Here is a 113,794-nt window from a genome sequence, read left to right on the forward strand (position 1 = left end):
CTGGTCGGCGACGGGACGTACCTGATGATGCCGACGGAGATCGTGACCGCCGTGCAGGAGGGCATCGCGATCAAGATCCTGCTGGTGCAGAACCACGGGTACGCCTCGATCGGAGGTCTGTCGGAGTCCGTGGGCGGCGAGCGGTTCGGCACCGCCTACCGCTACACCTCGGGCGACGGCACCTTCACCGGTGCCCCGCTGCCCGTGGACCTCGCCGCCAACGCGGCCAGCCTCGGTATGCGCGTACTGCGCGCGAAGACCGTACGGGACCTGCGCGCGGCGCTCGCCGAGGCGCGGGCCGCCGACACTGCCACATGTGTCTACGTGGAGACCGAAACGTCCGACACTGTGTCGGGCGCGCCTCCCGCGCAGGCCTGGTGGGATGTTCCTGTGGCCGAGACCGCGACCCGATCGTCCGCGGTCAAGGCACGTGAGCTGTACGAACGGCACGTCTCGACCCGACGCCGCCATCTGTAAAAGGAGTTTCTGGGCATGACGAAGATCGTCAACCACTGGATCGGCGGCAAGACCGTCGAAGGCGCGTCGGGTACGTACGGGCCGGTCACGGACCCGGCGACCGGCGCGGTCACCACCAAGGTCGCGTTCGCGTCGGTCGACGAGGTGGACGCGGCCGTCGCGGCGGCCAAGGACGCCTTCGCGACCTGGGGCCAGTCCTCGCTGGCCCAGCGCACGTCCATCCTCTTCAAGTTCCGGGCGCTGCTGGACGCCAACCGGGACGCCATCGCGGAGCTGATCACCGCCGAGCACGGCAAGGTGCACTCCGACGCCCTCGGCGAGGTCGCCCGCGGTCTGGAGATCGTCGACCTGGCCTGCGGCATCAACGTGCAGCTCAAGGGCGAGCTGTCCACGCAGGTCGCGAGCCGTGTCGACGTGGCCGCGATCCGCCAGCCGCTGGGTGTCGTCGCCGGCATCACGCCGTTCAACTTCCCGGCGATGGTCCCGATGTGGATGTTCCCGATCGCCATCGCGACCGGCAACACCTTCGTCCTGAAGCCGTCCGAGAAGGACCCGTCGGCCTCCCTCAAGATCGCCGAGCTGCTGTCCGAGGCCGGTCTGCCCGACGGTGTCTTCAACGTCGTCCACGGCGACAAGGTGGCCGTCGACCGCCTGCTGGAGCACCCGGACGTCAAGGCCGTCTCCTTCGTCGGCTCGACCCCGATCGCCCGCTACATCCACACCACGGCCTCCGCCAACGGCAAGCGCGTGCAGGCCCTGGGCGGCGCCAAGAACCACATGCTGGTCCTGCCGGACGCCGACCTGGACGCGGCCGCCGACGCCGCCGTGTCCGCCGCCTACGGCTCGGCGGGCGAGCGCTGCATGGCCATCTCCGCCGTCGTCGCGGTCGGCTCCATCGGCGACGAGCTGGTGGAGAAGATCCGCGAGCGCGCCGAGAAGATCAAGATCGGCCCCGGCAACGACCCGGCGTCCGAGATGGGCCCGCTCATCACGAAGGTCCACCGCGACAAGGTGGCGTTCTACGTCGAGGGCGCGGCGGCCGAGGGCGCCGAGGTCGTGCTCGACGGCACCGGCTACACGGTCGAGGGCTACGAGGACGGCCACTGGATCGGCATCTCCCTGCTCGACAAGGTGCCCACGTCCGCCAAGGCCTACCAGGACGAGATCTTCGGCCCGGTGCTGTGCGTGCTGCGCGTGGACACGTACGAGGAGGGCGTGGCCCTCATCAACGCCTCGCCGTTCGGCAACGGCACCGCGATCTTCACCCGCGACGGCGGCGCCGCCCGCCGCTTCCAGCTGGAGATCGAGGCCGGCATGGTCGGCGTGAACGTCCCGATCCCGGTCCCCGTCGGCTACCACTCCTTCGGTGGCTGGAAGGACTCGCTCTTCGGCGACCACCACATCTACGGCAACGACGGCACGCACTTCTACACCCGCGGCAAGGTCGTCACCACCCGCTGGCCCGACCCGTCCGAGGCCCCCGCCGGCGTCGACCTCGGCTTCCCGCGCAACCACTGAGGGCTGAACCAGCCCCTTGTCAGGCCGTCCGGATACCGGACGGCCTGACATTTTTTTGACGCCTCGGCTGCGATTCTCGTTTTGGAGGACCAAACGGATGGCGAAGGGGTAAACGGTAGATGACCTTGGAAAGCAAGGTCAGTTTCCGCTGAGTCTTAATGGATGCCCTTGTTTGGCGTTGCTGCCTGCGAAAGTGATGCAGCGTAAGTCTTGTCGAAGGTGCGGATTTCGAAGGTAAACAGCCATTGACGCAGCGGTTTTCGTCGGGGTTCTCTATGCAACGCCGGGAGCGGACGAAATGAACGCAGGACGAGCCGCCGGAGGCGATAGCGCTCCCGACCCCACCCTCACTCGCACGAGTCGATCGGAACCGCCTGCATGACCGACACGCTCCGCCCTGTCGAGACAGCCGTCACAGACGCTTCCGGGGCCCCTGACAGCCCCCAGAAGCTCAAGCGTTCCATCGGCGTCGTCGGCGGCACCCTGCTGACGCTCTCGTGCGTCACGCCCGCCTCCACGCTCTTCGTGGTCGTCCCCGACCTCTTCGGCTCCCTCGGCACCGCCACCGCCCTGACGATCGCCATCGGCTCCCTCCTCTGTATCGCCGTGGCGTTCTGCTACTCCGAGCTGGGCACCCTCATCCCCAGCGCGGGCGGCGAGTACGCGATGGTGTCGACGATGGCCGGGCGGCTCGCGGGCTGGCTCGTCTTCGTCCTGTCCCTGCTGGTCGTGATGATCGTCCCGCCGGTGATCGCGATGGGCACCGCGGACTACCTCGCGCCGATCGTGCACCTCGATCCGTCGATGACCGGCGCCGGCGTGATGCTGCTCGCCACTCTCGCGGGCCTGCTCGACCTGCGCGCCAACGCCTGGATCACCGGCATCTTCCTGGTCCTCGAGGTCATCGCCGCCGGTGTCGTCGCCCTCCTGGGCTTCACCCACAGCCACCGCGGGGCCGGCAGCCTGGTCACCATGCAGGTGGCCGGCGAGCACGGCCACACGGACACCGTGACGGCCATGCTGGTGGTCTCCGGGCTCGCCATCGCCCTCTTCGTCACCCAGGGCTTCTCGACCGCCGTCTACCTCTCCGAGGAGCTGGAGCACCCGCGCCGCAACGTCGCCCGCACCGTGCTCGCCACCCTCGCGATCTCCACCGTGATCATCCTGGTCCCGGTCGCCGCGATCACCATGGGCGCCTCCGACCTCAAGGAACTGACCGGCGGCGACATCAGCTCCATGGTCACCGCCTGGTCCAACTCCGCGGTCGGCACCTTCGTCAGCCTCTGCGTGGCCCTCGCGATCATCAACGCGGGCATCGTCATGGTCATCCAGAACTCCCGCGTCCTGTTCGCCTCCGCCCGCGACAAGGCCTGGCCCGAGCCGGTCAACAACGTCTTCTCCAAGCTCGGCCGCTTCGGTTCCCCCTGGGTGGCCACGCTCGCGGTCGGCGTCCCCGGCGCGCTGCTCTGCTTCGTCAACCTGGACACCCTGTACGGCGTCACGGGCGTCTCGGTGACCGGCATGTACCTGCTGGTCGCGGTCGCCGCCCTGCTCGCCCGCCGCGGCTCCCACAAGCACACGCCGGCCTGGCGGATGCCGCTGTGGCCCGCGATGCCGGTCCTGCTCATCGCGGTCCTCGGCTACATCCTGAGCCAGCAGGAGGCGAGCTACCTGCTGTGGACCGGCGGCATCACCGCGGTCGCCACCCTCTACTGGGTCTTCTACCTCCGGCCGCGCCGGGAGACCCGCTGGCTGGTGTCGATCCCGGAGGACGCGCAGGCGTAACAAACCCGGCTCACACCTTCCCGCGTCCTCGCCGCCCGCACCGTGCCGGGCGGCGAGGACGTCGTCGTACCACGCCTGAAGTACGCCGCGGCGGCCCCGTACTCCCCAAGGAGGGCCCCGGGTTCAGCCCGGCGGCCGCATCCGTTGTCGGAGGCGGACCGTACCGTTGAGCCATGGATCTTCGAAGGCCCGCCCTGCGCGGACTGCTGAAGGGAGCCGCGATGGGGGTCCCCCCTGCTCGAACGAAGTTGAGAGCTTGGGGGATGATGGGCGCCGCGGCCGCCGTCGTGGTGCTCGCCGGCGCCGGTACGTGGACGGCCGTCGCCTCCGACGACGCGCCGCCGGTGCACCGGAGCGACCGGGTCATGACCATGGCCGACGGGACGCGCATCGACACCTCGTACTTCACGGACGCCGCCGCCGGCCGCCGCCCCGCCGTCCTGCTCGGCCACGGCTTCGGCGGCAGCAAGGACGACGTACGGCAGCAGGCCGAGGACCTCGCCCGCGACGGGTACGCCGTACTGACCTGGTCCGCGCGCGGCTTCGGCCACTCCACCGGGAAGATCGGGCTGAACGACCCGAAGCACGAGGTCACCGACGTCTCCCGGCTCATCGACTGGCTGGCGAAGCAGCCCCAGGTCCGCCTCGACGAGCCGGGCGACCCGCGGGTGGGCGTGGCGGGCGGCTCCTACGGCGGCGCGGTCTCCCTGCTCGCCGCCGGACACGACCACCGCGTCGACGCCATCGCCCCGGCCATCACCTACTGGAACCTGGCCGACGCCCTGTTCCCGAACGGCGTGTTCAAGAAGCTGTGGGCCGGCATCTTCTTCAACACCGGGGGCGGCTGCGCCAGGTTCGAGCCGGAGCTGTGCCGGATGTACGACCGGGTCGCCGAGTCCGGCACCCCGGACGCGGCCGCCCGCGAACTGCTGGAGCAGCGCTCGCCGTCCGCGGTCGCCGACCGCATCAAGGTGCCCACCCTGCTGGTGCAGGGCCAGACCGACTCCCTGTTCACCCTCGCCCAGTCCGACGCCGCCGCACAGGCCATCAGGGCGAACGGCGCGCCGGTCGACGTCGACTGGATCGCCGGCGGACACGACGGCGGCGACCTGGAGAGCGGCCGGGTGCAGGGGCGGGTCCGGGCCTGGTTCGACCGCTACCTCAAGGGCGACAGGTCCGCCGACACCGGCCCGGCCTTCCGGATCACCCGCACGGGAGGCGTCGACTCCACCGACGGCGCCGCCCGGCTGCGCGGCGCGAGCGCCAAGACCTATCCCGGCCTGCACGACCACCGACGGACCATCGCCCTGACCGGCCGGGAGCAGCGCTTCGCGAACCCGGCCGGCGCCAGCCCGCCCGGCGTCTCCGCCCTGCCCGGCCTCGGCGGCACCGGCGGCCTCGCCCAGCTCTCCGCGCTCGGCGTCGGCGTCTCCCTCGACTTCCCCGGCCAGTACGCGAAGTTCGACTCGGCACCCGTGACCACCGACCTCAGGATCACCGGCGCGCCGACCGTGACGGCCCACGTCACCTCCACCCGCGAGGACGCCGTCCTGTTCGGCAAGGTCTACGACGTCGGCCCCGACGGCTCCCGGCAGGTGCTGCCCGCCCAGCTCGTCGCCCCCCTCCGGGTCACCGGCGCCCGCACCGGCAAGGACGTCACGATCACCCTCCCGGCGATCGACCACGAGGTCCAGAAGGGCCACCGGCTGCGCCTGGTCCTCGCCTCCACCGACCTCGGCTACGCCTCACCGGCCGCCCCGGCCACGTACACCGTCTCCCTCCAGGGAGGCCTGAGCGTGCCGACGGCCCCCGCCGTCACCACCGCGGCGGCCCCCCTGCCCGCATGGGTGTGGTGGCTGCCCCTGGCCGGAGCCGCGGGCGCGCTCGCCCTGCTGTTCACCGGCCGTCGCCGTACGACCGCCCCCGCGCCCGACCCGGCACTCGCCGAAGTCCCGCTGCGGATAACCGGCCTGAGCAAGCGCTACGCCAGGTCCACCGACCGGTACGCCGTGCGCGAGCTGTCCTTCCGTGTGGACAAGGGCCAGGTCCTCGGCCTGCTCGGGCCCAACGGCGCAGGCAAGACGACGACCCTGCGGATGCTCATGGGCCTGATCAAGCCGGACGACGGCGAGATCCGCGTCTTCGGCCACGCCATCCGGCCCGGCGCGCCGGTGCTGTCACGGGTCGGCGCCTTCGTGGAGGGCGCGGGCTTCCTGCCGCACCTGTCCGGCCGGGAGAACCTGGAGCTGTACTGGCGGGCCACCGGCCGCCCGCCCGAGGACGCGCACCTGGACGAGGCCCTGGAGATCGCCGGCCTCGGCGACGCCCTGGCCCGCGCGGTGCGCACCTACTCCCAGGGCATGCGCCAGCGCCTCGCCATCGCCCAGGCCATGCTCGGCCTGCCCGACCTGCTCATCCTGGACGAGCCCACCAACGGACTCGACCCGCCGCAGATCCGCGAGATGCGCGAGGTGATGATCCGCTACGCGGCCGCCGGCCGCACGGTGATCGTCTCCAGCCATCTCCTCGCCGAGGTCGAGCAGTCCTGCACCCACCTGGTGGTGATGGACCGCGGCCGGCTCGTCCAGGCGGGCCCGGTGGGCGAGATCGTGGGCTCCGGTGACACCCTGCTGGTCGGCACGGGCACACCCGTCGAGGAGCCGGTCGTGGAGAAGGTGGCCGCGCTGCCCGGCGTCGCCTCCGCCGTGCGCACCGAGGACGGGCTGCTGGTCCGCCTCGAACCCGGCGGCACGGCCGAGCGGCTGGTCGTGGAGCTGGTGCGCCTGGAGGTGCCCGTCGCCTCGGTCGGCCCCCACCGGCGCCTGGAAGACGCCTTCCTCACCCTGATCGGAGGTTCCGCATGAGCACGGTCGCCGAGCGCACCGAGACGGCCTCCGGCTACCGCGCGGGCCGCACCCTGCCCCTGCGCGTCGAGCTGCTCCGCCAGCTCAAGCGGCGCCGCACGCTGGTCATGGGCGCGATCCTGGCCGTCCTGCCGTTCGTGCTGCTCATCGCCTTCGCGATCGGCGGCGACCCGGCAGGGCGCAACGGCCAGGTCACCCTGATGGACACGGCCACCGCGTCCGGCGCCAACTTCGCCGCGGTCAACCTGTTCGTCTCGGCGGGCTTCCTGCTGGTGATCCCGGTCGCCCTGTTCTGCGGTGACACGGTCGCCTCGGAGGCCGGCTGGTCCTCGCTGCGCTATCTGCTGGCCGCACCCGTGCCCCGGGCCCGGCTGCTGTGGTCCAAGCTCGTCGTGGGGCTCGGGCTGAGCCTCGCCGCGATGGTGCTGCTGCCGGTCGTGGCCCTCGCGGCCGGCACGGCCGCCTACGGGTGGGGCCCGCTGCAGATCCCCACCGGCGGCGCGCTGGACTCCGGCACGGCGGCGCAGCGGCTGGCGGTGGTCGTGGCGTACATCTTCGTGTCCCAACTGGTCACCGCGGGACTGGCGTTCTGGCTGTCGACCAGGACGGACGCCCCGCTCGGCGCGGTCGGCGGCGCGGTCGGCCTGACCATCGTCGGCAACGTCCTGGACGCGGTCACCGCCCTCGGCCACTGGCGCGACTTCCTGCCCGCGCACTGGCAGTTCGCCTGGGCCGACGCCGTACAGCCGCACCCCGAGTGGTCCGGCATGATCCAGGGCACCGCGATTTCCATAACGTACGCCCTGGTGCTGTTCGCCCTGGCCTTCCGGGGTTTCGCCCGCAAGGACGTGGTGTCCTAGGTCACCGGCGGATCACCCGCCGGTCTCGGCGGGCCCCCGTCGTGGCCGGTTCGAGACGCATCCGCAACACCCTGGGGCGCACGTTCCGGCACCCCGCGCCGTCACAGTCGGCAGAGGTCGCACAAGCCGACGTCAACCGACGCAGGGGGAACGCGAGATGGAGCGGAACCGGACACAGCGATCACGGCGGATACGCGGCACGCTGCTCGCCCTCACGGCGGCGGGCAGCCTGCTGCTGACGGCCTGCTCGGCGGGCGGCTCCGAGAGCCACACCAGCAACGCCGACCAACACGGCCTGCCCGCCCCCGCCCCCGGCCGGGACGACCGGGGCGACAGCCAGGGCTTCGAGACGGCACCCTCCGACGACCACCTCTCCACCTTCGCCCTCGACGTCGACACCGCCTCCTACACCTACGCCCGCCGCACCCTCGCCGACGGCCGCACCCCCGACCCGTCGACGGTCCGCCCCGAGGAGTTCGTCAACAGCTTCCGCCAGGACTACCGCCGCCCCGACGGCAACGGCTTCTCCGTCACCGTCGATGGCGCCCGCACCGCCAGGCCGGACTGGTCCCTGGTCCGTGTCGGCCTCGCCACCCGGGCCGCCGAACCGGCGGGCAAGCGCCCGCCGGCCGCGCTCACCTTCGTCGTCGACGTCTCCGGCTCCATGGACGAACCCGGGCGCCTCGACCTCGCCCGGCAGTCCCTGGACACCATGACCGACCGGCTGCGCGACGACGACTCGGTGGCCGTCGTCACCTTCAGCGAACACGCCGAGACCGTCCTGCCGATGACCCGGCTCGGCGGCCACCGCGGCGCGGTCCACGACGCCATCGACGGCCTCCGCGCCCAGTCCTCCACCAACCTGGGCGCGGGCGTCGAGACCGGCTACGCCACCGCCGTCGCGGGCCTGCGCAAAGGCGCCACCAACCGGGTCGTCCTCGTCTCCGACGCCCTAGCCAACGAGGGCGAGACCAGCCCCGACGCGATCCTGCGCCGCATCGACTCCGCCCGCCGCGAGCACGGCATCACCCTCTTCGGCGTCGGCGTCGGCAGCAACTACGGCGACGCCCTCATGGAACGCCTCGCCGACAAGGGCGACGGCCACACCGCCTATGTCTCCGACACCGACCAGGCCCGCAAGGTCTTCTGCGAGCAACTCCCGCAGAACATAGAGCTGACCGCCCGGGACGCCAAGGCCCAGGTCGCCTTCGACCCGCACACCGTCGCCGAGTTCCGCCTCGTCGGCTACGACGACCGCAAGGTCGCCGACGACGACTTCCGCGACGACCGCGTGGACGGCGGCGAGGTCGGCCCCGGTCACACCGTGACCGCCCTGTACGCGGTGCGCACCAGCCCGGGTGCCGACGGCCACCTCGCCACCGCCACCGTCCGCTGGCTCGACCCCACCACCCGGGCCCCGCACGAGGAGACCGGCGCCCTGGAGACCGGCGCCCTCAAGGACTCCGTCTGGGAGGCGAGTCCCCGCTTCCAGGTCACTGCGGTCGCCGCCTACTTCGCCGACGCCCTGCGCGCCGGCGGCACCGACCACGGCCCCGCCCTGCCCGGCGCCCCCGGCCTCACCCGCCTCGCCGCCCGGGCGGCCACGCTGGCCGACGTCACCGAGGACCAGGACGTCCAGGACCTCGCCGACGCGATCCGGGAGGCACACGACACGGACACCGGGGACTGAGACCCCGCATGTCCCGTTGACCGCTCCTTACGGCTCCCTGGACCAGGACGGCTATCTCACCATCACGGGCCGCAAGAAGGACATCCTCGTCACCTCCGGCGGCAAGAACGTCTCCCCTGCTGTGCTGGAGGACCGGCTGCGCAGCCGCTCGCCTGTCGGCCAGTGCGTGGTCGTCGGGGACAACCGGCCCTTCGTGGCAGCCCTGATCACCCTCGACCCCGAGGGGGTCGCCCACTGGCTGACGGTGCGCAGGCTGCCCCCGGACACCCCGCTGACCGGGCTGGTCCGTGACGAGCGGCTGCGGGCCGAGGTGCAGAAGGCGGTCGACTACGCCAACGAGGCCGTCTCGCGCGCCGAGTCGATCCGAGCCTTCGCGCTCATGGAGGGGGAGTTCACCGAGGACAACGGGCTGCTCACCCCGTCCCTGAAGGTGAAGCGGCACGCTGTGACGGCGGCCTACGCCGAGCGGATCGAGGAGTTGTACCGGAGGTGGCGCACGCGAACGGCGGGCCACCGGAGGAGCCGGTGACCCGCCGTTCGGGAAGCTTGCTCAGCTGTTGGAGTTGCCGTTCGCCGACAGCGCCGAGATGTCGTCCAGGATGTGCGAGGCCGGCTCGTCGCCCTTGGCCTGGGTCGAGTTCTCCGCGCACTGCTGGTTCTGCGGCGCGGACAGGACCGGGATGTCCTGGACGCCGACGTTCGCGATGAGCGCGGCCACCGACTGGACGTTGACCTTCGCCGGCAGGCCGACACAGGGCTTGTTCACCGAGCCCTGGACCAGCGACAGCTGCGGGCTCATGTCGCCGAGCGTGGCGGAGTTGCCGAACGAGGACTGGGCCTGGTTGCCGCTCTGGGCCGTGGTGCCGTGGTCGTTGCCGGTGGCAAGGGCCTGCGGGGCGGCCGCGCCCGCGAGGCCGGCGACGGAGGCGGCGACGGCCGCGGTTGCCCACAGCTTCTTCATGTTCGTTCCCTTTCGAAAGGCGGACTCCGGGGAGGAGCTGCGTGATCGTCAACGGCCCGGGACACGCCGGAGTTGCGGGCTTTGCCTCGATTGGAGCAGCGCAGTCCGATGAGGTGACAGACGCCCTGCCTTTGGTGCGTCCGGGTGGGCCGGAACAGGCCGACGGGCCGCCGAGAAGTCGGCGGCCCGTCGGGGAGGGCCCGTGCAGGGCCGGGGCGATCTCCGGATCAGTTGTTGCTGGTGCCGTTGGCGGACAGCGCGGAGATGTCGTCCAGGATGTGCGAGAGCGGCTCGTCACCCTTGGCCTGGGTGGAGTTCTCGACACACTGCTGGTTCTGCGGCGCGGACAGGACCGGGATGTCCTGGACGCCGACGTTGGCCAGCGCCAGGATGGACTGGGCGTTGACCTTGGCCGGCAGTCCGATGCAGGGCTTGTTGAACGAGCCCTGGATGAGCGCCAGCTGGGGGCTCAGGTCCCCGCTCGTGCTGGAGTTGCCGAACGACTGAACGGCGTCGTTGCCGCTCAGGGCGGTGGTGCCCGTGTCGTTGCCGGTGGCGAGGGCCGGCGACGCGGCGGTGGCGGAGAAGCCGACGACGGAGGCGGCGACCGCGGCGGAGGCCAGAACCTTCTTGATCACTTGCAATTCCCTTCTGGAGAAACCCCGTCCATCGGAGCGTCCTGGTCAACTGCCCATCAGGCGATGGGTTGCTGTCCTTCACTCTGATGGCCTACACGGGGGCGGTGGCGCACGCGCAAGGGGCGAACTGTGGGGGAATTCCACCGAATCCACGCAGCTGAACGATCCGATCGGGTGATGCCCCGCAACCAATCGGTTCGGGCTGGGTTGATGCGGGGCAGGAACGTGCGTCTTGGTGAGCAGTGAGGAAAGGAAAGCGAAATGCTGAAGAAGGCAATGGCCGCGGCGGCGGTCGCCGCGTCCGTGGTCGGCATGTCGGCGGCGGTGGCCCCCCAGGCGCTTGCCATCGGCAACGACACGGGCACCACGGCCCTGAGTGGCAGCGACGCCCAGGAGGCGTTCGGCAACTCCACCACGGGTGGCAGCATGAGCCCGCAGGTCACGCTGGTCCAGAGCTCGCTCAACAAGCTGTGCGTCGGCCTGCCGGCCAAGGCCAACGCCCAGTCCATCCTCGCTGCTGTCAACGTCGGCGCGCAGGACATCCCGGTGCTGTCCGCGCCGCAGAACCAGCAGTGCGCGGAGAACTCGTCGCAGGCCAAGGACGACGAGCCGCTGTCGCACGTCGTGGACGACGTCTCCGTCCTGGCGGGCAACGGCATCAACAACGGCTGATCCGGTCCGGAAGGCCGCTCGGTGGCGCGCGGGATTCCCCGCCGCTCCCCGGGCGGTTTTCGCCGTCTTCCGCGGCCTTTTTCGAAGAAGCGTTTCTCCACGTATGCGCCAACTTGTCAATTCTCTGGAGGCGTTCGAGTGAATTCCAGAGCGACTCGCGTTCCGCAGTTTCTTCTGCCGTCTATCCCTCGTTTTACAACCTGCCGGTCATGGTGCGAGCCGTTCCAGCTGTGCTCGCTCGGTCTTCGGCCGTCATAGGGCATGACCGCAGAGAAGGGAAAGTTCATGAAGAAGAGCGCTGCCGTCGTTGCCGGCGCCATCCTGGCCCTGGGCGGGGCGGTTCCCGCGTTCGCCGACGCCGGTGCCACCGGTACGGCGTCCAACAGCCCCGGTGTCCTCTCCGGGAACGTGATCGAGGTCCCGGTCCACGTGCCGGTCAACGCCTGCGGGGACACGGTCGACCTCATCGGCCTGCTGAACCCGGCGTTCGGCAACGCCTGCGTCAACGGCTGACGCACGTAACTCAACACATCAGCCCACCGGCTGTGTCCTGGCCGGCCTCGGACCGTCGATCCTTCGATCTCTTCGTCCCGAGGCCGGCCTTCCCACTTCTTCGAGCAGGAAGACAACGAGATTGCGACAGACCCTCAGCAAGGGCGTGGTCGTGGCCGCAGCCGCGACCGGCATGCTGTCCTTGTGCGGCAGCTATGCGCTCGCCGACTCGGGCGCGCAGGGTGCCGCCCAGGGCTCGCCCGGCGTGCTGTCCGGCAACACTGTCCAGGCCCCGGTGGACGTCCCGATCAATGTCTGCGGCAACTCCGTGGACGCGGCCGCCGCGCTGAACCCGGCGTTCGGCAACTCCTGCGCCAACACGCACGGTTCGACGAGCGACGACAGCACCGGAGCCCAGTCCTCGCGTAACGGCGGTGAGCACTCGACTCCGTCCACGCAGGACGGCGGCAGCCACACGACCCCGTCCACGCAGGGTGGTGACAGCCGCACCACCCCGCCTCGCCATGCCGACGAGGACCACAGGACTCCGCCTCGCCACACCGGCGAGGACCACAGGACTCCGTCTCCGCACGGCAGCGGGGGCCACAAGTCTCCGCCTCCGTACAGCGGCGGTGAGCACTCGACCCCGCCTCCCTACGGCGGTGGCGTTCACCCCACTCCGACTCCGACTCCGCCTCCGTACGGTGGCGGTGAGCACTCGACCCCGCCTCCGTACGGTGGCGGTGACCACACGCCTCCGCCCTACGGTGGCGGTGACCACACGCCTCCGCCCTACGGCGGCGGTGACCACACGCCCCCGCCCTACGGTGACGGCGACCACCACCCGGGGCAGCCGCCCAGCCTGGCGCACACGGGTGGTGACGCACGGGCCATGCTGGCGACCTCGGCCGCCAGTGCCGCGCTGATCGCGGCAGGGACGGTTCTGTACCGACGCAGCCGGAGGACCTCCGGTCGGTAGCGCGCGGGGTGCCGGACCCCAGTGCCCGGCACCCCGCCTCCCTGCCACACGCAGGCGCTCTCCGCAGTGGCGCCGTACCGCATCCTTCAGTGCCGCACGGTCTCCGGCACCTCGCCACGCCGTGCGGCCGGGATCCGCCAGCCCGCCGGCCCCGCGCGCAACCGGCGCCGTACCCCGCGCACCAGCGTGCCCGCCGTGAAGGTCGCGCCGTGCACGAAGCGCATCGCCGGGCCGAAGCCCGGCCGCCGCGGCGTGCGAGGCGATCGACAGACCGTACGGGCCCGCTCCCGCCACCAGCAGGTCGTACATCAGCAACCCTCGCTTTCATGTCGTCGGGGAAGTCGTCGCAGAAGCCGTCGGTGAGGTCGTCGGTGCGGCCGCGATCTCACCCGGGGAGGCGCCGGGTGCCGGCGGGGATGGATCCGGCCTACGTAACGCGACCCGCGGCGCTCGTTCCGGTCGTGCACTCCGCCTCGCTGACGCACGCCACCCGGTGGGCCCAGCGCGCTCCCCACCGCTCCCAGCGCGGAGCGAGGGCTGCGGCGGCCCCGCCGACGGCCTCGAACGACCACGCGTGCGGCTGGAACACGGTCGGAATGCGCCCGCGCACGACGAGCCGGGCGGCTGGCCCCGCCTTGGCGCTGTGTGCATGCACCAGTTCGGGCCGCACCTCGTCGATCAGTCGTGCGAGCCGTCGTATCTCACCGGCCGGCCCTGGACCCGGTGACCGCCCGGCCCGCCACTCGCGCGCATCGGCGCCCAGGTCCCGCAGGCCCGCGGCGAGTTCGCCGCCGGGGCACCCGGCCGTGACCCGCAGACCGGTCGTGAGCTGGGCCCGCACGAGGTCCAGTACGACTCGGGCGACCCCGCCGTCGACGGGTTGCGCGAGATGCAGGACCCGCGGCCGGAAGTCGGGTGCTGGCGCCGCTCGGGGCGTGCGGGTGGGTACGCGCGTCATGCCCGCGCGTTCACGGCGACGGAAGAAGCGCCGGCTCACGACGCGTCCGGCTGGGAAACGAGCCGGAAGCCCGGCTGGTCACCACCGCGTCGCGGACGCTGAGGGTGCCGGTCACGAAGAAACCCGGACATATGTGCTGGAATCGTGAAGGTTTCTTTCCTGAGGGATCACTCCATTGGCGGCACAACCCCGAGGGGTGTCGTGCGTTGACACAGCGCTGGGCATTCCGCCCGGACGTTCGTGTCGATTTCAAGGAGCACCTCTCCATGTCGCGTATCGCGAAGGGTCTGGTCCTGACCTCCGCCGCCATCGCGGCCGTCGCCGGCGGTGCCGGTGTGGCTGCCGCCGACTCCGGCGCGCTCGGCACCGCCGCCAACTCGCCGGGTGTGGCGTCGGGCAACGTCGTCGAGGTTCCGGTTCACGTGCCGGTCAACGTCTGCGGCGACAGCGTCGACGTCATCGGTCTGCTGAACCCGGCGTTCGGCGGGCACTGCACCAACGGCTGACGTCGGGACGCACCCCTTCGGCCGGCCGTCCGCCCGCGCTTCGTCCGCGGGTGGGCGGCCGGTTCAGGTCTCCCCCGGATGGTTCACTCCGGGTGGGTGAGCGGTTGCGGAACGTCATGGCTGGTTCAACGGTGGGCTCAGACCCCTGCCCCACCGAAAGGAACCCCCATGCGTGTGCTGCCCGTGCGGCGTCTCGCGTCCACGACCCTCTGCGCCGCCCTCCTGGTCGGTATCACCGGCCCCGCCGCCGTCGCCGCCGACTCGGCCCGGGAGCGCACCCACGCCGGCTCCCACCCGGCGGTCCCCGGCACCGATGCGCTGCTCGCTCAGGTCAGGTCCCTGCGCAATGCCGACCCCGTGCTCAACCCGGTCGTCGACCTGCTCGACCAGTCCCTGCAGAAGGGCCGGCTGACCCCCGACGAGGCCCGCAGGCTCGGCGACGCGGCCAAGGCGGCCATCGCCAAGGCCGCCGCGGCAGCGCCGACGACACCGGCTTCGCCCACCACCCCGGCCGCGCCCACCGCCCCGGCTTCGCCCGCCACTCCGGCGACTCCCACGGCCCCGGCGACGCCCACCGATCCGGCCATGTCGAACACGGCCGCCTCCCCGAGCATGTCGGCCTCCCCGAGCATGTCGGCCTCCCAGAGCATGTCGGCCTCCCCGAGCCGGCCCGCCGCGCCGTCCCTGCCGGCCGACCCGAGTGTGGGCGCGCCGACCGTGCCCGCCGCCGCGGCCGCGCCCCTGCTCACCACGTTCGCCAAGAGTGACGTCAAGGCCGGCCAGGCCCGCGACCTCACCGGCGACCTGCAGAACGCGATCGACGCGCTGCTCCAGGCCGTCACCTCCAACGTCGACGCGCTGCTGGTCACCGTCACCGGAGCCGTGAGCGCCCTGGTCGATCTGATCACCTCGACCATCGGCGGCCTGCCCCTGCCCCAGCCCGTACCGCTGCCCAGCCTTCCGGCGGAGCCGGCGCCGCCCACCGGGTGATCCGCGCTGCTCGCGCCGCTTCGGCCGTCGTGTCCGCCGTATCCGTCGGGCACGACGGCCGAGCGCTGTTCACCGGCCGGAAGGGGATCTCATATGTCTTCTCGGTGCGGAGTTTCCGGCCCGGAGGGCTCTCGTTAGGCACGGCGTCAGAACTCCCTGGGGCGACCTGAGTTGCCGAAGAAAGGAACAGGATGAAGTCCCTGAAGGCTGCCGCTGTCGTTGCAGGTTCCGTGGCCCTGGCCGGCGTCGCCGCGCCCGCGTTCGCCGCCCACAGCACCGCCGACCTCACGCCCACCAGCCTCAACGGTGCCGTGAACACGCTCTCCAAGGGCGGTTTCACCCTGCACGACGTCATGCCGCTGCAGCACCAGTCGGACGCGCTCAGCACCGAGAACAAGGACTCCGTGCTCAGCACCGTCAAGGGCGTCACCGGTGCTCTGAACCAGCACAACCCGCTGCTCGGCGGCCTGCCCCTGCAGAGCTGAGGTTCGAGACCCCTTCCCTCGATCGTGTGGAGCGGCCCCGGGCACTGGTCCGTAAGAGTGAGAAGCCGCCGGGCCGCGCCACACCCCGTCGATAAGGTCGCGCGGTGACCTCAACCTCAAGCGAAGCCCGCCCCCTCCGCGCCGCCGCCCTCGGCACGCTCGTCGTCCTTCCCTGGAGCGGCGAGGCACCCGACGGCAGCGACACGCCCTACCTGCTGGCCTACTCCCTCGGGGACGCCGAGGGCGGCCCGGAGGCCACCGCCGCCGCGGTCGAGCGGCTGCTGGAGGGCAACGGCCTGCCGGTCGGCGGCGACCTGGTCGACGGCACCGCCAAGCCGAGCCTGCCCGTCACCCTGCTCGTCGAGGCCGGTCAGGCCGTCCTCAACATGCCGCAGCTGGTCGCCCAGGCCGACGCGCCGCCGGAGTGGCTCGCCGCCGTCGCCAAACGCGGTTACGCCTACCTCGTCTTCACCACCCGCGCCTGGCCCGAGGGCGAGCCCGGCAAGCCCGTCGAGCCCGCCGCGCTGGCCGCCTTCGCCGGTGCGGACGAGACTCTGAAGGCCGCCGCGCACGTCGTCCTGCCGGCCCGCAGCCTGCGCCGCTGATGCCACGGACCCTGGCCGGCGGCAGGGGATTCGGGCTGCTGCTGGTGATCACCGGGGCGGCCGGCCTGCTCGCCTCCTGGGTCATCACCCTCGACAAGTTCAAACTGCTGGAGAACCCGAACTTCGTCCCCGGATGCAGTCTGAACCCGGTGGTGTCCTGCGGCAGCGTGATGAAGAGCGACCAGGCCGCGGCCTTCGGGTTCCCCAACCCGATGCTGGGCCTGGTGGCCTACGGGATCGTCGTCTGCGTCGGCATGAGCCTGCTGGCCGACGTCCGGTTCCCCGGCTGGTACTGGCTGTCGTTCGAGGCCGGGTGCCTGTTCGGCGTGGGATTCTGCACCTGGCTGCAGTTCCAGTCGCTGTACCGGATCAACGCGCTGTGCCTGTGGTGCTGTCTGGTGTGGGTCGCCACGATCGTCATGTTCTGGTACGCCACCTCGCTCGTCGTAGGAAACGGGTTCCTGCCCGCCCCCGGACGGGTCAGGACCTTCTTCGCGGAGTTCACCTGGCTGCCTCCGCTCCTGCACGTCGGTGTCGTCGGAATGCTCGTCCTGACCCGATGGTGGGACTTCTGGACCAGCTGATGAAAGATCGGCTGATGGATGACGAGCTGTTGAGTGAACAGCCGACAAGTGACGAGCTGATGAGTGACGAGCCGACAATTGCTGCACTCGGGCGAAATGCGAGCTGATGTCGTTTTCCGGCTCGTTACGCGGTACGGACGTCGAACCCTACGCAACCTGAAAGGGCCCGTACCTGCCATGAAGTCGACCACCCGAGGAACCCTTGCCGCAGTCGTCACGGGCGTCGCGGCTGTCGTGGGGGCCGCCGGCCCCGCCGCGGCGGTCGGTGCGGTCCCCGTCCCCGTACCGCTGGAAGGTGTCTCCGACTCCCTGAACATGGAGGTGCCCAAGGCCGGTGCCGAGGTGCCGCTGCTGACGCCGGGCGCCCCCGCAGGGCCGCGGTACGCCACCGGGCGGCTCCTGCCCGAGCGGGTGCTGCCCCAGCTGCCGGTGACCGGTGCCCTGCCCGGCGCGGACCTCAGGGCACCCCTGCCGCATGTCCTCGGCGACGGCTTCGACCACGTCGGCGTGGGCGCCCCCGCCTCCGACCTGCACACGCTCGGCCCCGGCCTGGCACTGGACGCCCCCGTGACCCAGCCCGACCCGGACAACTTCGGCCTCCCGGACCTCAAGCTTCCCCAGGCCGGTGTCGTCGCCCCGGCCCTGCGGACCGTCCCCGGCGCCTCCCTGGGCACGGGCCCGGGCCGGTAGCCGGCGGTACGGAGGCCGTCGTACCCACCGGATGGCTCTGTGTTGGTGACCCCGTCCGCGTTCCGACGGTTACCCGTACGGACATCTGATCCCGGACGAGGAGAGAGCGATGGTCGTGGGTGCCGATGGCGTAGCGGTGGGTGCCGATGGCGTAGCGGTGGGTGCCGATGGCGTAGCGGTGGGGGCGGAGCAGCAGGTCAGAGTGGGTGCGTGGAGAGTGACGCGGAGGGAGATGACGCGGGGACTGCTGGCCTCGGCCGCCGCCCTGGCGCTTGCACCGGTCGTCGCCGCCTCCCGCCCGGCCCCCTCGGCGGACGGCCCCGAGGGCAGCTCCTTCGACGAGACCTACCGTGGCCGCCGCATCCTGGGCGTCCTGGTGCCGATCGCCGGACGCGCCGTGCCCCAGTGCGAATGGCAGGTCACCGTCGACGGCCGCCCGCTGCACCTGATGCGCCGGGCCGACGGCACCTGGCTGAGCATGGTGGACCACTACAGCTCGTACCGCACCCCGCTCGAGGCGACCCGCGCCGCCGTCGACGAGATGGGCCCCGGCCGGCGGCTGCGCGACCTCGCCCCGGGCCCGGTCGGCGGGATGCCGGCGACGGCACACAGCCACATGGAGGGTGAGCATGGCGTACGTGCGTAAGGACGTCAGCACGCTCACCCCCACCGAGCGCCGGCGGTTCGTGAACGCCCTGCTGGAGCTCAAACGGCGTGGTGAGTACGACGAGTTCGTGCGCCTGCACATCGACTACTACACCGCCGACGGCGAGGCCGGCCTGCGCACCGCCCACATGACCCCCTCCTTCCTGCCCTGGCACCGCAGGTTCGTGCTGGACCTGGAACGGGCGCTGCGCCGCGTGGACTCCTCGGTGACGGTGCCGTACTGGGACTGGACCCGGGACCGTACGACGACGTCCGTGCCCTGGACGAAGGACCTGCTGGGCGGCAACGGGCGGCGCTCCGACCGGCAGGTGATGACAGGGCCGTTCGCCTACTCGGCGGGCCACTGGACCATCAAGGAGGGGATCACGGACGGCAAGTTCCTCACCCGGGACCTGGGCCGTTCCGCCGCCCCCATCGCGCTGCCCACCAAGAGCGAGTTGAAATGGGCCCTCGACGACGCCGTCTACGACGTCCGGCCCTGGGACTCGACGGTCACCCGGGGCTTCCGCAACAAGCTGGAGGGCTGGGGGACCGGCAGCGGCAGCACCTCCTGGCGCAACCACAACCGGGTGCACCGCTGGGTCGGCGGCGAGATGCTCGGCGGCGCCTCCGTCAACGACCCGGTGTTCTGGTTGCACCACGCCTTCCTGGACCTGCAGTGGTACCGGTGGCAGCGCGCCCACCGCAGCCACCGCTATCTGCCCGCGGACCCGCCCGGACGCGCCGACCCGCAGCACCGGCGGATCGTCTCCCGGCACCAGAAGCTGCCGCCCTGGAACGTGACGCCCGACGGGCTGGAGGACATGAGTCGGATCTACCGGTACGCGTGAGCCGTAGGACGGCATGGGAAGAGCCCCGGCGCGAGTGCCGTGGCTCTTCCCTGTGTGCTGGGCTCACTTGCCGACGGGACGGACGCCGTCCCGAACACCTTCGTACCGGACGGGCGACCGGTACGGCTGCCCACCCAGTGGACCCGGAAGAAGCTGGTGCTGCGGCACATCGCCGAGCACACCTTCGAGCCGGGCCCTCGAGTACCCGGAGCGGGTTGTGAACGAGCGTCTGCGAGCCTGGTGCGAGGACTCCGACGACATCGACCATGTGACGCTCCGGCGCTACCTGGTGGACCTCCTCCATCTGCACCGGAGCGAAGGAATCTACCGACGTCCGAGGACGGATTGACGGGACGTCAACCGGTTGCCCGTACCGGTCAGGCCGCCGTGTGACGCGGCCTCAGGGCAGTCGTCGTACCGGAGCACCCGCGAGGTAGGCCTGGATGTCCTCCACCGCCTGGCCGTAGTACGTCTCGTAGTTGGCGCGGGACACATAGCCGAGGTGGGGCGTGGCGAGGAGGCGGGGTGCGGTGCGCATCGGGTGGTCCGCGGGCAGCGGCTCGACGTCGAAGACATCGACACCGGCGCCCGCGATCCGGCCCTCGTGGAGCGCGGCCAGCAGGGCGTCCTGGTCCACGATCGCCGCGCGGGAGGTGTTGACCAGGTAGGCCGTCGGCTTCATCAGGGCCAGTTCGGCGGCGCCGACGAGGCTCCGGGTGCGGTCGCCGAGGGCCAGGTGGACGGAGACGAAATCACTGGTGGCCAGCAGGTCCTCCTTGGAGGCGGCGAGTTCTGCGCCGACCTCCGCGGCCCGTTCCCCGGTCAGGTTCTGGCTCCAGGCGGCGACCCGCATGCCGAAGGCGAGCCCGACCTGCGCCACCCGGCCGCCGATCTTCCCCAGTCCGAGCAGACCGAGCCGGCGGCCGTGCAGGTCGGCGCCGACGGTGGACTGCCAGGGCCCGCCGGAGCGCAGCGCCCCGCTCTCCTCGACGATCCCGCGGGCCAGACCCAGCAGCAGCGCCCAGGTCAGCTCCACGGGAGGCGTCGACGCACTCGCCGTACCGCAGACGGTGACGCCGTGCGCCTCGGCGGCGGCGTAGTCGATGACGCTGTTGCGCATCCCCGAGGCGACGAGCAGCCGCAGCCGCGGCAGGCGTGCGATCAGCGAGCCGGGGAACGGGACGCGTTCGCGCAGGGTGACGACGATGTCGTAGTCGGCGAGGGCCGCGGCGAGGGCGTCCTCGCCGTCGAGGTGCTCGCGCAGTGCGACGACCTCCACCCGGTCCTCGATCACCGACCAGTCGGCCGACTCGGTGGCCACACCCTGGAAGTCGTCCAGGACCGCGCAGCGAAGTCGCACGTCGTCTCTCCCTTCCCCGCGGCGACTGTACCGGCAGCTCCGGGGCGGGAGCCGGGCGCCATACACCAGCCAAACGGAACGTGAACTGCTTCTTTCCGTGTGGTGTACAACTCTTCACCCTCTTCTTACGTCGAACTGACGAACAGCGGCGTTTGGCCCACCACGCGCCTGCCATCCCGGAAGAGGAATTCTGCTCATGATGATCCGTCGGTTGTGTGGTGTCCTGCGCGTGCGCGGGGCGACCGACCTGCTCCTCGTACTCCTGCTCGGTGCCGGCTTCGCCGCGCTGCCCGTCTTCGCGCTGCTGCCGTCCCTGTGGGGCTTCGCCGCGGCGTCGGCGGTGACGTATCTCGCGGACGAGGTGCTGCACTCCAGGGCTCCGGGCTTCGTGCGCAGGCTGGCGACGCTGCAGCTCACCCGCCCGCTGCGATTCGCGGTCCGCACGGTGATGCTGCTCGCGCTGGCCAGCCGGACGGACGCGCCGGACGAGGTGCTGGTCGCCGCGCTCGCCGTCTTCAGCGCCCACTTCGCGATGATGATGCTGTACACGGCGGTGCATCACGCGATCCGCAGGCGCCGGGTGCTGCCGCTGGTCGTGCGCAACCTCGACATGAGCGGGCTGCCCGTCCCGAAGCAGCCGCCCGCCGTCCTCTACCGGCGCAGTCTGCGCAAGCTCCTCCACCTGGACCTGCCCGCCCACGCCGGCCTGCTCGCCGCGCTGGCCGCCGGGACCTGGGGACCCGCGTACGCCGGCTTCGCCCTCTCCGTCGGGGTGACCGCGGCGGGCGTCCTCGCGCTGCTGGGCCAGTACCGCAGGGTCCGCCGCATGCCCGCCCGGGACGAGGTGTTCGCCGAGGTCAACCGCCAGCTCGCCGGTTACCGGCCCGAGGTGGCGCTGTACTTCAGCTTCGCCTCCGTCTCCCGGGACTTCATGTACCAGGTCAACATGTGGATCGAGACGCTGGAGCAGCTCGACCTGCGCCCGGTCATCATCCTTCGGGAGCGCGCCTCGTTCCGCTATCTCAGCCGCACCTGGATCCCGGTGGTCTGCGTCCCCAAGGCCGACGACCTGGCCGAACTGGAGCTGTCCGGCGTCCGGGTCGTCCTCTACCCGGGCAACGCGGGCAAGAACGTGCACATGCTGCGGGTGGCCGAGGCCAAGCACGTCTTCATCGGCCACGGCGACAGCGACAAGCTCGCCAGCAGCAACCGGGTCAGCAAGGTGTACGACGAGATCTGGGTGGCCGGCCGCGCGGGCCGCGACCGCTACCAGCGGGTCCGGCACGCGATCAGCGACAGCGCCATCGTCGAGGTGGGCCGCCCGCAGCTCTCGTCGATCCGCCTGCACGCCGAGCACACGCCCGGCCCGCTCCCCGTCGTCCTCTACGCGCCCACCTGGGAGGGCTGGAGCGACGACGACTGCCACACCTCGCTGATCCCGATGGGCGTGCCCCTGATCGAGCAGCTCCTTACGCAGAACGTCCGGGTCATCTACAAGCCGCACCCGCTCACTGGAAAGCGCTCCGCCGAGGCGGCCGCGGCCGACAAGGCGATCCGCGAGCTGCTGCGGGCCGACAACGAGCAGCGCGGCGCCGCGGAGGCGGAGGCCGCGGTCGCCGCGGCGAAGCCCCGGCTGCAGGAGATACAGGCCCGCCTCGACGAACTGTCCGGCCGGCTCGGCGGCGACGACGCCGAGCAGCTGCGCGAGGCCCGGGTGCCCGACCGCGCGGGGGCGGCCGAGTGGCAGGAGCTGCGCGCCGAGTGGCACCGGATCTTCTGGGAGAGCCGGGGCCCGGTCCGCCACAACGTGATCCTCAAGCAACTGCCCGCCCTCTACGAGTGCTTCAACCAGGCGGACATCCTCATCAGCGACGTCTCCTCGGTCGTCGCCGACTTCGTGGCCGGCCTCAAGCCGTACGTCCTCACCAACGCCCGCGACCTGCCCGACGACGAGTTCCGGGCCGCCTACACCACCGCGGGCGGCGCCTACCTCCTCGACCGTGAGTGCACCCGCCTCCCGGAGATCCTGAACGCGGTCCGGGTGCCGTACACCGATCCGATGGCCCTCGACCGCCGCATCCTCAAGGAGTACGTCCTCGGCCCGGACCACCCCACTTCCATGGAGCGCTTCAACGCGGCGGCGAACGCACTGGCGGCGCGGGCGGCGGCGGAGCGCGCGGAAGCGGAGGAGGGGGACGCGGAACTGGCGGCCTGAGCGCAGGCCGGGCCGTATCCGGCGGGACGGAGCCGGCGCGGGTGGATCCCGTGCCATGCTCCGGTAGGAACGTGCAGTTCACGGCGCGATAGCCTGGCGATCATGGCGGACTGGGAGATACGGTCGGCGTCGATGGCGGACCTCGAGCCGCTGGCCGAGCTGCGGGCCGTGGTGATGCGGGCGGACCTGGAGCGGCTCGGGCGCTACGACGAGCAGCGGGTGCGGCAGCGGCTGCGGGACAGGTTCGCGCCGGCGCACACCTGGGTGATCGAGGCGGCCGGCGCGTTCGCCGGCTGCGTCGCACTGCGCCCGGCCGCCGACGCCCACTGGCTGGAACACTTCTACCTCGCCCCGCACCTGCAGGGCAGCGGCATCGGCGGGGCCGTACTGCGCGAGCTGCTGGAGCGCTGCGACCGTGACGGCACCCCGGTCCGGCTGCAGGTGCTGCAGGGCAGCCCGGCCCGGCGGCTGTACGAGCGGCACGGCTTCACCGTCGAGACCGAGGACCCGGTCGACGTGTTCATGCTCCGCGAGCCGGCCTCGGCCGCGCCCTGACCGTCCCGGCCACACCGTCCGTCCTGTGGAAGGTCAGGTCCCAGGTTCCGTTGTTGTGGTGGAGCTGCCCGTAGCCGAAGAACGGACTAGGCCCGGCACCGGGCCGATACCGGCCGCCCACGTCTCGACCGCGTGGATCTCATGGACGACGGCCGCGGACGACCGGCACCGCGATGCGGTGGCCCTGTCCAGGGCCACGGTGCACCGAGCCCATTGAGCAGCGGTCGCCCGTCCCCTCACGAGATGATCTTTCCTGTGACAGAAGCGGCTGGCCCGGGCGTCGGCGACCATGAGTGGGCCGAGGGTTTGGCATGGGCTTACGGCCTGACATCACCGGACGCCGCTGAGCGCGCTGCGGCCCTGGACCGGCACGCTGGAGCCTCCATGGAGGCAGAGGCTGCGTTTGCCCGTTTGCACGAAGGCCCCTTCCCCGGGCTGTGGTTCAGAGCCGGGCTGCGGGCGAGAGCGAGACTGGTCGATCTGGTCGGCCTCGTGGTCCGGCGGACCTACCGGTGCAAGGACCGTGAGTACGTGCGTGTGGCCCGAGCAGTGGACGGAGACGAACTGCGCGACAGGCTCCACAGGGCGAAGTGCTCCGACAACCCGGCGGCACAGCTTCACGCGAGCTACGTGCTGTGGCTTCTGGACCGTCCCGCGATAGCGAACACCCGGCATGTCTGGCGCACATGGCTCTCCGGCACCCGTACCTGGCTGCCGGTGCACGCGAGTTGAAGTCGGCCAGGGCCGAGACCGGCACCTGGCTGTCTCAACAGTTCGCGCTGTAGCGGACGCAACCGGACGACGGGGAGTGGCTGTGGTCCCACTCGTGCCGCGCGGTCGTCAGCGATCCGCCCACCAGGAGGGCCACCAGCAGGTGGGCGACCACCGTCCAGCGGGCGCGGAAGATCACCGCGACAACTGCCAGGACGAGTACGACGATCAGCAGCGTCCGTAGCCGCCCGATGTGCGCGAGGCCGGCCGCGTCGATCCGCGCTCGGTCACCTTGCGCTGCCCATACCTCCAGTCCGAAGCCGTATATCCAGTCCAGCACGAGCCACGCGGTCTCCAACAGGAGCAGCGGGATCGCGAAGGCGAGGTCCACGCCCAGGCGTGTTCGGCGCGACCAGGGCAGTCGGCGCTCCGGGGCTGAAAGGGTGTCGGTCATGGATGCAGGGTGCCGCGGCTGAAGGTGATGCGCATGAGCACCCGTACTCAACTCCGGTCAGGCGGAGTGGCAGGTGGATGGACAGCGCGCCCCTGGTCCGTCATGCTGCCCTGGCGGGGATGGGCCGGTGTCGGCTGCGTTGTGCAAGGGGCGGGGATCGATGGAGCAATCGCAGGTCGAGGCTGTGCCGCCGGAGCGCATCCGTTACCGGCTGACGCGCCTCCAGCGCCTGCTGTCCACGCTGCCCGCCCTCTTCATCGTGGCGCTCCAGGTCTTGCTCTGGCTGGATGGCGGACCGTTCGGCCCGCTACGTTTCTCACTGCTCGTGTGGGCCGTTCTGCTGCCCGTGGCACTGGTCATCTCGCGGCCCTTCGGGGTCACTCTCACGCCGTCGGCGGCCGTCGTGCACAACTTCCGCCGCAGGACCGTCCCGTGGTCGAACGTCCAGGCCGTCCGGATCGAGTCCCTCTTCGGCAGCCGGACCGTCGTGATCTACGAGACGGGCGGCCGTCGTACCCGCCTGCGGGCGCCGATCACCGGGTTCCTCAGCTGGGATCGCAGCTTCGAGGAGAAGTTCCACACCATCGGCAGGTGGTGGCTGGATCACCGGGGCCCGGACTGGACTCCTGTCCCGCCGCCGGGGGCGTGGTGGGGCGGCCCGATGACGCCCGACGGGAACCCCTACGCCCCTCCCGCGTAGCCAGGGGCTGATCCGCGCACCGCCGGAAGAAACTAGTCGGGCAGCAGGCTGAAGCCGAGCAACACCGCGGCCTCGACGCGCACCGCCCCGGGAGCGAAGACACCGTCGGATTCGGGATCGCCTCCGATACGGCTCCCGTGGCTGCGCAGCCCGACCGATTCCGGATCGACGTCCTGAATGTGCACCACAGGGCCGAGTCGCACACCGCAGGCGTCCGCGTAGACCTCTGCTTTGCGCCGTGCGGCCCCGACTGCCCTGCGGCGGGCCTCGTCCCGGAGCGACGGCTTGTCGAGCACATCGAAGTGCACCTCGTCGACTCGGTTCGCGCCGGCCCGGACGGCGTCCTCAATCAGAAGTTCGAGCCGGTCAAGGGCTTCGGTCTGCACGGTGTACGTCGCCTCGCAGCGATAGCCGTGGAACGTCCGGTCCGCGCCGTAACCCTTGAACTCCGACTGGAGGGCGAGGCGCGATCCGGATACGTCGGAGTCGGGTATTCCGTGCTCCCGCAGCACGGTCCGCAGCCTGACAACTGCCGCTCCGGCCTGTTCGAAGGCCTCTTCGGGTGTCGGTGCCAGGAGGTCGACGGCAAGCTTTGCCTGGGCCAGCCGCGGCTCCGCCGACACGTGCCCTGCACCGAGCACACTGAGCCCCCAGGGCTCCTTGATCTCTGCCATTCGAGGATCGAATCAGCAACCCCCCACCGCCGCAACAGACTTGAAAGCCGTCGTGGCAGCGATGTCACCGCTTGGGCGGGCGCTCGGCGGAACCGCGCATGCCGAGTTCGATGGCGTGCCGTGTCGTGGACACAGTCGAGCCGAGATCCAACTCCTGCCTCCCCTGGGCGGTCTCCGCATTGTTCGGAGCCGCGATGGGCTGCGTCGCCTGGTCGCTGACCGTCTGGGCGCACGCGTACTGCGACGCGGGTTACGACGCCGGCGGACGTCTCGAACTCAACTTTCTGCTCCCTCTGGTCGTGGGAGCAGAAGCACTCGTCGGGCTTGTGGCCCGGGCCAATCGGCCGACGCACGGTGCTTCGCGCGCCGACGGCGGTCCGCGTCTCACTGCCGACGCTGCCGGTGGTTGTCGCGACGGTGTGGCCGGCATGGTGGTTCTTCGCGACCCGAGGGACGCTGGACGGCTGTCCCGGCGACTCCGGCCTCTGCCCCGTGAGCAACGTCCCGCCACAGTGGCCCGACTGGATCCCCGCCTGATCAGTCACAGGGCACGCCGGCAGTCGTCCGGCCCACCTGCTCGCTTCCCCGACTCACAGTGGTGCCCGGCCCGTTCCCCGGCTTGCGTCACACGGCCGGAGGGCCGAAGACCATTCCTCAGCGGTCTTCGGCCCTCCGGCGGGATGCAGCGGTTGTGCCGGCTACGACGGCGGGTGGCAGAGGGTGTGGTCGGCCTCCGCGTCACGGCACCGCCGCCGAGGCGGGCTAGCGGTGGCCGAAGTAGCGGTCGTGATCCCGGTGCCGGTCGGGGTACCAGCCGTGGTGCCAGCCCCGGTCCCGATCACGGTCACGGTCCCGTCCCCAGCCCCCGTCGCCGTCCCACCCTCGGCCCCGGTCCCAGCCTCGGCCCCGGTCCCAGCCTCGGTCCCGGTCCCAGTCCCGGTCGCCGAAGTGACCGTCGTGGTGGCGGTCGCTTCTGTAGCCGTGTGAGTAACTCCTCCCGTTGTCACGGTCATGGTCGGCTCCGGCTGCCAGGGCGGGCATGGCGGCCGCGCCGACGAGGGCGCCCGAAGCCACAAAGGTGGCGATCAGGCGGACCGTCGTACGAGAAACAGACATGAATCTGTCACCTCACGTTCGTGCCTACCGGCCCTGGTCGGGGCCGGGGCGTGCAATCCGGAATTCCCGGCTCCGTGCCGAGGTCTCACACTGTGGCCCTCCACGGCGACACCGGATCCACGAAGCGATTCGTGTTACAAAAACCGGATATGTCCGTAACCCTCGCTTGTATGGGCCATCGATACCGGGGGAGGGGCCGGGCGTCGGTCTGTCCCGGCTCCGAATCATGCTGCGAGCAGGAAAAAAGCAGCTGACGGTCCGTGACGTGCTCGGCGGTCCCGCCGCCTCGACTCCCCCGAATGGCCGGACGGCTTCAGTAACGACGGGGAGGCCTCTGTTCGGGCGACCCGCCGCAGTCGGCGGCGATCCGGGGGAATCCGCCGGCCCGGATCATCGACCGCCCGGGGGTGACCGGCTCCACGCCCGCATGCGCCGGTCCGCTCAACAGCTGATCACATCGACTGCCGGGGCGCCGATGGACCGCGTTAGTCTCCGATCATGGCCTTGCGACCTGATGAGTTCCACGACCACGCACGTGCGGCCGCGGACGGCGAGCTTCGGCTTCCGTTGGCACGGATGACCAGCTGGGACATGAGCCCGTTCGAACCTGACGGACTTCGCGTCGCGCCGCTGCGCCCGCCCGTTCTGCCCGAGCCGGAACGGCACGGCGAGGACCCGGCGAACTGCGACGTGTGCCGCGCCCGAGATGAAGGCATCTGGTTCGACGAACGCTGGCGACTGGCCCGGGTCACGGGTGTCGGCGTGCCGCTGGTGCTGATGCTGTACCCCCGGGACCACTACGACATGGCGGATCTGCCCGACGAACTGGCCGCCGAACTGGGGGTGCTCACCACTCACCTCGTCCGCCATGTGCAGGCACTGCCGAACATCTCCCGGGCCCACGTCTATCGGATCGGGGACGGAGCCGCACACCTTCACATCTGGTTCTTCGCCAGGCCCGAGGGGCAGGCCCAGCTGTACGGGTCGTGGATGCCCGTCTGGGACGACCTGCTGCCGGAGTACCCGGCGGACGTGGCCGATGCGGACGCGGCGGCCGTCGCTGACGCGCTGGTCACCTCGTACGGAGGCCGTCGTTCGGCCACGGACGAACAGATGGACCTCTGACCCTTCTGTGCGATTTCGAAGGCCACGGTCTTGCCGCCGGCTCCGTACGGCAGCTCTGTGGGACCTGGGCGGACCTCGTCAGCCGTGCCCTCCCGGGCACGGTCTGCGCCTTGCCGGACCCTGCCCGGGCCCGCCGGGCTCGTGCCCGTGCCGCGAGGCTGCGCGGGACGGCGTCGAGCGCGAACGGAGACGCCGTCAGGAACACGCCAGCCGATGACCCTCCGCGGAGGAAGGGCGTCCGCTTCGTAGCATGAGCCAATGATCAGATCCGTCGAACGGCGACCCCGGCCGCGGCGCGAGCGGCAGAATCCGGTGCGCCGTCACCGCCTGTTCGCCCTCGGTCTGGTCGGGACCGGCGTGGTGGTTGTGGCGGCGGCGTTCGGATTCCGCGCCGGCTCCGAGGACACAGCCTCCGTCGGCTCCGCCCAAGCCCCCCTGCGGACGACCGGGACCACGGCGTCCGGTGCGCCGGCGCCGCCGCGCCCTGCCGGCAACGTGCGGATCGCCGCCGTGGGAGACATCGTGATGGGCTCGCTGCCGGACGACCTGCCGCCGGACGACGGCGCCTCGTTCTTCGACCCTGTCGACGGCCTTCTCGCCGGAGACGTGGTGCTCGGGAACCTGGAGGGCACACTCACCACCGGCGGTTCCAGCAAGTGCGACGACAACGACAGCCCGAACTGCTTCGCGTTCCACGCCCCGCCGTCCTACGGCCGCTGGCTCAAGAAGGCCGGGTTCACGGTCCTGAACCTGGCGAACAATCATGTCGACGACTTCGGGGCGGAGGGGCGACGCCAGACGTTCGCCGCCCTGCGCTCCGTGAACCTGCCGTTCACCGGCCGCCTGGGCCAGATCGCCATCCAGCGGCTGCACGGCATCAGGGTCGCGGTGATCGGGTTCGCTCCCGACCGAGGGGCGAACGACCTCACGAACATCCCCGAGGCGAAGCGACTCACCGCCCGCGCCGCAAAGATGGCGGACGTCGTGATCGTCATCATGCACGCCGGCGCGGAGGGCTCGGACCGCACCCACGTAGAGCCCGGCACCGAGTACTTCCTCGGCGAGGACCGCGGTGACTGCTACCGCTTCAGCCGTGCGGTGATCGACGCCGGCGCCGACCTCGTCGTGGGCAGCGGCCCGCACGTGATGCGGGGGATGGAGTTCTACAAGGGCCGACTGATCGCCTACAGCCTGGGGAACTTCTCCGGCTACAAGGTGCTCGGCCTCGGCGGCACACTCTCCACCAGCGGCGTGCTGCAACTGACCCTCCGCCCCGACGGCACCTACGTGTCCGGGCGCCTGCGCCCGACTCGGATCGTGGAGCCCGGCACGCCGGAGCCGGGCGGCGAGGCGATCGACCTCGTCTCCAGCGTGTCGGAGGAGGACTTCGGCCCGCACGCCGCCCACATCTCGGCGGACGGGACGATCCAGCGCCCGTAGCAGGACGCCGGCGCCGTCCCGGCCGCGGCTGCGGTGAGCCGGCGGATCTCCACCATTCGGGCCTACCGGGCCCCGGAGGGACGCTTCAGGACGCGGGCGATTGCTGGGTTGCGGTACCCGGCTGCTGTACCGCAGCGTGGGATACGACGCATCCCGCAGAGCGGCATGCCGGGGTCTTCGCACTCCGACTTCGGCGCATGCGGCTGCGCGGAGTCGAACCTCTCGGGCTGGAACGGATGGTGCAGCTCCTCCGCGAGCATGGCCGGCCGGTGCGCGGAGGGCTGATCAATTCTGCCGATCGGAAATGGACCTTCCTGTTCTACTTCACCGAAGACGGCAGCGCACTGGTGGCCTGCGCCCGCCTGCAGCGGTGGGGCGAGCAATCACCGCTTTAGGAGCGAGGTTGGGCGGCCGTGAGCGCGACCTGCGGATTTTCGGTCTTGGCGGAGTCCGGCTGAAGCCACCCCCTGGGCACTCCGGTTCCCCGTGAGCCCCCGTCCGTTCTGGCACGAGAGTGGCATGCGGCGGGCCGTCTGCTGCCGGCATGTGGGTCACCTCCCCAGGTGTCAGGCGCTGTTGAGCAGCTCGTGCTTGGCGGCCCGGAAGTCCGCCAAGGCCTGCGGCACGTCGTCGAAGTAGTCGTTCCAGAGGCCGGGGCGTTGCCAGAGGGCAGGGGCCGGCGTCATGTGGCCGTCCTGCAGGACAAGGGTCCAGCTGGGCCGCACCTGTGCGTCGATGGTCTCGAACACCTGCGGATCCCAGAGCGACCCGGGACCGTCTCGCCGGTCTTTGCGGGTCTGTCCTCATCCCTGTCAGGGCGATCATGCGGGGCCGCCGACGCAGGCCAACCCCCTGGTGGAGGCAGAGGGTCAGGGGCGGTTCAGACCCCACGTCTGCAGGGCGTAGGGTCGCCCCTTCTCCTCACCCGTGATCAGCGGCACGTCGAGCAGTCCGAAGCCGGCCTTGGTGGCTACGGCGACGCTGGCGGCGTTCTCGGCCTCCAGCTCCAGGATCACCTGCCTCGCGCCCAGCTGCTCGAAGGCGTACGCGGCCATCACCCGCACCGCCCGCGCCGCCAGTCCCTGGCCGCGGTGCGCCGGGCCGATCGCGTAGCCGAGCTCCGTGCCCTCGGAGGCTCGCCGCAGCATCACCTCGCCGAGTGGTGCGCCGCCGTCGACGGTGATGGCGAGCAGGATGGTCGTGCCGTCCGTCCGCAGCTGCCGGGCCCGGTCCAGCCGTGCGCGGGCGGCTGCTTCGTCGAAGGGGGAGACGATCGGTGTCCAGTACGCGATGTCGGGGTGGTCGAACAGCTCCGGCATCGCGGCCAGGTCCGCCTCCGTCCAGTCGCGGAGGACGAGACCCTCCCCCGAGAGCTCGATCCGCTCGGGAAAGGACGACATGGTGCTGCTCATGGTGGAGAGCCTCCCTAGCCTGTTCGGGACGAGGCAGGATAACCGCGGGCAGGCAAAGGCTCACCGCTATTTTTTGGGGCTTTCATACCCCGGCCGTGGTGGGGCACTCGGCCTTTCATCAGCCACCACTCACCCCAGCCCTCATCCCCTCCGCCGTCGATCCACCCACTGAGGAGCGGCCCTGGGGCGCGTCTGCTCGGCCCTGTCCGGGGCGGCGGTGGGCGGTGGCGGTGGCGGGATGAGAGCACCACACAGGGGATGGCGCCCCCGGCAGGACTCGAACCTTCGGCCAAGCGCTTAGAAGGCGCGGACAGGTCTTGGTGGGCTGGGTTCATCGCCCCCTGCGGCCACTGTGCCCGGCTGCCGAGCACCACTGTCGTCCGCCGTCGTTGCCGTCAGCGTTGCCGTCACTGGCGTTGGACACGCCGTGTGTGGGCCTGCCATACAGGAGAGTTGTCGCCCAACTGGTGAGGCGTGGGATGAGCAATTCGTAGACCGGACGTATGGCGCTACGGCCCTGGGTAGAACCGATGGCGCAGGCCTGTGACCAGTTGCCTCCGCCCGGAGCGCTGCCTGGCGGCTTGATCTTTCAGCCCAAGTTATGGACAGGGTTTGAGATTGTCCGTTGTCCACGACGAAAGCGGGGTCGGGTCCCTCAACATGAGGGACCCGACCCCGTACATGCGTTTCAGCTCTGGCATGCGCACGCCGACGTGGTCTTGGCGTCCGACACGGTGATGCTGGGGCCGACGGAGGTCTCGTCTGACGCGTCGACGCCGCAGCAGGGACGACCGCCGGCCGTCACTCGGTGTGCAGGACGCGGGCGATGGTCTGCCGGGCCGCCGCACGCGCCGGCAGCACCGCACCCAGTGCGGCGATCGCCACCCCGGCCAGCACCAGCAACGTCATCAACCCTGGGTGCCACACGTCCAGCATCCGAGCGGGAAAGGTGAGTTGGGCCGCGTGCTCGGTGATCGGGATCACCACGTGGTACGCGGCGACTCCGAGCGGCAGTCCCAGGATCCCGCCGACCAGCCCGAGTCCGGCCATGGACACCACCATCATCACCGTGACCTGGCGTGGCGTCATGCCGATGGACTTGAGCATCCCGAGGTCGCGCTGGCGCTCCCGCGCGTTGAGTACGACGGTGTTGAACACGCCCATCGCTGCGACCAGCGTCAGCATCAGCGTCAGTGCGGAGGCCGAGCTGATGACGGTCACGGCGTCCGTGTTCAGCATGGTGTTTTTTGCCGGGTAGAGCCCCGGGTCGGCGGCTTGTACGGCCTTCGTGTAGGCGTTGAAGTCGGCGCCGCGGGTGAGGTGCACCCAGTACTGGTTGGCCTGCGCGTCCGGTGCCAAAGCGGTCACCGTCGACCAGTCCGCGCGCATCCAGTCCTCCGGGCCGGCCAGGATCTCCCCGACCAGGGTCACGCGCTCCTGGCGGCCGTCCGCTGCGGTCAGGGTGAAGGAGTCGCCGAGCCGCAGCCCCTGTTTGGCAAGGAATCTGCCGGAGGCCACCACTTCGCCGGGTCTGCTCATCCAGCGGCCCCGCGCCAGGCTGTCCGGGAGAGTAGACCGTCCCCCGCGCACGCCCTCGATCGCCACTCCTTCGCTCCGGCCGAGGATCCGTACGTTGATGAAGCCCACTGCGGCCACGTCTGCGACATCCGGCAGAGAGCGCAGGAGATTCTGCGTTGCGGCGTCGTTGTGACGCGGGGCCGTCTGATCGAACTTGGTCTGTCCTCGCCAGACGGTCGACTGTGCCGTGCCGTAGTCCTGTTCCGCGTGGCCGTAGGAGACCATGGTGGCCGACAGGCCGGTGGCGAAGGTCACCGTGGCCACACCGAGCAGGACCGAGGCGACGGTGAGCAGCGCCCGTCCGGGCCGGGCGAAGGGCAGGCCCAGGCCCAGAGTCACCGAGCGCGGCAGCCGCACCCCGCTCAACCACCGCTGCACCGCCGGTCCCCGTCCACCGTGCGGTGCGCTGCCCGCGCCGATGGCGCGTGCCGCGGATAGCCGGTGTGCGCGCAGGGCCGGGATGAGCGCGGCCAGCAGTACCGTCAGGGGCATGCCGAGTGCGGCGGTCGCGTACGCCCAGGAGCCGATCGTCGGGTGCACTGTCGCGGTGCCGAGCTTCGCGCCCTGGAAGACCTGGTGCAGCAGCGACGGCGCGACCACCCCGCCCAGGGCCGTGCCGGCCAGCGCGCCCGCCGTGGCGGGGACGCAGACCATCACCAGGTAGACCGCGACGACCTGATTGGGCGTGAAGCCCAGGGACTTGAGCACGCCGATGTGGCGGAAGCCGGAGACGACGGCGCCGCTCACCACGTTGCCCACGATCAGGACGGCCACCAGCAGGCCGAGGACCCCGAAGGCCAGGAGGAACGGCACGTAGGCGTTGGGGTTGACCGCGACCTGCGCCTTCAAGGTCAGGTACGACTGGTGGGCGACCAGCGATCCGGACGGCAGGCCGGCTCTCACCGCCGCGGTGTCCGCCGTGATCTGACGAGCTGTGGCGGCCCGGTCGAACCGGTAGAGCATCTGGTACGCCGTGGGGTGCAAGGCCGTGATCTGCTGTGGTGAGACCCATGCCTGCGCGGTGCCGCTCAGGCTGGAGGCGAGTCCCACCACGGTCAGGGGCCGCTGCCCGGGCAGTTGGATCCGCTTGCCGATCGGAGAGTGCGGCCCTTTGTCCATCCCGGGCGCGTCCGGCAACGCCAGCACGATCTGGCCCGGACCGGTGGCCCAGTGCCCGGCGAACAGGTCCAGTCGGTCGACGTTGCCACCGGGGTCCGCCCGCCCGACGACTGTCAGGGGGCCGGGCGCCATTCCGGGCAGCTGGGACGCCGCGCTTTCCGGCATGTCGATCACGGCTTGCGAAAACGGCCCGGCCGAAGCCCGTACACCCGGACGCTCCGCGGTCCGCTCCAGCTCCGCGCCGGAGACCTTCGACGCGTCGAAGGTGGCGACAACGTGCGCGCCGTGCGCCTGACCGAAGAGCCGGTCGAAGGGACCGGACGCGACGTCGAGCAGGCCGAGGGCGACTACCAGGGCCGTACTGGAAACGAGGACCACTGCCGCGATCACGGAGGTCTGCAACCGGCGCCGACGCACGGCCGCGCGGGAGGCCCTCCACACCGCGCTCATGCCGACCGCTCCAGGGTCCGCTCGCCGGTGATCCGGCCGTCCGCCATCACTACCAGGCGGCTGGCACAGCGGGTGGCCAGTATCTGGTCGTGCGTCACCAGCAGCAGGGTCTGGCCCAGTTCGTTGAGATCGATGAGCAGGTCCATCACCTGTTCGCCCGCGTGGCTGTCCAGAGCGCCGGTCGGCTCGTCCGCCAGCAGCAGCGCGGGCCGGTTCATCAGCGCGCGGGCCACCGCCGCTCGCTGGCGCTCGCCACCGCTGAGCGCGGCGGGGTAGACGTTCCTGCGGTCGGCGATGCCGAGTTCGTCCAGCAGCTCCAGCGCCCGGCGCCGGGCCTGACGGGCGGGCGTTCCGGTGAGCTGGGCGGCCAGGGCGACATTGTCGATCGTGGTCAGGTCGTCGATGAGATTGAAGAACTGGAAGATCATGCCGATCCGGCGGCGCCGGAACAGCGCCAGCCCGGTCTCGTTCATCGCGCCCAGGTCCTCGCCGTGCACACGCACCCTGCCGGCGCTCGGCCGGTCAAGGCCGGCGATCATGTTGAGCAGGGTGGACTTGCCGCAGCCGGACGGCCCCATCACCGCCACCGCCTCCCCGGCGCCGATCTCCAGCGACACCCCGTTCAGGGCGACGGTGTCGCCGTACTCCTTGCGCAGGTCGCTCACCCGGACGACGTCCTGCTCGTGCACGGCGGCCGGACCATGCTCCGCAGTCGTGCCGCTGATGCCTTCGGTGGTCATGACAGGGACGGTAGGCGGCGTGGGCAGCCCTGAGCGTCAGCCCCCGGAGGTATCCGACGGCGGCGGTCATACCGGCGATGTACGGGGTGGACCCGGAGAGGGACGCCCGCTCCTCGGCCGGCTGGCACGATGGACGACGTGTGGAGATCGGAGACGGGCCTGCTGCTCATCGCCCTGGTGACGGTGAGCCTGGCGGCGACCGGGGGCGCCACCCTGCTGCTGGCGCGCGCTCGCCGCCGCTACCGCAAGCTTCTGGAGGACCGGCGCTGGCTGCTGGAGCGCGAGCGGGAGGCTGCCGCCCGTACGGCGGTGGTGGCCGAACGGGCCCGTATCGCACGGGAGTTGCACGACATCGTCAGCCACAAGGTCAGCCTGATGGTCGTGCAGGCGACCGCGGCCCGTGAGGTGCTCGCCGCCCTGCCGGACGCGGCGGAGACTGCGTTGCAGGCCGTGGAGGGTGCCGGACGTGAGGCGATGACCGAACTGCGGCACCTGATGGGCCTGTTGGCACCGTCGCCGGACGGCGACGATGACCGGACCGGGCGCGACGGCGAGGGCGACCCCTCCGCACTCGCACCCCAACCGAGCCTGAGTCAACTGGGCACCCTGGTCGACCGGATCGCCTTTGCCGGCCTCCCGGTCGAGGTGCGCATCTCCGGGGAACCGCGCCCGTTGCCGCCCGGCATCGACGTCACCGCCTACCGGGTCGTGCAGGAGGCGCTGACCAACGCGCTCAAGTATGGCGACGGCGGCACGGCGACCGTCATGGTGCGCTATGCGGACCACGGTCTGCGGGTCGAGGTGCTCAACAGCGGACCGAGCGTGCTGTCCGCCGGCCCCGGATCGGGCACGGGAGCCCGATCCGGTGGCCACCAGTGCCGGAACGACGGAGCGGGGCACGGGCTGCTCGGTCTGCGCGAGCGCGTCGCCGTCTACGGAGGCCACTTCGACGCCCGACGCCGCGTCGGTGGCGGGTACCGTGTCCGCGCACGCATCCCCCTGGAGCGCCCGTGACCCAGCCCGCCGCCGACCGCCGCATCCCCCACGCCCCGGACCAGATCCTGGACACCCAGGAGCCAGGACCGAGCCCGAGCAAGGAAACCGTTGCCCCGCGCGTCCTCATCGCCGACGACGAGGAGCTCATCCGAACCGGCTTCCGCCTCATCCTCACCTCGCGCGGCATCGACGTCATCGGCGAGGCCGCAAACGGCGTACAGGCCGTGGCAGAAGCCGAGCGGCTACGCCCGGACGTCCTTCTGATGGACATCCGCATGCCCAAACTGGACGGCCTGGAAGCCGCCAAGCGCGTCCTGCGGCTACTCCCGCGCTGTCGGGTCCTCATGCTCACCACGTTCGACCTCGACCGGTACGTCTACGCGGCGCTCGCCGCCGGCGCGAGCGGATTCCTGCTCAAGGACGTCACCGCCGCCCATCTCGCCGCGGCGGTGCGGCTGGTGAACACGGGCGACGCGCTGCTCGCCCCTTCGATCACCCGCCGTCTGGTCGAACGCTACGCGACCACCTACGAGGTCGGCCGAGCCGAGGCGGCTCACCGCCTCGCCAATGCGGCGACCGTGGAGCGCACACCCCCGCTTCACCGCGACCTCGCTCCGCTGACCCCCCGCGAACACGAGGTGCTGGCCCTCATGGGCCGGGGCCTGTCGAACACCGAACTCGCCGAAGCCCTCACCCTGAGCGAGGCCACCGTGAAGACCCACGTCGCCCGGATCTTCGCCAAGCTTGCCCTCCGCGACCGCGCCCAAGCCGTCATCCTCGCCTACGAGACGGGCCTGGTCACCCCCGGCAGCTCCACCGCCGAATGACCCCCCCTTCCCCAGCACGCGGCATCGACGCCCGCCAATCCTCTCGGTTCATCCGCCTCCGCGGGGACATGGCGCCGCAGGACGTCGCCACCTTCGGCGAGGGCGCCGTACCGGCCGCCGGGTGACCGCACGTCCATCTGCTCTGTGCATCTCGAGGCAGCTCGGGGACGTCGAGCAACGATCCTGGCTCGATCTTCCATCCCCGCCCTGCCTGCACGGCCTGACGGTGGCCGGAGAACTTCTCCGCGTATTCACCGCCGCCACCCGCAGAAACTCGGTGACAGCCGGACAGCGCCGGAGCCTCTCCGCGGTCACCGGGGGACGGTCCGGCGCTCCTCTGCGTGCGGCTGCACCCACCCTGACCAGCAAAAAGCCCTCCCGATCGGGAGGGCGAGGGGTGGCGCCCCCGGCAGGACTCGAACCTGCGGCCAAGCGCTTAGAAGGCGCCTGCTCTATCCACTGAGCTACGGGGGCCTGGTGCGGGACAAGGATAAAGCTCCCCGTTCCTTGACCCGGTTGCTTCGCCTCCGTGGCTCGATGTGGAGGTTCGGTGAAGCGGTCCTGATAATCGCAGGCAGGTACGAATCGTGCACCGCTTTTGGCCCCTGACGCACAGGGTGTTGTGCACTCGTTATGCCTGGACTGTGCCCGTGTCCCGGTCGTCCCTTACATCCGATGTGTTCCATCGGCGCGCTGAGATGTCCATATGCTTCAGAATTCCCCTAAAATTGGGCATTCTTCGCATGTGGTGACCTTGGACGTACGGCCTCAGCTGCTCGACACACTCTCCGCGCTGCGCGACCGTGTCGACGCCGCACGCTTTCCGCTGCCCCTGGCCGGGGCCCCACGCGCGCGTGCGAACCGCGAAGAACTCCTGGCGCAGCTAGACGACTACCTGCTGCCCCGGCTACGGGAACCCGACGCGCCCCTGCTGGCCGTCATCGGCGGCTCCACCGGGGCCGGCAAGTCGACCCTCGTGAACTCCCTTGTGGGGCGGCGGGTCAGCGAGGCGGGCGTGCTGCGGCCGACGACCCGCACACCGGTGCTGGTCTGCCATCCGGAGGACCATCACTGGTTCAGCAGCATGCGTGTCCTCCCCGACCTCACCCGCGTGTGGGTGCCGGAGCAGGAGGCGGGTGACGACCTCCTGCTCACCGGCGGGAACCACGCGCGCGTGCTGCGCGTCGAGACCGCCGACACCCTCCCGCGCGGGCTCGCCCTGCTCGACGCCCCCGACATCGACTCCCTGATCGCCGACAACCGCGTCCTGGCCGCCCGGCTGATCTGCGCCGCGGACGTCTGGGTCATGGTCACCACGGCCGCGCGCTACGCCGACGCCGTCCCCTGGCATCTGCTGCGCACCGCCAAGGAGTACGACGCCACTCTGGTGACCGTCCTCGACCGCGTACCCCACCAGGTCGTTTCCGAGGTCTCCCGCCAGTACGGCGCCCTGCTGACCAAGGCCGGCCTCGGTGACGTACCCCGCTTCACCGTGCCGGAGCTGCCGGAGTCGGCCTGGGGCGGCGGCCTGCTCCCGGCCACGGCCGTGGCAGCCCTGCGGACCTGGCTCGTCCACCACGCCCAGGACGCCACGGCCCGCCAGCGCGCCACGGCCCGTACGGCGTACGGCCTCCTCGACTCGCTCAAGTCGCGCCTGCCCGAGCTGGCCAGTGCCGCCGCCGCCCAGTACGCGGCCGCTCTCCGGCTCACCTCTGCCGTGGAGAGCGCGTACGACAGCGAGCACGCGCGCGTGCGCGGCCGGCTGCAGTCCGGGGCCGTGCTCGCCGGGGACGCGCTCAAACGCTGGCGCGCCTTCCCGCTCGACTGCACACCCGGTGAGCTGCTCGACTCCCTCGTGGAGAGCCTGGCCGCGCTCCTCCTGTGCTCCGTCACCGCCGCCGACGAGCGTGTCGACGAGGCCTGGCGGCGCGAGCCCGCCGCGGGCGCCGCCGGGCTCGTCGGCCGGGATCCCTCCCTGGAGAACGCCGAGCACCGCATCGGGCTCGCCGTACGGCGCTGGCGGCGCGAGTTGGAGGAGTACGCGGAGGACGAGGTGCGGGAACTCGAGCGCAGCATCGCGCCCGACGCCGAGGTCGTCGCCGCCCTGGTCGCCACCACGCTGCTCGGCGGGCGCCGGGCGCGCAACGCGGGCGAAGGGCTCGCCCAGCGGATCAGCGCCCACGGCGCGCTGCGGCTGCGCGACCGGGCCGGACGCCTGCTGACCGAACACGTCGACCGTGTCATGCACGCCGAGCGCGAGCGGCGCATCGCCCCGCTCGACGCCCTGGACGTCCAGGCCGAGCCCCAGGCCGAACTCATCGCCGCGCTGTCCGTACTGCAGAAGGAGAGGTGACCGGTGACCGCCGTCACTGACCACGACCACACGGACCACACGGACCACATGGATCACATGGAACGCATGGAGCACGCGGAGGGGGCCGGGGGAGTGGAGCCCGGCCTCGGGGGCAGGGACGAGTTGGGCGACGGCCTCCCGCCGGCGGGCGGCGGTTCCGGGGACGGCCTTCCGGGGCAGGGCGGCCCGGCTCCGGAGGGGCACATCGCCGAGACGGCTGCCGGCGCGGACGCCAGGACCGAGACCGACGCCGAGGCCGAGGCCGAGGCCGAGAAGAAGTCCGGTGCCAAGGCCGGGGGTGAGGCCGGGGCCGCGGAACGGGACGCCGGGACGGACCGCGCGCGGCACGCGCGCGTACCCGAGAAGCGCGCGGAGAGCGACCCGCACGTGCGCCTGCCGGAGAAGCGCAAGGAGAGCGAGCCCCCCGCGCGCGTGCCCGAGCCGAACGGGGACGGGGAGCCGCACGCACGTGTGAAGACCCCCGAAGCCGTCGGTGGGCAGCACACCCGCCCCAGGGACGGCGGATCGCCCGCCCCGGCCCCCGGCCCGGCCTCCGAGGCGGACCGTGACTCCGGATCCGCCCCCGACCCTGAATCCGACCTCGAATCCGAGGACGCCTGGGACGACGGGCTCATCGCCCGGCGCGTCACGGAGAGCACCGCCGCCGCCCTCGCCGCCGAGCGTGCCTCCGTACTGGACATCCCCGCACGCAACGCGGTCAGCCACATCCCCGCGCCCCTGGCCTACGACGGCCCCCTGCGCTCCCGCCTCGACGCCCTGCGCGAACTGGTCGGCCTCTCCCGCACCCGCCTGGACATCCGCACCCTCGCCGAGGCGGGGCGGGTCCTGGACGAGGCGACCGCGCGCCGCAAGCTCTCCGGGCGGCACACCGTCGTCGCCATCGCGGGCGCCACCGGCAGCGGAAAGTCGCAGCTGTTCAACGCGCTCGCGGGAGTGGCCATTTCGGAGACCGGCGTACGGCGCCCGACCACCGCGGCCCCGATCGCCTGCAGTTGGAGCGACGGCGCGGCGAGTCTCATCGACCGGCTCGGCATCCCGGGCCGGCTGCGCAGGCGCCCCGTGCAGAGCGCGGAGGCCGAGGGGCAGCTGCGCGGGCTGGTCCTGATCGACCTGCCCGACCACGACTCCGCGGCCGTGGAGCACCGTACACAGGTCGACCGGATCCTGAAGCTGGTCGACGCGGTCATCTGGGTGGTCGACCCCGAGAAGTACGCGGACGCCGTGCTGCACGAGCGCTATCTGCGGCCCATGGCCGGCCACGCGGAGGTCATGTTCGTCGTCCTCAACCAGATCGACCGGCTGCCCGGGGAGGCCGCCGACCAGGTCCTGGACGATCTGCGCCGGCTGCTCGACGAGGACGGCGTCGCGCTCGGCGAGTACGGCGAACCGGGCGCCACCGTGCTCGCGCTGTCCGCGCTCACCGGCGACGGCATCGGTGATCTGCGCGAGGCACTCGGCGAGTTCGTGACGGAGCGCGGTGCGGCGGCCCGCCGGGTCGCGGCCGACGTGGACGCCGCGGCGGAGGAGCTGCGGCCCGTCTACGTCACCGGCCGGCGCATCGGCCTCAGCGAGGAGGCGCGGGAGGAGTTCGCCGCCCGGCTCGCGGCCGCCGTGGGCGCCACCGCGGCCGGCGAGGCCGCCGAACGCGCCTGGCTGCGCAACGCCAACCGCGCCTGCGGCACGCCCTGGCTGCGGCTGTACCGCTGGTACCAGGACCGTGGCGGACCCACGACGGGCCGGGTCCGGGTGCGGGCCCAGACGGACGAGGAGGCCACGGCCCGTCAGCGGGTCGAACAGGCGGTCCGTACGGTCGCCGACCGGGCCTCGGCGGGTCTGCCGACGCCTTGGGCGGCGGCGGTGCGGGAGGCGGCCGCACGCGGCTCCCAGGGGCTGCCCGAGGCGCTGGACGAGCTGGCTGCGCGGGCCGGGATGCCGCCGGGACGGCCGCCGCGCCCGGGGTGGTGGCCGGTGGCCGTTCTGGTCCAGGCGGCCATGACCCTGCTGCAGGTCGTGGGCGGCCTGTGGCTGGCGGGCCAGATCGCCGGGTTCATGGCACCCAACCTGGGAGTGCCGGTGCTGCTGATGGTGTGCGGGATCGTCGGCGGGCCGCTCGTGGAGTGGGGCTGCCGGATGGCGGCCAGAGGACCGGCACGCCGGTACGGCATGGAGGCGGAACGGCGGCTGCGGGAGGCGGCCTCCAGCTGCGGCCGGGCCCGGGTGCTCGATCCGGTCGCTGCGGAGCTGCTGCGGTACCGGGAGGTGCGGGAGCAGTACGGGCGGGTGGTCCGGACCGGGGCCGGGGCGGTGTGAGGCCGGCGGGTGCGGGTGCGGCCGGCGAGGGTGGGTGAGGACGGGAGAACACGTGGGCCACTCGTTCGGGTGCCGGGATTTTCCACAGGCGGGTGGCCGTCCACACCGCTCAGCGGGCTCGGCCCGGCGGAGGCAGTCTGGTTCCACGGCGATCGCGCCGCGCGTCCGACGAGTGGAGGGCGGGCGGCGCAGGCGATCGGCGTGGCGTGTGACGGCGTACCCGGTCCGGGTGCGCGGGCACGGCAGACGCAGCCGTACGGGAGGGGCCCGTAGGCGTGTCCGCCCGGTCGAAGGGCCGGGCGAGGGAGGGGTGCACGATGAACGAGACCGTGGTGTGCGTGGTGGGCAACGTGGCGACGCAGCCGGTGTACCGGGAGTCGGCGGCGGGCCCGTCGGCGCGGTTCCGGCTGGCGGTGACCTCGCGTTACTGGGACCGGGAGAAGAACGTCTGGACGGACGGGCACACCAACTTCTTCACGGTGTGGGCCAACCGCCAGCTCGCCGTGAACGTGGCGGCATCGGTGGAGGTGGGACAGCCCGTCGTCGTCCAGGGGCGGTTGAAGGTGCGCTCGGAGGCGCGCGAGGGTCAGCAGAGCTGGGCGTCGGCCGACATCGACGCGGTGACCATCGGCCACGACCTGTCGCGGGGCACCGCGCTCTTCCGCCGCGCGGCCAGGCCCGAGGTGCCGGGGACGGCACGTCCGGAGCCGAACTGGGAGACACCGCCCGCCGAAGCTCCGACCGGTGATCCGGCCCAACAGCGCCTGGAACCAGCGGCGGTGACATGACGTGAGCCGAGCCGTCGGCGCCGTCGGCCGCGTTGCCGGGGATACCCGCGCCCCGGCCCGCACCTGGGCCCAGCCGCGGCCTGTCGCCGCGTCACTCCGAACACCCCCACCGAATCGGCGGATTTGTCGACAAGCCCAGCTCGTGTCCCGCTCGGGCGATAACGATTCCGGATCGGATCGGCTATCAGACGATCTGACCGGCCGGGCGGGGTCCGCGTGATCCATAGGATGCCGGGCATGCCCCTCGGGGCCGCCGATTCTGCTGGTGGGACCGTCCCCCACGTCCAACGGGTCCTGCTCGAAGGGGAATTCTGTGCTTGCTGCGTTCTCTGGGTTTCCTCGATCCGCCCAAGTGGCCCGCCTCGGCGCCGTGACGCTGGTGTCCGGCCTGGTGGCGGCGAGCGTGCTGGCCGGCTCCGGCGCGGCCGCGGCCGACGGGAGACCGCAGACCCAGGGCGGCGCGACGGCCACGATCAACGGTCTGAAGACCTACGGCGAGGCCGTGATCCACGAGGACGGCGGCGACCAGCGGGTGGCCGCGGGCCTGTTCGAGATGTCCGTGGACGGCGGCGGCACCCTGCAGACGTACTGCGTCGACCTGCACAACCCCACCCAGCGCGACGCCCGCTACCAGGAGACCCCCTGGAGCGGGACCTCGCTGGGCACCAACAAGGACGCCGGCCGGATCCGCTGGATCCTGCAGAACTCCTACCCCCAGGTCAACGACCTCGCCGCCCTCGCCCGGAAGGCGGGCGTGGGCGGACTGACCGAGCAGGACGCGGCGGCCGGCACCCAGGTGGCCATCTGGCGCTACTCGGACGGGGCGAAGGCCGACGCCGTCGACCCGCAGGCCGAGAAGCTCGCCGACTACCTGGAGAAGAGCGCCCGCGGCAGCGCCGAGCCGCAGGCCTCGCTGACCCTGGACCCGCCCGCGGTCTCCGGCCGCCCCGGCGATCTGCTCGGCCCGGTGACCGTGCACACCAACGCGGACAGCGTGGCGGTGAGCCCGCCCGCGGACCTGGCCGGCAGCGGGGTCCGGATCATCGACAGGACCGGCAAGGTGATCACCTCGGCGAGGAACGGCAGCGAGCTGTACTTCGACATCCCCGAGGATGCGGACGACGGGTCGGCCCAGCTGACCGTGCAGGCGTCGACCACCGTGCCGGTGGGCCGTGCCTTCGCCTCCGAGAGCCGCAGCCAGACCCAGATCCTGGCCGGCTCCAGCGAGTCCACGGTCTCCGCGACCGCGAGTGCCACCTGGGCGGACAAGGGCGCCATACCGGCGGTGTCGGCCCGTAAGAACTGCGCCAGGGGCGGCGTGGACATCACCACGGCCAACAAGGGCGACCAGCCCTTCACCTTCGAGCTGATGGGAGCCGAGCACACCATCCCGGCGGGGGCCATCCGCACGGTGACGGTCCCGCTCCAGGAGGACCAGCCCTACGACTTCACGATCACCGGCCCGAACGGCTTCAGCCAACGCTTCACCGGCGTCCTCGACTGCCGGACCCAGGGCGCGCTGACCACCAAGAGCACCCGGACCCTCAGCGAGCCCAGCCCCGCCACGGTCGGCGGCTACACGACCCCACCGGACACCGACCTCGCCGCCACGGGCGGCTCCGCGATCACTCCGATGATCGCCGGGGTGGCCATCGGTCTGGTGGTGATCGGTGGCGCGGTCCTGGTGGTCCTGCGCCGCAAGGAGACGCCCACGGGGGAGTGACGGACCCCACGGCCTGCCGCGGCCGCCCGGCGCCCTGCGGCAGGATTGAGCCGTGCCAACCAAGTCGGACAAGATCGAGCTGAGCGAAGACGAACTTCGTGAGATCACGGGCTACGCGGCCGAATGTGCGCGCAGGGCTCTGTCGATCTTCGAGGAGAGCCTTCCTGCCGACACCCGCCCCCGCGACGCCATCGACGCGGCGGACGCCTTCGCCGGGGGCGGCCGGCGGACGGGAGCTCTGCGGCAGAGCGCCTGGGCGGCGTTCAGGGCGGCTCAGGAGGCCCACGCACCCGCCGCGGTCGACGCGGCCCGAGCGGCCTGCCATGCGGCCGGTGCCGCGTTCCTCCATCCCCTGGCGGACGCGCATCAGGTGAAGCACATCCTCGGTGCGGCGGCGCATGCGGCGCGAGCCGAGGAGCTGGCGTCCCAGGAGCCGGCGTCCGAGGACCGGACCCTCGTCGCGGGGACGCTTGAATGGGCGCGTCGTCACGCGCCGGCGGCGGTCACCGAGGTGCTCGGCCGGCTGCCCGCGGCGCCTCCCGGGGGCGGGCGAGTGGGCGAGTTCATCCGCGACCTCGACGCCGCCCTCCGCTCCTGAGAAACCCCAGGTCAGGGCGTTCTGCCTGCTCGGGTTTCCGCGCAGGGCCGACCGGCTGCGCAAAGCGGGAGAGTGTTCCGGGCCACCCCCGCTCCAAAAGAAGCTGACACACAGGTAAAGTCCGACCACCTATTTGCAGAACATCTGAGTGCATCGGCTTCCAGTTCGCGGTCGTGCGGCCGCGTCCGTCGGCAAGTCAGTGCTCGGGGATGTCGAGTTGCCTGGAGCCCGCGAAGTGTCATCGCCCCTGTCTGCTCGGTCGCGTACCGCAGCGGCACGCCTCCTCCTGCCCACGGTGCTCGCCCTGTCGTACGCCGGCCAGGCGGTCGGCGCCCTCCTCCCGAGCGTTCCGCTTCTCGTGGCCTCCACCGCTGCCGGACTGCTGGCTGACATGGCCATGCACCGTTGGCAGCGGGGCATGGCCTCGGCCCTCGGGAAGCTCCATGCGACGGTGTTCGTGCGCCAGGTCGTGCGGGATCTTCTGCTGGTGGCCGGTCTGATCCGTATCGAGGACCAGGACTACGAGACGAAGTACCTGGTTCTCGTCTGCGGTCTGCTGGTCTTCTACTCCCTGCACTTCGCCTGCCAGGCGCTCGCGATCCTCGTGCGCCGGTCCCGCACCCTGCCCGTGGTGACCCGGAACATCGACGCCTCGCCGCTGCAGCTGAGGCCCGCTCCTCCGGCGCTGCTGATGAACCGCGCGGGGCAGCGGCTCCTGATGTTCGGCCTGCCCTCGACGGCCGGCCTGCTGGCCACCGCGGCGGGCGTCTCGGCCTGGTCCGCGGCCGCGGGCATAGGCGTGTCCGCCGTCTGCGCCGTGCTGGCCGTCGGCATGCTGCTGGTCCGGCTGCTGCCGGCCCGCAGGCCGGTGACGAGCGAGCAGGCGCTGGAGTGGTTCGAGGCCTGGCTCGCCGAGTACCAGCCGACCGTGGGCATGTACTTCTCCGGCGGCACCAGCTCGGCCTACCAGGCGAACATGTGGCTGGAGCCGCTGGCCCGGCTGGAGGGCCGTCCGCTGATCGTCCTCCGCGAGCGCTTCATGGTGCGGAAGATCGCGTCCACCGACATCCCGATCGTGTGCCTGCCCAAGGTCGCCGACCTGATGCGGCTGGAGCAGTCCACGCTGAAGATGCTGATCCACCCGTCGAACTCGGGCAAGACCTCCCAGGTGCTGCGGATCCCCACCATCAAGCACGCCTTCGTCAACCACGGCGAGAGCGACAAGCTGTCCAGCTGCAACCCGTACGCGAAGGCGTACGACGAGGTGTGGGTGGCCGGTCCCGCGGCGCGCGAGCGCTACGCCCTGGCGAACGTGGGTGTCGACGACCGGGACGTCGTGGAGATCGGACGCCCGCAGCTGGACGCGATCGCGCCGTACGCCGGTGCGCCCACGGGCCCGTACACCACGGTTCTCTACGCCCCCACCTGGGAGGGCTGGGACGGCAACCCGGGCAACACCTCGATCATCGAGGCCGGCGAGAACATCGTCCGCGCCCTCCTGGCCGATCCCCGGGTCCGGCTCCTGTACAAGCCGCACCCGCTGACCGGTTCGGTCGTTCCGCAGGCGGGAGCCGCGAACGCCCGGATCCAGGAGATGATCCGCGCCGCCAACACCGTCCGTGCCGCGGAACACGCCGACGAGCGACCGGCGCCCTCCGCGGCGGCGGAGCTGGCCGGCCGGACCGCCGAACTCGACCGGCTGACCACGTCCTCGTTCCGGGCGAGCGCGGACGACGCGGAGCGGATGATGCTCCAGTCGGTCCCGGAGCCCGGCCGGGCCGCGGCCGTGACCGCCGCGACCGCAGCCTGGGAGACCGCGTTCTGGGCCTCGTTCCCCGCGTGGGAGCACCAGATCGTCACCGGGGCGCGACCGAACGTCTACGCCTGCTTCAACGTGGCCGACGTGCTGGTCAGCGACGTCTCCAGCGTCATCTCCGACTACCTGGAGAGCGAGAAGCCCTACGCCGTCGCCAACACCAGCGGCCTTCCCGAGCAGGACTTCCGCGCGGCCTTCCCGACGGTCCGGGCCGGCGCCGTGCTCACTCCGGACGCGGCCGGCATACCGGCCCTGCTGGAGTCCGTGCGCCACCCCGAGAAGGACACCTACGCCGAGGCCCGCACCGAGCTCAAGCTCCACCTGCTGGGCCCCTCCGACCCGCCGTCCGTCGTCCGCTTCAACGATGCGGCCCGGGCGCTGTGCGCGGAGGCCGACGAGCACCGGGCGAGCATGGCGGTGCGCGCCCTCCCGGTGATCCCGACGCAGCGGGACGCCGGGGCGACGCTGGACAACGAACACGCCAAGGGCTGAGTCCCGGGGGGGCCACGCCGGACCATCCGGCCCGAGGGGCCGTCACACCCCGCTCCGCGGGTGTGACGGCCCCTCGGCCGTTCCGGGAAACACCAGGTCAGGGGCGCCCGCCCGTACGGGTTTCCATCCAGGGCTAGCCGTCAGGCAAGATGGGGTGTATCTGCCCACTGCCAGATTCAAGCTGCCGGACGGTTTCTCTTGGCTGAGTTCATTTACACCATGCGCAAGGCGCGCAAAGCGCACGGCGACAAGGTGATCCTCGACGACGTCACCCTGAGCTTCCTGCCGGGAGCGAAGATCGGTGTCGTCGGCCCGAACGGTGCCGGTAAGTCGACCGTGCTGAAGATCATGGCTGGCCTTGAGCAGCCGTCGAACGGTGACGCGTTCCTGTCGCCGGGCTACACCGTCGGCATCCTGCTGCAGGAGCCCCCGCTGAACGAGGCGAAGACGGTCCTGGAGAACGTCCAGGACGGTGTCGCCGAGATCAAGGGCAAGCTCGACCGGTTCAACGAGATCGCCGAGCTGATGGCGACCGACTACTCCGACGCGCTGCTCGACGAGATGGGCAAGCTGCAGGAGGAGCTGGACCACGCCAACGCGTGGGACCTCGACGCCCAGCTGGAGCAGGCCATGGACGCGCTGGGCTGCCCGCCCGGCGACTGGCCCGTCACCAACCTCTCCGGTGGTGAGAAGCGCCGCGTCGCGCTCTGCAAGCTGCTGCTGGAGCAGCCCGACCTGCTGCTCCTCGACGAGCCCACCAACCACCTCGACGCCGAGTCCGTGAACTGGCTGGAGCAGCACCTCGCCAAGTACCCGGGCACCGTCGTGGCCGTCACCCACGACCGGTACTTCCTCGACAACGTCGCCGGCTGGATCTGCGAGGTCGACCGCGGCCGCCTGCACGGCTACGAGGGCAACTACTCGAAGTACCTGGAGACCAAGGCCACCCGTCTGAAGGTCGAGGGCCAGAAGGACGCCAAGCGGCAGAAGCGGCTCAAGGAAGAGCTGGAGTGGGTGCGGTCGAACGCCAAGGGGCGTCAGGCCAAGTCCAAGGCCCGTCTCGCGCGGTACGAGGAGATGGCCGCCGAGGCCGACAAGATGCGGAAGCTGGACTTCGAGGAGATCCAGATCCCGCCGGGCCCGCGCCTGGGCAACGTCGTCGTCGAGGTCGACAAGCTGAACAAGGCCTTCGGAGAGAAGGTCCTCGTCGACGGGCTGAGCTTCACCCTCCCGCGCAACGGCATCGTCGGTGTCATCGGCCCGAACGGCGCCGGCAAGACCACGCTGTTCAAGATGATCCAGGGTCTGGAGACCCCGGACTCCGGCGACATCAAGGTCGGCGAGACCGTCAAGATCTCCTACGTCGACCAGAGCCGCGAGAACCTCGACCCCAAGAAGACGCTGTGGGAGGTCGTGTCCGACGGGCTCGACTACATCAACGTCGGACAGGTCGAGATGCCGTCCCGCGCGTATGTGTCCGCCTTCGGGTTCAAGGGGCCGGACCAGCAGAAGCCGTCCGGTGTCCTCTCCGGTGGTGAGCGCAACCGCCTCAACCTGGCCCTGACCCTGAAGCAGGGCGGCAACCTGCTGCTCCTCGACGAGCCCACCAACGACCTCGACGTCGAGACCCTCAGCAGCCTGGAGAACGCGCTGCTGGAGTTCCCCGGCTGCGCCGTGGTCGTCTCCCACGACCGGTGGTTCCTCGACCGGGTCGCCACGCACATCCTCGCCTACGAGGGTGAGTCGAAGTGGTTCTGGTTCGAGGGCAACTTCGAGTCGTACGAGAAGAACAAGATCGAGCGGCTCGGTCCGGACGCCGCGCGCCCGCACCGTGCCACCTACAAGAAGCTGACCCGGGGCTGATCGATCTTGCGTCACATCTACCGCTGCCCCCTGCGCTGGTCCGACATGGACGCGTACGGCCATGTCAACAACGCGGTCTTCATCCGCTACCTGGAGGAAGCCCGGATCAACTTCCTGTTCCGCCCGGACAAGGAGTTCAAGCAGGGGTCCGTGGTGGCGCGCCACGAGATCGACTACAAGCGGCAGCTCGTCCACCGGCACCACCCGGTGGACATCGAGCTGTGGATCACCGAGATCAAGGCCGCGTCCTTCACCATCACCTACGAGGTGAAGGACGAGGACGTGGTCTACGTACGGGCCTCGACGGTGGTCGTGCCGTTCGACTTCGAGGCCCAGCGGCCGCGCCGGATCACCCAGGAGGAGCGGGAGTTCCTCACGGAGTACACGGACGCGGCCGACGAGGAGGCCGTCGCCGCATGACGGTGCTGCACCTGGCCGACGAGTCGGAGGCGGCGGACCTCGCCGCCTTCCTCTCCCGGCTGCTCCACTACGACCGTGGAGCCGCGGTGCGCCTGCAGGCGTCCGGGACCGCACTCGCCGTGTTCGGACGGCCGCCGTCCTTCGAGGTGCTGGCGGTCCGCGCGGTGCGCCTGGCGAAGCCGTACGAGAACGGGCTCGACGTCACGCTCGACGTGACCGTCTCCGCCGGTGAACTCCTGGAGTCCGTGGACGAGCGGGCCGCCACGGCCGCCGTCCCGGCCGCGGTCACCGGGCCGCCGTGGGCCGGTGTGCTGCCGCCGCGCGGCGGCTGGCAGCCCGAGCCGGGGCTGCCCGCACCGGACGCGCTGCGTACGGCGGTGGCCGCGGCCGTCGCCGAGTTCCGCTCCCGTACCGAGGAATTGGCGCCCGAGCGGCGTACGCGTGCGGAGCTGGACCGGATCGGACGGGACATCTGGTCCCGGGAGATCGGGGAGACCCGGCTGCCGGTGCGGGCCGTGCACGCGGCTCAGTCGCTGGGCTTTCTGCGGCCGGGGACCGGCGCGGCCGAGACCGGGCTGTTCTCCTCCGGGGCGTGGCTGAGGCTGCGCACGCCGTACGGCTCCGTCGCGGTGCGGCGCGCCGGGCTCGGCACCCTCGGCGTCAGCGTGCGCTGACCCGGCCACCTGCTTCTGCGCTGCTCGTCCGCTACTTCTCCGCACTGTCGTCCGGCCACACCCCGATGTGGTCCGGCTCCAGTTCCAGGGCCACCCGGTCGCGCATGTTCAGGGCCCGCGTGTACTCGGCGGGCAGCTGGAGACGGCCCGCGCGGTCGAGCATGGCGTACTCGCGTGCGACCACGGTCTCGTGGCCGGTCGTGGCGTCCACCTCGCTGCGGCGCAGCACCTCGGTGGAGGTGCGGCCGTCGCGGATGGCCACCGTGCGGCGGACCTCACCGGCCACCGCCTGGTCGTGGGTGACGATCACGATGGTGGTGCCGAGCGTCTCGTTCGCGGTGCGGAACGCGTCGAAGATCTGCGCGCCGGTCTGGGAGTCGAGTTCGCCGGTGGGTTCGTCGGCGAGGAGGACCGCGGGGGCGTTCGCGAGGGCCACCGCGATCGCGGTGCGCTGCTGCTGGCCGCCGGACATCTCGTGCGGGTGGCGGTCGCGGCAGTCGGCCACCTGGAGCAACTCCAGCAGTTCCAGGGCGCGTTCGGCGCGGGCGCGGCGGCGGGTGCGGGTGCCGGACAGCTGGAGCGGGAGGGCGACGTTCTGGGCCGCGGTGAGGTAGGGGAGCAGATTGCGGGAGGTCTGCTGCCAGACGAAGCCGACTACCTCGCGGCGGTAGGCGAGGCGGTCCTTCGCGGTCATGGTGAGCAGGTCGCGGCCGGCGACGCGGGCGGCCCCCGCGGTGGGGGTGTCCAGACCGGCCAGGATGTTCATGAGGGTGGACTTGCCGCTGCCCGAGGCGCCGACCAGGGCCATCAGCTCGCCCTCACGGACGAGCAGGTCGAGCCCCTGGAGGGCCTGAACCTCCACGCCGTCCGCGGAGAAGATACGGACGAGGCGGTCGCAGGTGATGAGGGCGTCATGGCCGTAGGCGGGCCGGTTGCGGGCCTCGGCGACCTGGTCGGCGAGGTCGGAGAGAGTGGTATCGGCTGTCATGGGGTCTCCTGGATGGTTGCCCGGAACGCTCATCGCCCCTCCCCGGCCCGCAGCTCCCGTACCGACCCGCGTCTCCCGGTCCACCACGCCTGGGCCCCCGCCACCCCCACCGTCAGCACCACGACCGTGATCGCCGGTGCCGTCAGCGACCAGGTGTCCGGGCGGAGTGCGGCCGAGTTCACGCCGGGCTGGGCGGAGGTCAGGGCGATGGTGGTCAGGTCGATGCCGGGCGACAGGACGCGGATGGCGGTCCAGCCGGTCAGGGTGCCGCCGGCCGCGGCGAGGAGGGCCTGGGGAAGGGACTCAAGGACGAGGAGGCGGCGGCCCTGGGCGCGGGTGAGGCCCATCGTGCGCAGGCGGGCGAGGAGCGCGGCGCGTTCGGGTGCCGCCCGCAGCAGCGCGAGGAGCAGGGCGAGGACCGCGAAGCCGGCGCCGGCGGCCACCGCCGCCGTGTAGACGTGCCCGGCGCCGGTCTGCAGGGGCGAGTCGGCGTACCGGGAGCGCACCTCGGCCAGGGCCTGCACCGTGACCGAGGCGGGGGCCGCGCGGCGCAGCGCTTCCGCGTCCAGGAGGGCACCGGTCAGCAGCAGTGTCGTGGGGCGGTGGGCCGCGTCCGGGAGTCCGGCACGGTTCACGATCAGGAAGTCGGAGCCGGGTACGGCCGGGGTGCGGTCGAGGACGGTGGTGATCCGTACCGTGACCGCGCTGCCGTCCCCCAGCCTTACCAGGAAGGGGCGCCGGGTGCCGTACGCGTGGGCGACGGAGGGGGAGGCGAGGGCGGGGAGCGTCCTCGCGTTCCTCAACTCGCCCGCCGGGAAGGCCCCGAGGCCGGTGTCGGCCGCCAGCCGGCCGTACGCGGCCGGGTCCACCCCGACCAGCGGTACCGTGTCCTCCCCGTCCAGCGGCTTGGCCTCGTACGTGATGCTCGCCGCCGCCACCCCGTGCACCCCGGGCAGCGCGCGCACCCGGGCGGCCAGGTCCGACGGGAGCGCGGTGGCCGCGTCCATGCGGGCGTCGGCCCCGACGGTGAGCAGGGCCGCACGGTCCCGGGCCTCGGCCACCCCGGCCAGGACCGAGCCGCCGAAGGCCGCCGTGGTCAGCGCGGTCAGCAGCGCCACCAGGGGCAGTACCGCGGAGGCCTGGGCGCGGCCCGCGCGGGCCAGGGACAGATGGCCCACCGCCCCGCGCAGCCGGCCGGCCGGGCGGGCGAGGCGGCGCAGCAGCAGGGGGTGGAGGCGGAGCAGCAGCAGGGCCGCGATGACGCCGGTCAGTACCGGGGCCAGGGACACCAGTTGACCGGCCGACGTGCCGCTGCGGCGCAGGGTCGCCACCGCCCCGGCCGCCAGGGCCAGCAGGGTCAGCTCGGCCACGGTGCGGCGCCGGGAGGGTCGTACGGCCGTCACGTCCTCCCGTGCCGCCGTCACCCGTACCGCGCGGTGGGCGAGCGCGACGCGCAGCGGGAGGGCGGCGCAGGCGGTGAGCGTGACGGCCAGGGCGGCGGCCACGGCGGGACCGGTACGCGCGCCGGGGAACAGCAGCAGCGCGGCGGCCAGGCCGGCCGCGCCCGCGGGTACGGCGACCACGGCGGTCTCGGCCAGCAGCCGGCCGGTGAGGCCGGGCAGGGAGGCGCCCCGGGCGCGGAGCAGGGCGAGTTCGGTGCGACGGCGGTCGGCGGCCAGGCCGCCCGCCATGAGCAGGACGACGACGGCGACCGTGGCGGTGCCTGCGACGGCCACCGCGACCAGCGGGGCGATGCGCGAGCGCAGCCGGGAGAACGCGGCGAGGCCGTCGTCCAGGCCGGTGCCGACGTCGGTGCCCTCGCCCGTGACGGTGCGGGCGCGGCGCAGGCCGGGACCGGACTCCAGGGAGGCGACGGCGGACCGCAGACGGTCCACGTCGTGGGCGCGCAGACCGCCGAGGTCTGGGGCGAAGTACCAGTAGCGGGAGGGCTCTCCGCGCGTGTACGGCAGGGCGGGGGCCGCCTCCAGGGGCAGCAGGAGTGCGCCGAGCCAGTAGGTCTCCGGCGGGTTGGGCGGGGGCGTCCGGACCAGGCTGGGCGTGCGCAGCAGCGGGACGGTCGACCAGTAGGCGCCGGCGGGGTCGTGCGGGGTGAGGATGCCGGTGACCCGGACGGCGAGCGGGCCGCGGCCGACGCAGGGCACGTGGATGACCGAACCGACCTTGATGTGCAGGCTCTTGGCGGTGGCGGCGGTGACGGCGGCCTCCACCTCGGGCGCCATCGGGTCCAGCGGGCCCGAGGTGCGCGGGAGACGGCCCTCGCGGACGTCGGCGTGCCCGGCCAGGCCGCTCTGTGCGATCAGCTGGACATGGGCGAGCAGGCCGCTCGGACGCGGGATGAACGCATCGGGCACGGCCGTGTCGGTCTGGGTCGCGATGCCGTACGCGGACTGGGCACGGTCGACGGACAGCGAGTCGTCGACCGTGCCCAGCAGCTTCCGGAACTGGCGTTCGAGCACGCCGGGACGGAGAAGCGTGTCCGGGGCGTCGCCGGACACGTCATAAAGGGGCATCGAGGGGGTCACCCGCAGAGTGGTGCGCTCGGGGCGGGCCTGGTGGAGCGTGTGCACCAGACCCGCGTCCTCGTACCGGTCGACCGCACGCGGAAGGGCCCCCGCCAGACAGGCGGTCACCACGACCAGCAGCGCGAGCGCGAGCGCGGCACCGGGTGCGGAGCGCAGCCGGGTGCGCACCCAGGGAGCGACCGCGGAGTGCACGGAACTCACGTCACTCACCCCTCTGTTCGCGCAGCGCCCGCGCCGGGTCCGCCCGGCGTACGGTCGCCGTCGCCGCGACCACCAGCGGAGCCACTGCGACGGCCGCCAGCAGCAACACCACACGGTCGGCCGGGAGTTGGACCAGCAGGTCGGGAACGGGCCGGGTGGCGTCACCGGTCAGGACGATCAACGGGAGTACTCCACGGGCCAGTACGGTGCCGAGGGCGACGCCCACCGCCAGGGCCAGACCCACCAGGACGGCCTGTTCGGCGGCGACCGTGCGGGCCAGCCGGCGGTGTGGGGCGCCGAGGGCGCGCAGCACGGCGAAGTCCGCCTCGCGCGCCCGCAGCGCCCCGGCGGCGCCCACCGCGAAGCCGACCGCGGCGAGGGCCGCCGCCACCACGGCGGCCGCGGCGAACGCGGCCGTGGGCCCGGCGCCGAAGGGGTCGTCGCGCAGCCCGGCGGCGATCTCGTCCCGGACCACCACCTGCCCCGGGTCGACGACGTCCGGCAACGCCCGCACCTCGGCGGCGACCTGGGCCGCCCGGACCGGAGCCGTACGCAGCCACCACTCGGTGGGCGTGAGGCTCTCCCCGTACCGCGCGTGCAGCACCCGGTTCGCGGCCCGCAGATCGATCAGTACGGCGCCGCCGTCATGGCTGCCCGAGGTGCCGGTCGTGGGCAGTGCGCGCACCGCCCTGACGATCCGCACCGGGATGCTCTGGTCGCCGACCTGCACATCCACGCGCTGCCCGGTGCTGGCGCCCGCCGAGTCCAGGAAGCGGTCGGTGGCCACGGCCGTCACCTCGGGCGGCGCGGGACGCGCCACCTGGAGCTGGACGGACACGGTGGCGACCGTCCAGTCCGCGTCCGGAAGGTATCCGGTGCGGTAGGTGACGGTCAGCGGCCGGGTGGAGACGATCCGGGGCCGGGTGGGGCTGGTGGCAGGGGTGGAGACGGCCGCGCCGCCGGTCTGCACGGCCGTGGTCCAGGAGGCGGGCAGCGCCAGCGGGCGCCGGGTCCCGTCGGTCCCTTCGGCGGTCAGGCCGCGGAAGGTGAGCCGGTGCTGTTCGGCCCGGTCGGCCGGCTGGGACATGTCCAGCTGGAGCGCGGTGAGCAGCGCCGGGCCGGTGGCGGAGCCGAGGTCGAGGGTGAGGGTGTGCGGGCGGCCGTCGGCGGGGAGCCGCCCGAACGGCACCTGGTACGGCACCCCGGACCGGTCCTCGAGCCCGACCGTGACGTCGGCCGTCTTCCCGGGCCCCGCGGAGCTGTGCAGGCTCGCCGTCAGCCGCAGCCGCGCGGTGTGCGCCGGCACCCGGGTTCCGGCCGGGGAGTCCTTCGGCGTCAGCGCGGCCAGCAGCGGCCGCACCGGTACGGCCGCCAGGTCCGGGCGCATCAGCATCGCGTCGCCCGCGTGCGCGGTGTCCATGGCCAGCACGGTCGCCGTACGCTCGCCGGACAGCGGCTCCTCGGCGCGTGCGGCGGGGACCGCCCCGCGTACGTGCGGCAGTGCCGCGTACACGTCCGTACGGCCGAGCTGCCCGTCCCCCGCGGACAGCACCCGCACCGGCGCTCCGGCGCGGAAGTCGGCCTGGTCGTCCTGCGAGCGGTCCCAGGAGGACGCCTGCCCGACGGCCAGCATGCCGAGCGCGACGGCCAGCACGAGCAGCAGCACGGGGCCCGCGGCGCGTGCGGTACGGCGGCTGAACTGCCAGCCGGCCAGCGCCGCCGGCAGCCCCCGCCCGGCCGCCGCCCACCGCTCGGCGAGCCGCGCCACGGGCGGCAGCAGCCGCAGCGTCAGCACGGTCCCGGCGAGCAGCGCCAGCGCCGGCGCGGCCACCAGCAGGGGATCCACCCCGAGCGCCCCCGACCGGTCGGCGGAGACACTCCCCGAGTCCTGCTGCGCCAACTGCCAGTAGGCCACCGCGGCCACGGCGAGCAGGCCCAGGTCGCCCCCGGCGCGGAGCGGGGTGGGGAGCAGACCGGCGCCGGTGCGGCGGGCGCGGGGGCGGGAGCCGGGTGAGCCTCCCGCACGGCCTTTCCCGAAGCGGGAGACGAGTGGTCGCCGCGTCCGGCCCGGCTCCGCCCGCCGTCCGCGCCGCTCCGTCTCCGCCCCGGTCAGGGCCGGTGGTGTCAGCGTCAGCACGCAGCCCAGGGCCACGGCGGCCGCCACCAGCCAGACGCCGGGGCTGCCGCCGGGCGGGAGGTCCAGCCGCAAATCGAGGCGGGACAGCGGGCCGTGGTCGGTCAGCAGGGTGGTGAGCGGTCCGGCCAGCAGGGGCGCGCAGACGGCGGCCGGGAGGGCGAGCAGCAGCGACTCGGCCGCGCCGAGGGCCGCGATCCGGGCCCGGGAGGCGCCCCGGGCCCTCAGCAGCCTTGTGCCGGCCGCCCGTTCGGCGCCGAGCAGCCGGGCCACCAGCAGCAGCGCGTACCCGGCGAGCAGCACCAGCTGGAGCGCGACGATCAGCAGGGTCGAGCGGGAGACCAGCAGCGAGCGGTCGGCCCGGTCCAGGACGTCCGGCAGCGAGGTCGTCGACGCGGTCACCCCGCTCAGGGCGTGGGACCTGCGCAGTGCCGTGCTCCCGGCCCGCGCCGCGTCCCGCAGCGCCCCGATCCGCCCGGTCGTCACCGCATCGAACCGGGCCGACGCCAGCCAGGCCGTCGGCCCGGTGCTCACCCGTTTGCCGGCGAGCACCGGGGGGTCGGCGAGCAGCGGCCCGTACGTCGTGAAGCCGGAGTCCTTCACACCGCGCCCGAGCAGTTCGTCCAGCTGCCAGTACGGCGCGTTCGCCGACACGGGCCGGTAGAGCCCGCTGACCCGTACCCGGACCGTCCCCTCGCCCAGCCGGTCGGCCAGGGTGAGACGGTCGCCGGGTTTCAGGCCGAGCGGCCGGGCGGCCGCCTGGGGGAGCGCCACCTCGATCTCGCCGCCCGCTCGGCCGGGAAGCCGGCCGGCGACCGCCCGCACCTGCGTGCGGTCCAGCGCGGCGAAGAAGGTCAGATCCGGGTTGCCCGACCGCTCGGCGGGCGGCTGGAGCGAGCGGGGCAGCGCGTACGGGCCCGAGCGGCGCAGCGTCCGCACGGTCACCGGTAACCCGTCGAAGGTCCGGCGCGCGCCCTGTCGTACGGCGGTGTCGGCGGCGGCGCGCCCGTCGGCCGGTACCCCGGCCTTGACGATCAGCGAGGTGGCGGTCGCGTTGCGCGGGTCGTTCAGCACATGGCGCAGTGCCGCGTCCCCGATCGCGCCCGAGTACGCCGTGAGCGTCGTCAGCACCGCGGTGGTGAGCAGCACCGTGAGCAGGGTGGAGCCGAGCAGCAGGCGATACGCCCGCGCGCGTGCGAAAACGAACCCCGTCACCCTGCCCCCGTGTCGTCCGGACGTGCGGAACTTCCAGACCTTCGGGCGATGCTGGCAGAAGGGACGGCTCGCAGGTAAGCGTTTCTCGATCGGTCTATACCGGATCGTGACCGGATTCCGGCGTCAGGCGACCGGAATCCGGCGTTCAGCGGGTCATTCGGGAGTGTTCACCATCGACTGGGCCGCATACGCCAGGTAGTTCCACAACGTCGTCGTGTGCTCCTCGGAGAGCCCCAGCTCGTCGACGGCCACCCGCATGTGCCGCAGCCAGGCGTCGTGCGCCGCCCGGTCCACGGTGAACGGGGCGTGCCGCATCCGCAGCCGCGGGTGCCCGCGGTTGTCGCTGTAGGTGGTGGGACCGCCCCAGTACTGCATCAGGAACAGGGCCATCCGCTCCTCGGCCGGGCCCAGGTCCTCCTCCGGGTACATCGGCCTGAGGATCGGGTCCTCGGCGACTCCCTCGTAGAAACGGTGGACGAGCCGGCGGAAGGTCTCCTCCCCGCCGACCTGCTCGTAGAAGGTCTGCTCCTGAAGCGTGCCGCGCCGAATCTCTTTCACCCGTCCATGGTCTCAGACGGGGTGGCCCAGGACTCAAGGCTTAGGACCGCACCCGCCGGGACAGCCCCGCCGGGGCAGGCGGCAGCCCTACTGTGGACACATGGGCGCCTACGACACCGAGATCGACGTGCTCGCCGCCGTGGCGCGGGCCGCGCTGGTGCGGGAGATCGACGCCGAGGGGGCCTGGGCCGAGGACCCGGTGTGGCGGGAGGCGTTCTCGGAGGTGCCCCGGCACCTGTTCGTGCCGTTCTACTACGTCGGCGTCAGGGGCGGTTACGAGCGCCGCTGGCGGGAGAGCCCGAACCCCGAGGAGCGCGGACGCTGGGTGTCCGGCGCCTACGCCGACACCCCGCTGGCCACCCGGCTGCGCGACGGCGAGCTGCTCTCCTCCAGCAGCCAGCCCTCGCTCATGGCGAGGATGCTGGTCGCCCTGCGGGTCGAGGACGGCAACCGGGTCCTGGAGGTGGGTGCCGGGACGGGGTACAACGCGGCACTGCTCGCCCACCGGCTCGGTGACGACGGCCTCGTCACCACCGTCGACCTGGAGCCGGAGATCACCGAGTCGGCCCGGCAGCACCTGGCCCTGGCCGGGTACCACCCGGTGGTCGTCACCGGGGACGGCGCGCGCGGGGTGCCCGAACGCGCCCCGTTCGACCGGATCATCGCCACCTGCACGCTGTCCACGGTGCCGCGCGCCTGGCTCGACCAGTGCAGCCCCGGCGCCCGCATCCTGACCCCGTTCGCGACCGGGCTGCTCGCCCTCGACGTCTTCGGCGCCGGGCACGCCGAGGGCCGCTTCCTGTCCACGGCCGCCTACTTCGTGCCCCTGCGAGGCGCGGGCCGGGCGGAACCCGGGGCGGTGTCCCTGCACGGCCTGCCGCGCCCGGCCCGCGAGCACGAGCTGTTCCGCTTCCTGCTCGCCCTGACCCACGGCGCCTTCGACCCGCAGGAGGCCTACGCCCTGTGGGAGCGCGAGGGCAGACCGGAGCGCGCACGGTACGGCGTCACGGTCAGCGGCGGGCGTGTGTGGGCGTGGCTGGACGACCCGGAGGGGCCGTACATCTGGCCCCTCCCCTGATCGTCCGGTTCCTCCCGGGGTCAGCCCCGGCGGACGGTGATCGTCGTCCAGGCGCCCACGTGCACCCGGTCGCCGTCCTGCAGCGGCACCGGCACGAACGGCTGGATCGGTTCGTCCGAGCCGTTGACCGTGGTGCCGTTCGTCGAGTTCTGGTCGACGACCGCCCAGGTGCCGTCCGGCTGCTGGACCAGCACCGCGTGCTGGTGCGAGACGCCCGGGTCCTCCGGCGGCACCGACAGGTCGATGTCGGGGGTGTCGCCGGTGGAGTGCCGGCGGCGGCCGATGGTGACCTGGTTGCCGCTGAGCGTGCGCTGCTGCTCGGGCGAGTACGCGGGCAGGTTCAGACCGGCGGCCTCGGGGCCGGAGCGGTGCATCATCGCCATGAAGTACTCGCGGTCCGGGCCGATGGTCGCGATCCACGTCGTCGGACCCTGCGGCGCCGGCGGGAAGCCGGGGCCGGGCGGGGCCTGGGTGGCGCCGGGCGGCGGGTAGCCGTAGCCCCCTCCGGGGCCTCCGGGGCTTCCGGCCGACGGCGGGGAGATCACCCAGTCGTCCTCGCCGCCGCCGAAGGCCGGACCGCCGGCCGGGGGCCGGCCGGTCTCCCGCGGGAACGCGGGCGGCGAGGGCGGGCCGGACTGCTGGAAGGCCTGCGGCGCACCGCCGGCCGGGCCGCCGGGACCGGCGGGCGGGGTCGGCCCGGGCGGCGGAGGAACCGGACGGGACGGGTCGCCACCGAAGCTGGAGGGGCCACCGGGTCCGCCAGGACCGTTAGGACCGGAGGGCTCACGGCCGAAGGGGCCGCCGGGGCCCTGGCCCGGGCCAGGGCCGAAGCCGGACGGACCACCGGGCCCGCCGGGACCACCCTGGCCCTGCGCACCGCCGAAGCCCGAAGGACCGCCGGGGCCGCCGGGACCGCCCTGACCCTGACCGGGACCGCCGCCGAAGCCCGACGGGGGACCGGAGGGACGCCGGCCGCCGCCGAAGCCGCCCGGGCCGCCCGCGGTGGGCGGCGGGCCGGACGGGCCGCGCTCACCGGCGAACGGCGTCGGGCCCGAGGGCTCGCTGCCGAACGACGGGATCGGCTCGGCGGGACGGTTCACCTGCGAGGGCCGCGAGCCCTGGTACTCGTACGAGTCACCGCCGCCGTACGTCGAACTCGGCGGCTGGAAGCGCGGCTGGGCCGGCCGCGGCGCGGCCGGGGTGTACGAGGTGGCCGTGTTGGTCAGGAAGTTCCACCGGCACTCCTCGCAGAAGGGCGCGCCGCCCTCGCGGGGCGTCCGGCACTGCGGGCACAGCTCGGGCTCGGGCGCACCGGCCCCCTGCGGGCGGCCGCCGGCCTGGGTGCCCTGCCGGGGCGGGAAGCCGTATCCGCCGGCGGCCGGCGGCGGTGGCGGGGGCGGAGGTACGGCACCGGCCATGCGGTGACCGCACACCTCGCACCAGTCGTCGGAACCCGACTGGTGTCCGTTCGGGCAGGTCGGCATGTCGGCGCTTCCCCCTCTCCTTCAGGGTCCTACTCAGTACTGCTGAGTCACTACTTCTTTACACGAACAGTCTTTGTGGACCGTGTCTCGAGAGTCATCTCGTCGGCCTCCGCGACCTTCGCCTTCAGTCGCACAGTACCTGTCGCTGCATCGACCACGTCCACCACCTTCGCAAGCAGTTTCGCAGTATCGGCGTTCCCGGAGGCACTCGCGAGCTGAACAGCGCGGCCCAGTTTGGCCGTTGCTCCATCGAAATCGCCCGCTTTACGGAGATCGAGGCCTTGTTGGATGGCTTGTGCCAGTTCGGCCTGCCCGGTGTAGTGGGCGACTTGGGGGTTGATCGAGGTCGAGGCCGTCATGTCGTCGGTCCACACGGCCCGCACGAGCCCCTGGGCGCCTAGGTTCTGTGCCGTCCCGTCCGGCTGCGGTACGACCAGTGAGACCCGGGCGGCGAGCATCTCCCGGCCGAGGCCGGCCGCCGGGACCTCGACGCACAGGTGGTAGTCGCGGGACTCATCGCCCCAGGACCCGGTGGGGTAGTCCCCGGCCCGGGGCCCGGCCTCCGTGCGCCGGCCGGTCAACTCCTCCACCGTGGGCGCGACTTGCTTGACGAACCTGATGGTCGTGCCGACCGGGGTCCACACCCGCAGGGCGACGTCGGCGACCTCCTTGCCCATCGCCGTCTCCATCATGTGCGTGAAGTCGGCGGCCAGCCCGGCCGGGTCGGCGACGATGTCGGCGGTGCCGAGCAGCGCGGAGGCGATGCCTGTGACTTCTTTCACTTCCCAGTCGGTGCCCACGCCGCGCGCGTCACAGGTGAACCGCCCGGCACACTCGTCCAGCGCGGCCCGCAGGTCCTCCGGCGACTCGTGCTCGTTGCGTCCGTCGGTGAGCAGGATGCCGTGCCGGATGGCCACGTCCGCCGAGGACAGCAGCCGGTCGGCCAGCCGCAGCCAGGTGCCGATGGCCGTACCGCCGCCCGCGCCGAGCCGGCGCAGCGCCTGCTTGGCCTCCTCGCGGGTCCGGGCGTCGGCGACCGCGAGCCGTCCGCCGCCCGGGTAGACCTCCTTGGCGACGTGTGTGCCGCCGATCACCGCGAAGTGGGTGCCGTCGCGCAGGGTGTCGATCGCGGCGGCCGTGGCGTCCCGGGCGTTGCGCATCTTGGTCGGCGGGTAGTCCATGGAGCCCGAGCAGTCGACCATGACCGCCACGGCGGCGGAGGGCCCGTGGCCCGGTGCGTACACGGGTGCGGCGAGCGCGCTCCCGATCGTTCCGCCGCCCGTCGCCGTCACCGTGACGATGGCGTTGACCTCACGGCCGCCCTCGGGCAGGTACTCGTTCTGGTAGACGTCGACCGAGAACTGTGGCGCGTGGGACTTCGCGAAATTGGCCATGTTGGTTCAGATCCCCCTCGGACACCCCGCCGAAGCGGAGCAATGCGTGTGGACGGACCGGTCCCCTCCGGTCCGTCGAGGCTTCCCCGTTCTGTACGGCCTCAGGCCGATCCTGCCCCCTGCGGCGGCACCGGGAACGGCAGGACGGCCACTGTTACGTTGTCGTGGCCCCCGCCGTCCAGGGCGTGGCCGACCAGAACGCGGGCGCTGTGCAGTGGCCGCTCGGCCGCGTCGGCCGGTACGGCCTCGGCCATCTCCTCGGCCGTCTCCGCGTAGTTCCACAGGCCGTCGGTGCACACCACCACGACACCGGGCCGGTCCGGCTTGAAGGAGGCGGTGTGCGGCTCCAGTTCGTAGGCGTCCGCGCCGAGCCAGCCGGTGATCGCGTGGGCGCGCTCGTCGGCGTAGGCCTCCGCCTCGTTCATCAGGCCGGCCGCGACCATCTGCGCCGCCCAGGAGTCGTCCTCGGTCAGCCGGGCCGCGGGCGCGCCGCGGTCCGCCGGCACCCAGTAGGCGCGGCTGTCGCCGACCCAGCCCACCACCAGCAGCCCGGAGGTGACGACCGCGCCGACGATGGTGCACGCCGGGGCGTTCTGGTGCGGGGCGTGCTCACGGTCCGCTGCGGGCTCCCCGGCGAGCGCGTTGACGGCCTGGGCGGCCGCCACGATCGCCTCGTGCATCGCCTGCTGCGGGTGCGTGCCGCGCGGCAGGGCGGCCAGCAGGGTGTCACCGGCCGCCTGTGCGGCGGCCGCCGAGGCCTCGTCCGGGCGGGTCGCCGAGGACACGCCGTCACAGACGATCGCCAGGTCGGCGGGCGCGCCGTCGGGCAGCGCGGTGCGGCCGACCGTGAAGGCGTCCTCGTTGCGGTGGTGGCGCAGACCGCGGTCGCTGACCGCGGCGACCGGGCCCGACTCCCGCTCCATGTGGTCGCGTTCGCGGGGCTGGGCGTGCCCGCAGTTCTCGCAGTAGCCGTCGCTGTCCACCCGGCCCGCCCGGCAGGCCACACAGACCGGCTGGGGCTCCTCCGGCACGGCGGCGGCCGCCGCGCGCGGGTCCGGTGCCTGCAGCGGGTACTCGTCGGGCTCCGGGGGCCGGTCGAAGCGGACACCGGGCGCGGCCGGCTCCTCGGCGTGCAGCGGCTTGCCTCCCGAGTCGGTGCCGGGCAGATCGGCCGGCAGATGGACCTCGCCCGGGGTGCCGCCGGAGCCGGCCGGCTCGGGGGCGGGCCAGTCCACGCCGTCCCCGGGCACGGGGGAGCCGGTCATGGTGAGCGTCGGATGGTCCTGCGGCGGGACGGGCACGACGGACAGGTCGTATCCGCACGCGCCGCAGAACAGGTCACCCGGTTCGAGCGGCTCCGCGCAGCTCGGGCACTTCGACGGTGCGGCCTGCTGGGGCATCTGCGACATCAACTACACCCACGTCCGGGGGCGGTAACGGTTGGCCCGTTCCACCAGTTCGATCCTCTCCTCGCCGCCGGGCGCCAGCCGGGCCAGCGTGCGGTACGCGCGCTCCAGTCCGAAGCGGAGGCCCCGCTCGTCCAGACCGCTGCCGAGCAACACCCGTCCGCCGGCGGCGGGTCGGTCGGTGCCCTGGCCTGTGGAGAGTATCCAGTCCAGCGCGCTGCCGAGCACTTCGGCCGACAACTGCTCGCGCCGGGACGGGTCCAGGCCGTACGCGTCGAGCGCCTCGACCTGGCCGGCGGCGGCCGTCAGATCGTCCAGGAACGCCACGTCCGCGGCGCTCGCGGTGCGCTGTCTGAGCCGCGCCCGGACCGCGGCGACCCGGGCGGCCGTGTAGTGGATGGAGGACTCCGGCACCGACTCCAGGGTCCGTACGGCACCGCGCCGGTCGCCGGCCGCGAGCTGCACCCGGGCCAGCCCGAAGGCCGTGCTGACGAAGCTCGGATCGGTCGCCCACACCAGGCCGTAGTACTCGGCCGCGTTGTCCAGCTGGCCCAGCACCTCCGCGCACAGGCCGAGCGCCAGCTTGGGCGCGGCCTCGCCCGGGAAGGCGTCGTAGATCGCGTCGAAGGACAGCGCCGCGCCTTCGAAGTCACCGGTGACCAGGGCGGCAACGCCCCGGTACCACACCACCCGCCAGTCGTCGGGCCGTTCCTCGTCCAGCTCGGCCAGTGCCATCAGCGCGGCCTGGTGCTCGCCGCTCTCCAGCCGCGCCCGGATCTGCCGCAGCCGGGTCTCGACGGTCTGCGTGGGCGCCGCGTCCAGCGCGCTGATCAGCTCGGCCGGCGCGGACGCCATCAGGCCCGCCAGGAAACCGGCGTTGGGGTCGCCCGGGTCGACCAGCGGTACGGGCAGGGCGAGGGCGGCGGCGGGGGTCTCGACCGGCTTGACGATCGAGGCCGCGGGCAGCGCGGGGGCGGGCCGGGCGCTGTGTACCTGCCGCGCCCCGAGCCGGGACACGTCCCCGTCGAGCTTGGGGAACAACTCGGTGTCCGTGACCTTCACTTCGGGCCCGAGCAGCGTCGACAGCGCGGGCCGGGCCTGCCCGGTCTGCAGCGAGACGACCTCGCGCAGGACCCCGGTCAGCTGCTCGGCCATCTCCTGCGCGGAACCGAACCGGCGGGCCGGGTCGGGGTCGGTGGCGCGGACCAGGAGCCGGTAGAAGGACTCGTACCGGTGGAAGACCTCGATGTTGTCCGGGTCGGGCAGGGAGTCCACGAAGACGTTCGTGTACCCCTGGAAGTCGAAGGTGAGTACCGCGAGCGTACGGCCCACCGTGTACAGGTCGCTCGCCACCGACGGGCCGACCTCGGCGACCTCGGGCGCCTGGTAGCCCACCGTGCCGTAGATCGCCGACTCGTCGTCGTCCATGCGGCGCACCGCGCCCATGTCGATCAGCTTGAGCTGGTCCTCGGTCTGGATGGCGTTGTCGACCTTGAAGTCGCAGTACAGCAGGTTGCGGCTGTGCAGATGCCCGAGCGCCTCCAGCGCTTCGATGCCGTACGCGCACGCCTGTTCCACCGGCAGCGGATCGCGCCGGCCGTCCGGTGTGCGGCGGGCGTTGGCGATCTCCTTCAGCGACTTGCCGCCGACGTACTCCATGACGATGTAGCCGTCGAGGGAGCCGGTGCGCTGGTCGAGGTGCTCCACGAAGTTGTAGATCCGCACGATGTTGGCGTGCTCGATCTCCGCGAGGAAGCGCCGCTCGGAGATCGCGGCCGCCATCGCGTCCTGGTCGCCGGTGTCGAGCAGGCCCTTGAGCACCACCCACCGGTCGGACACGGCCCGGTCCACGGCCAGGTAGATCCAGCCCAGGCCGCCGTGCGCGAGGCAGCCCGCGACCTCGTACTGGCCGTGCACGATGTCCCCGGCCTTCAGCTTCGGCACGAACGAGTAGGGGTGCCCGCACTTGGTGCAGAACCCCTCCGTGCGCCCCGGCCGGTCACCGCGCGCCCGGCCCACGGGAGCCCCGCAGTCGGACCGCGAGCAGAACCGCTTCCGCTCCGGCACCTCCGGGTTCTCCAGCACCATCGCGCGCGGGTCCGGCCGCGGTACCTGCGGCACCGAGACGAGACCGGCGCCCAGCCGCCCCCGGGCGGAGGTGCCGGAGGAGGAGCCGGAGCTGCGCACCGACACCGAACGGCCGGTGGACCTGCCCGACAGCGAGCGCGAGAGCCGCCCGGACACCGAGCGCCGCGACCTGGACGACTGCGACGACGTACGCGAGCTGCGCGCACTGCCGCCGCTCGCCGAGCCCCTGCCGCCACTGGTGATCCCGGTGGGCGGCGACCCGACCATCCCGGTCGCCGAGACGACGGGGGCGAGGCCGCAGGTGTCGCAGTACAGTTCACCGCCGCCGACGTCCTCGTACGTCCCCTCGCAGCCCGGCCGCTGGCACGCCCGCTGTGCCTGACTCATGACGACTCACTCCTACGGTCCTGAGGTTCGCCCTGCTGGGGAATCCTCGACGCGCCGAGCTGTTCGGCCGCGGCCTGCTGGTAGCGCAGCACGGCCTGTTCGGCCACCCGCAGGTCGCAGGGGGCGCTCCACAGCATGCGCCGGGCGCTGTCGTACCGCTCGATCAGCAGGGGGTCCTCGGCCAGCCCGTGCCGGGCGACCTTCGCCCGGTACGCGTCCAGGCGGCCGCGCAGCTCGGCGCGGACCGCGAGCGGCGCGGTGACCGCCGTCAACGACTCACGCGCGCGCAGCAGTTCGTCCTCGGCCTTCTGCTCCAGGGACTCCAGGAGCGGGGAGAGCCGGTGCCACTGCGCCTGCCGTCGGTACTCGGCCGCGGTCGCCAGCTGTTCCTGCAGCGCGGTCGGGGGTCCGCTGACGACGGGCACCTCGGTCGCGGCGATCTTGGCGAGCACCTCACCGCGCGCGGTGCGCGCCTCGGCGAGCGTGCGGTCCGCGCGGGACAGCACGTCCCGCAGCCGGATCAGCCGGGTCTCCGCGTCCTGGCGGACGGTCAGCACGGCGTCGATCTCGCGGCGCACGTCCTCCAGGGCGCGCGCCTCACGGTCGTACACGGTGGTGTCCGGGCGGCCGCCGCCGGGCGCCGAACTGCCCTCCGCGGGCACCCAGAAGGCGAGCGGGTCCGAGACCACGTCCTCGCGCAGCCTGGTCAGCGTGCGGGTGATGCGCTCCAGGTCGTCGCCGGCCGGGTGCTCGCCGGGGCGTACGCCGACGGAGTGCGCGAGCTTGCGGGTGCGCTGAAGTTCCGCGGCGAGTAAATCGATCCGGGCGGGCAGCGCCGACCAGACCGCGTCGGCGGTGACGACCAGGTCCAGCGAGGACGCGTACAGCTCGTTCATCCGGTCGACCAGGGTGCCGAGCGAGAAGCTCTCGCTGAGCCTGCCGGCGGCCGCGAGCGTGACGGCGCCGCCGGGCACGGTGACGGAGTCGCCGCGCAGCAGTTCGGTCAGCTCCACCAGGTCCTCGCGGCTGGACCAGCGGCGCCGGGCGCGGATCTCCCGGGCGGAGCGCAACGCGGCCGTGTACGCGTCGAAGTACGCCCACAGCAGGGTGATCGACGCCTCCGCGGCCGCCCAGCGTTCCCTGGTGACGCCGGTCAGTTCGGCGCCTTCGAGGAGTCTGCGGCCCGCGTGGTCCTGGAGGGCGAGCAGTGAGGTCTCGATCGCCTCGTGCTCGGCGCCGAGCCGCGCCAGCGCACGGTCCACCTCGTCCCGGTCCATCACCGGCCCGGCGGGGTCCGTGACGCCCATCGATCACCTCTCGCTGCTGTGTGGTTGGCCTTAGGTGGGTTCTGGTCGGGGTGGGGTGGTTCAGCTCTTGCGCAGGTACTCCGGGGCCGGCGGCTTGGACGCTCCGGAGTCCTCGCCCAGTGTGGCCGACAGCCATCTGTCGTACGACGCCTGCCAGCCGCTCGCGCGGTAGCCGACCAGGATGCGATTGACCCGGCGTACCAGATCGTCGGCGTCCTTCTTCATCGCCACGCCGTAGTACTCGGTGGTGAACGCCTCGCCCTTCAGCTCGACCGTCGGGTCCTGGGCGGCCTGGCTCGCGGCGAGGGCGCCGTCGGTGACGACCGCGTCGACCTCGCCGAGCTGCAGCCGGACCAGGCAGTCGAGCTGGTTGGGGACGGTGCTGGAGATGTCCGTGGAGGCGGGCAGGGTGCCCTTGTCCCGGTCGGCCTTCAGCTTGAGGTAGGCGGTGGAACCGGACGCCGTGCAGATCTTCTTGTGCGCGAGCGTGTCGTCGTACCCCGTGATCGACGAGGACTTGGGTGCCAGTACCTGCTGTCCGGTCTTGAAGTACGGGGCGGAGAAGGCGACTTCGCCGAGCCGCTGGCAGGTGACGGTCATCGTGCGCACGACCATGTCGACCCGGCCGTCCTGGATGGCGGGGATGCGCTGGCTGGTCGGTATCGCCTTGAACTGCACCGCGTCCGGGTCGCCGAGGATGTCCGCGGCGATCCGGTGCACCAGGTCGATGTCGAAGCCCTCCAGCTCCGCGCCCTTGGTGTTCGGGTTGCGGTAGCCCCAGTGGTAGCTGTTCTGGTCGACGCCCACGACCAGCTTGCGCTTGGCGCCCGTACGGGACTTGATGGCGTCGATGGTCGGCCCGTCGGCGCCGGACGGCGACAGCGTCTGCTTCTGCGCGTCCGAGTCCTTGCAGTCGGAGGCCCGGGCCTGGGTGGCCTCGGCCACTCCCGGTCCGGCCGTGCGCCCGGCCTGGCGGGCCTCCTGGGTCCGCGGCAGCAGCAGGACGAACGCCAGCGCCAGGGCGCACAGCACCGCCATCGCGCCGACTCCGCCCCAGCCCCGAACGGAGGCCCGTGCACGTGCTGCGTACATCGTCCTGCCCCCTGTCACCGGTACTCCGAAAGCCTGCGTCCGATGCCGGCGACCGCGCCTGCGGCACCGAGGACCGCGAGGACGGCGGCGCCGACCGGCAGCCCGGTCATCGCGTCCCGTCCGTCCCCGGCCGCCTGCTTGAACTCGGCCTGCTCGTGGCCGATGGCCAGGGCGAGATTGCGGTCGACGCTGTCGAAGCACTCACCGGTCGCGCCCTTGCCGCCGATCACCATGTCCAGCGCCTGCTGGTAGTTGCCGTTCTCGTCCTCGGTGCGGGCGGTGGTGTGGCGCTTCTTCCACACCGCCATGTTGCCCTCGGCCGCCTTGACCGGCGCGGTGCCCGTCCCGTCGTCGGCGAGCCGGTCGGCCTCGGTGAGGCCCTTGCCGAGCACGGTCATGTCCTTGTCGAAGTCGTAGTAGTACGCGTCGTACGTCTGCCCGCCGACCGTGACCGTCTCGGCGCCGCGCGCCACCAGGCTCAGATTCTCGTTGCCGCGCGCCTTCAGGGACGCGATCCGCGCGTCGTGCAGGACCTTCAGCGAGCGGATGCCGTGGTCGTACGAACCGTCGAGGCCCGAGCGTGCGACGGCGTGCCCGACGACCAGCCACAGCAGCACCAGGGTGGTGGCGGCGGAGGCGGCGACCAGGCCGTGGTTGAGGACGCGGTTGGTGCGCCGGTAGGTGCGGTGCTGGGCCCAGCCGAGCGCGGCCAGCGCGAGCACGCCGAGCACGATCGCGGACCACGGGTACGGCGTCGCGTCCCCGTAGTCGGCGTCGAGCCGCTGGTTCTCCTTCGTGTAGAGATCCTCCGCGGCCGGGAGCATCTCCTTCTGCATCTTCTCGTTGGCGTACCGCAGATAGGCGCCGCCGACGGGATACCCCTGCCGGTTGTAGGTCCGGGCGCGCTCGATGAGGCCCTTGTACTCGGGCAGCAGCCGGTTCAGCCTGGCGATGGTCGCCTCGGAGGGGGAGCCCGGATCCGCGTTGGCGGCGGCCGTGACGAGCCCCGCGGCGGCCGTACGGATGTCCTTCTCGTACCGGTCGCGCGAGTCCGCGGTCTCCTGCCCGCCGGCCAGGAACCCGCTGGAGGCGGCCGTGTTGGCGTCGGCCAGCGAACGGTAGATGCCGGCCGCGCCGGAACTGAGCGGCTGGCTGCGGTGCAGCACGTCGTCGGCGGCGGCCGCCCGCTCGGAGATCTGCCAGGTGGTGACCGCGCCGAACGCGACGACGAGCAGCGCGAGAACGGCCCCGATGATCCGCAGCCGCCCCGGCTCGGTGGTCGCGGCGGCGCGCACCTGCTCGACACCTTCGGCGAAGGCGGTACGGCGCGGGGCCGGGGGCGGGCCGACGCGTGCGGGCGAGCCGGGCTGGGAGGGGATCGCGGGCATGGCGGGACCCGCCGGTGGCGGCGCCGCGCTGCTCTTCGGCGGGTGTGTCACTTGACCTCCCCCATGGTCATTCGTTCGCCGCCAAGTATCACCGCCCTGACCGGCATCCGCACCAGCCTTCACTCGATCTTGATCGGATCGCAGCGCAAGCCACGGCGTGACGGCGCGGGGCGCCGGCCGCACCACCCCTCGATGATGAACACGCCGGGTGCGGCGGATCGGTTCCCCCGCAACCCCCGGCACCGCTTGTACCCTTCGCCGACATGCACGGACGACCGAGCCACGACCCCGGCTCCCCCCGCATGTCACGCCATGACTGGTGGGGCGTGGTCCTCGAAGCCCCCGACCCCCACGCCCTCGCCCGCTTCTACTCCGAACTCCTCGGCTGGGAGATCGCCAAGCAGGACCCCGACGGAGCGGCGATCACCCCGCCGGAAGGCGTCGCCTACCTCGCCTTCCAGCGCGCGGACGACTACGTCCCGCCGGTCTGGCCCGCCCGCAGGGGCGCCCAACGCATCACCACCCACCTCGACTTCGAGGTGACGAACCTGCCGTCCGCGGTGACCCATGCCCTCGAACTCGGCGCCCGAGAGGCCGACCACCAGCCCCAGGACAACGTCAGGGTGCTGCTCGACCCGGCCGGACATCCGTTCTGTCTCTACCTGGACCAGTAGGCCCGAGCCCGCTCCTGCGCCCCCACCCCCGCCCCCAGCCGGTCCAGGCCCAGCAGTGCCGCGCCCAGGACGGGGCTGGCCGTCACCACTCGGATGTCGGCCTTGGGGGCGCGGGACGACAGCAGGTCCCGGATGCCGTCGTCGAGTTGGGTGTGGCCGGCGGTCAGGACGCTGCCGCCGAGGAGGACGGGGGTCTCCTCGGTGAGGAGGTCGAGGCGGGTGAGGGCGACCGTGGCCATCGTCGCGACCTCCTCCGCGAGGCGGTGCACGATCGAGCGGGCGACCTGGTCGCCCTGCGCGGCCGTGTCGAAGAGGACCGGCGTCAGTTCGTGGCGGCGGCCGTCTTCGACGTGCTCCAGATGCAGGGCCTCGATCAGGGCGTACATGGTCGGGAGGCCGAAGTGGGCGGGGAGGGTGCGGACCAGTTCCGTCGGCTCGCCACGGCCGTCCTCGGCGCGGGCCGCGTACCAGAGGGCCTCCTCGGCCAGGCCCCAACCACCGCCCCAGTCGCCGGAGATGCGGCCGATCGCCGGGAAGCGGGCGGTGCGGCCGTCGGGGCGCATGCCGACGCAGTTGATGCCCGCGCCGCACACCACGGCCACGCCCCGGGGCTCGGCCACGCCCGCCCGCAGGATCGCGAAGGTGTCGTTGCGGACCTCCACCGAGGTGCCCCACGCGCGCGCGTCCAGCGCGGCCGCCAACTGCTCCTCCTCGACCGGCAGATCGGCGTTGGCCAGGCAGGCGGAGACGTGCGAGGCGGCGGGCAGGCCCGCGTCCGACAGCGCCCGGGTGACCGGGCCGGCGAGGGCGTCCATCGCGGCCGGGACACCCACCGCGGGTGGGCGGAAGCCCCCGCCGCGGGCCGTGGCCAGGACCTCGCCGCAGGCGGTGACCACGGCCACGTCGGTCTTGCTGTTGCCCGCGTCGATGGCGAGGACACTCCCGGATTCAGGTGCGGTCAGGCCCACGCCAGGTGCTCCCGGTTGTGCGTGATGAGCTGGTCGGTGAGGGGCTCGGCGTACTCGTACTGGCCGATCAGGGGGTGGGCCAGCAGGGCCCTGAAGACACGGTCCCGGCCGCCGCGCAGCGCCGCCTCCAGGGCCAGGTCCTCGTACGTCGTCACGTTCGCCACCAGGCCCGCGTACAGCGGGTCCAGATCCGGGACCGGCAACGGCACCGGGCCCGTCGGGCCGACCGCCGCCTGCACCTCGATCACCGCGTCGTCCGGCAGGAACGGCAGCGTGCCCCTGTTGAGGGTGTTCACCACCTGGTACGGGCTTCCGGCTCCGCCCAGCAGGGCCGCCGCCAGGTCCACCGCGGCCTCCGAGTAGAAGGCGCCGCCCCGCCTGGCCAGCAGCGCCGGCTTCTCGTCCAGGGACGGGTCGCCGTACATCGTCAGCAACTCGCGTTCCATCGCGGCGACTTCCTCCGCCCGGGAGGGCTTGGTGCGCAGTTCCCGTACCACCGCGTCGTGCGCGTAGTAGTAGCGCAGGTAGTACGAGGGCACCACGCCCAGGCGGTCCAGGAGGGGGCGGGGCAGACGCAGGTCGTCGGCGATGGCGTCGCCGTTCTCGGCCAGGAGCTTGGGCAGCACGTTCGCGCCCTCGGGGCCGCCGAGGCGCACCCCCGTCTCCCAGGTGAGGTGGTTGAGGCCCACGTGGTCCAGATGGACGTCCTTCGGGTCGGTGCCCAGCAGCGCCGCGAACTTGCGCTGGAAGCCGATCGCCACGTTGCACAGGCCCACCGCACGGTGGCCCGCCTGGAGCAGGGCGCGGGTGACGATGCCGACGGGGTTGGTGAAGTCGATGATCCAGGCACGGGGGTTGGCGCGGCGGACGCGTTCGGCGATCTCCAGGACGACGGGGACCGTGCGCAGCGCCTTGGCGAGGCCGCCCGCGCCGGTGGTCTCCTGTCCGATGCAGCCGCACTCCAGGGGCCAGGTCTCGTCCTGCCGGCGGGCCGCCTGGCCGCCGACGCGCAGCTGGAGCAGCACGGCGTCGGCGCCCTCCACACCCGCGTCCAGGTCGGAGGTGGTGACGATCCGGCCCGGGTGGCCCTGCCTGGCGAAGATCCGGCGGGCCAGGCCGCCCACCAGCTCCAGGCGTTCGGCCGCCGGGTCCACGAGCACCAGTTCCTCGATGGGCAGGGTGTCCCTGAGCCGTGCGAAGCCGTCGATGAGTTCGGGGGTGTAGGTCGAGCCTCCACCGACCACAGTGAGTTTCACTGGAGGTTTCCTCGCTTCCATGAGGTAAGGGCTGCGGTCATCGGCCGGGGGTCCGGGGGGCGTCCCCCGGGTGAGCACGGCATACGTGGTTTAACCCTTCACTCCGGTGAGCGTGACGCCCTCCACGAACGCCTTCTGGGCGAAGAAGAACACGAGGATCACGGGGGCCATGACCAGCACGGTCGCGGCCATGGTGAGGTTCCAGTCGGTGTGGTGCGCGCCCTTGAAGGACTCCAGGCCGTAGGAGAGGGTCCAGGCGCCGGGGTTCTCCGAGGCGTAGATCTGGGGGCCGAAGTAGTCGTTCCAGGCGTAGAAGAACTGGAAGAGGGCGACGGCGGCGATGCCCGGCTTCGCCATCGGCAGGACGACCCGCAGCAGAGTCCGCAGGTCACCGCAGCCGTCCACCTTCGCCGCGTCCACGTACTCGTTCGGGATCGTCATCAGGAACTGGCGCAGCAGGAAGATGGAGAACGCGTCCCCGAACGCCATCGGGATGACCAGCGGCCACAGCGTGCCGGACAGGTCCAGCTGCTTGGCCCAGAACAGGTACATCGGGATGATGACCACCTGCGGCGGCAGCATCATCATCGAGATCACCAGCATGAGTGACAGGTTGCGGCCCCGGAAGCGGAACTTCGCGAGCGCGTACGCCACCGGGACGGACGACACCACGGTCAGCACGGTGCCGAGACCGGCGTAGATCAGGGTGTTCTTCCACCAGGTCAGGAAGCCGGGCGTGTCGAAGACCTTCCGGTAGTTGCCCCACTCCCAGGTGTGCGGGATCAGGTCCCGGCTGAGCGCCTGGGTGTCGCTCATCAGCGAGGTCAGGAGCACGAACACGAAGGGGAGCGTGAAGAACAGCGCGGCGGCGATCCCCAGGGAGTGGATCGCGATCCACTCGAGCAGCGCCCTGCGCCGGGCGGTCCGCTCCGCCCCGGACACCGGCGGCGCCGTCTTCACCGGCCGGTCCAGTACTTGGGTCATGGTCAGTCACCTGCCTGGATGAGACCGCCCCGGCGCCGCATCAGGAGCGCGGTGAACGCCATCGACAGGGCGAACAGCACCAGAGCCACCACACAGGCCGAGCCGTAGTCGAAGCGCTGGAAGCCGAGGTTGTAGACGAGCTGGGGGAGGGTGAGCGTGGACTTGTCCGGGTAGCCGGGCTCGAACTGGGTGCCCGCGCCCTGGATCACGCCCGAGGCGACCTTCCCCGCGATCAGCGGCTGCGTGTAGTACTGCATCGTCTGGATCACCCCGGTGACCACGGCGAACATCACGATCGGGGAGATGTTCGGCAGGGTGACGTAGCGGAACCGCTGCCAGGCCGAGGCGCCGTCCAGCTCGGCCGCCTCGTACTGCTCCGTCGGCACGTCGAGCAGCGCGGCCATGAAGATGACCATCAGGTCGCCGATGCCCCACAGTGCCAGCAGGGTCAGGGCCGGCTTGGACCAGGCGGGGTCGTTGAACCAGCCCGGCGCCGGGACGCCGATCTTCTCCAGGATCGAGTTGACCGGTCCCGTACCGGGGTTGAGCAGGAAGGCGAAGGCCATCGTCGCCGCCACCGGCGGGGCGAGGTAGGGCAGGTAGAAGAGGGTGCGGAAGACACCCGCGCCCGTCTTGATCTTCGTGATGAGCAGCCCCACCCCGAGTCCGAAGACGACCCGGAGGGTGACCATCACCAGTACCAGCCACAGGGTGTTGCGCAGGGCGGGCCAGAAGAGCGGGTAGTGCTCGAAGACGTACGTCCAGTTCTTCGTTCCGCTCCACGTCGGCGGCCTGAAGCCGTCGTAGTGCATGAACGAGAAGTAGACCGTCGAGATCAGCGGGTACGCGAAGAAGACCGCGAAGCCGATCAGCCAGGGCGACATGAAGGCGGCCGTACGCAGTGCCTGTTTCCGCTGCTTTGCGGCGAGGCCGGCACTGCGGCGCGTCGAGGCGAGCGTGCTCGTGTTCATGGCTACTTCGCCTGCGCGATGTCCGTGTCGATCTGCGCGGCCGTCTTCTTCAGACCGGCCTTCAGATCGGTGGCCCTGCCGCTCTCGTAGTCGTAGCCGAACTGCTGGATCGTCACCAGGTACACGCCGCCGTTGATCGAGGCGGGACTGGTGGTCGAGTCCGGGTTCGCGGCGATGTCCAGGAAGGTCTTGAAGCGGGGGTCGTACTTCAGCTTCGGGGACTTCAGCGCGGCCAGCGTGGAGGGCACGTTGTGGATGTCGTTGGCGAAGCCGACCACCGCGTCCGTGTCCGTGGTCATGTACTTCACCAGCTCCCAGGCCGCGTTCTGCTTGTGGCTGGTGGCCGCGATGCCCGCGATGGTGCCGGTGATGTAGCCCTTGCCGTACTGGTCGGCCCGGTCGTCCGGTACGGGCATCGGGGCGACGCCGATGTCGAACTTCGGTTTGGCGTCGAGCGCCATCCCGAGCCGCCACTCGCCGTCCATCTGCATGGCCACCTGACCGGTGTGGAAGGGGTGCTTCGGACCCCACTCGTCGCCGAGGGTGGCCCGGAACTTCTCCAGCTTCTGGAAGCCGCCGAGTTCGTCGACGAGCTTCTTCTGGAGGGTGAAGCCCTTCTCGAACGCCGGGTCCTCGGCCACGTTCGACTTGCCGGCCTTGTCGAAGTACGTCGGCGAGAACTGCCCGAAGTAGTGCTCGGTCGTGGATTCCCAGCCGTGGTAGTCCGGCATGAAGCCCAGCTGCTTGTAGCCGTCGCCCTGCGGGATCGTCAGCTTCTTGGCGTCGGCCTCGAACTCCGACCAGGTCTTCGGCGGGGCCGTGATGCCCGCCTTCTCGAACGCCGTCTTGTTGTAGTAGAGGCCGTACGCGTCGCCCAGCAGCGGCACCGAGCAGCGGTTGCCGTCGAACTGGGTGTACTCGTTCATCGCCTTCGGGAAGGTCGTCTCCGGGTCGATGTGCGACTTCTTGAAGAAGGGGTTGAGGTCCACCAGCGCGCCCGAGGAGCAGAACTTGCCCACGTTGTTGGTGGTGAAGGAGGAGATCACGTCCGGGGCCTTGTCGCCGCCGGAGCGCAGCGCCTGGTTGATCTTGTCGTCGGTCATATTGCCGACGACGTTCACGTGGATGTTGGGGTGGGCCTTCTCGAAGCCGGCGACCAGCGACTTGACCGCCTTCACCTCGTTCGGCGCGCTCCACGCGTGCCAGAAGTTGATCGTCGTGTCCTTGGAGGCGTCGTCGGTGGCGCCGGAGTTGGACTGGCCGGTACAGGCGGTGGTGAGCAGGGCGAGCGACGCGGTTACGGCAAAAGCCGCCTTTCGGACAACGGAGGGTATGACTTCGGGCATGGCGAGGTCTCCCGGGGCAGGGGTGGGTGAGAAGAGGGGGACTGCGGGGGCGGGGCTCAGCGCGAGGTGTCGAAGACCTCGTCGCGGGTGGTCGCGAGCGCGGACTCCAACGCGCCGCGCAGCACGGGGTGTTCACGGACGTCGCCGACGACGATCCGGGGGCGGGCCGCGGCCAGCTCCTCCAGCTCGGCCTGGACGAGGGCGCGCAGCACCTCGCCGCCGGCCGTCAGGACGGAGCCGCTGAGGACGACGAGTTCGGGATCGAGGACGGAGGCGAGCGAGGCGAGACCGGTGGCCAGCCGGGTCGCGTAGGCGGCGAGCAGCTCCCGGTGGGGTCCGCTCACGTGGTCGGCGGCGCGGGCCAGGAGTTCCGCGGCGGCCTCGGCGTACGGCCCCGGCGGCACGTCCTCGATGCCGAGTTCGCGGGCCAGCTTCGGTACGGCCTGGGAGCCGGCCAGCTCCTGGTAGCCGCCGCTGTTGGCCTTGGTCACCTGGCGCACCAGGGGGGTGCCGGGCACGGGGAGGAAGCCGACCTCGCCGGCGCCGCCGGTCCAGCCGCGGTGCAGCCGGCCGCCGAGGACCAGGGCGGCGCCGAGGCCCTCCTCGTTCCACAGCAGCACGAAGTCGCTGTGGCCCCGGGCCGCGCCGAGCCGCTGTTCGGCGAGGGCGACGAGGTTGACGTCGTTCTCGTACTCGACCGGCATCGGGAGCGCGGCCGCGAGGTCGTCGAGCAGCGCGGGGGAGTGCCAGCCGGGCAGGTGGGAGGCGTAGCGCAGCCGGCCGGTGCCCGGGTCGAAGGCGCCGGGGGTGCCGATGACCAGCCGGTGGACGTCGTCCCGGGCCAGTCCGGCGGACTTCACGGCGCTGTCGAGGGCGTCGGTGACCTGCCGGACGACCGGGTGGGCGGAGCGGCGGCCGGGGGTGGGCAGTTCGTACTCGCCGACCGTGCGGCCGGTGATGTCGGCGACGGCGGCGCGGATGCGGTGCGGGGTGACGTCGAGCCCGGCGGTGTACGCGGCCGTGGGATTGACCGCGTACAGCTGGGCGTTGGGGCCCGGCCGGCCCTCGCTGGTGCCGGTGACCCGGACCAGACCGGCCGCTTCCAGGCGGGCCAGCAGCTGGGAGGCGGTCGGCTTGGACAGGCCGGTGAGTTTGCCGATCCGGGTGCGGGACAGCGGCCCGTGCTCCAGCAGGAGGTCCAGGGCGGCGCGGTCGTTCATGGCGCGCAGCACGCGAGGGGTGCCCGGCGTACCGGCGGTTCCTGCCATGGGGGTCGACACCTGCCTTTCCAACTGCCCAGTTTCCCAGTGACCTGGTCATGGCGTCCAGTCTTGATCAACCGGCCGCCCGAAGATCACTGTTAGGAAACTTTCCTATTCGGGTGGGAGGAACGTAAGCCCAGGACGAAGAGGGCGTCAATAGACAACGCCCCCGAGGCAACAGAGTCGTTACCTCGGGGGCGTGCCGTGAGCGCGTGCCGGCCTGTGGTGGGGGTGCCGGCCGGAAGAGGGTGCCGGTCTACCTGACCGTCACGTGGTCACCGGCGGAGGTCTTGGCCGCGGTGGTGGCCGTACCCGTGAAGACGAAGCGGTAGGTGCCGCTCCTGGTCGCCGTCACCGTGGTGGACAGGGCGCCACCGGTGCCGGAGGTGATCGCCTTGACGTTCTTGTACGAGCCGCCGTCGGCCTTGAACTGGAGCAGGACCGTCTGGCCCTTGTAGCCGGTGTACTTGCCGGTCTCCCAGTTCGCGCGGGTCAGGCTGCCCTTGACGGTGAGCGTCTTGCCCTTGGCCACGGGCTCCGGGGCGGCGTTCGCGGTCAGCTGGGCGGCGCGCCGCACCGTCAGCGGGGCGAGGTTGCCCCACAGCGACACGTCGGTCTCGTTGTGCAGGTAGTCGTCCGAGACGGTGCCCTCGGCGTGGGCGTACAGGCCGGCGGCCTTCCACGTGGTGGCGTCCGCGGCCTCCCACAGGGAGTCTCCCGGTTCCACGACGATCGACTCGGTGCAGCTCTCGGTGACCGTCGTGTCCGTCGTGGCCGTGGCCGAGCAGCTGGGCGCCGTCTCCGGGTCCAGCTCGTTGCCGATGTTCCGCAGCGTGCCGCGGTAGAGGACGACCGCCTGGAACGTGCTCTTCTGGTCGATGACCAGGTCCTTGGGCCGGGTCAGGGTGTACGTCACCGGCACGCTCACGGCCTTGCTGACACCGACGACGAGCGGCTTGCCGTTGTTCACGGTCACGCCGGCGAAGGTCAGGTCGGGCGTGCCGGACGCGGAGGCGACGGGCACGGCCAGGCCGGTCAGGGCCAGGGCGCCGGACAGGGTGGCGCCTATGGCGAGCTTTCTCATGTATCCCCACATTCGAAACGGGCCCCCGGGCGGCGTCGCGCTCCAGATCAAGGGCCCGTCGTGAGGTGACAGTAAAGGATCACCGGATGCGGGGGGAACGCGGGGTTCCTGTGAAGACGATCTGAATTCCCGGGCGCGTCAAGAGTCCGTCACGGATCTGCTCTCCGCTGGTCAGAGGGACGCGTTGTGTCAGATCGTGCGACTCTTCAGTCGTTGACGAACGGGGCCGTGTCCAGGGTGGGGTAGGGGGCGGGGAGGAGGAGGGGTTCGCCGAGATCGACCTTGGTGTCGGTGCCGTAGTACGCCTTGGTGGGGTCGTCGCCGGGCAGAACCGGGGCTGTGTAGCAGTGGGCCGTCTTCGTGTCGCGGTTGATCAGGACGTAGACGGGGATGCCTACGGCGGCGTACGTGGCCAGCTTGGCACCGGTATCGATCGCGTGGTTGGTCGACGTGACCTCGCCGACCAGGGCGATCATGTCGATGGGGTACCAGCCCTTGTGCACCTTGAGGTATGAGCTGTCCAATTCGGTCGGCTCCCGGTGCAGGATGTAGAAGTCGGGAATCACCAAGGCCATGGTGCTGCCGTCTTGATGGGCGGCCCGGAACCCCATACCCATGCCCGCCAGCTCGAGTCCGGCTGTGTGGAGTTGGACGGTGAGCCCGACAGCGCCCTTGCTGTGGTTGTAGTCCGGCTGCGGCGGCACGATGACCGTCCCCTCGACGTACTCGGGTCGAATCGGCGCCACTGACGCCTCCTCGATCGCGATCAGCAGATCGATGGGGTCCTGCGTCATCACCGGCTCCATGATCGGTTCAGCGCTCATCGCTGGTTCTCCTCGTCGCACTGGTGCCAGGCTAAGCCCGCGCTGGGTGCCCCGGCGGAACGATGGGGCACCCAGCGCACACTCGACGCCGGATGCCCCGACCGTTCACTCGAACGAGTGTGCTGAACCGTTCCGTCCTCGTACGCCCTACTTCGGCGCCGGCCGCTGCTGCGGAGTGATCGGCGAAGCCGCCGTCGACTGGGGGGAGTCCGCGTTGGAGTACGCCGAGGGCGCCGCGACCGAGGCCGTCGGGTCCGGGACGTCCTCGATGTCCTCGACGGCCGTCGCCCCGCCCACGATGCGGATGCTGGCCGCGTCGAACGCCCGCTTGATGCGCCAGCGCAGCTCACGCTCCACCGCCACCGACTTGCCGGGCATGGTCCTGGCCGAGACCCGGACCACCATGGAGTCGATCAGCACGCTGTCCAGGCCGAGCACCTCGACCGGCCCCCACAGCAGCTCGTTCCAGGGCTCTTCCTTGGTCATCTGCTCGGCGACCTCGTCCAGCGTGGCCTTCACCCGGTCCAGGTCCTCGCCCGACCGCACGGTCACGTCGACCCCGGCCGTCGCCCAGCCCTGGGAGAGGTTGCCGATCCGCTTGACCTCGCCGTTGCGGACGTACCAGATCTCGCCGCCCGCGCCGCGCAGCTTGGTCACCCGCAGCCCGACCTCGATCACCTCGCCGGAGGCCACACCCGCGTCGATCGAGTCGCCGACGCCGTACTGGTCCTCCAGGATCATGAACACGCCGGAGAGGAAGTCCGTGACCAGGTTCCGGGCGCCGAAACCGATCGCCACACCGGCCACACCGGCCGAGGCCAGCAGCGGCGCCAGGTTGATCTTGAAGGTGGACAGCACCATCAGCGCGGCCGTGCCGAGGATCAGGAAGCTCGCCACCGAGCGCAGCACCGAGCCGATCGCCTGCGAGCGCTGCCGGCGCCGCTCGGCGTTGACCAGCAGCCCGCCCAGCGCGGTGCCGTCCACCGACTCCACGGTGCGGTTCATCCGGTCTATCAGCTTGGTGATCGCCCGCCGCACCGCCGTTCTGAGCGCGAACGCCACGACCAGGATCAGCAGGATCTGCAGACCCATCGCGAGCCAGGTCGACCAGTTCTGCTCCACCCAGCTGGCCGCGTTCGTCGCGCTCTCCTGGGCGTCCTGAAGCGTCGGCACGGCCGGGGCCGTCGCCCCCGAGGGAGACGGGGTCGGCGTCGCACCGGCGGCCAGTAGGACGACGGGCAAGGACACGGCAGGTACCTCCAACGTGCTGCGCGGTCCGCTCCGGTGGGGCGGTCAAGGTCACGAAAAGGTCACCGGACGGACAGGACCACCACACTAACGGGGCATGGTGTGTGCACCACGCCGTTCCGCTCAGGAGGGCCGCAGGAGAGACGGGTCTCACCCGGGCTTGAACAGGCCATGATCCGGGGGATGCATCAGGTGTGGTCGAAAACACTCCCAGCCCGTTACCGGGACATGGTGGCGCTTCCACCAGGCATGAGGGGAGACTGACTGCAGATCGTCCCGGCGCGAGCCACGCGCCGCCGACGCCCAAGGAGGCACCCGTGCCGCATGTCCTGGTCCTCAACGCGTCGTACGAGCCGCTCGGCGTCGTACCGCTCCGTCGCGCGCTCGTCCTCGTCCTGGAGAACAAGGCTGTCTCCCTCGAGGAATCCGGCGCCTATATGCACAGCGCAACCGTCACAGTCCCCGCACCCAGCGTGGTCCGGCTCAAGCGATTCGTCCGGGTTCCCTATCGGGGGCCCGTTCCTCTTACCCGCAGGGCGTTGTTCGCCCGCGACGGGGGCCGGTGCATGTACTGCGGTGGCGTCGCAACCAGCGTCGACCACGTCATCCCGCGCAGCCGCGGGGGCAAGCACGTCTGGGACAACGTGGTGGCCTCCTGCCGCCGCTGCAACCACGTGAAGGCCGACAAACACCTCGTCGAGATGGGCTGGCGGCTGCGTCACAAACCGGCCCCGCCCACCGGTCTGGCCTGGCGCATCATCGGGACCGGCCATAGGGACCCGCGCTGGCTGCCCTACTTGCAGCCGTACGGCGCGGACGACGCCATGGCCCGGATCGACGGCATCTCAGCCTGACGATCCGGGCCTCCGTGTACCCGGGGCGGCACCCCGGGCACCCGCGTGGTCCGGTCCCGGGGACCCCCGTACCCCGGGGCCGGACGTTCGGGCGGCGGTCAGGCGTAGCGCAGCTCCGCCGGGTGCACGGACCGGCGCAGCAGGGGCAGCGAGGTCGCCGCCGCCAGCAGGCAGCAGGCGTACACACCCACCGGGACCAGCAGTGCGGCGTACGGCACGGTCTGGGCGACGTACTCCTGGGTGAGCGCGCCGTACCAGATGCCGATCGCCATCCCGCCCGCCCCGGCGAGCGCGACCGCGGGAGCCAGCGGCAGGGCGGTCTCCAGGAGCAGCGCCCGGCCGAGCACCGCCCGCGGCACCCCGGCGGCGACCTGTGCGGCCAGGCCCCGGCGGCGGTTGGCCAGGGACTCGGCGGTGCCGACGGCGAGGCCGGAGAGGGTGATCGCGAGGCCGACGAGGATCGCGGCGCCGGTCAGGTCGATGCCGGTCGTGTAGAAGGACAGGGGCATGCCCAGCTGGTTCCGGCTGCTCATGGCGTGCAGGTCGGCGAGGAACGCCTGGCGGACGCCGACGAAGCCCGTGCCGACGATGGTGACCAGCAGGACGGCCGCGTGGGTGCGGGCCGCGGCCCACGGGTCGTCGCGCAGCCGCTCCGCCGCGATCAGCGTCGCCGCGGACCGGGCGCGGCCCGCCAGCGCCCGGCCGACCAGCCCGGCCGTACCTCCGGCCAGCCACACCGTGCCCGCCCCGACCGCGATGACCAGCCCGAACAGGGTCAGCGGCAGCTGCCCCCGGTCCGTGTCGGAGGTGTTCGTGACCGCCCAGAGCGCGAGGAGCAGGACGACCAGCACCCCGCCGGCGAACAGCAGCCCGGGCCCCCGCCCGCTGGCGGGCCGCACCCGGCGCACCCACCCGAGCGGCGAGGCCACGACCCGGCGCAGCGCCAGCGTGCCGGTCAGCGCGCCCAGCACCGGCACCCCGAGGGCGACCAGCGTGAGACCGGTCCAGGCCGCGCCGGTCGGGCCGGCCCACAGGTGCAGCAGGACCGGCACCGCGACGGCGGTGGCGAGGGCCGAGCCCAGCAGGCAGGCCAGCCCCGTCTCCAGCGCGGCGATCCGGCGCACCTGGGCCGGGCCGGCGCCGGCCAGCCGCAGCCCGGCCAGCCGCCGGTCGCGGTGCACGGCGCCGATCCGGGCACACTGCCCGAGGAACCCCAGCACCGGCACCAGCAGAAGCAGCAGGCAGACGATCACCCCCGAGCGCTCGCCGGGGTTGTTCAGCAGACCGCTGCCGAAGGGCACCAGGTGATGCCCCCGCAGCGAGGCCAGGGCGACGGCGGTGAGGGCGAACCCCGTGGCCAGCGCGGCCCCGGCCGCGGTCAGTCCGGCCCGCCACCACTCCTGCCGGTCGGAGCCACGGGTGAGCTGCCAGGCGAGGCGCACATCGGTGGTCAGGGTGCCGCTCGTACGGGTCGTCACACCGCCACCTCCGCCGGCACCGCGAGCCCGTCGCTCATCCGCGTCTCACGGTCCGCGTAGGCCGCGACCTGGGCGTCGTGCGTGATCAGCAGCACCGCCGTGCCCGCCTCGCGGGCCGTGTGCACCAGGGCCGTCATCACCTGCTCGGTGGCCAGCGAGTCCAGGGCTCCCGTCGGCTCGTCCGCGAAGACCACCTTCGGGCCGGTCACCAGCGCCCGGGCCAGGGCGACCCGCTGTGCCTGGCCCCCGCTCATCTCGCCCGGCCGCAGTTCCTCCTGCCCGCGCACCCCGAACCGCTCCAGCCACGCGCCCGCTCGTTCCCGGGCCCCGGCGCGGTCGGTGCCGGCCAGCATCAGCGGCAGCGCGACGTTGTCCACGGCCGTCAGCTCGGGAATCAGCTGCCCGAACTGGAACACCACACCGAAGTCGGTGCGGCGCAGCTCGCTCAGCCGGTTCTCCGGCAGCTGGTCGAGTCGCTGCCCGTCGTAGGCCACCGCGCCCTCGTCCGGCCGGACGATCCCGGCCAGGCAGTGCAGCAGCGTCGATTTTCCGCTGCCGCTGGCGCCGGTCACCGCGAGGATCTCGCCCGCGCGCAGTTCGACCGAGGCGCCGCGCAGCGCCTGGGTCCTGCCGTGCGCCTTGACCAGGTCCCGGCCCGCCAGAAGCGGCACCGAGGAGTCCCCCCTGTTGTTCATGTTGCGTCGACCTCCGCGGTCAGAGTGATCAGCCGGGCCGCCGTGGTGTTCATCCAGCGGAGGTCGGCGTCGAGATGGTTGAGGGCGTAGTCCGCCGAGAGCACGGTCGCCAGATCGGCGCCCGGGTCCGTCTTCACGGCCGTGAGCTGTCGCATCCGCTCCATGTGCGCGGCGCGCTGGGCGCGCAGGTAGGCGGCCGGATCGCCGCCGGAGAGGATCGAGACGACGACCTTGGCGAAGATCTCGTTCGTCACGAAGGGTGCGGGCGGGGCGATCTCCCCGGCCCACCGGGCCAGTTCACGCGCTCCGTCCTGCGTCGACCGGTACAGCGTGCGCTCCGGCCCGCCGTCGGCATCGGTCCCGTCGATCTCCGCGAGACCGTCCCGGACCAGGCGTTGCAGTGTCGTGTAGACCTGCCCGTAGGCCAGCGGACGAGCCTGGGGGAAGCGTTCGTCATGGCGCCGCTTGAGGTCGTAGCCATGGCTCGGCCCCGCCTCGAGCAGCCCCAGAAGGATGTGCCGGGTGCTCATGGAGATCAGTATGCACTGGATACATGTACTGAGTGAATAGCGAACGGCGAATGCCCGACGGGAGTGGCCGGTATGTCGGAAGAAGCACGTTGCCCCTCCGTACAGGTCTGGCATCGCGCCCACGGGGTAGGCCTGCTCTCATCCGCAGACCCGGAAGCACCCGACCCAGTGACAAGGAGGCCCCCGTGGCCGCACCGGCTCATCTCCCGATCCCGGCCCAGTGGAAACCCGTGGCGGAGCTGTCCGCCGAGACCCACGAGGCGTCCGTCGGTGTCCTCGGCGTATACAGCGCGGAGAGCGCGAGCGCCGAGGCGCCGCTGACCAGCGAACCGCCGCTGCCCGACGCCGAACCCCTCACCAGCGAACCGCCGCTCGCCGACGCCGCCCCGCTGACCAGCGAGTCCGACCCGATCCCGGACTTCTCCGGCGCGGGGCTGTAGATGGCTGCGGCGCGCGAGGACGAGGAGCTGTCCCGGCTCGCCGGGCTGCACGGGGTCGCCACCTCCTACAGCCCGGCCCCGGACCGTACGGTCGCGGTCTCCGCCTCCGCCGTGGTCGCCGCCCTGGCCGCCCTCGGCGTCGACGCGAGCACCCCCGACGCCGTCCGCACCGCACTCGCCGAGCGGGAGCGCGAGCTGCGCGCGCGGCTGCTGCCGCCGACCGTGGTCCAGTGGGCCGGCGCCGAGGTGCCGCCCGCCGCCCTGGCCGCGTTGCCGCCCGGCACCCGGCTGCGCGTCGAGACCGAGCAGGGGGAGGAGCGGGACGGGACCGCGGGGCTGCCCACCGGTGTGCACCGGCTGAGCGCCACCGCACCCGACGGGCGCACCGGACACGCCCACCTCATCGTCGCCCCCGACCGGCTGCCCGCCCCCGCCACCCGCTCCTGCGGCCTCCTCGTGCAGCTGTACTCGCTGCTCTCCCGGCGCTCCTGGGGCATGGGCGACCTCGGTGACCTCGCCGAGCTGGCCGGCTGGGCCGGGCGCACTGCCGGAGCCGGGTTCGTGCAGGTCAACCCGCTGCACGCGACCGTGCCCGGGACCCCGGCCGACCCGTCCCCGTACCGGCCGTCCTCGCGCCGCTTCCCCGACCCCGTGCACCTGCGGATCGAGGAGATCCCCGAGTTCGCGTACATCGAGGACCAGGGCCGGGTCCGCGCGCTGCTGGAGCGCGCCGAGCGACTGCGCGCCGACGTCCTCGACAAGGGCGCCCTCATCGACCGGGACGCGGTGTGGGAGCTGAAGCGGCAGGCCCTGGAGCTGGTCGTCCGGGTCCCGCTCGGACCGGGCCGGCAGGCCGCGTACGACGCCTTCCGCGCCGAGGAGGGGCAGGCGCTGGAGGACCACGCCACCTGGTGCGCCCTCGCCGAGACCCACGGCCCCGACTGGCACGGCTGGCCGCAGGCCCTGCGCGACCCACGCTCCGCCGAGACCGCCCGTGCCCGCACCGAACTGGCCGACCGGGTCGACTTCCACGCCCGGCTCGCCTGGCTCACCGACGGCCGGCTCCGCGCCGCCCAGCGCGCCGCCCGGGAGGCCGGCATGCCCGTCGGGATCGTCCACGACCTCGCCGTGGGCGTGCACCCCGGCGGTGCGGACGCCTGGGCGCAGCAGGACCACTTCGCCGCCGGCATGTCGGTCGGCGCCCCGCCCGACGCCTTCAACGCCCGCGGCCAGGACTGGGGTCTGCCGCCGTGGCGCCCCGACCGCCTCGCCGCCTCCGGCCACGCCCCCTACCGTCACCTCCTGCGCGCCCTCTTCCGCTATGCCGGAGCCCTGCGCATCGACCACGTGATGGGCCTGTTCCGGCTCTGGTGGGTGCCCCGGGGCTGCCCGCCCACCGAGGGCACCTACGTCCGCTACGACGCCGACGCCATGCTCGCCCTGCTCCTCCTGGAGGCCTCCCGCGCCGGATCGACGGTGATCGGCGAGGACCTGGGCACCGTGGAGCCGGGGGTGCGCGAGACGCTGCAGCGGCGCGGGGTGCTCGGCACCTCCGTGCTGTGGTTCGAGCGGGACTGGGAGGGCGACGGCCGCCCGCTGCCCCCGGAGCGCTGGCGCGCCGACTGCCTGGCCACCGCCACCACCCACGACCTGCCGCCCACCGCCGCCCGGCTCACCGGTGACCACGTCGACCTGCGCGACCGCCTCGGCCTGCTGACCCGCCCGGCCGCCGAGGAGCGCGCGGAGGCGACCGCGGACACCGCGGAGTGGCTCGCCCTGCTGGGCAGCCTGGGCCTGCTCGACAGCCCGGCCGCCGGGCCCCCGGGGTCCGACGAGGAGGCGGAGATCCAGGGCGTGTACCGCTTCCTGCTGCGCACCCCGGCCCGGCTGATCGGCGTCTGGCTCCCGGACGGCGTCGGCGACCGCCGCCCGCAGAACCTGCCGGGTACGTGGGACCAGTACCCGAACTGGCGCCTGCCGGTCGCCGACGCGGAGGGCAGGCCGGTGCCCCTGGAGGACCTGACGGCCTCGCCCCGGCTGCGGGCGCTGCTGGCGGCGCTCAAGGAGGGCGGGCCTGCATAGGGCACCCCGGGCGCGCGGCCTTCCTGGCCGTTCGCTAACTTGAGAGCGTGGACAAGAAGAACGCCCTGCGCGCCGGCGCCCTGGCTGCCGGTACGACGCTGATGATGCTGCTCATGTCGTCCCCCGCGCTCGCGCTGACCCGCGACGACGGTGACGACCCCGGCACGGGCCTGAGCGTCGGCGCGACGCTGGGTCTGTACGTGCTGCTGCCGCTGGCACTGTTCGCGGTCATCGCCGGGCTGGTGATGGTCCTGGACAAGTCCAAGACGCGCGTGACCAAGCCCGGCAAGGCGAAGGCCTGAGCGCGAACCTGATCTCTGCCGAGGGCGCCGTCCTGCCGCATGTGTGCGGTGGGGCCGGCGCCCTCGGTGCTTTTCCGGGCCAGCGTCTGTTGCACGGGGATCGAGGCCAAGACCAGCGGCGCGTACCTGCCGGACAGCCCAGCGTTCATCACCTGTGCCGCAGGCGGCCCCAAGGTCGCCGAGCTGTGCAATCCGGGCATCTACGGAGGCGCACGCCGCGGCTTGACCGCAGGGGTTGAGGACTGCCAAGCCGACGGCGAGTCCGGGAAGCGGTACGGCAATGAGACCATCCGCGTCCGACCGCGTCACCGCGAACCGGTCCGTCGCCTACCGCATCCACGAAGACACGCTGCGCGGGCGCTGGTACCTCACCGCGTCCTGGACGAACCCCCCGGTCCAGACCGTGCCGCTGGCGGCGGCCCGCGCGAACGGCCTGGTCGGTGTCGACACCAACGCCGACCACCTGGCCGCCTGGCGCCTGGACGAACACGGCAATCCGGTCGGCGAACCGCGGCGGTGCGGCTACGACCTCACCGGCACCGCCCAGCACCGGGACGCCCAGGCCCGCCACTGTGCGAGCCGCGGCTGCCGTCCGTCGTCGCGGCCTGCCGGCCGGCCCGACCCGGGGCCGCGGCCGAGCCGGCCGGGTCAGGGGCTGGGCGCCGTCAGGTAGCGCTGCACCGTGGGTGCGAGCCACGCCACGATCTCGTCGGGGTGGAGCGCCACGGTGGGCGGCAGACGCAGCACGTAGCGGGTGAGGGCCAGCCCGAGCAGCTGTGCGGCGCAGAGCGCGGCCCGCGTGGGCACCTGTTCGGGGTCGGGGCACACCTGCAGGGCCACCGGCAGCAGCTGGTCCCGGAAGATGCCCTGCATGCGCTCGGCCCCGGCCTGGTTGGTGGCACCCACCCGCAGCACGGCCGTGAGTTCCTCGTTCTCCTCCCACAGGTCGAGGAAGTGGGTCACGAGGGCCCGGCCGACCTCGTCCCGCGGTACCCGGGTCAGGTCCGGTAGCCGCAGGTCGAGCGCGACGGCCGCGGCGAACAGGCCGTCCTTGTTGCCGAAGTACCGCATCACCATCGACGGGTCGATGCGCGCGTCCTTGGCGATGGCGCGGATGGTGGCCCGTTCGTAGCCGTCGGTGGCGAAGCGCTCGCGGGCGGCGGTGAGGATCGCGGTGCGGGTGGCGTCGGAGCGGCGGCGGGTGCCGGGGCCGGGATCTGTGCTGGTGCTGTCACTGCCGTTCATGCCAACGAGCGTAGGCCAACATTTGTATGCCAACAAGCGTTGACACCTCTTTCAGGACGTCGCTAATCTCGTCAACAAGCGTTGGCAAACAAGCGTTGGCATTAGGAGGCCATCATGAGCGGCACCAACACCGGCAGCTTCAACAACACCAGCCACACCGAAAGCACCCCGAGCCCCGTGATCATCGTCGGCTCCGGTCCCACCGGCCTCCTCCTCGCCGGCGATCTCGCCACCGCCGGCGTCCCGGTCACCGTCCTCGAAAAGCGCCCGCACGAGATCAGCAACCTGTCCCGCGCCTTCGTCCTGCACGCCCGCACCCTCGAGCAGCTCGACGCCCGCTCGTCACCCACCACCGCCCCCGACGGACGCGCTTCGCGGGCACCTCTTTCGCGAAGCCTCGCCGACGAGCTGGAAGCCGCCGGCCGGCCCCTGGACCGGCTGCGCCTCTTCGGCCGGCTCACCATCGACCTCGGCGCCCTCCCCTCCCGCTTCAACCACCTCCTCGTCCTCCCGCAGTACGAGGTGGAGAAGGTGCTGGAGCGGCGCGCGGTGGAGGCGGGCGCCGACTTCCGGTACGAGACCGAGCTGACCGGCCTCACCCAGGACGCGGACGGCGTGACCGTGGCGGCCCGCGGACCCGGGGGCCGGACGGAGAGCCTGCGGGCCGCGTACGTCGTCGGCGCCGACGGCATGCGCAGCGTGGTGCGGGACGCGGTCGGCCTGCCCTTCCCCGGCAGGTCGGTGATCCGCTCCGTCGTCCTCGCCGACGTGCGGCTCGCCGAGAAGCCCCCGAACCTGCTCACCGTCAACGCCGTCGGCGACGCCTTCGCCTTCCTCGCGCCCTTCGGTGACGGCTACTACCGGGTGATCGGCTGGCATCGCGGCCGCAACGTCCCCGACCGGGAGCCGCTGGACCTGGCCGAGGTCAAGGAGATCACCCGCCTGGCGCTCGGCCGGGACTTCGGGATGTACGACGCCCGCTGGATGTCCCGCTTCCACAGCGACGAGCGTCAGGCGCCCGCCTACCGGGTCGGCCGGGTCTTCCTCGCCGGTGACGCCGCGCACGTGCACACCCCGGCCGGCGGCCAGGGCATGAACACCGGGCTGCAGGACGCGGCCAACCTGAGCTGGAAGCTCGCCGCGGTCGTCACCGGCCACGCGGACCCGCGGCTGCTCGACAGCTACCAGGCCGAACGCCACCCGGTCGGCAGGGCGGTGCTGCGCAGCAGCGGCGGCATCGTCCGCCTCGCCATGGCCAAGCGCCCCTGGACGCTGGCGGCCCGCGCCGCGCTCACCGCGTTCCTCGACGCCGTGGGCCCCGCCCGCCGCAAGGCCGCCGGCCAGGTCACCGGCATCGGCTACCGCTACCCCGCGCCCCGCGGCGCCCACCGCCTCACCGGAACCCGCGCCCCGGACGTCACCCTGGCCGACGGCGGCCGCCTCTACGAGGCCCTGCGCGGCGGCAAGTTCGTCCTGATCACCCCGGAGCCGTACGAGGGCGGGTGCGGTGAGCGGCTCGCCGTCGCGCGGTGGGCGAGCGACCGCCGTACGACGGTGCTGGTGCGCCCCGACGGATACGTGGCCTGGGCGGCGGAGGCCGCGGACGCGGTACGCATCGAGGCGGCCGTGGACGAACACGTCGGCGGCCGCGGACTTTCTTAGTTCGAGCGGTCCGCGTCCGCCCTCATCCCCGACCGAAGGATCCGGAAGATCTCGAATCCGTCAACTTCGCTTCCAGGCAGGGCACACACGCGCTTGGCTGGTGTGAGCGGCAGGGGCGGACAGGGGGGTGGGGGATGACGGGGGTGCGCCGTGCGTTACGCATCCTGGCGGGGGCGGGGCTGCTGGTCACGGTGGGCGTGGCGACGAACCAGGTCCTCAACGACGGCAGACTCAGCTGGACCTGGCTGTACGCCTCGCTCTGCGTGTCGGCACTGAGCCTCGTCTACTCGGAGCTGGGAACCGCCTCCGTCCCCGCCGAGGGTGAGAACACCGGTCCCGCGCGCGGCGGCCGCCGCGTGTACCTGCGGCAGCTGCGGGCGAGCGTCCAGGACATGGAGACCGTCGGCATCGCCACGCAGGGCGAGTTCGTCTTCCGGATGCGTCAGGTGTACGTCGATGTCAGTGTCGTACCGCAGCCACTGCACGCGGCGGCCAGGGAGCCGTACCTCGGTTCGGTGGGCGGCGGGGAACGCAGAAGCCTGGCGTCGGTGCTCCGGGACGCCGAACACGACGAGGCGTCCCGGGTCCTGGCGGTCATCGGCGGTCCGGGCTCCGGCAAGACGACGCTGGCCCGTAACACGGCCCTGGAGCTGTGCGCACACCGCTGGCGTCCGTGGAAGAGGCGCCTGCCCGTACTGCTGTACCTCCGTGACCACGCCACGGCCCTCCTGGCCGACGAACCGCCGACGCTGGAAACGGTGGCGGTCTCGGCAGGCTGGCTGGACGGCAAGGTCCCGGCACGCTGGCTCGCCAGCCAGCTCGACCGCGGAGGCTGCGTGGTCATGCTGGACGGCCTGGACGAGGTCGCCGACCCGGCGGAACGGGGCCGGGTGGTGGCCTGGGTCGCTCGCCAGATCCAGCGGCACCCGCACAACACGTATGTGGTGACCTCCCGCCCGCACGGCTACGAGTCGAATCCGCTGCCGGGCGCGGAGGTCCTCCAGGTACGCCGCTTCACCTGGCAGCAGATCGAACGCTTCCTGCGCCAGTGGTCGTACGCGACGGAGAGCCGCGCCCGGGGTGGCACCGGTCACGAGGTACGCGCCGCCGCTGTCAGGACCGCCACGGACCTGCTGGCCCGCCTGCGCAGACAAGCAGCCCTGTACGACCTGGCGGCCAACCCTCTGCTGCTGACGATGACGGCGAACGTGCACCGTTACCGAGGACAACTGCCCGGCAGTCGAGCCGAGTTGTACGCCGAGATGTGCGACGTGCTGCTCCACCGCCGCTCCGAAGCCCGAGGGCTGACCGACGCCACGGGGCTCACCGGTCCGCACAAGCAGCACGTCGCCCAGCATCTGGCCCTGGCCATGATGAAGGCCAGGGTCCGCGACTGGCCGGTGCGAGACGCCGCGAGGGCGATCCGGGTGGCCCTTCGGCAGGTCCCGGGCCAGGTGACCGCCGAGGTGTTCCTGGGGGTGGCCCGCAAGAGCGGCCTGCTGGTCGAACGCGACCATGATGTGTACGGCTTCGCCCACCTCACGCTGCAGGAGTACCTGGCCGCTGCCCAGCTCGGCGTCCCGCACGCCGACACCGCTGTCCTGACGGCGAACGTCGACGACCCGTGGTGGCGGGAGACGATCCTGCTCTGGTCCGCCGGCAATGACGCCACGCCCGTCATCACCGCCTGCCTGGACAGTGGCACGGTTCCCGCCCTGGCCCTGGCCTTCGACTGCGCCGAGGAGGCGAGAACCGTCGACCCCGACGTCCGGGGCCGACTGGAAGCATTGCTGGCCCCGCCGGAGCCCGGCCGACCTCGTGATCCCGCCCGCGCACGTCTCGTGGCGGGGATCCTGGCCACACGGGCCCTGCGCGAGACCATCCGGATCGACGACACGACGGCGTTGTGCGCACGGCCCGTTCCCCATTCCCTGTACATGGCGTTCGTCAGCGAGGAGGAAGCGGCGGGCCGTCACCATCCCGTTCTGCCGGACCCGGCGGGGAGCGACAGCGGCGTGGCGGTAGGCATGCAGGCCGGTGACGCCGAACGCTTCGTCGACTGGATCAACACCCTCACCGGAGACGGCGAGACCGCCTACCGGCTGCCGGCCCCTGCGGAGCTCGGTGACGCCGCCGCCCTGGCCGCCGACCTCACCCGTCACACCGTCTGGGCTCATGACGGCACCGAGACGTTCCTTCATCAGCCGCAGGGAGTCGACTGGCCCTACACCTACCCGGCCGCGCAGCTCCGCCCTCTCGTGGCCGCCGATCGGGAACGGATCACCCTGTATCTACGGCTCATGGCCACGCCGGAGCCACAGCGCACCCAGGTAGAGGCCTGGACCAAGGTCCTCACCACCGCACTCACACACGCTTCGGCGCTCCGCAGGGCCCCTGCCCTGTCCGCACTGAAACTCCCTCTCGTCCTGGCCATGGCGATCGCCATCGACGACGTCCGCCGGTGTGCCGAGGCCTTCACCGACAACCGCGAGCTCGGCCCCGCTTTCCTGCGGGCATTCGACCTCGCCCACGCCTTCACCCGCGCCGTCGGGACCGTTCCCGTCCAAGAGCTCTCTCTCAACCTGGACCCCGTTCTCGCCCGCGCTCTCGAACACGCCCACTCGGTCGTCGGCGCCCATGCCCCCGAAATCCTCGACCCCGGCATCAGCCTCGACCGCGTTCAGGAACTCGCCTTGGGTCTCGCCATCGACCCCACCCTGGGCCGCGCGCTCCCGCACGCCTACCGCCTCGACCTCGACCGTGCCCTCGAACACGCCCGGGGGCTCGACGAGAGCCTGATCCGTACCCTCGGCCTGGCCCTCGAATCCGCCGATGTCCCCGCCCCCGCTCCTGACCTCGTCCGTGCCGTCGACCGCGCCCTCTCGCGCTCCCTGTCCCACCCCTTCCTGCGCGACCCCAATCTCGATCTCGCCCTCAACCTCGCTCTCAGTCTCACCCGCGACTCCCACACACAGGTGCTGACGCTCTCCCTCAACGTCTTCCGTTCCCTGTGCGGCCGCGATTTTCCCGGCTGGCCACTCGCCGCCGACGATGACGCGGAGGCGCCCGGACTCGACGCCCTGGACGACGTCCTGGTGGCGCGGGCGACTGAAGGATGGCTGGCCACAGGCCGTCCCGTTGCACGGGCAACAGAGGATCCGGCCGGCCGTCTGCGCTTTCAGCGCAACATCCTCCGGTCGACAGCCACCGATTTCCCGGCTCGTCAAGCACAGGTGCTGCTGGAGGACACCACGGCGCTGCTCACGGCGATACGCGACCGCACCGTCCCCTGCGACGCGCGAGCGCTGTCCTCCGTCCGCACGGCCCTCATCGCCGCGACGCTCGATCTGGACGAGTCGGGTTGGCGCCATCAGGGCAGAAGCGGCCACATGTACACCGTCTGGAAGAGCCTGGCCGCTCTCGACGCATCCTCGAACGGCCCCCGCCCCAACCAGATCCTCCTCCTCATCCGCACCCAGCCCTAGGGGCTTTCGTTCGGGGCGGACGGCCGCTGTCCGCCTAGTGCTCCGCCCCCTGAGTCCCTGCAAGCAGCTCCCGCAGCAGGCCGGCCAGCTGGTCGGCCTGTTCGGTGTCGAGGGAGGACAGGGCCGCCGTCTGGACGGCGAGGCCCGCGCCGACCGCCTGGTCGATGACGTCCAGCCCCTTCTCGGTCAGCGTCACCTGGAGCCCGCGCCGGTCGTGGGGGTCGGGGGAGCGGCGCAGCAGGCCGGCCCGTTCCAGCTTGTCGAGGCGGCCGGTCATGCCGCCGGTGGTGAGCATCAGCGTCGCGGAGAGCTGGCGCGGGGAGAGGGTGAACGGCTCGCCGGAGCGGCGCAGGGTCGCGAGGACGTCGAACTCGCCGCGCCCGATGCCGTAGGGGGCGTAGGCCTTCTCCATGCGGTCGCCCATGGCGCGGGAGAGGCGGTAGATCCGTCCGAAGACCTCCATCGCCTTCGTGTCCAGATCGGGCCGCACCGCCGCCCACTGGTCGATGATCGCGTCGACGGGGTCCCTGTGCTGCTGTCGGCCTGCACTCATGTGCCGAGTATCGCCGTCCGGACGGTCACCCGCAAGAAAGTAGCTTGACGAAAAGTAGCTTAGGGCTAAGCTACTTTCCATCAAGTCACTCTGAAGGGGGAGCCGTCGTGAAGAGGAAGCGCGGGGAGAGCGAACGCATACCGGGGGAGTGGGCCCTGCCCGTCGCCGCCGCGGTCAACGGCGTCGGCACCGGCATGTACGTCCCGTTCACGCTGGTGTTCTTCCACTACGTCACCGGACTGTCCTTCACGGTCGTGGGCGCCGTGCTCACGGTCACCGGCCTCGTGGGCATCGGAGCCCTCCCGCTCGCCGGGACGGCCGTGGACCGGTACGGCGCGCAGCGCGTGCTGTACCTGCTCTACGGCGTCCGGGTCGTCGGCTTCGCCCTCTACCCCTTCGCCCACTCCCTCGCCGCCTTCGCGGCCGTGGCCCTGGTCACCGCGGCCGCCGACCGCGCCTTCCCCGCCGCACAGCAGTCCCTGATCGGCGAGGTGGCGCGCGGGACCGGGCGGGACAGGCTGCAGGCGTCGACGCGCGCGCTGCAGAACGCCGGCAACGGAGCCGGCTCACTGCTGGCCGCGCTGGTCATCGCCTTCGCGGGCAGCACCGGTTACACCTACGCGGCCTGGGGCAACGCCCTCTCCTTCGCGCTGGCGGCGCTGCTGCTGCGCCCCCTGAGGCCGGCGCGCGCGGCCGGCGAGGTCCCGGCCCCGCTCCCGCGCCGGTCCGGCACCGGATACCGGCTCGTCCTCGCCGACCGGCCCTTCCTGGTCGTCACCGGCGCCAACTTCCTGAACGCGCTGAGCTATTCGGCCCTGTCCGTCCTCTTCCCGCTGTTCGTCGTGGAGTGGCTGCACGGGCCCGCGGTGTTCACCGGTGCCGCGTTCACCGTCAACACCGTGCTGTGCGCGGTGGCCGGCGTGTTCGTCGGCGCGCGGGTCCGGCTGACCGGCGCCCGGCGCACCCGGGCCGCGGCGCTGGGCGGGGTCCTGTTCGCGGCCGCCTTCGCCGCGCAGATCGTGCTCGGCACCCTGCGCCCCAGTTCGGGCACGGCCCTGGGTGTCGCCCTGGTCGCCGTGGTCGTCGTCTACACGGTCGGCGAGCTGATCCACAGCCCCGCCGCCCAGGTGCTCGCCGTGGCCGCGGCGCCCGAGGCGGTGCGCGGCCGGTACATGGCGGCCTATCAGATGTCCTGGTCGCTGGCGAAGGCGGTGGCGCCGTCCCTGTTCACGTTCCTGCTCACGCTGGACGGCCGGGCTCCCTGGGCCCTCCTCGTCCTCACCTCGGCCGTGGCCGCCGCCCTGCTGATCAGGGTGGAGCGCCGGCTGCCGGCGGACGCGGTGCGCCCCCGGCCGGTGACCGTGACCCACAACGGCGCCCCGGCTCCCTCGCCCGTCACGGCGTGACACCCACCTCCTCGGAAACCGAAGGGACTCGGCCATGAACCGCCCCGCGACCATCCTGCTCACCGCCCTCGCCCCCGTCTCCTGGGGCACCACCTACGCCGTCACCACCCAGTTCCTGCCGCCGGACCGCCCTCTGTTCACGGGCCTGATGCGGGCCCTGCCCGCAGGGCTCGTCCTGCTGGCGCTGACCCGGGTGCTGCCGCGCGGTGTCTGGTGGGCGAAGGCCTTCGCGCTGGGCGCGCTGAACATCGGCGCCTTCTTCCCCTTGCTGTTCGTGTCGGCGTACCGGCTGCCGGGCGGGATGGCCGCCGTGGTCGGCTCGGTCGGACCGCTGTTCGTCGTGGGCCTCTCGGCGCTGCTCCTGGGGCAACGGCCGGGCGGCCGCACGCTGGTCGCCGGGGTGGTCGCCGCGTTCGGCGTGAGTCTCGTCGTGCTCAAGGGGGCCGGTGCCCTGGACGTGATCGGGGTGCTCGCGGCCGTCGCCTCCACCGCCTCGATGGCCGCCGGGACCGTGCTCACCAAGCGGTGGGGCCGCCCGGACGGGGTCGGCCCGCTGACGCTGACCGGCTGGCAGCTCACCGCGGGCGGCCTGCTCATCGCGCCGGTCGCCTTCCTGGCCGAGGGCGCCCCGCCCGCGCTCGACGGCCGTGCGGCCGGCGGTTACCTCTACCTGGCGCTGGCGAACACGGCGCTCGCCTACTGGCTCTGGTTCCGCGGTATCGGCCGGCTCAGCGCCACCCAGGTCGGCTTCCTCGGCCCGCTCTCCCCGCTGACCGCCGCCGTGGTCGGCTGGGCGGCCCTCGGGCAGGCGCTGACGCCCCTGCAGGTGGCCGGCATGGCACTGGCCTTCGGGGCGACGCTGGCCGGGCAGCTGGGCGCGGGACGGCGGCCATCGTTCAGTTCCACTGAAGAGACCGCTCGAAAAGATTCGATGGACCTGACAGGTCGGGCGCCGCGACGGTAGGTGCGACACCCACCACCGAAAGGACCTTCGTGGCCACGGCCTCGCACCAGACCGGCACCACCCCCGTCGCTCACCCCCGGAAGGCCGCCGCCCCCGTGCTCGGCCTCGCCCTCGCCGCCCTCGCCACGGTCGTCTGGTCCGGAAGTTTCGTCACCTCCCGCGGGCTGGCCGGCAGCGTCCCGCCGATCCAGCACGCCTTCTGGCGCTGGGTGATCGCCCTGGCGGCCGTGGCCCCCTTCGGCGCCCGCCGGGCCTGGCGGCAGCGGAACCTGATCCGAGGCCACCTCCGTCACGTCCTTCTGGCCTCCCTGCTGGGTGTCGCCGTCTACCTTTGATCTTGCGCAGTGCTCCCCCGTTCACGGGGGAGGTGAAGCGCATCTCAATGCTGCTCTGACCTCGGTTTTGGGCACGGATCTGCGCTGTTGACCTCAGCCGGATCGCACGGGGCGCTGCTGGTTTTCGATGTACTGGCGTACGACGGTCAGCGGTGCCCCGCCGCAGCTTCCGGCGAAGTACGAGCCGGACCAGAAATGGCCGCCCCACAGGTACCGGCGGACGTGCGCGTCGTATTCCTTGCGCAGGTACCTGGAGGAGACGCCCTTGAGGGAGTTGACCAGCCTGGAGAGCTGCACCTTTGGCGGGTAGTGCACCAGCAGATGCACGTGGTCCTCTTCGCCGTTGAACTGCTTCAGCTCGGCCTCGAAGTCCTGGCAGACCTCTCGCATGATCTCCTCGCACCTGGTCAGCATCTCGCCCGTGAACGCCTTTCGCCGGTACTTGGTGACGAACACCAAGTGGACATGCAGGTTGTAGGCGACGTGACGACCCGTTCGCACATCGGGATTTGGATTCCATCATGGTGACATGAACCAAACGATAGAGTGATCGCGTGAGCACGGAACGTGTGCAGCGGAAGCGGCAGTTCGGGCACCGCGCCCGGCTGGCGCTGACGCCTGCGCAGATCCGACTCATGGACGACCAGGCGCACGCGGCCCGCACCATGTGGAACTGCCTGCACGACTGGTGGACGATGCTCCCCAGGGATAAGCGCTCCCTGGCCGCGGCCGACGTAGCGATCCGCCAGGCCCGCAAGGACATCGACTGGCTCGGCGTGCTCCCCGCCCAGGCCGCGCAGGCCGTACTGAAGACGTACTTCCAGGCCTGGCGGAACTGCTGGGACGGCCGCGCCGACGCGCCGAACTTCAAGGCCCGCCTCCGCACGGTGATGTCCGTGGACATCCCGCAGGGCCGGGACCTGAACATCACCCGCGTACACCGCCGCTGGGGCATGGTCAACATCCCCAGGATCGGCCGGGTCCGCTTCCGCTGGACCAAGGACCTCCCGGTCGGCAAGCACGCCGACAGCGGGAACCGGATCACGGGGGCGCGGCTGGTCAAGGACGCGCTCGGCTGGCACATCGCCTTCCGCGTCCAGGCCCTTGAGACCGCACCCGAACCCCACCAGGGGCCGGAGGTCGGCATCGACGCCGGAGTGAACCTGCCCCTCGCTCTCTCGGACGGCAACCATCGCGGCCACGGCCGCCCGCCCCGTCTCCCCGACGGGACGGCCGACCGCGACAAGTGGCTGAACCCGCAGGAGAAGACCAAGCTGCTGGGCCTGGAACGACGCGCTGCCCAGCGTAAGCAGCACCGCAAGCGCGGGGAGAAGACCTCCCGCCGCTTGCAGCACACCTACGACCAGATCAAGCAGCTCCGCGCAAAAGCCACGCGCCGCGCTGTTGACTGGCAGCACAAGACCACCACCACCATTGCCAGGCAGTACGGCACGGTCGTGGTCGAAGCACTCACCATCACGAACATGGTCAAGTCCGCCAAGGGCACTATCGAGGAACCCGGCAGGAACGTCGCCCAGAAGTCCGGCCTGAACCGCTCCATCAGCCAGGAGGCATGGGGCCGCACCGTGACGATGCTGGCGTACAAGACCGCCCGCAACGGCGGTGCCCTGCACAAGGTTCCCGCCCCCGGTACCTCCCTGCGCTGCTCTGCATGCGGTTTCACCACGCCGGGCAGCCGGGAGGACCAGGCCACGTTCGTGTGCAAGAACCCCGACTGCGGGTGGTCCGGCAACGCGGACTGGAACGCGGCCCGGAACGTCTTGCACCTGTACCGGATGGGCCACGCGCTCATCCCGGCTGCCGGGAGGGCAGTCGTCAGGCGTCCCCGCGGCGTCAAGCCCGCCACCGCAAGGTAGGCAGGAATCTCCCTCGTTTACGAGGGAGAGCACTTCAAAACACCCTCGTCAACCAGGCGGGCCTGACCACCCCGGCCGCCACCATGGGCATGATCATGGCCGCCTCACCGGTCCTGATGGCGGTGTTCGAACGGCTGGGCGGCGTACGGCTCGGAGCGCGGCGGACCGCAGGCCTGCTGACCGCCTGCACGGGCGTGCTGCTGCTCATGGGCCGCGGCGCGAGCTTCGGCGCCGGCGACCTGTGGATGATCGCCGCGTCCTGCTGCTTCGCCGCCTACAGCGCACTGCTCCGCCGCAGGCCCGCCGAGCTGGACGGCACCGGCTTCCTGTTCACCACGTTCCTGATCGGCACGGGCTTCCTGCTGCCCGTACAGGCGGCGAGCATGGCCGTCCAGGGCGGCTTCGCTCCCACGCCCGCCACGGTGCTGCCCCTGCTGTACGTGGGCGTGGCCTCCTCCGCGATCGCCTTCTTCGCCTGGGGCAGGGCCATCGCCCTGATCGGCGCCGCCCGCGCGGGCATCGTCTACTACCTCCAGCCCGTGTGCGTGGCCGCCCTCTCCTGGGCCCTGCTCGGCGAGGACACCGGCCGGCCCCAGCTCCTGTGCATGGCGCTGATCCTGGGCGGGGTCATGCTGGGCGCGGCGCCCCGTCGGTGACGGCGCCGGGCAGCCCGGACCACCGCGCGACGGTACTTCCCGGGACGGCGGGCCCGGCTCAGCCGACGGTGAAGCCCGCCGCCCTGGTGTCCAGGGTGGTGGTGCCGTCCTCGGCGGTGGCGAGCACGGCGACGCGCCAGGGACCGTGCGGGGACGACGCGGCGTCGGCGCCGGTCACCCCGGTCGTGTAGACACAGCGCACGGTGTCCTTGCCGGCGGGCTTGCAGGTGGCCGGCTCCGCCGCGGCCATCTCACCGGCGGTCGGCCCCTTCCTGGCGAGGGAGGAGTTCGCCGGCCAGGCCAGCACCTTCAGGCTCTTGACGCCGGAGGACGCCGTGACTTCGGTGGTGAAGGTGAACGAGCCGTCCCGGTGGCCGTCGGGCGCGGTGTAGCGGGCGGCGCTGTGCGCCAGGGCGGGGGGCTGGTTCTCGGCGTGGGCGACGGCAAGGGCTCCGGCGCCTGCGAGGACGACGACACCGGCGGTCAGGGACAGGGCGATACGTCGGGACATGGCAGGTTCTCCGTCAGCTGTCTCAGTGGTGCGGAACCGGCGCTCTCTGCTGCGCCGCTGCATCGATACTCGCGGCGCGGGGGCGGCCGGGACGTGAGCTCGGATACTCAACTCGGCCTAGGCGGATTCGCCCGGCCCGGTTGCCCTTCCGGCCCTGTAGCGTGCCCGCATGACCGAGTGGGACCTGAGGAAACTGCGGATCCTGCGCACCCTCCGGGAGCGGGGCACCGTCACCGCGACGGCCGAGACCCTGCACATGACCCCCTCCGCGGTCTCCCAGCAGCTCACCAACCTCGCCCGGCAGCTCGGCGTACCCCTCCTGGAGGCGCAGGGCCGCCGGGTCAGGCTGACGGACGCCGCCCGGCTGGTGCTGCGGCACACCGAACCCGTCTTCGAGCAACTGGAGCGCGCCGACGCGGCATTGGCGGCCCACGCCCAGGGCGAGACGGGCGAGGTGCGGGTCGGTGCCTTCTCCACGGCGGTGCCCGCCCTCGTCGTACCGGCCGTACGTTCCCTGCGGGCGACGCACCCGGGAGTGACCGTGCGCGTCCGGGAGGCCGAGGCCGCCGAGGCCTGCGACCTCCTGTCCGCCGGCGAGGTCGACCTGGCCCTCTCCCTCGCCGCCGAGGCCCCGGGCGCGGCCGACCCCCGTTTCACCCGCCTGCCACTCCTGGCCGACCCCTTGGACGTGGCCCTGCCCCCGGACCATCCCCGCGCCACCGCGCCGGAGTTGACCCTCACTGACCTCGCCGCCGAACCGTGGATCTTCGGCGGCAGCGGCCCCTGGTCCGACATCACCCGCCGCGCCTGCGAGTCCGCGGGCTTCAGCCCCCACCAGGGCCACTCGGCCTCCGGCTGGACCGCGATCCTCGCCATGGTCGAGGCGGGGATGGGCGTCGCCCTGGTCCCCCGCATGGCCGCCGCCGGCCGCGAGGGCGTGGTGATGCGCCGACTGGGCGCGGACCGTCCGGTACGGCACGTGGTGGCGGCGGTACGGAAGGGGGCGGAGGCGGGAGCGGCGGTCGCCAGGGTGCTGGCGGCGCTGCAGGCCGCGGCCTAGTGAGGCCGTCGCACCTCGTACAGGAAGCACCCGAACTCCACCGCCCGCACATGCACGAGGGCCACCTCGGGATCGGCGAACGCCTCCGCGAACGCCGGCTCGAAGCCGGTCGTGTCCTCGACCAGGCGGCCGCCCAGGATGCGGCCGTCGGCGGAGTAGCGCCGCACCGTGCGGTGGGCGCTGGTGAAGGGCAGGGCGGTGCCGGCCGGGCCGGGGCAGTCGTCCGCGTGGATGAAGACGGGGCCCTGTTCGTCGTAGGCGCCCGGGTCGGCGCCCGTCTCGGCCGCCCAGCGGCGCAGGGGCGCGTACGAGACCAGGGCGATGCGCTCGCCGGGCGTGCTGCGGCGCAGGCAGCAGCGCAGGGGCGCGTCGCCCTCGTCGTCCGTGAAGGGGCGCAGGGGGCGGCCCGCGTCGTCGCCGGTGCGCAGTTCCCTGAGCACCGCAGGCGTCAGCGGTCGTGCGAGGTAGGTGGTCATGGATTCAGCGTGGCCCGCGGGCGGTGCCAGGTCCGGCGGGATTCGGACCCGGCGCTGGACCGCCCCGTAGGATCGCCGCCGTCCGGAAACCCCGACGGGAGGCGCCCGTGACCGTGGACGGGTGTGCGAGCTGTGGTGGTCCCCTTTCCGCGAGGGCCGGCCGCAGGGGCCGTAGCCCGGTGTACTGCTCCGCGGCCTGTCGGCAGAAGGCGTATCGGGGGCGGCAGCGGGCTGGAGGAGTTGAACGACGCTGTCGGACGGCAGGCGCGGGGGCTGGTGCCGCGGCCCGCCGACGCGCTGTACGCCGGCGTGAACGAGCTGTCCTCCTCCGTCGCCCGGCTGTGGCGGATCGCCGCGAGATCCGCGCCCACCGCCCGAGCAGGGGTCGGGCGTGATCCTCACCCTCAACAGCGGCTCCGCGCACGGCAGTCCGATGATGGGCGGCACCGGGCCGGCCGACGCGGCGACCGACACGCTCGTGCGGAACCTCGCCATCGAGCTGGGGCCGCGCGGGGTGCGTGCCGTGGGGCTGTGGGCGGCCGGGGTGCCGGTCCAGCGAGGAGAAGCTGAAGGCCGTCGAACCCGAACGTGGACATCGAGGGGATCCTGGAGCACCTCGCGGGACTGCGCATGACCCGCCGCGACCCCGCTCTCGCCGAGATCGCCGCCACCGCCGTCTTCTCGCCTCCGGCCACGCGGCGGGCATCACCGGCACCTTCGTCGACGTGACCGGCGGCATGTTCCCCGGATGACCTGACATCGCGGGTCACTCTTGACGGGCCCTGCTCCCGACGCTCCCATGGAACCGCTCAACATCCAGAAGCGGAAGTGGAGTTGTCATGGGCTATCCGGGCGTCGACGAACTGGAGCGGCGGGCCCGCGCGCTGGTCGCCGCGGCTCCGGGGGTGCTGCGGCTGCGTGCCGTCGGCGAGAGCCGGGGCGGCCGGCCGCTGTGGCTGCTGTCCGCCGGGCACGGGGAGCGGCAGATCCTCACCGTCGCCGGTGCGCACGCCAACGAACCGGTGGGCGGGGCCTCCGCACTCCGGCTCGCCAGGCTCCTCGCCCACCGGCCGGAGTACCTGGAAGCGCTCGGCTGCACCTGGCACCTCCTGCTCTGTCTGGACCCCGACGGGGCCCGGCTCGCGCACGGCTGGCAGCCGGAGGAGCCGGTCCCCTCGCTGAAGGAGTGCCACCGGTACTTCTACCGACCCGAGTTCGCCTGTCAGCCCGAGTCGCTGCCCGTCCCCGGCTCGGGCCGGGAGCAGCTGCCCGAGTCGGCGGCACTCGTGCGGCTGCTCGACGAACTGCGGCCCGCGGTCCAGTTCACCCTGCACGGCATCGAGGTCGGCGGTGCCTTCACCCTGCAGACCAGGAAGGTCCCCGGCGCCGCGCGCGCCTTCCGCGAGACGGCCGCGCTGCTGCGCATCCCGCTCGACCACCGTCCGTACGACGCTCCCGACTGGGAGCCGGACCCGCCCGGCGTCCTGCGGCTCCCGGACGGGAACACCGGGAACGAACGCGACCCCAGCGGCTACGTCGCCGAGAGCACCTGGCTGTACCCGTGGCGCTACGGCACCCTGACCGTCGTCGTCGAGGCGCCGGCCTGGTCCGCCCCCGCGGTGAGCGACCCGCGGCCCGCTCCCGACCCGCGGGAGGAGGCCGCCCGGGCGGCCGAGCTGATGCTGGGCCGCACCGGGGAGATCACGGCACTGGCCGGCGACACCCTGGCCGGCGAGGTGCCCGAGGACCTGCTGCCCCTGCACGCCGCCGCCCGGGAGCTGCTGGCCGTGACGCCTTCGATCGCCGCCACCTGGGAGGGGGAACGCGCCGGCTGCCGGGGCCACTTCGCCACCCTGGGCGTGGCCGCCCGCCGTATCCCGCTGCGCGTGGCGGCCATGCTGCGCCGGGCCCTGGCCGGCACCGCCCCCGGGACCGCCTGCGCCCTCACGGAGCTGGTGCACGAGTGGTGCCGGGAACTGGAGAAGACGTACGAGCCGCGGTGGATCCCGGTGTCCGCGCAGACCGGGCTGCACGTGCGGACCATGCTGGACGTCGCCCGCCGGGTGTGCGGCTGAGCAAAGGGAGAGGGCGCCCGGTGCACTCGCACACCGGGCGCCCTCGGCGCCGTACGACGACTACGACGACTGTGCCGGACGGGCCGGCCGCTACTCGGCCGCCGCGTCCGCCGCCTGGGCCTTCAGCGCCCGCTCGACGCCCGAGCGGGACTCCGAGACCAGCCGGCGCAGGGCCGCGTTGGGCTCGGCCGCGGTCATCCAGGTGTCCGTCCTGGCCAGGGTCTCCTCGGAGACCTGGAGCGACGGGTACAGGCCGATCGCGATCTGCTGGGCGATCTCGTGCGAACGGGAGTCCCAGACGCCCTTGACGACCTCGAAGTACCTGTCCGTGTAGGACGCGAGCAGCTCGCGCTGGTCGGTCTGGACGAAGCCGCCGATCACGGCCTCCTGCACGGCGTTCGGCAGCTTGTCGGAGTCGATGACCGACGCCCACGCCTCCGCCTTGGCCTCCGGGGTCGGACGGGCCGCGCGGGCGGTGGCCGCGTGGCGCTCACCGGCCGCGGTCCTGTCCCGCTCGTACTCGGCCGCGATCTCCGCCTCGTCGAAGCGGCCGACCGCCGCGAGCCGCTCCACGAACGCCCAGCGCAGCTCCGTGTCGACGGCCAGGCCCTCGATCGTCTGGGTGCCGTCCAGCAGGCCCTCCAGGAGGTCCAGCTGCTCCGGCGTCCGGGCGGTCGCCGCGAAGGCGCGCGCCCAGGCCAGCTGGTGGTCGCCGGCCGGCTCGGCCGCCCGCAGGTGGGCCAGCGTGGCGTCGGTCCAGCGGGTCAGCAGGGCCTCGCGGGTCGACGGGTCGGCGTACAGGTCGATCGCCAGCTTCACCTGGCGGTGCAGCGACTGCACCACGCCGATGTCGGACTCCTTGGCGATGCCGGACAGGACGAGGGACAGGTAGGCGCGGGCCGGCAGCTCCGCGTCACGGGTCATGTCCCAGGCCGACGCCCAGCACAGGGCACGCGGCAGGGACGCCTCGAAGTCGCCGAGGTGCTCGGTGACGGCCTTCAGCGACTCCTCGTCCAGGCGGACCTTGGCGTACGACAGGTCGTCGTCGTTGAGGAGGATGACGGCCGGGCGGCTCCTGCCGTCCAGCTGCGGTACGGCGGTCAGCTCGCCGTCCACGTCCAGCTCGATGCGGTCGGTGCGCACCAGCTTGCCGCTCGCGTCGAGGTCGTAGAGGCCGATCGCGATGCGGTGCGGGCGCAGCACCGGCTCGCCCTTGGCGCCGGCGGGCAGGGCCGGGGCCTCCTGGCGGACGGCGAAGGACGTGATGACACCGTCGGTGTCCGTGGTGACCTCGGGCCGCAGGACGTTGATGCCGGCCGTCTCCAGCCACTTCTTCGACCAGGTCTTCAGGTCACGGCCGGAGGTCTCCTCCAGGGCGCCCAGCAGGTCGGACAGGCGCGTGTTGCCGAACGCGTGCCGCTTGAAGTAGGCCTGCACGCCCTTGAAGAACTCGTCCTCGCCGACGTACGCGACGAGCTGCTTGAGCACGCTCGCGCCCTTGGCGTACGTGATGCCGTCGAAGTTGACGAGCACGTCGTCCAGGTCGCGGATGTCCGCCATGATCGGGTGCGTCGACGGCAGCTGGTCCTGCCGGTACGCCCAGGTCTTCATCGAGTTCGCGAACGTGGTCCACGAGTGCGGCCACTTCGAGCCGGGCGCGGAGGCCTGGCAGGCGATGGAGGTGTAGGTGGCGAACGACTCGTTCAGCCACAGGTCGTTCCACCACTCCATGGTGACCAGGTCGCCGAACCACATGTGGGCCAGCTCGTGCAGGATCGTCTCCGCGCGCACCTCGTACGCCGCGTCGGTCACCTTGGACCGGAAGACGTACTGGTCGCGGATGGTCACCGCGCCCGCGTTCTCCATCGCGCCCGCGTTGAACTCGGGTACGAACAGCTGGTCGTACTTCGCGAACGGGTACGCGTAGTCGAACTTCTCCTGGAACCAGTCGAAGCCCTGCCGGGTGACCTCGAAGATGGCGTCCGAGTCCAGGAACTCGGCGAGCGAGGGGCGGCAGTAGATGCCGAGCGGCACGCTCTGCCCGTCCTTCTCGTACACGCTGTGCACGGAGTGGTACGGACCGACGATCAGCGCCGTGATGTACGACGAGATGCGCGGCGTCGGCTCGAAGACCCAGACGTCGTCCTTGGGCTCCGGCGTGGGCGAGTTGGAAATGACCGTCCAGCCAGTCGGTGCCTTCACCGTGAACTGGAAGGTCGCCTTCAGGTCGGGCTGCTCGAACGAGGCGAAGACCCGGCGGGCGTCCGGCACCTCGAACTGGGTGTAGAGGTAGGCCTGCTCGTCGACCGGGTCGACGAAGCGGTGCAGGCCCTCGCCCGTGTTGGTGTAGGCGCAGTCCGCGACGACCCGCAGGACGTTGCGGCCCTCCAGCAGGCCGGGCAGCGCGATCCGTGAGTCCGCGAAGACCTCGGCGGGGTCGAGCGCGTCGCCGTTCAGGGTCACCTCGTGGACCGCCGGCGCGACCAGGTCGATGAAGGACGCGCCGCCGTCTTCGGCGACGTCGAAGCGCACCGTGGTCACGGACCGGTAGGTACCGCCCTCCTGCGCGCCGGAGAGGTCGAGATCGATCTCGTACGAGTCAACGGTGAGCAGCGTCGCCCGCTGCTGAGCCTCTTCGCGAGTCAGGTTTGTGCCAGGCACGCGGTCATCTCCTCGTTATGTGTGCGTTCGGCCATCCTTCCACGGGACCTGTACAGAGGGCGACGTCCTGCGGCTGCGCGGCGCAGCCGTAGGGAAAGCCCTATGGACCGGAAAAACAGGAGGGCGGCCACCCGGAGGTGACCGCCCCGTTTCAGACGATTCGCGCTACTTCGCGGACAGCTCGGCCGCCACCAGCTCCGCGATCTGCACCGCGTTCAGCGCGGCGCCCTTGCGCAGGTTGTCGTTGGAGATGAACAGGGCCAGGCCGTTCTCCACCGTCTCGTCGCGGCGGATGCGGCCGACGTACGACGGGTCCTTGCCGGCCGCCTCCAGCGGGGTCGGGATCTCGGACAGGACGACGCCCGGGGCACCCGCCAGCAGCTCGGTGGCGCGCTCCGGGGTGATCGGGCGGGTGAAGCGGGCGTTGACCTGGAGGGAGTGGCCGGAGAAGACCGGGACGCGCACACAGGTGCCGGAGACCTTCAGACCCGGGATCTCCAGGATCTTGCGGGACTCGTTGCGCAGCTTCTGCTCCTCGTCGGTCTCGTTCAGACCGTCGTCGACGATCGAGCCCGCCAGCGGGAGCACGTTGAAGGCGATGGGCCGCTTGTAGACCTGCGGCTCGGGGTAGTCGACCGCCTCGCCGTCATGGGTGAGCCTGTCGGCCTCGGCGACGACCTTCTGCGCCTGCCCGTGCAGCTCCGCCACGCCCGCGAGACCGGAGCCGGACACCGCCTGGTAGGTCGCGACGACCAGCGCCTCGAGCCCGGCCTCCGCGTGCAGCGGCTGCAGGACCGGCATCGCGGCCATCGTGGTGCAGTTCGGGTTGGCGATGATGCCCTTGGGGCGGTCGGCGATCGCGTGCGGGTTCACCTCGGAGACCACCAGCGGGACCTCGGGGTCCTTGCGCCAGGCCGAGGAGTTGTCGATCACCACGGCGCCCTGCGCGGCGACCTTCTCGGCCAGCGCCCGGGAGGTCGCGCCGCCCGCGGAGAAGATCACGATGTCGAGGCCGGTGTAGTCGGCGGTCGTCGCGTCCTCCACCGTCACGCCGTCCAGCACGGTGCCGGCCGAGCGGGCCGAGGCGAACAGGCGCAGCTCGGTGACCGGGAAGTTCCGCTCCACGAGGATCCTGCGCATGACCGTGCCGACCTGACCGGTGGCTCCGACGATTCCGACCCTCACGGCGACTCCCTCTACGTGTCTCTTGCTGTGTGCCTCTGCATGACCGGGGCTTTTCCATCATGCGGCCGACCCCGGTCCACCTGTCCAATTCTTTGCGATGTGTGCCCGAGGAATGGGACACGATCACTCGGCCGACGGTTCCCGATGTCCGCCGCGCCCCCTGCTGAGCTGGAGATATTCCCTTGCGGAGGGGCAGGCACCGGAAGCTGTGCTGTCCCGCCCCTGCCCCCGCGGTTCCCGGCCACGCACGGTGTGACGTACGCCTCTGCGCAAGGGGCCGAACGTTTTTCCCCCTTGCGGCGTCGTAGGGGCAAACGCAGGAGGGGGTGGCTTGTGCTGCGCGGAGGGGCACGCCGTGGGCAGGGGGCGTACGCCGGTGCCGACCAGGCCGGTGACGATCCCCTGGACGCGGCCCAGGAACGCCGGGTGCGGGCGGTGCTCGCGCTCGGCGGCGTGCCGCAGGCGGACCTGCCGGACGGGGTGCAGCAGGTCCGGCTGCGGCTGCTGGAGCGGGCCGCGAGCGGGCGCGAGGCGCCGCGGGACGTGTCGGCGTGGGCGGCGGTGGTCGCCTCCAACCTCGCCATGGACTGGCACCGGGCCAAACGGCGCCAGGAGCGGCTCGGGGAGCGGCTGGCGTCGCTGCGTGAGCCCGTGCACCCCTCCGGCGAGGAGACCAGCCTGCTCTCCCTCGCCGTCGCCCGGGGGCTGGACGAACTGCCCGACGCCCAGCGGCAGGTGGTGATCCTGCGCTTCTTCGCCGACCTGCCCGTGCGGGGGATCGCCGAGGAACTGGGCGTTCCCGAGGGCACGGTCAAGAGCAGGCTGCACACGGCGGTCCGCGCGCTGCGCGAGAGGCTGCACGAGGACGAGGTGGTGTGACGTGACCGCCGAACACGAGGGCGCGGGAGAGTACGCCGGCATGGACGCGCTCATGGCCGCGATCACGGGCGAACCCCTGCCGGAGGAGGCCCGCGAGGACGCCGCCCGTCTGAGCGAACACGCCTCGGCCGAGGCCGACGTGGCGGTGCTGAAGGAGCAGTTGACCTGGCTCGCGGAGGCGTTGATCGGGGAGGAGCGGACGACGGCACCGGCGGCCGAGGAGACCGGGGCCGTGGCGGGCCCCGCCCGGAGCGGACCGGCTGAGGGGGCCGGGTCGACGACGGGCTCCACCCGGAGCGCCCCGTCCGGGAAACGCCCCGGGAACCCGACGCGTCCCGCCGCTCCCGCACGCCCGGGGCGCCCGTCCGGCCCGCGCCGGGCCCTGCGGCTCGCGCTCGGCACGCTCGTCGGTGCGGCGGCCCTCGGCATGGTCTTCGGGCTCGGCCGGCTGATCGTGAACTCCGGGGCGAACAGCTCGATGGGCGGCAGCAGCGCCGACGCGAAGAGCGAGGGCCATGCACCGGTGTACAGCGGCGCCGGCGGCCGGCCCTCCGACCCGGCACTGGCCCTGGCCTGCTACCGGCTGGTCGTGGAGGGCACCGTCGCCAAGGTGGAGCCGAAGCCCGAGAACCCCTGGACCCTGGTCGTGCTGAAGGTGAGCCGTTCCTACCGGCCCGCGCACAGGCCGGCCGAGGTGAGTTTCCTCCTGGACGGCGGCGCGAAGCCGGCGCCGCGCACGGGACAGCATGTGCTGATCGGGGTCGGCCGGGGCCAGGACAACGCGAGCCTGTGGGCCGTGGGGGACGGCCGGGTGGCCGCCGAACGGGAGTGGATCACCGAGGCGCTGCCCGAGGCCCGGCACACCACGTGCCCGTCCGAGGAAGCGCCGACGGGCAAACCGTGAGGGGCGGGTGTCCCTCCGGACACCCGCCCCTCACCTCGACTCAGGCCCGTCGCGTCACGGCGTGACCTTCTCGATCTTCACGCTGCCGACGCCCGCGACCGTGCCGCGCGCGTTCACCAGCTGCAACCGGCCGAAGAACTCGCGGCCCGCGGGAGCCTCGGCGGCGGCCGTGACCTGGCCGGTCACCGTGGCCGAGTCGCCCGTGCCGAGCTTGACCGGGGCCGAGTCGTCGACCGTGACGGTGCCGAGCGTGGAGGAGAAGAACACGTCCCGGTAGTTGTAGTCGGTCGCCCCGGACGGGACCGAGTAGCCCACGACCTTGATGGTGTACGTGCCGGCGGCCGGGGACGGGACGGAGACCGCCTCCTCCGAGTCGCCGTCCGCGGACTGCGCGACCTGCTTGCCGCTCGCGTCGTACACGGTCAGGTCCAGGTCGGCGGACGCGTCGGAGACGCCTCCGATGGCCACGTCCAGCGACTTGGCGCCGGCCGGGACGTCCACCGTGGTGGTCTGGGTCTCGCCCTCCTTGATCGACGGGCGGGCCGTCTTGGAGGAGCCCAGCGGGCCGCCGACCAGCTTGCCGTCGAGGGCGGCGTACTTGTTGGTCACCTTCCAGGAGGCGGTGGCCGGGGTGCCGACCTTGGCCTCGGGCACGGTCACGGTCTCCGGGTCGAAGGCCGCGCCGAGGACGGAGACGTCCAGCGTGTACGGGTTGTCGAGCAGCGGCGAGGTACGGCGCGACTCGACCTCGATCTCCCAGACACCGGCCTGCGGGTCGGCGAAGGAACGGACGTCCGGCTTGCAGCCGTTGCCGTCGAGGTAGTTGTTGTAGCAGTACGGGGTGCCGGTGTTGTCGACCGGAGTGCCGTACGGGTGGATCGCGATGAACCGGGTCTGGCTCTTGTCCTTGAGCCCGCTCATCGCGACCTCGAGGGACTTGGCGCCCGCGGGCACGTTCAGGAAGTACGACTGGGTGCTGTTGCGCTGCACCGAACCCGACGCGGAGTAGGTGTAGTTCACCGGGGCGGAGACCACGACGGTGGTGAGGATCTGCTTGTCGATCCCCTCGGTCCGCGGGTCGTCGACCTCCAGGATCGCGCTCTTGATGCCCGCCGACCGCGGCGCCGCCTGGACCTTGACGGTCACCGGCTGGTTCAGCGGCAGCCGCACGACGTCGTCGCCGAGGATCCGGAAGGTGTCACCGGCGTTGTTCTCGAAGTGCAGCTCGTGCCACACGGCCTTGTCCGGGCCGGAGGTACGGGTGATGGTGACGTCGTACGTCTTCTTCTGGCCGGCCTTCAGGCCGCCCTCGCGGTCGTACAGACCCGTGCCGTAGCCCGGGGTCTTGAGCGCCTGGTCGAGCGCGGTGTCGACGGGGGCCTTGACGGTGTAGTCGTGGGCTTCGGCGTCGTCGCGGATCGCGTCCCACGCGTCCACGATGTTGATGCGGCCCGCGCCCTCCTCGTACGCCTGCACACCCTTGATGTGGTCGGCGGTCGAGGTCAGCGCCGTGCGCAGCATGGCGGGCGTCAGGTCGATGCCCTTCCGCTTGGCGGCCGACAGCAGCAGCGCGGAGGCGCCGGTGGCCTGCGGGGAGGCCATCGAGGTGCCCTGGAGCATCGAGTAGCCGGCCGGCAGCGAGTAGCCCGCCTCGGCGACCGGGGAGCCCGGCAGCCAGGTCTGGGTGGTGTTGATCGCGGCACCGGGCGCGACCAGGGTCGGCGTGAAGCCGCCGTCCTCACGCGGGCCGCGCGAGGAGAACGGCATCATCGCGTACCGCTTCTCCACCTGCGAGCCGTAGTTGGCGGCCCAGGTCTGCTTCGAGATGGCCGCGCCGACCGAGATCACCTTGTCCGCGAGGCCCGGGTCGCCGATGGTGTTGGCGCCGGGACCGGAGTTGCCCGCGGAGATGACGAGCTGGACGCCGTAGGTGTCGATGAGCCGGGTGTACAGCTCGGCGCGCGCGTTGTTGCCGTCGTTCAGCGCCGGGAGGCCGCCGATCGACATGTTGACGATGTCGACGCCCCGGTTGGTGACCAGGTCGATCATGCCCTCGGTGAGGGCGACGTTGGTGCAGCCGCCGGTCCAGGTGCAGGCACGGGACGAGACGATCTTCGCGCCGGGGGCCGCGCCGTTCATCTCGCCGCCGAACAGGCCGTTGGCGGCGGTGATGCCGGCCACGTGGGTGCCGTGCTCGGACTCGATGACGCCGATGTTGACGAAGTCGGCCTTCTTGCCGACCCAGGACCCGCCGTAGGGGTCCATCGGGACGTCCTTGCGGATCTGCACGACGAACGGCACCCGCTCGGCGACGTCCGTCTTGGGGTCGTCGGTGCCGAAGTAGCCGATCTGGTAGCCGTCCTTGTACGGCTTCATCGGCGTGTCGTCGCTGAAGTCGTGGTTGTTGTTCAGGTCGACCGTGACCGTGCCGGCCGCGGCGTCGTACAGGACGCCCCAGCTGTCGGCGGTGTCGCCGTCCCGGTTGAGGTCGCCCTTCTCGTCGCCGCCGGTGGTCGCGGACTCCTTGAAGGTGCTGATCCCGTACGAGCCCGCCGGCGCCGTCCAGGTCTGGCCGCCGTAGCTGAAGCTCGGGCCGGAGACCGAGGTGATCATGGGCCGCCAGGTGGCGTCGCTGTCCAGGATCGGGTCGGTCGAGGTCACCCAGTCGACGATCTTGCGCTCGCCGGTGGTGGTCTTCTGCAGCGCCGGGTGGCCGAGGTCGACGCCGGAGTCGAGGATGCCGATGGTGACGCCCCGGCCGTCCGCCTTCGGGTGCTCGTCGACGAAGTCGACGGCGCCGGTCTCGAAGGACGGGTTGTACGGGTTCTCGGCGGGCGTGTCCTTGCCGGGAGCCGGATAAGTCGTGGTGGCCCTGGCCGACTTGGCGGTGTCCGCCTTCGGCGTCGGGTCGTCGAGCGCGATCTCCTGGCGCAGGTCGATGGCGTGCACCGAGGACAGCTTCGCGGCGGCCGCGATCGCGGAGTCCGCCTTGGCGGTCGGGACGGTGGCGCGGACGTAGCCGAGCTTGTCGTAGGTGCGGCCCACCGAGCCGCCCTTGACCGCGTCCAGCTCATCGGTGACCTGCTCGGTCTTCCCGGGCGCTGTCGCGATCATCATCGTGACGGTCTTGTCACCGTCCGCCTTGGCCTCGGCGAGCAGGTCCGCGTCGTCCGAACCGAGCTTGTCGTGAGCGGACTTGACGCCGGGATCGGTGGCCGTGGCGGGTGGGGGCACCTCCCGCGCGTTAAGCAGTGGGGGAGCGTCCGCGGCGAGGGCCAGGGGTATCGGCCCGGTCGCACAGAGAGCGGCCACCACGCCGACGGCCAGGCCTATGCGGGCCAGACGTCTGTGGCCGGGTATCGGATCGCGCTCGGGGGTGTGGGTCATCGGCATCCCTTGTAGGTAAAGAATCCAGTGCCGGACGAGGGCACAGCTTTACCCAAGGGCCAGGAATTTGGGACCCGTTGACCGAATCGATATGGATGTATGGGGAAAACCCGCGATGAGGTTTGAGCGGATTGGACCCGTCTGGTTCGGGATTCGCTCAGTTCTCCTTGGTGCGGGCGTAATGACGGGACGCCTTCGCCCGGTTGCCGCACGCCGCCATCGAACACCAGCGGCGGGTGCCGTTCCTGGACGTGTCGAAGAAGTGCAGGATGCACGTCTCGTGGGCGCAGGTGCGGATCCGGTCCGGCGCCTGCGTCAGCAGTTCCAGGTAGTTCCGGGCGGCCAGCCAGGCCGGACCCCAGGCCGGGTCGGCGAACTCGGGCTCCTCGGCCGCCCCCTGCTCGGTCAGCCGGGCCCGGATGCGTCCGTGCGCGAGAACGGCGTCGACGAGCGGTGCCCCCTCGGCCGGTGACCCGTCCACCGCGGCCTTCAGTGCCTCCCGTGCCTGGCGCACATGGTCGAGCACGTCCTCGTCGGCCGCGTGGGCGCCGTCGAGCCCGTTGCTCGCGAGCCACACCGCGAGTCCCCCGGTGTCGGCGAGCAGGTCCTGGGTGACGCCCTCCCGGTTCCAGCGGGTGTTGATCAGGTCGAGGGCGAGGGGCTCACCGGTGAGCGGGCGGGGATCGCGGGCGGCGGACATCGGACTCTCCTTCTCGGCTAACCGCTCAAGAGTACGTGACCGGTTGCGTCTCCGTCTCTAACCTCCTACTCTGATTTCAACAGTTACAAAACCCGATGGGGGAGCCATGACTCTGCGCACCGGCCACACCGGCCTGAACGTCACCGACCTCGACCGCTCGCTCGCCTTCTACCGGGACGTCCTCGGCTTCACCCTGCTCGCCGAGGGCAAGGAGGACGGCCGGCGCTACGCCTTCCTGGGCGACGGCGGCGAAGGCCCCGTCCTCACCCTCTGGCAGCAGGCGGGTCAGGCGTACGACGGCAGCCGGGCCGGACTGCACCACCTGGCCTTCACGGCCGACTCGACGGACCGGGTCCGGGAGTACGAGACGGCGCTGCGCGGCGCCGGGGTGGAGTTCGCCCACGAGGGCGTGGTGGCCCACCGGGAGGGCGCGGCCTCGGGCGGGATCTTCTTCCACGACCCGGACGGCACCCGCCTGGAGATCTCCGCGCCACTGGGCGCCGAGACCGCCCCCGCGCCGCACGCATCCGCTCCGACCTGCGGTTTCTTCTAGCCATGAGCGTCTACCACGCCGGTTCGCGTGCCTTGCAGGACCTGGTCGGCGTCCGGGACCGCGCCGAACACGTCGGCCGCTCCCTCGGCCAGGACATCAAGCCGGTCGCGGCTGCCTTTCTGGAGCTGCAGCCGCTGCTGGTGGTGGGCGCGGCGGATCCGGGGACGGGGAGGGTGTGGGCGTCGGCGCTCACGGGCGCACCTGGATTCGTCCGGGCCACCGGACCCCGGCAGATGTCGGTCACCACGGACGCCGGTCAGGACGGCCGGCCCGAAGGGGCACGGGGAACTGCGCGGGCAACCACATGCGACCCGTACCCGAACGACGACCTGACGGACCCCCTCACCACGGCCCTGCGCATGCCCGGCGCGGCCATCGGCACCATCGCCCTGGACCCCCGCACCCGCCGCCGCATGCGCCTCAACGGCCGGCTGCGGCCGACGGCAAGGGGCTTCGCGGTCGAGGCCGACCAGGTGTTCTCCAACTGCCCGAAGTACATCCAGCGCAGGGAGGGCTTCGAGACCGTGGACCGGACGCCGGGGGAGCCGCGGCGAAGTGGTGAACTCGGCGTACAGCAGCAGGAGTTCGTCGAAGCGGCCGACACCTTCTTCCTGGCCACCGTGCACCCCGGCGGAGCCGACGTCAGCCACCGCGGGGGCAACCCCGGCTTCGTGCGGGTCCGTTCACCGCGCGAACTGAGCTGGCCCGACTACTCCGGCAACGCCATGTTCCTCACCCTCGGCAACCTGCGCACCGACCCGCGCGCCGGGCTGCTCTTCCTGGACTGGACGACCGGCACGGTGCTGCAGCTCACCGGCGAGGCGCACACCGAGTTCACGGCCGACGGCGGGCGAACGGTCCGCTTCACGGTCGCCGAGGCGATCGAGACCCCCGCCGCCCTGCCGCTGCGCTGGTCCGCGCCCGAATATTCACCCGCCAACCCGGAGCCCACCCGCTAACGTCCGTCCATGCGACGGAAGCTGAGGGTGGCGGCCTACGCCGTGTGCGTCCGCGACGGACAGATCCTGCTCGCCCGCTCGCCGGGCCTCGACGGGACCCCCGAGTGGGTGCTGCCGGGCGGCGGCATGGAGCACGGCGAGGACCCGTACGACACCGTCCGCCGTGAGGTGACCGAGGAGACCGGCTACCGCATCCGGGTGACCGGTCTGCTCGGCGTGG

The 113,794-nt window shown here is 72.0% G+C and carries 95 protein-coding genes, 1 tRNA gene and 8 pseudogenes (2 of these 104 running past the window's edge); 59 read left to right on the forward strand and 45 right to left on the reverse strand.

From position 1 onward, the window contains the following. From iolD to FB157_RS10215, 7 genes and pseudogenes are all read left to right on the forward strand, one after another. Positions 1–477 carry the final stretch of a 3D-(3,5/4)-trihydroxycyclohexane-1,2-dione acylhydrolase (decyclizing) gene (gene iolD, locus FB157_RS10185; protein ID WP_145878159.1) on the forward strand. It extends 1,443 nt beyond the left edge of the window, so the window shows 477 of its 1,920 coding nt (coding positions 1,444–1,920); the start codon falls outside the window, past its left edge; its stop codon occupies positions 475–477. Positions 478–492: 15 nt separating this feature from the next. Then, positions 493–1,995, forward strand: a complete 1,503-nt coding sequence (gene mmsA, locus FB157_RS10190; protein WP_145878161.1) for a CoA-acylating methylmalonate-semialdehyde dehydrogenase — start codon at positions 493–495, stop codon at positions 1,993–1,995. 378 nt (positions 1,996–2,373) lie between these two features. Beyond that, on the forward strand, positions 2,374–3,780 hold the full coding sequence (locus FB157_RS10195; protein ID WP_145878162.1) for an APC family permease: 1,407 nt from the start codon (positions 2,374–2,376) through the stop codon (positions 3,778–3,780). Positions 3,781–3,953: 173 nt separating this feature from the next. After that, positions 3,954–6,644 (forward strand): CocE/NonD family hydrolase, encoded by a 2,691-nt coding sequence (locus FB157_RS10200; RefSeq protein ID WP_186581440.1) that lies wholly within the window; start codon positions 3,954–3,956, stop codon positions 6,642–6,644. Continuing rightward, entirely contained in the window at positions 6,641–7,504 is an 864-nt protein-coding gene (locus tag FB157_RS10205; RefSeq protein WP_145878164.1) for an ABC transporter permease, read from the forward strand. Before FB157_RS10200 ends, FB157_RS10205 begins: the two co-directional genes overlap by 4 nt. A gap of 157 nt (positions 7,505–7,661) precedes the next feature. Then, entirely contained in the window at positions 7,662–9,194 is a 1,533-nt protein-coding gene (locus FB157_RS10210) for a VWA domain-containing protein (protein WP_145878166.1), read from the forward strand. 19 nt (positions 9,195–9,213) lie between these two features. Further along, positions 9,214–9,723 (forward strand): annotated as a pseudogene (locus tag FB157_RS10215) (long-chain fatty acid--CoA ligase); the annotation flags it as partial. Between the two features lie 21 nt (positions 9,724–9,744). Here the strand turns inward: FB157_RS10215 and FB157_RS10220 are convergent. Beyond that, on the reverse strand, positions 9,745–10,155 hold the full coding sequence (locus FB157_RS10220; RefSeq protein WP_145878168.1) for a rodlin: 411 nt from the start codon (positions 10,153–10,155) through the stop codon (positions 9,745–9,747). A 227-nt stretch (positions 10,156–10,382) separates the two neighbouring features. Then, positions 10,383–10,793: a rodlin gene (locus FB157_RS10225; protein ID WP_145878170.1), complete on the reverse strand. Its 411-nt coding sequence runs from the start codon at positions 10,791–10,793 to the stop codon at positions 10,383–10,385. 261 nt (positions 10,794–11,054) lie between these two features. Between FB157_RS10225 and FB157_RS10230 the strand changes: the two genes are divergently transcribed. From FB157_RS10230 to FB157_RS49395, 3 genes are all read left to right on the forward strand, one after another. Beyond that, a complete protein-coding gene (locus FB157_RS10230; protein ID WP_145878172.1) occupies positions 11,055–11,465 on the forward strand; it encodes a rodlin in 411 nt (136 codons plus the stop codon). Between the two features lie 285 nt (positions 11,466–11,750). Next, positions 11,751–11,978 (forward strand): chaplin, encoded by a 228-nt coding sequence (locus FB157_RS10235; RefSeq protein ID WP_145878173.1) that lies wholly within the window; start codon positions 11,751–11,753, stop codon positions 11,976–11,978. Positions 11,979–12,099: 121 nt separating this feature from the next. Further along, complete coding sequence (locus tag FB157_RS49395; RefSeq protein WP_145878175.1) at positions 12,100–12,936, forward strand: chaplin; 837 nt, start codon at positions 12,100–12,102, stop codon at positions 12,934–12,936. 86 nt (positions 12,937–13,022) lie between these two features. On the opposite strand, the pseudogene FB157_RS10245 reads toward FB157_RS49395, so the two are convergent. Together FB157_RS10245 and FB157_RS10250 are read right to left on the reverse strand one after the other, a co-directional pair. Further along, positions 13,023–13,175, reverse strand: a pseudogene (locus FB157_RS10245) (dimethylaniline monooxygenase); the annotation flags it as partial. Positions 13,176–13,372: 197 nt separating this feature from the next. Continuing rightward, a pseudogene (locus FB157_RS10250) lies at positions 13,373–13,894 on the reverse strand (glycosyltransferase family 4 protein); the annotation flags it as partial. 266 nt (positions 13,895–14,160) lie between these two features. Here FB157_RS10250 and FB157_RS10255 point away from each other — a divergent pair. The 9 genes and pseudogenes from FB157_RS10255 to FB157_RS10295 all read left to right on the forward strand — a co-directional run. Further along, complete coding sequence (locus FB157_RS10255; protein ID WP_145878179.1) at positions 14,161–14,400, forward strand: chaplin; 240 nt, start codon at positions 14,161–14,163, stop codon at positions 14,398–14,400. Positions 14,401–14,568: 168 nt separating this feature from the next. After that, positions 14,569–15,390: a hypothetical protein gene (locus FB157_RS47215; protein ID WP_186581441.1), complete on the forward strand. Its 822-nt coding sequence runs from the start codon at positions 14,569–14,571 to the stop codon at positions 15,388–15,390. Positions 15,391–15,581: 191 nt separating this feature from the next. Further along, complete coding sequence (locus tag FB157_RS10265; RefSeq protein WP_145878180.1) at positions 15,582–15,875, forward strand: hypothetical protein; 294 nt, start codon at positions 15,582–15,584, stop codon at positions 15,873–15,875. A gap of 104 nt (positions 15,876–15,979) precedes the next feature. Next, on the forward strand, positions 15,980–16,480 hold the full coding sequence (locus FB157_RS10270) for a DUF5949 family protein (RefSeq protein ID WP_145878181.1): 501 nt from the start codon (positions 15,980–15,982) through the stop codon (positions 16,478–16,480). Then, positions 16,480–17,064 (forward strand): vitamin K epoxide reductase family protein, encoded by a 585-nt coding sequence (locus FB157_RS10275; protein WP_145878183.1) that lies wholly within the window; start codon positions 16,480–16,482, stop codon positions 17,062–17,064. The genes FB157_RS10270 and FB157_RS10275 overlap by 1 nt, the downstream gene beginning before the upstream one ends. A 177-nt stretch (positions 17,065–17,241) precedes the next feature. Then, positions 17,242–17,754, forward strand: a complete 513-nt coding sequence (locus FB157_RS10280) for a hypothetical protein (RefSeq protein WP_145878185.1) — start codon at positions 17,242–17,244, stop codon at positions 17,752–17,754. Positions 17,755–17,863: 109 nt separating this feature from the next. Next, positions 17,864–18,400: a tyrosinase family oxidase copper chaperone gene (locus FB157_RS10285; protein ID WP_145878187.1), complete on the forward strand. Its 537-nt coding sequence runs from the start codon at positions 17,864–17,866 to the stop codon at positions 18,398–18,400. Beyond that, positions 18,384–19,250, forward strand: coding sequence for a tyrosinase family protein (locus tag FB157_RS10290; protein WP_145878188.1), 867 nt, complete (start codon positions 18,384–18,386; stop codon positions 19,248–19,250). The genes FB157_RS10285 and FB157_RS10290 overlap by 17 nt, the downstream gene beginning before the upstream one ends. Positions 19,251–19,331: 81 nt before the next feature. Next, positions 19,332–19,599 (forward strand): annotated as a pseudogene (locus FB157_RS10295) (DUF2087 domain-containing protein); the annotation flags it as partial. Positions 19,600–19,650: 51 nt separating this feature from the next. On the opposite strand, the gene FB157_RS10300 reads toward FB157_RS10295, so the two are convergent. After that, positions 19,651–20,610 carry a D-2-hydroxyacid dehydrogenase family protein gene (locus tag FB157_RS10300; protein ID WP_145878190.1) on the reverse strand — a complete coding sequence of 320 codons (960 nt, stop codon included), beginning with the start codon at positions 20,608–20,610 and terminating at the stop codon, positions 19,651–19,653. A gap of 196 nt (positions 20,611–20,806) precedes the next feature. On the opposite strand from FB157_RS10300, the gene FB157_RS10305 reads away from it, so the two are divergent. From FB157_RS10305 to FB157_RS10315, 3 genes are all read left to right on the forward strand, one after another. Beyond that, positions 20,807–22,825 (forward strand): hypothetical protein, encoded by a 2,019-nt coding sequence (locus FB157_RS10305; protein ID WP_145878192.1) that lies wholly within the window; start codon positions 20,807–20,809, stop codon positions 22,823–22,825. Positions 22,826–22,927: 102 nt separating this feature from the next. Further along, positions 22,928–23,380, forward strand: a complete 453-nt coding sequence (locus tag FB157_RS10310; protein WP_145878194.1) for a GNAT family N-acetyltransferase — start codon at positions 22,928–22,930, stop codon at positions 23,378–23,380. A gap of 384 nt (positions 23,381–23,764) precedes the next feature. Continuing rightward, positions 23,765–24,112 (forward strand): hypothetical protein, encoded by a 348-nt coding sequence (locus FB157_RS10315; protein ID WP_261386242.1) that lies wholly within the window; start codon positions 23,765–23,767, stop codon positions 24,110–24,112. 34 nt (positions 24,113–24,146) lie between these two features. On the opposite strand, the gene FB157_RS10320 is transcribed toward FB157_RS10315, so the two are convergent. Beyond that, positions 24,147–24,545 carry a DUF6234 family protein gene (locus tag FB157_RS10320; protein ID WP_145878197.1) on the reverse strand — a complete coding sequence of 133 codons (399 nt, stop codon included), beginning with the start codon at positions 24,543–24,545 and terminating at the stop codon, positions 24,147–24,149. Positions 24,546–24,705: 160 nt separating this feature from the next. Here FB157_RS10320 and FB157_RS10325 point away from each other — a divergent pair, with 160 nt between their 5' ends. Further along, on the forward strand, positions 24,706–25,245 hold the full coding sequence (locus tag FB157_RS10325; protein WP_145878199.1) for a hypothetical protein: 540 nt from the start codon (positions 24,706–24,708) through the stop codon (positions 25,243–25,245). Between the two features lie 32 nt (positions 25,246–25,277). Here the strand turns inward: FB157_RS10325 and FB157_RS10330 are convergent, their stop codons facing one another. Continuing rightward, positions 25,278–25,919 (reverse strand): SIMPL domain-containing protein, encoded by a 642-nt coding sequence (locus FB157_RS10330; protein ID WP_145878201.1) that lies wholly within the window; start codon positions 25,917–25,919, stop codon positions 25,278–25,280. A 762-nt stretch (positions 25,920–26,681) separates the two neighbouring features. Further along, positions 26,682–27,035 carry a hypothetical protein gene (locus FB157_RS10340; RefSeq protein WP_145878203.1) on the reverse strand — a complete coding sequence of 118 codons (354 nt, stop codon included), beginning with the start codon at positions 27,033–27,035 and terminating at the stop codon, positions 26,682–26,684. 498 nt (positions 27,036–27,533) lie between these two features. Here FB157_RS10340 and FB157_RS10345 point away from each other — a divergent pair, with 498 nt between their 5' ends. The 3 genes from FB157_RS10345 to FB157_RS10355 all read left to right on the forward strand — a co-directional run bounded on the left by FB157_RS10345 (position 27,534) and on the right by FB157_RS10355 (position 29,995). Then, positions 27,534–28,160 carry a hypothetical protein gene (locus FB157_RS10345; protein ID WP_145878205.1) on the forward strand — a complete coding sequence of 209 codons (627 nt, stop codon included), beginning with the start codon at positions 27,534–27,536 and terminating at the stop codon, positions 28,158–28,160. 258 nt (positions 28,161–28,418) lie between these two features. Then, on the forward strand, positions 28,419–29,600 hold the full coding sequence (locus tag FB157_RS10350; RefSeq protein ID WP_145878207.1) for a CapA family protein: 1,182 nt from the start codon (positions 28,419–28,421) through the stop codon (positions 29,598–29,600). Positions 29,601–29,797: 197 nt separating this feature from the next. Beyond that, positions 29,798–29,995, forward strand: coding sequence for a hypothetical protein (locus FB157_RS10355; RefSeq protein ID WP_261386243.1), 198 nt, complete (start codon positions 29,798–29,800; stop codon positions 29,993–29,995). Between the two features lie 171 nt (positions 29,996–30,166). Here the strand turns inward: FB157_RS10355 and FB157_RS10360 are convergent, their stop codons facing one another. From FB157_RS10360 to FB157_RS10375, 4 genes are all read right to left on the reverse strand, one after another. Then, complete coding sequence (locus tag FB157_RS10360) at positions 30,167–30,349, reverse strand: hypothetical protein (protein ID WP_145878209.1); 183 nt, start codon at positions 30,347–30,349, stop codon at positions 30,167–30,169. 120 nt (positions 30,350–30,469) lie between these two features. Continuing rightward, positions 30,470–31,012 (reverse strand): GNAT family N-acetyltransferase, encoded by a 543-nt coding sequence (locus FB157_RS10365; protein WP_145878211.1) that lies wholly within the window; start codon positions 31,010–31,012, stop codon positions 30,470–30,472. Between the two features lie 801 nt (positions 31,013–31,813). Then, the gene (locus FB157_RS10370; RefSeq protein ID WP_145878213.1) at positions 31,814–34,159 is read right to left on the reverse strand and encodes an ABC transporter permease; all 2,346 of its coding nucleotides are present in this window, start codon (positions 34,157–34,159) and stop codon (positions 31,814–31,816) included. Further along, a complete protein-coding gene (locus FB157_RS10375; protein ID WP_145878228.1) occupies positions 34,156–34,899 on the reverse strand; it encodes an ABC transporter ATP-binding protein in 744 nt (247 codons plus the stop codon). The genes FB157_RS10370 and FB157_RS10375 overlap by 4 nt, the downstream gene beginning before the upstream one ends. 129 nt (positions 34,900–35,028) lie before the next feature. Between FB157_RS10375 and FB157_RS10380 the strand changes: the two genes are divergently transcribed. After that, positions 35,029–35,913 carry a sensor histidine kinase gene (locus FB157_RS10380; protein ID WP_145878229.1) on the forward strand — a complete coding sequence of 295 codons (885 nt, stop codon included), beginning with the start codon at positions 35,029–35,031 and terminating at the stop codon, positions 35,911–35,913. A gap of 47 nt (positions 35,914–35,960) precedes the next feature. Next, on the forward strand, positions 35,961–36,722 hold the full coding sequence (locus FB157_RS10385; protein ID WP_145878666.1) for a response regulator transcription factor: 762 nt from the start codon (positions 35,961–35,963) through the stop codon (positions 36,720–36,722). A 398-nt stretch (positions 36,723–37,120) separates the two neighbouring features. Here FB157_RS10385 and FB157_RS10390 read toward each other — a convergent pair. Continuing rightward, positions 37,121–37,196 (reverse strand) — tRNA-Arg (locus FB157_RS10390). A 271-nt stretch (positions 37,197–37,467) separates the two neighbouring features. Here FB157_RS10390 and FB157_RS10395 point away from each other — a divergent pair. The 9 genes from FB157_RS10395 (at position 37,468) to FB157_RS10435 (ending at position 49,780) form a co-directional block, all read left to right on the forward strand. Further along, positions 37,468–39,075, forward strand: coding sequence for a dynamin family protein (locus FB157_RS10395; RefSeq protein ID WP_145878231.1), 1,608 nt, complete (start codon positions 37,468–37,470; stop codon positions 39,073–39,075). A 3-nt stretch (positions 39,076–39,078) separates the two neighbouring features. Then, on the forward strand, positions 39,079–41,406 hold the full coding sequence (locus FB157_RS10400; RefSeq protein WP_398946475.1) for a YfjP family GTPase: 2,328 nt from the start codon (positions 39,079–39,081) through the stop codon (positions 41,404–41,406). 317 nt (positions 41,407–41,723) lie between these two features. Next, entirely contained in the window at positions 41,724–42,194 is a 471-nt protein-coding gene (locus FB157_RS10405) for a single-stranded DNA-binding protein (RefSeq protein WP_145878233.1), read from the forward strand. 313 nt (positions 42,195–42,507) lie between these two features. Beyond that, positions 42,508–43,917 (forward strand): Cys-Gln thioester bond-forming surface protein, encoded by a 1,410-nt coding sequence (locus tag FB157_RS10410; protein WP_186581442.1) that lies wholly within the window; start codon positions 42,508–42,510, stop codon positions 43,915–43,917. 52 nt (positions 43,918–43,969) lie between these two features. Continuing rightward, positions 43,970–44,515 carry a putative immunity protein gene (locus tag FB157_RS10415; RefSeq protein WP_145878237.1) on the forward strand — a complete coding sequence of 182 codons (546 nt, stop codon included), beginning with the start codon at positions 43,970–43,972 and terminating at the stop codon, positions 44,513–44,515. Positions 44,516–44,750: 235 nt separating this feature from the next. Then, positions 44,751–46,823, forward strand: a complete 2,073-nt coding sequence (locus FB157_RS10420) for a CDP-glycerol glycerophosphotransferase family protein (RefSeq protein WP_261386245.1) — start codon at positions 44,751–44,753, stop codon at positions 46,821–46,823. 198 nt (positions 46,824–47,021) lie between these two features. Further along, positions 47,022–48,686 (forward strand): energy-dependent translational throttle protein EttA, encoded by a 1,665-nt coding sequence (ettA, locus tag FB157_RS10425; protein WP_145878239.1) that lies wholly within the window; start codon positions 47,022–47,024, stop codon positions 48,684–48,686. 6 nt (positions 48,687–48,692) lie between these two features. Continuing rightward, positions 48,693–49,106, forward strand: coding sequence for a thioesterase family protein (locus tag FB157_RS10430; RefSeq protein ID WP_145878241.1), 414 nt, complete (start codon positions 48,693–48,695; stop codon positions 49,104–49,106). Further along, positions 49,103–49,780: a hypothetical protein gene (locus tag FB157_RS10435; protein WP_145878243.1), complete on the forward strand. Its 678-nt coding sequence runs from the start codon at positions 49,103–49,105 to the stop codon at positions 49,778–49,780. The genes FB157_RS10430 and FB157_RS10435 overlap by 4 nt, the downstream gene beginning before the upstream one ends. 31 nt (positions 49,781–49,811) lie before the next feature. Here FB157_RS10435 and FB157_RS10440 read toward each other — a convergent pair whose 3' ends face one another. The 4 genes from FB157_RS10440 to FB157_RS10455 form a co-directional block, all read right to left on the reverse strand. Beyond that, positions 49,812–50,768, reverse strand: a complete 957-nt coding sequence (locus FB157_RS10440; protein WP_145878244.1) for an ABC transporter ATP-binding protein — start codon at positions 50,766–50,768, stop codon at positions 49,812–49,814. 29 nt (positions 50,769–50,797) lie between these two features. Beyond that, positions 50,798–53,503, reverse strand: a complete 2,706-nt coding sequence (locus FB157_RS10445) for an FtsX-like permease family protein (RefSeq protein WP_145878670.1) — start codon at positions 53,501–53,503, stop codon at positions 50,798–50,800. A 10-nt stretch (positions 53,504–53,513) separates the two neighbouring features. Beyond that, positions 53,514–56,861 carry an FtsX-like permease family protein gene (locus FB157_RS10450; protein ID WP_145878246.1) on the reverse strand — a complete coding sequence of 1,116 codons (3,348 nt, stop codon included), beginning with the start codon at positions 56,859–56,861 and terminating at the stop codon, positions 53,514–53,516. Between the two features lie 153 nt (positions 56,862–57,014). Next, positions 57,015–57,419, reverse strand: a complete 405-nt coding sequence (locus FB157_RS10455) for a globin (protein WP_145878248.1) — start codon at positions 57,417–57,419, stop codon at positions 57,015–57,017. Between the two features lie 100 nt (positions 57,420–57,519). On the opposite strand from FB157_RS10455, the gene FB157_RS10460 reads away from it, so the two are divergent. Next, positions 57,520–58,497 (forward strand): methyltransferase domain-containing protein, encoded by a 978-nt coding sequence (locus FB157_RS10460; protein ID WP_145878249.1) that lies wholly within the window; start codon positions 57,520–57,522, stop codon positions 58,495–58,497. A gap of 20 nt (positions 58,498–58,517) precedes the next feature. Here the strand turns inward: FB157_RS10460 and FB157_RS10465 are convergent, their stop codons facing one another. The 7 genes from FB157_RS10465 to FB157_RS10495 form a co-directional block, all read right to left on the reverse strand. After that, the gene (locus tag FB157_RS10465) at positions 58,518–59,981 is read right to left on the reverse strand and encodes an FHA domain-containing protein (RefSeq protein ID WP_145878251.1); all 1,464 of its coding nucleotides are present in this window, start codon (positions 59,979–59,981) and stop codon (positions 58,518–58,520) included. 50 nt (positions 59,982–60,031) lie between these two features. Then, positions 60,032–61,375 carry a VWA domain-containing protein gene (locus tag FB157_RS10470; protein ID WP_145878253.1) on the reverse strand — a complete coding sequence of 448 codons (1,344 nt, stop codon included), beginning with the start codon at positions 61,373–61,375 and terminating at the stop codon, positions 60,032–60,034. A 101-nt stretch (positions 61,376–61,476) separates the two neighbouring features. Next, positions 61,477–62,784, reverse strand: coding sequence for a PP2C family serine/threonine-protein phosphatase (locus FB157_RS10475; RefSeq protein WP_145878255.1), 1,308 nt, complete (start codon positions 62,782–62,784; stop codon positions 61,477–61,479). Positions 62,785–62,787: 3 nt separating this feature from the next. Further along, the gene (locus FB157_RS10480; protein WP_145878257.1) at positions 62,788–65,256 is read right to left on the reverse strand and encodes a serine/threonine-protein kinase; all 2,469 of its coding nucleotides are present in this window, start codon (positions 65,254–65,256) and stop codon (positions 62,788–62,790) included. Then, positions 65,253–66,563 (reverse strand): hypothetical protein, encoded by a 1,311-nt coding sequence (locus tag FB157_RS10485; RefSeq protein WP_145878258.1) that lies wholly within the window; start codon positions 66,561–66,563, stop codon positions 65,253–65,255. Before FB157_RS10485 ends, FB157_RS10480 begins: the two co-directional genes overlap by 4 nt. A 60-nt stretch (positions 66,564–66,623) precedes the next feature. After that, positions 66,624–67,655 carry a glutamate ABC transporter substrate-binding protein gene (locus FB157_RS10490; RefSeq protein ID WP_145878260.1) on the reverse strand — a complete coding sequence of 344 codons (1,032 nt, stop codon included), beginning with the start codon at positions 67,653–67,655 and terminating at the stop codon, positions 66,624–66,626. Positions 67,656–67,669: 14 nt separating this feature from the next. After that, positions 67,670–69,043: a hypothetical protein gene (locus tag FB157_RS10495; RefSeq protein WP_145878672.1), complete on the reverse strand. Its 1,374-nt coding sequence runs from the start codon at positions 69,041–69,043 to the stop codon at positions 67,670–67,672. Between the two features lie 263 nt (positions 69,044–69,306). Between FB157_RS10495 and FB157_RS10500 the strand changes: the two genes are divergently transcribed. Then, a complete protein-coding gene (locus tag FB157_RS10500) occupies positions 69,307–69,717 on the forward strand; it encodes a VOC family protein (protein WP_145878262.1) in 411 nt (136 codons plus the stop codon). Here FB157_RS10500 and FB157_RS10505 read toward each other — a convergent pair. From FB157_RS10505 to FB157_RS10545, 9 genes are all read right to left on the reverse strand, one after another. After that, positions 69,702–70,685, reverse strand: a complete 984-nt coding sequence (locus FB157_RS10505) for an N-acetylglucosamine kinase (protein ID WP_145878264.1) — start codon at positions 70,683–70,685, stop codon at positions 69,702–69,704. The two genes, FB157_RS10500 and FB157_RS10505, sit on opposite strands and share 16 nt — an antisense overlap. Continuing rightward, complete coding sequence (locus FB157_RS10510; RefSeq protein ID WP_145878265.1) at positions 70,676–71,941, reverse strand: 6-phospho-beta-glucosidase; 1,266 nt, start codon at positions 71,939–71,941, stop codon at positions 70,676–70,678. The genes FB157_RS10505 and FB157_RS10510 overlap by 10 nt, the downstream gene beginning before the upstream one ends. A gap of 90 nt (positions 71,942–72,031) precedes the next feature. Further along, positions 72,032–72,925 carry a carbohydrate ABC transporter permease gene (locus FB157_RS10515; RefSeq protein ID WP_145878268.1) on the reverse strand — a complete coding sequence of 298 codons (894 nt, stop codon included), beginning with the start codon at positions 72,923–72,925 and terminating at the stop codon, positions 72,032–72,034. Positions 72,926–72,927: 2 nt separating this feature from the next. After that, positions 72,928–73,896 carry a carbohydrate ABC transporter permease gene (locus FB157_RS10520; RefSeq protein ID WP_145878270.1) on the reverse strand — a complete coding sequence of 323 codons (969 nt, stop codon included), beginning with the start codon at positions 73,894–73,896 and terminating at the stop codon, positions 72,928–72,930. 2 nt (positions 73,897–73,898) lie between these two features. Continuing rightward, a complete protein-coding gene (locus FB157_RS10525) occupies positions 73,899–75,242 on the reverse strand; it encodes an ABC transporter substrate-binding protein (protein WP_186581443.1) in 1,344 nt (447 codons plus the stop codon). A gap of 56 nt (positions 75,243–75,298) precedes the next feature. After that, complete coding sequence (locus FB157_RS10530; protein WP_145878271.1) at positions 75,299–76,510, reverse strand: ROK family transcriptional regulator; 1,212 nt, start codon at positions 76,508–76,510, stop codon at positions 75,299–75,301. 250 nt (positions 76,511–76,760) lie between these two features. Next, a complete protein-coding gene (locus FB157_RS10535) occupies positions 76,761–77,588 on the reverse strand; it encodes a hypothetical protein (protein WP_145878273.1) in 828 nt (275 codons plus the stop codon). 206 nt (positions 77,589–77,794) lie between these two features. Next, positions 77,795–78,412: a Uma2 family endonuclease gene (locus FB157_RS10540; RefSeq protein WP_145878275.1), complete on the reverse strand. Its 618-nt coding sequence runs from the start codon at positions 78,410–78,412 to the stop codon at positions 77,795–77,797. Between the two features lie 147 nt (positions 78,413–78,559). After that, positions 78,560–79,660: a mechanosensitive ion channel family protein gene (locus tag FB157_RS10545; RefSeq protein WP_145878276.1), complete on the reverse strand. Its 1,101-nt coding sequence runs from the start codon at positions 79,658–79,660 to the stop codon at positions 78,560–78,562. A gap of 317 nt (positions 79,661–79,977) precedes the next feature. Between FB157_RS10545 and FB157_RS10550 the strand changes: the two genes are divergently transcribed. Then, entirely contained in the window at positions 79,978–80,514 is a 537-nt protein-coding gene (locus tag FB157_RS10550) for an HNH endonuclease (protein ID WP_145878278.1), read from the forward strand. A gap of 98 nt (positions 80,515–80,612) precedes the next feature. On the opposite strand, the gene FB157_RS10555 is transcribed toward FB157_RS10550, so the two are convergent. Genes FB157_RS10555 through FB157_RS10565 form a run of 3 tightly spaced genes read right to left on the reverse strand, consistent with a single transcriptional unit; the run spans position 80,613 to position 83,217 of the window. After that, on the reverse strand, positions 80,613–81,992 hold the full coding sequence (locus FB157_RS10555) for an ABC transporter permease (RefSeq protein ID WP_261386246.1): 1,380 nt from the start codon (positions 81,990–81,992) through the stop codon (positions 80,613–80,615). Next, positions 81,989–82,687, reverse strand: coding sequence for an ABC transporter ATP-binding protein (locus FB157_RS10560; RefSeq protein ID WP_145878280.1), 699 nt, complete (start codon positions 82,685–82,687; stop codon positions 81,989–81,991). The genes FB157_RS10555 and FB157_RS10560 overlap by 4 nt, the downstream gene beginning before the upstream one ends. Next, entirely contained in the window at positions 82,684–83,217 is a 534-nt protein-coding gene (locus FB157_RS10565; RefSeq protein WP_145878281.1) for a PadR family transcriptional regulator, read from the reverse strand. Before FB157_RS10565 ends, FB157_RS10560 begins: the two co-directional genes overlap by 4 nt. 185 nt (positions 83,218–83,402) lie before the next feature. Between FB157_RS10565 and FB157_RS10570 the strand changes: the two genes are divergently transcribed. The 4 genes and pseudogenes from FB157_RS10570 to FB157_RS10585 form a co-directional block, all read left to right on the forward strand. Next, positions 83,403–83,657, forward strand: a complete 255-nt coding sequence (locus tag FB157_RS10570; RefSeq protein WP_145878283.1) for a hypothetical protein — start codon at positions 83,403–83,405, stop codon at positions 83,655–83,657. Further along, positions 83,658–85,739 carry a 4-alpha-glucanotransferase gene (gene malQ / locus FB157_RS10575; protein ID WP_145878285.1) on the forward strand — a complete coding sequence of 694 codons (2,082 nt, stop codon included), beginning with the start codon at positions 83,658–83,660 and terminating at the stop codon, positions 85,737–85,739. Positions 85,740–85,786: 47 nt separating this feature from the next. Continuing rightward, positions 85,787–86,041, forward strand: a complete 255-nt coding sequence (locus tag FB157_RS10580; RefSeq protein WP_145878286.1) for a hypothetical protein — start codon at positions 85,787–85,789, stop codon at positions 86,039–86,041. A 213-nt stretch (positions 86,042–86,254) separates the two neighbouring features. Then, positions 86,255–86,624: pseudogene (locus tag FB157_RS10585) on the forward strand (transposase); the annotation flags it as partial. A gap of 65 nt (positions 86,625–86,689) precedes the next feature. Here the strand turns inward: FB157_RS10585 and FB157_RS10590 are convergent. Then, positions 86,690–87,286, reverse strand: coding sequence for a TetR family transcriptional regulator (locus FB157_RS10590; protein WP_145878288.1), 597 nt, complete (start codon positions 87,284–87,286; stop codon positions 86,690–86,692). A 114-nt stretch (positions 87,287–87,400) separates the two neighbouring features. Between FB157_RS10590 and FB157_RS10595 the strand changes: the two genes are divergently transcribed. Continuing rightward, a complete protein-coding gene (locus FB157_RS10595; RefSeq protein ID WP_145878290.1) occupies positions 87,401–88,948 on the forward strand; it encodes an FAD-dependent monooxygenase in 1,548 nt (515 codons plus the stop codon). 134 nt (positions 88,949–89,082) lie between these two features. Then, a complete protein-coding gene (locus FB157_RS10600; protein ID WP_145878292.1) occupies positions 89,083–92,433 on the forward strand; it encodes an NACHT domain-containing NTPase in 3,351 nt (1,116 codons plus the stop codon). Between the two features lie 34 nt (positions 92,434–92,467). Here the strand turns inward: FB157_RS10600 and FB157_RS10605 are convergent, their stop codons facing one another. Continuing rightward, a complete protein-coding gene (locus FB157_RS10605; protein ID WP_145878293.1) occupies positions 92,468–92,986 on the reverse strand; it encodes a MarR family winged helix-turn-helix transcriptional regulator in 519 nt (172 codons plus the stop codon). 107 nt (positions 92,987–93,093) lie between these two features. On the opposite strand from FB157_RS10605, the gene FB157_RS10610 reads away from it, so the two are divergent. The 3 genes and pseudogenes from FB157_RS10610 to FB157_RS10620 all read left to right on the forward strand — a co-directional run. Continuing rightward, complete coding sequence (locus FB157_RS10610) at positions 93,094–94,392, forward strand: MFS transporter (RefSeq protein WP_261386247.1); 1,299 nt, start codon at positions 93,094–93,096, stop codon at positions 94,390–94,392. Positions 94,393–94,426: 34 nt separating this feature from the next. Continuing rightward, positions 94,427–95,356, forward strand: a complete 930-nt coding sequence (locus FB157_RS10615) for an EamA family transporter (protein ID WP_145878295.1) — start codon at positions 94,427–94,429, stop codon at positions 95,354–95,356. Positions 95,357–95,451: 95 nt separating this feature from the next. Then, positions 95,452–95,685: pseudogene (locus FB157_RS10620) on the forward strand (EamA family transporter); the annotation flags it as partial. 99 nt (positions 95,686–95,784) lie between these two features. Here the strand turns inward: FB157_RS10620 and tnpA are convergent. Continuing rightward, on the reverse strand, positions 95,785–96,192 hold the full coding sequence (gene tnpA, locus FB157_RS10625) for an IS200/IS605 family transposase (protein ID WP_145878297.1): 408 nt from the start codon (positions 96,190–96,192) through the stop codon (positions 95,785–95,787). 53 nt (positions 96,193–96,245) lie between these two features. On the opposite strand from tnpA, the gene FB157_RS10630 reads away from it, so the two are divergent. Together FB157_RS10630 and FB157_RS10635 are read left to right on the forward strand one after the other, a co-directional pair. Continuing rightward, entirely contained in the window at positions 96,246–97,568 is a 1,323-nt protein-coding gene (locus FB157_RS10630) for an RNA-guided endonuclease TnpB family protein (RefSeq protein WP_145878299.1), read from the forward strand. Further along, a pseudogene (locus FB157_RS10635) lies at positions 97,520–98,224 on the forward strand (DMT family transporter); the annotation flags it as partial. The gene FB157_RS10630 and the pseudogene FB157_RS10635, both read left to right, overlap by 49 nt. A 58-nt stretch (positions 98,225–98,282) precedes the next feature. Here the strand turns inward: FB157_RS10635 and FB157_RS10640 are convergent. Continuing rightward, positions 98,283–98,735: a DUF5707 domain-containing protein gene (locus tag FB157_RS10640; protein WP_145878301.1), complete on the reverse strand. Its 453-nt coding sequence runs from the start codon at positions 98,733–98,735 to the stop codon at positions 98,283–98,285. A 169-nt stretch (positions 98,736–98,904) separates the two neighbouring features. Here FB157_RS10640 and FB157_RS10645 point away from each other — a divergent pair, with 169 nt between their 5' ends. Next, the gene (locus tag FB157_RS10645) at positions 98,905–99,795 is read left to right on the forward strand and encodes a LysR family transcriptional regulator (protein WP_145878303.1); all 891 of its coding nucleotides are present in this window, start codon (positions 98,905–98,907) and stop codon (positions 99,793–99,795) included. Here the strand turns inward: FB157_RS10645 and FB157_RS10650 are convergent. Then, positions 99,792–100,271 carry a DUF1203 domain-containing protein gene (locus FB157_RS10650; RefSeq protein ID WP_145878305.1) on the reverse strand — a complete coding sequence of 160 codons (480 nt, stop codon included), beginning with the start codon at positions 100,269–100,271 and terminating at the stop codon, positions 99,792–99,794. The genes FB157_RS10645 and FB157_RS10650 overlap by 4 nt on opposite strands. A gap of 376 nt (positions 100,272–100,647) precedes the next feature. On the opposite strand from FB157_RS10650, the pseudogene FB157_RS49615 reads away from it, so the two are divergent. Beyond that, a pseudogene (locus tag FB157_RS49615) lies at positions 100,648–101,023 on the forward strand (SDR family oxidoreductase); the annotation flags it as partial. 87 nt (positions 101,024–101,110) lie between these two features. Further along, the gene (locus FB157_RS10660) at positions 101,111–102,346 is read left to right on the forward strand and encodes a M14 family zinc carboxypeptidase (RefSeq protein ID WP_145878306.1); all 1,236 of its coding nucleotides are present in this window, start codon (positions 101,111–101,113) and stop codon (positions 102,344–102,346) included. 90 nt (positions 102,347–102,436) lie between these two features. Here the strand turns inward: FB157_RS10660 and pepN are convergent, their stop codons facing one another. Both pepN and FB157_RS10670 read right to left on the reverse strand, forming a co-directional pair. Next, complete coding sequence (pepN, locus tag FB157_RS10665; protein WP_145878308.1) at positions 102,437–105,007, reverse strand: aminopeptidase N; 2,571 nt, start codon at positions 105,005–105,007, stop codon at positions 102,437–102,439. 165 nt (positions 105,008–105,172) lie between these two features. Next, positions 105,173–106,192, reverse strand: a complete 1,020-nt coding sequence (locus FB157_RS10670; RefSeq protein ID WP_145878309.1) for an aspartate-semialdehyde dehydrogenase — start codon at positions 106,190–106,192, stop codon at positions 105,173–105,175. Positions 106,193–106,525: 333 nt separating this feature from the next. Between FB157_RS10670 and FB157_RS10675 the strand changes: the two genes are divergently transcribed. Next, positions 106,526–107,071, forward strand: coding sequence for an RNA polymerase sigma factor (locus FB157_RS10675; RefSeq protein ID WP_145878311.1), 546 nt, complete (start codon positions 106,526–106,528; stop codon positions 107,069–107,071). Position 107,072: 1 nt separating this feature from the next. Continuing rightward, complete coding sequence (locus tag FB157_RS10680) at positions 107,073–107,975, forward strand: hypothetical protein (RefSeq protein ID WP_261386249.1); 903 nt, start codon at positions 107,073–107,075, stop codon at positions 107,973–107,975. A 54-nt stretch (positions 107,976–108,029) separates the two neighbouring features. Here FB157_RS10680 and FB157_RS10685 read toward each other — a convergent pair whose 3' ends face one another. Next, complete coding sequence (locus FB157_RS10685; protein ID WP_145878313.1) at positions 108,030–111,362, reverse strand: S8 family serine peptidase; 3,333 nt, start codon at positions 111,360–111,362, stop codon at positions 108,030–108,032. 157 nt (positions 111,363–111,519) lie between these two features. Continuing rightward, positions 111,520–112,062, reverse strand: coding sequence for a CGNR zinc finger domain-containing protein (locus FB157_RS10690; protein ID WP_145878315.1), 543 nt, complete (start codon positions 112,060–112,062; stop codon positions 111,520–111,522). Between the two features lie 106 nt (positions 112,063–112,168). Here FB157_RS10690 and FB157_RS10695 point away from each other — a divergent pair, with 106 nt between their 5' ends. The 3 genes in view from FB157_RS10695 to FB157_RS10705 are tightly spaced (at most 9 nt apart) and all read left to right on the forward strand, a layout consistent with a single transcriptional unit that may run on beyond the window. Then, positions 112,169–112,615, forward strand: a complete 447-nt coding sequence (locus FB157_RS10695) for a VOC family protein (protein ID WP_145878316.1) — start codon at positions 112,169–112,171, stop codon at positions 112,613–112,615. Positions 112,616–112,617: 2 nt separating this feature from the next. Continuing rightward, entirely contained in the window at positions 112,618–113,574 is a 957-nt protein-coding gene (locus tag FB157_RS10700; RefSeq protein WP_145878318.1) for a pyridoxamine 5'-phosphate oxidase family protein, read from the forward strand. 9 nt (positions 113,575–113,583) lie between these two features. Next, positions 113,584–113,794: the 5' end (the start) of an NUDIX hydrolase gene (locus FB157_RS10705; RefSeq protein WP_186581444.1), read on the forward strand. The gene runs 278 nt beyond the window's last position; 211 of the gene's 489 nt are visible here — the first part of the coding sequence; it begins with the start codon at positions 113,584–113,586; its stop codon lies beyond the right edge, outside the window.

The sequence above is a fragment of the Streptomyces sp. BK340 genome (assembly GCF_007827595.1).
Taxonomy (GTDB): Bacteria; Actinomycetota; Actinomycetes; order Streptomycetales; family Streptomycetaceae; genus Streptomyces.

What these genes read in the sequence shown, in the direction of transcription:
- mmsA (WP_145878161.1), top strand. Translation starts at nt 493, where the DNA reads ATGACGAAGATCGTCAACCACTGGATCGGCGGCAAGACCGTCGAAGGC.
- FB157_RS10195 (WP_145878162.1), top strand. Translation starts at nt 2,374, where the DNA reads ATGACCGACACGCTCCGCCCTGTCGAGACAGCCGTCACAGACGCTTCC.
- FB157_RS10200 (WP_186581440.1), top strand. Translation starts at nt 3,954, where the DNA reads ATGGATCTTCGAAGGCCCGCCCTGCGCGGACTGCTGAAGGGAGCCGCG.
- FB157_RS10205 (WP_145878164.1), top strand. Translation starts at nt 6,641, where the DNA reads ATGAGCACGGTCGCCGAGCGCACCGAGACGGCCTCCGGCTACCGCGCG.
- FB157_RS10210 (WP_145878166.1), top strand. Translation starts at nt 7,662, where the DNA reads ATGGAGCGGAACCGGACACAGCGATCACGGCGGATACGCGGCACGCTG.
- FB157_RS10220 (WP_145878168.1), bottom strand. Translation starts at nt 10,155, where the DNA reads ATGAAGAAGCTGTGGGCAACCGCGGCCGTCGCCGCCTCCGTCGCCGGC.
- FB157_RS10230 (WP_145878172.1), top strand. Translation starts at nt 11,055, where the DNA reads ATGCTGAAGAAGGCAATGGCCGCGGCGGCGGTCGCCGCGTCCGTGGTC.
- FB157_RS10235 (WP_145878173.1), top strand. Translation starts at nt 11,751, where the DNA reads ATGAAGAAGAGCGCTGCCGTCGTTGCCGGCGCCATCCTGGCCCTGGGC.
- FB157_RS10255 (WP_145878179.1), top strand. Translation starts at nt 14,161, where the DNA reads ATGTCGCGTATCGCGAAGGGTCTGGTCCTGACCTCCGCCGCCATCGCG.
- FB157_RS47215 (WP_186581441.1), top strand. Translation starts at nt 14,569, where the DNA reads ATGCGTGTGCTGCCCGTGCGGCGTCTCGCGTCCACGACCCTCTGCGCC.
- FB157_RS10265 (WP_145878180.1), top strand. Translation starts at nt 15,582, where the DNA reads ATGAAGTCCCTGAAGGCTGCCGCTGTCGTTGCAGGTTCCGTGGCCCTG.
- FB157_RS10275 (WP_145878183.1), top strand. Translation starts at nt 16,480, where the DNA reads ATGCCACGGACCCTGGCCGGCGGCAGGGGATTCGGGCTGCTGCTGGTG.
- FB157_RS10280 (WP_145878185.1), top strand. Translation starts at nt 17,242, where the DNA reads ATGAAGTCGACCACCCGAGGAACCCTTGCCGCAGTCGTCACGGGCGTC.
- FB157_RS10285 (WP_145878187.1), top strand. Translation starts at nt 17,864, where the DNA reads ATGGTCGTGGGTGCCGATGGCGTAGCGGTGGGTGCCGATGGCGTAGCG.
- FB157_RS10290 (WP_145878188.1), top strand. Translation starts at nt 18,384, where the DNA reads ATGGCGTACGTGCGTAAGGACGTCAGCACGCTCACCCCCACCGAGCGC.
- FB157_RS10305 (WP_145878192.1), top strand. Translation starts at nt 20,807, where the DNA reads ATGATGATCCGTCGGTTGTGTGGTGTCCTGCGCGTGCGCGGGGCGACC.
- FB157_RS10310 (WP_145878194.1), top strand. Translation starts at nt 22,928, where the DNA reads ATGGCGGACTGGGAGATACGGTCGGCGTCGATGGCGGACCTCGAGCCG.
- FB157_RS10315 (WP_261386242.1), top strand. Translation starts at nt 23,765, where the DNA reads ATGGAGGCAGAGGCTGCGTTTGCCCGTTTGCACGAAGGCCCCTTCCCC.
- FB157_RS10320 (WP_145878197.1), bottom strand. Translation starts at nt 24,545, where the DNA reads ATGACCGACACCCTTTCAGCCCCGGAGCGCCGACTGCCCTGGTCGCGC.
- FB157_RS10325 (WP_145878199.1), top strand. Translation starts at nt 24,706, where the DNA reads ATGGAGCAATCGCAGGTCGAGGCTGTGCCGCCGGAGCGCATCCGTTAC.
- FB157_RS10330 (WP_145878201.1), bottom strand. Translation starts at nt 25,919, where the DNA reads ATGGCAGAGATCAAGGAGCCCTGGGGGCTCAGTGTGCTCGGTGCAGGG.
- FB157_RS10340 (WP_145878203.1), bottom strand. Translation starts at nt 27,035, where the DNA reads ATGTCTGTTTCTCGTACGACGGTCCGCCTGATCGCCACCTTTGTGGCT.
- FB157_RS10345 (WP_145878205.1), top strand. Translation starts at nt 27,534, where the DNA reads ATGGCCTTGCGACCTGATGAGTTCCACGACCACGCACGTGCGGCCGCG.
- FB157_RS10350 (WP_145878207.1), top strand. Translation starts at nt 28,419, where the DNA reads ATGATCAGATCCGTCGAACGGCGACCCCGGCCGCGGCGCGAGCGGCAG.
- FB157_RS10355 (WP_261386243.1), top strand. Translation starts at nt 29,798, where the DNA reads ATGCGGCTGCGCGGAGTCGAACCTCTCGGGCTGGAACGGATGGTGCAG.
- FB157_RS10365 (WP_145878211.1), bottom strand. Translation starts at nt 31,012, where the DNA reads ATGAGCAGCACCATGTCGTCCTTTCCCGAGCGGATCGAGCTCTCGGGG.
- FB157_RS10370 (WP_145878213.1), bottom strand. Translation starts at nt 34,159, where the DNA reads ATGAGCGCGGTGTGGAGGGCCTCCCGCGCGGCCGTGCGTCGGCGCCGG.
- FB157_RS10375 (WP_145878228.1), bottom strand. Translation starts at nt 34,899, where the DNA reads ATGACCACCGAAGGCATCAGCGGCACGACTGCGGAGCATGGTCCGGCC.
- FB157_RS10380 (WP_145878229.1), top strand. Translation starts at nt 35,029, where the DNA reads ATGGACGACGTGTGGAGATCGGAGACGGGCCTGCTGCTCATCGCCCTG.
- FB157_RS10405 (WP_145878233.1), top strand. Translation starts at nt 41,724, where the DNA reads ATGAACGAGACCGTGGTGTGCGTGGTGGGCAACGTGGCGACGCAGCCG.
- FB157_RS10435 (WP_145878243.1), top strand. Translation starts at nt 49,103, where the DNA reads ATGACGGTGCTGCACCTGGCCGACGAGTCGGAGGCGGCGGACCTCGCC.
- FB157_RS10440 (WP_145878244.1), bottom strand. Translation starts at nt 50,768, where the DNA reads ATGACAGCCGATACCACTCTCTCCGACCTCGCCGACCAGGTCGCCGAG.
- FB157_RS10460 (WP_145878249.1), top strand. Translation starts at nt 57,520, where the DNA reads ATGGGCGCCTACGACACCGAGATCGACGTGCTCGCCGCCGTGGCGCGG.
- FB157_RS10465 (WP_145878251.1), bottom strand. Translation starts at nt 59,981, where the DNA reads ATGCCGACCTGCCCGAACGGACACCAGTCGGGTTCCGACGACTGGTGC.
- FB157_RS10470 (WP_145878253.1), bottom strand. Translation starts at nt 61,375, where the DNA reads ATGGCCAATTTCGCGAAGTCCCACGCGCCACAGTTCTCGGTCGACGTC.
- FB157_RS10475 (WP_145878255.1), bottom strand. Translation starts at nt 62,784, where the DNA reads ATGTCGCAGATGCCCCAGCAGGCCGCACCGTCGAAGTGCCCGAGCTGC.
- FB157_RS10480 (WP_145878257.1), bottom strand. Translation starts at nt 65,256, where the DNA reads ATGAGTCAGGCACAGCGGGCGTGCCAGCGGCCGGGCTGCGAGGGGACG.
- FB157_RS10485 (WP_145878258.1), bottom strand. Translation starts at nt 66,563, where the DNA reads ATGGGCGTCACGGACCCCGCCGGGCCGGTGATGGACCGGGACGAGGTG.
- FB157_RS10490 (WP_145878260.1), bottom strand. Translation starts at nt 67,655, where the DNA reads ATGTACGCAGCACGTGCACGGGCCTCCGTTCGGGGCTGGGGCGGAGTC.
- FB157_RS10495 (WP_145878672.1), bottom strand. Translation starts at nt 69,043, where the DNA reads ATGCCCGCGATCCCCTCCCAGCCCGGCTCGCCCGCACGCGTCGGCCCG.
- FB157_RS10500 (WP_145878262.1), top strand. Translation starts at nt 69,307, where the DNA reads ATGCACGGACGACCGAGCCACGACCCCGGCTCCCCCCGCATGTCACGC.
- FB157_RS10515 (WP_145878268.1), bottom strand. Translation starts at nt 72,925, where the DNA reads ATGACCCAAGTACTGGACCGGCCGGTGAAGACGGCGCCGCCGGTGTCC.
- FB157_RS10520 (WP_145878270.1), bottom strand. Translation starts at nt 73,896, where the DNA reads ATGAACACGAGCACGCTCGCCTCGACGCGCCGCAGTGCCGGCCTCGCC.
- FB157_RS10525 (WP_186581443.1), bottom strand. Translation starts at nt 75,242, where the DNA reads ATGCCCGAAGTCATACCCTCCGTTGTCCGAAAGGCGGCTTTTGCCGTA.
- FB157_RS10530 (WP_145878271.1), bottom strand. Translation starts at nt 76,510, where the DNA reads ATGGCAGGAACCGCCGGTACGCCGGGCACCCCTCGCGTGCTGCGCGCC.
- FB157_RS10535 (WP_145878273.1), bottom strand. Translation starts at nt 77,588, where the DNA reads ATGAGAAAGCTCGCCATAGGCGCCACCCTGTCCGGCGCCCTGGCCCTG.
- FB157_RS10540 (WP_145878275.1), bottom strand. Translation starts at nt 78,412, where the DNA reads ATGAGCGCTGAACCGATCATGGAGCCGGTGATGACGCAGGACCCCATC.
- FB157_RS10560 (WP_145878280.1), bottom strand. Translation starts at nt 82,687, where the DNA reads ATGAACAACAGGGGGGACTCCTCGGTGCCGCTTCTGGCGGGCCGGGAC.
- FB157_RS10565 (WP_145878281.1), bottom strand. Translation starts at nt 83,217, where the DNA reads ATGAGCACCCGGCACATCCTTCTGGGGCTGCTCGAGGCGGGGCCGAGC.
- malQ (WP_145878285.1), top strand. Translation starts at nt 83,658, where the DNA reads ATGGCTGCGGCGCGCGAGGACGAGGAGCTGTCCCGGCTCGCCGGGCTG.
- FB157_RS10590 (WP_145878288.1), bottom strand. Translation starts at nt 87,286, where the DNA reads ATGAACGGCAGTGACAGCACCAGCACAGATCCCGGCCCCGGCACCCGC.
- FB157_RS10595 (WP_145878290.1), top strand. Translation starts at nt 87,401, where the DNA reads ATGAGCGGCACCAACACCGGCAGCTTCAACAACACCAGCCACACCGAA.
- FB157_RS10600 (WP_145878292.1), top strand. Translation starts at nt 89,083, where the DNA reads ATGACGGGGGTGCGCCGTGCGTTACGCATCCTGGCGGGGGCGGGGCTG.
- FB157_RS10605 (WP_145878293.1), bottom strand. Translation starts at nt 92,986, where the DNA reads ATGAGTGCAGGCCGACAGCAGCACAGGGACCCCGTCGACGCGATCATC.
- FB157_RS10615 (WP_145878295.1), top strand. Translation starts at nt 94,427, where the DNA reads ATGAACCGCCCCGCGACCATCCTGCTCACCGCCCTCGCCCCCGTCTCC.
- FB157_RS10640 (WP_145878301.1), bottom strand. Translation starts at nt 98,735, where the DNA reads ATGTCCCGACGTATCGCCCTGTCCCTGACCGCCGGTGTCGTCGTCCTC.
- FB157_RS10645 (WP_145878303.1), top strand. Translation starts at nt 98,905, where the DNA reads ATGACCGAGTGGGACCTGAGGAAACTGCGGATCCTGCGCACCCTCCGG.
- FB157_RS10650 (WP_145878305.1), bottom strand. Translation starts at nt 100,271, where the DNA reads ATGACCACCTACCTCGCACGACCGCTGACGCCTGCGGTGCTCAGGGAA.
- FB157_RS10660 (WP_145878306.1), top strand. Translation starts at nt 101,111, where the DNA reads ATGGGCTATCCGGGCGTCGACGAACTGGAGCGGCGGGCCCGCGCGCTG.
- FB157_RS10685 (WP_145878313.1), bottom strand. Translation starts at nt 111,362, where the DNA reads ATGACCCACACCCCCGAGCGCGATCCGATACCCGGCCACAGACGTCTG.
- FB157_RS10690 (WP_145878315.1), bottom strand. Translation starts at nt 112,062, where the DNA reads ATGTCCGCCGCCCGCGATCCCCGCCCGCTCACCGGTGAGCCCCTCGCC.
- FB157_RS10695 (WP_145878316.1), top strand. Translation starts at nt 112,169, where the DNA reads ATGACTCTGCGCACCGGCCACACCGGCCTGAACGTCACCGACCTCGAC.
- FB157_RS10700 (WP_145878318.1), top strand. Translation starts at nt 112,618, where the DNA reads ATGAGCGTCTACCACGCCGGTTCGCGTGCCTTGCAGGACCTGGTCGGC.